The 115,343-nt window shown below is 49.3% G+C and carries 112 protein-coding genes, 1 pseudogene and 1 riboswitch (2 of these 114 running past the window's edge); of the genes and pseudogenes, 80 read left to right on the top strand and 33 right to left on the bottom strand.

The genetic code is table 11. From position 1 onward, the window contains the following. The 17 genes from AK95_RS18740 to mazF form a co-directional block, all read left to right on the top strand. On the top strand, positions 1-275 hold the end of the coding sequence (locus AK95_RS18740; protein ID WP_162487602.1) for an ABC transporter ATP-binding protein. The gene continues 430 nt to the left of window position 1, outside the view; 275 of the gene's 705 nt are visible here — the last part of the coding sequence; its start codon lies beyond the left edge, outside the window; the stop codon is at positions 273-275. After that, a complete protein-coding gene (locus AK95_RS18735) occupies positions 275-2,605 on the top strand; it encodes an ABC transporter permease (RefSeq protein ID WP_071221410.1) in 2,331 nt (776 codons plus the stop codon). Before AK95_RS18740 ends, AK95_RS18735 begins: the two co-directional genes overlap by 1 nt. A gap of 320 nt (positions 2,606-2,925) precedes the next feature. After that, entirely contained in the window at positions 2,926-3,945 is a 1,020-nt protein-coding gene (locus tag AK95_RS18730; RefSeq protein ID WP_071221409.1) for a Gfo/Idh/MocA family protein, read from the top strand. 267 nt (positions 3,946-4,212) lie between these two features. Beyond that, positions 4,213-4,989 (top strand): histidine phosphatase family protein, encoded by a 777-nt coding sequence (locus AK95_RS18725; protein WP_235613150.1) that lies wholly within the window; start codon positions 4,213-4,215, stop codon positions 4,987-4,989. A 192-nt stretch (positions 4,990-5,181) separates the two neighbouring features. After that, complete coding sequence (locus tag AK95_RS18720) at positions 5,182-7,710, top strand: GH39 family glycosyl hydrolase (protein WP_071221408.1); 2,529 nt, start codon at positions 5,182-5,184, stop codon at positions 7,708-7,710. Between the two features lie 175 nt (positions 7,711-7,885). Then, positions 7,886-9,214, top strand: a complete 1,329-nt coding sequence (locus tag AK95_RS18715) for an MFS transporter (RefSeq protein ID WP_071221407.1) — start codon at positions 7,886-7,888, stop codon at positions 9,212-9,214. Positions 9,215-9,257: 43 nt separating this feature from the next. Then, complete coding sequence (locus tag AK95_RS18710) at positions 9,258-11,537, top strand: glycoside hydrolase family 3 protein (protein WP_071221406.1); 2,280 nt, start codon at positions 9,258-9,260, stop codon at positions 11,535-11,537. A 796-nt stretch (positions 11,538-12,333) separates the two neighbouring features. Beyond that, positions 12,334-13,593: a WXG100 family type VII secretion target gene (locus tag AK95_RS34860; RefSeq protein ID WP_074961893.1), complete on the top strand. Its 1,260-nt coding sequence runs from the start codon at positions 12,334-12,336 to the stop codon at positions 13,591-13,593. A gap of 18 nt (positions 13,594-13,611) precedes the next feature. Then, on the top strand, positions 13,612-14,076 hold the full coding sequence (locus AK95_RS18700; protein WP_071221405.1) for a hypothetical protein: 465 nt from the start codon (positions 13,612-13,614) through the stop codon (positions 14,074-14,076). 408 nt (positions 14,077-14,484) lie between these two features. Then, positions 14,485-14,916 (top strand): hypothetical protein, encoded by a 432-nt coding sequence (locus AK95_RS18695; protein WP_071221404.1) that lies wholly within the window; start codon positions 14,485-14,487, stop codon positions 14,914-14,916. A gap of 100 nt (positions 14,917-15,016) precedes the next feature. Continuing rightward, a complete protein-coding gene (gene cdiI / locus AK95_RS18690; RefSeq protein WP_071221403.1) occupies positions 15,017-15,343 on the top strand; it encodes a ribonuclease toxin immunity protein CdiI in 327 nt (108 codons plus the stop codon). A gap of 232 nt (positions 15,344-15,575) precedes the next feature. After that, positions 15,576-16,073 (top strand): hypothetical protein, encoded by a 498-nt coding sequence (locus AK95_RS18680; protein ID WP_071221402.1) that lies wholly within the window; start codon positions 15,576-15,578, stop codon positions 16,071-16,073. 118 nt (positions 16,074-16,191) lie between these two features. Next, a complete protein-coding gene (locus tag AK95_RS34855; RefSeq protein WP_235613149.1) occupies positions 16,192-16,329 on the top strand; it encodes a restriction endonuclease fold toxin in 138 nt (45 codons plus the stop codon). Positions 16,330-16,690: 361 nt separating this feature from the next. Then, positions 16,691-17,101: an EndoU domain-containing protein gene (locus tag AK95_RS33515; RefSeq protein WP_074961890.1), complete on the top strand. Its 411-nt coding sequence runs from the start codon at positions 16,691-16,693 to the stop codon at positions 17,099-17,101. Between the two features lie 26 nt (positions 17,102-17,127). Next, a complete protein-coding gene (locus AK95_RS18675; RefSeq protein WP_071221401.1) occupies positions 17,128-17,544 on the top strand; it encodes a hypothetical protein in 417 nt (138 codons plus the stop codon). 414 nt (positions 17,545-17,958) lie between these two features. Then, positions 17,959-18,189 (top strand): AbrB/MazE/SpoVT family DNA-binding domain-containing protein, encoded by a 231-nt coding sequence (locus AK95_RS18670; protein ID WP_071221400.1) that lies wholly within the window; start codon positions 17,959-17,961, stop codon positions 18,187-18,189. Continuing rightward, on the top strand, positions 18,183-18,524 hold the full coding sequence (gene mazF / locus AK95_RS18665) for an endoribonuclease MazF (RefSeq protein ID WP_071221399.1): 342 nt from the start codon (positions 18,183-18,185) through the stop codon (positions 18,522-18,524). Before AK95_RS18670 ends, mazF begins: the two co-directional genes overlap by 7 nt. A 247-nt stretch (positions 18,525-18,771) precedes the next feature. Here the strand turns inward: mazF and AK95_RS18660 are convergent, their stop codons facing one another. After that, positions 18,772-19,434 (bottom strand): hypothetical protein, encoded by a 663-nt coding sequence (locus AK95_RS18660; protein ID WP_071221398.1) that lies wholly within the window; start codon positions 19,432-19,434, stop codon positions 18,772-18,774. Positions 19,435-19,826: 392 nt separating this feature from the next. Between AK95_RS18660 and AK95_RS18650 the strand changes: the two genes are divergently transcribed. Further along, positions 19,827-20,579: a hypothetical protein gene (locus AK95_RS18650; protein WP_071221396.1), complete on the top strand. Its 753-nt coding sequence runs from the start codon at positions 19,827-19,829 to the stop codon at positions 20,577-20,579. 52 nt (positions 20,580-20,631) lie between these two features. Here the strand turns inward: AK95_RS18650 and AK95_RS18645 are convergent, their stop codons facing one another. From AK95_RS18645 to ssuC, 9 genes are all read right to left on the bottom strand, one after another. After that, positions 20,632-21,363, bottom strand: coding sequence for a sensor histidine kinase (locus AK95_RS18645; RefSeq protein ID WP_162487601.1), 732 nt, complete (start codon positions 21,361-21,363; stop codon positions 20,632-20,634). A gap of 368 nt (positions 21,364-21,731) precedes the next feature. Beyond that, positions 21,732-22,454, bottom strand: a complete 723-nt coding sequence (locus AK95_RS18640; RefSeq protein WP_071221394.1) for a response regulator transcription factor — start codon at positions 22,452-22,454, stop codon at positions 21,732-21,734. Positions 22,455-22,487: 33 nt separating this feature from the next. Then, positions 22,488-23,090, bottom strand: coding sequence for a DedA family protein (locus AK95_RS18635; protein WP_071221393.1), 603 nt, complete (start codon positions 23,088-23,090; stop codon positions 22,488-22,490). Between the two features lie 314 nt (positions 23,091-23,404). Further along, positions 23,405-24,391, bottom strand: coding sequence for an ABC transporter substrate-binding protein (locus AK95_RS18630; protein ID WP_071221610.1), 987 nt, complete (start codon positions 24,389-24,391; stop codon positions 23,405-23,407). A gap of 27 nt (positions 24,392-24,418) precedes the next feature. Then, the gene (locus AK95_RS18625) at positions 24,419-25,561 is read right to left on the bottom strand and encodes an LLM class flavin-dependent oxidoreductase (protein WP_071221392.1); all 1,143 of its coding nucleotides are present in this window, start codon (positions 25,559-25,561) and stop codon (positions 24,419-24,421) included. Between the two features lies 1 nt (position 25,562). Continuing rightward, positions 25,563-26,462, bottom strand: a complete 900-nt coding sequence (locus AK95_RS18620) for an aliphatic sulfonate ABC transporter substrate-binding protein (RefSeq protein ID WP_071221391.1) — start codon at positions 26,460-26,462, stop codon at positions 25,563-25,565. After that, on the bottom strand, positions 26,459-27,475 hold the full coding sequence (locus tag AK95_RS18615) for an ABC transporter substrate-binding protein (RefSeq protein ID WP_071221390.1): 1,017 nt from the start codon (positions 27,473-27,475) through the stop codon (positions 26,459-26,461). The genes AK95_RS18620 and AK95_RS18615 overlap by 4 nt, the downstream gene beginning before the upstream one ends. A 115-nt stretch (positions 27,476-27,590) precedes the next feature. Then, positions 27,591-28,388 (bottom strand): ATP-binding cassette domain-containing protein, encoded by a 798-nt coding sequence (locus tag AK95_RS18610; RefSeq protein ID WP_071221389.1) that lies wholly within the window; start codon positions 28,386-28,388, stop codon positions 27,591-27,593. 13 nt (positions 28,389-28,401) lie between these two features. Then, positions 28,402-29,181 (bottom strand): aliphatic sulfonate ABC transporter permease SsuC, encoded by a 780-nt coding sequence (gene ssuC, locus AK95_RS18605; protein ID WP_071221388.1) that lies wholly within the window; start codon positions 29,179-29,181, stop codon positions 28,402-28,404. A gap of 361 nt (positions 29,182-29,542) precedes the next feature. Between ssuC and AK95_RS18600 the strand changes: the two genes are divergently transcribed. After that, entirely contained in the window at positions 29,543-30,277 is a 735-nt protein-coding gene (locus AK95_RS18600) for an SMI1/KNR4 family protein (protein ID WP_071221387.1), read from the top strand. A gap of 341 nt (positions 30,278-30,618) precedes the next feature. Further along, complete coding sequence (locus AK95_RS18595) at positions 30,619-31,278, top strand: hypothetical protein (RefSeq protein WP_071221386.1); 660 nt, start codon at positions 30,619-30,621, stop codon at positions 31,276-31,278. A 24-nt stretch (positions 31,279-31,302) separates the two neighbouring features. On the opposite strand, the gene AK95_RS18590 is transcribed toward AK95_RS18595, so the two are convergent. The 5 genes from AK95_RS18590 to AK95_RS18575 form a co-directional block, all read right to left on the bottom strand. Beyond that, the gene (locus AK95_RS18590) at positions 31,303-32,172 is read right to left on the bottom strand and encodes a helix-turn-helix transcriptional regulator (protein ID WP_071221385.1); all 870 of its coding nucleotides are present in this window, start codon (positions 32,170-32,172) and stop codon (positions 31,303-31,305) included. Positions 32,173-32,437: 265 nt separating this feature from the next. Then, positions 32,438-32,914 (bottom strand): small multi-drug export protein, encoded by a 477-nt coding sequence (locus AK95_RS18585; protein ID WP_071221384.1) that lies wholly within the window; start codon positions 32,912-32,914, stop codon positions 32,438-32,440. Between the two features lie 32 nt (positions 32,915-32,946). Further along, positions 32,947-33,096, bottom strand: a complete 150-nt coding sequence (locus AK95_RS34850) for a hypothetical protein (RefSeq protein WP_235613148.1) — start codon at positions 33,094-33,096, stop codon at positions 32,947-32,949. Positions 33,097-33,152: 56 nt separating this feature from the next. Then, a complete protein-coding gene (locus AK95_RS18580) occupies positions 33,153-33,671 on the bottom strand; it encodes a MerR family transcriptional regulator (protein WP_071221383.1) in 519 nt (172 codons plus the stop codon). Then, positions 33,665-34,012 carry a magnetosome magnetite crystal formation protein family gene (locus AK95_RS18575; protein ID WP_071221382.1) on the bottom strand — a complete coding sequence of 116 codons (348 nt, stop codon included), beginning with the start codon at positions 34,010-34,012 and terminating at the stop codon, positions 33,665-33,667. The genes AK95_RS18580 and AK95_RS18575 overlap by 7 nt, the downstream gene beginning before the upstream one ends. A 201-nt stretch (positions 34,013-34,213) precedes the next feature. Between AK95_RS18575 and AK95_RS18570 the strand changes: the two genes are divergently transcribed. Beyond that, positions 34,214-34,639 carry a DUF6157 family protein gene (locus AK95_RS18570; protein ID WP_083397661.1) on the top strand — a complete coding sequence of 142 codons (426 nt, stop codon included), beginning with the start codon at positions 34,214-34,216 and terminating at the stop codon, positions 34,637-34,639. Between the two features lie 151 nt (positions 34,640-34,790). On the opposite strand, the gene AK95_RS18565 is transcribed toward AK95_RS18570, so the two are convergent. Continuing rightward, on the bottom strand, positions 34,791-36,146 hold the full coding sequence (locus tag AK95_RS18565; RefSeq protein WP_071221609.1) for a uracil-xanthine permease family protein: 1,356 nt from the start codon (positions 36,144-36,146) through the stop codon (positions 34,791-34,793). A gap of 57 nt (positions 36,147-36,203) precedes the next feature. Continuing rightward, entirely contained in the window at positions 36,204-37,568 is a 1,365-nt protein-coding gene (guaD, locus tag AK95_RS18560) for a guanine deaminase (protein WP_071221380.1), read from the bottom strand. Between the two features lie 297 nt (positions 37,569-37,865). Here guaD and AK95_RS18555 point away from each other — a divergent pair, with 297 nt between their 5' ends. The 12 genes from AK95_RS18555 to AK95_RS18500 all read left to right on the top strand — a co-directional run bounded on the left by AK95_RS18555 (position 37,866) and on the right by AK95_RS18500 (position 50,499). Continuing rightward, positions 37,866-38,717 carry a P-loop NTPase family protein gene (locus AK95_RS18555; protein WP_071221379.1) on the top strand — a complete coding sequence of 284 codons (852 nt, stop codon included), beginning with the start codon at positions 37,866-37,868 and terminating at the stop codon, positions 38,715-38,717. 31 nt (positions 38,718-38,748) lie between these two features. Further along, on the top strand, positions 38,749-39,189 hold the full coding sequence (locus AK95_RS18550) for a YhfM domain-containing protein (protein ID WP_071221378.1): 441 nt from the start codon (positions 38,749-38,751) through the stop codon (positions 39,187-39,189). Between the two features lie 203 nt (positions 39,190-39,392). After that, a complete protein-coding gene (locus tag AK95_RS18545; RefSeq protein WP_071221377.1) occupies positions 39,393-40,145 on the top strand; it encodes a superoxide dismutase family protein in 753 nt (250 codons plus the stop codon). Positions 40,146-40,293: 148 nt separating this feature from the next. Further along, positions 40,294-40,809: a DUF4241 domain-containing protein gene (locus AK95_RS18540; RefSeq protein WP_083397660.1), complete on the top strand. Its 516-nt coding sequence runs from the start codon at positions 40,294-40,296 to the stop codon at positions 40,807-40,809. Positions 40,810-41,577: 768 nt separating this feature from the next. Beyond that, positions 41,578-44,919: an S-layer homology domain-containing protein gene (locus AK95_RS18535; protein WP_071221376.1), complete on the top strand. Its 3,342-nt coding sequence runs from the start codon at positions 41,578-41,580 to the stop codon at positions 44,917-44,919. Positions 44,920-45,094: 175 nt separating this feature from the next. Further along, complete coding sequence (locus AK95_RS18530; RefSeq protein WP_071221375.1) at positions 45,095-47,173, top strand: ATP-binding protein; 2,079 nt, start codon at positions 45,095-45,097, stop codon at positions 47,171-47,173. A gap of 321 nt (positions 47,174-47,494) precedes the next feature. After that, on the top strand, positions 47,495-48,184 hold the full coding sequence (locus AK95_RS18525) for a WXG100 family type VII secretion target (protein WP_071221374.1): 690 nt from the start codon (positions 47,495-47,497) through the stop codon (positions 48,182-48,184). After that, positions 48,168-48,599 (top strand): hypothetical protein, encoded by a 432-nt coding sequence (locus AK95_RS18520; RefSeq protein ID WP_071221373.1) that lies wholly within the window; start codon positions 48,168-48,170, stop codon positions 48,597-48,599. Before AK95_RS18525 ends, AK95_RS18520 begins: the two co-directional genes overlap by 17 nt. Before the next feature lies 1 nt (position 48,600). Further along, positions 48,601-48,852, top strand: coding sequence for a hypothetical protein (locus AK95_RS18515; RefSeq protein ID WP_071221372.1), 252 nt, complete (start codon positions 48,601-48,603; stop codon positions 48,850-48,852). Between the two features lie 289 nt (positions 48,853-49,141). After that, entirely contained in the window at positions 49,142-49,474 is a 333-nt protein-coding gene (locus tag AK95_RS18510; protein ID WP_071221371.1) for a hypothetical protein, read from the top strand. Positions 49,475-49,787: 313 nt separating this feature from the next. Beyond that, entirely contained in the window at positions 49,788-50,243 is a 456-nt protein-coding gene (locus AK95_RS34845) for a WXG100 family type VII secretion target (protein WP_071221370.1), read from the top strand. Between the two features lie 13 nt (positions 50,244-50,256). Next, on the top strand, positions 50,257-50,499 hold the full coding sequence (locus AK95_RS18500; protein ID WP_071221369.1) for a hypothetical protein: 243 nt from the start codon (positions 50,257-50,259) through the stop codon (positions 50,497-50,499). A gap of 228 nt (positions 50,500-50,727) precedes the next feature. On the opposite strand, the gene AK95_RS35155 is transcribed toward AK95_RS18500, so the two are convergent. After that, complete coding sequence (locus AK95_RS35155; RefSeq protein ID WP_268801968.1) at positions 50,728-50,862, bottom strand: hypothetical protein; 135 nt, start codon at positions 50,860-50,862, stop codon at positions 50,728-50,730. 134 nt (positions 50,863-50,996) lie between these two features. Here AK95_RS35155 and AK95_RS18495 point away from each other — a divergent pair, with 134 nt between their 5' ends. After that, entirely contained in the window at positions 50,997-51,953 is a 957-nt protein-coding gene (locus AK95_RS18495; protein WP_201259400.1) for an SDR family NAD(P)-dependent oxidoreductase, read from the top strand. 102 nt (positions 51,954-52,055) lie between these two features. After that, complete coding sequence (locus tag AK95_RS18490; protein ID WP_235613146.1) at positions 52,056-52,481, top strand: multicopper oxidase domain-containing protein; 426 nt, start codon at positions 52,056-52,058, stop codon at positions 52,479-52,481. Here the strand turns inward: AK95_RS18490 and AK95_RS18485 are convergent. Continuing rightward, complete coding sequence (locus AK95_RS18485; RefSeq protein ID WP_071221366.1) at positions 52,450-54,144, bottom strand: PucR family transcriptional regulator; 1,695 nt, start codon at positions 54,142-54,144, stop codon at positions 52,450-52,452. The genes AK95_RS18490 and AK95_RS18485 overlap by 32 nt on opposite strands. Positions 54,145-54,596: 452 nt before the next feature. Between AK95_RS18485 and AK95_RS18480 the strand changes: the two genes are divergently transcribed. The 9 genes from AK95_RS18480 to AK95_RS18440 all read left to right on the top strand — a co-directional run bounded on the left by AK95_RS18480 (position 54,597) and on the right by AK95_RS18440 (position 65,618). Continuing rightward, positions 54,597-55,427 carry an oxamate carbamoyltransferase subunit AllH family protein gene (locus tag AK95_RS18480; RefSeq protein ID WP_083397659.1) on the top strand — a complete coding sequence of 277 codons (831 nt, stop codon included), beginning with the start codon at positions 54,597-54,599 and terminating at the stop codon, positions 55,425-55,427. A 3-nt stretch (positions 55,428-55,430) separates the two neighbouring features. After that, the gene (fdrA, locus tag AK95_RS18475) at positions 55,431-56,975 is read left to right on the top strand and encodes an acyl-CoA synthetase FdrA (RefSeq protein WP_071221364.1); all 1,545 of its coding nucleotides are present in this window, start codon (positions 55,431-55,433) and stop codon (positions 56,973-56,975) included. A 1-nt stretch (position 56,976) separates the two neighbouring features. After that, positions 56,977-58,407: a YlbE family protein gene (locus AK95_RS18470; protein WP_071221363.1), complete on the top strand. Its 1,431-nt coding sequence runs from the start codon at positions 56,977-56,979 to the stop codon at positions 58,405-58,407. A gap of 86 nt (positions 58,408-58,493) precedes the next feature. Further along, positions 58,494-60,035, top strand: a complete 1,542-nt coding sequence (locus AK95_RS34840) for a xanthine permease (protein WP_071221362.1) — start codon at positions 58,494-58,496, stop codon at positions 60,033-60,035. Between the two features lie 74 nt (positions 60,036-60,109). Continuing rightward, positions 60,110-61,474 (top strand): tetratricopeptide repeat protein, encoded by a 1,365-nt coding sequence (locus tag AK95_RS18460; protein WP_071221361.1) that lies wholly within the window; start codon positions 60,110-60,112, stop codon positions 61,472-61,474. A 164-nt stretch (positions 61,475-61,638) separates the two neighbouring features. Beyond that, a complete protein-coding gene (locus tag AK95_RS18455; RefSeq protein ID WP_071221360.1) occupies positions 61,639-62,589 on the top strand; it encodes a carbamate kinase family protein in 951 nt (316 codons plus the stop codon). A gap of 244 nt (positions 62,590-62,833) precedes the next feature. Continuing rightward, positions 62,834-63,955, top strand: coding sequence for a beta-ketoacyl-ACP synthase III (locus AK95_RS18450; protein WP_071221359.1), 1,122 nt, complete (start codon positions 62,834-62,836; stop codon positions 63,953-63,955). A gap of 158 nt (positions 63,956-64,113) precedes the next feature. Beyond that, complete coding sequence (locus tag AK95_RS18445) at positions 64,114-64,971, top strand: class I SAM-dependent methyltransferase (RefSeq protein ID WP_071221358.1); 858 nt, start codon at positions 64,114-64,116, stop codon at positions 64,969-64,971. 95 nt (positions 64,972-65,066) lie between these two features. Further along, a complete protein-coding gene (locus tag AK95_RS18440; RefSeq protein WP_071221357.1) occupies positions 65,067-65,618 on the top strand; it encodes a delta-aminolevulinic acid dehydratase in 552 nt (183 codons plus the stop codon). A gap of 99 nt (positions 65,619-65,717) precedes the next feature. On the opposite strand, the gene AK95_RS18435 is transcribed toward AK95_RS18440, so the two are convergent. The 5 genes from AK95_RS18435 to AK95_RS18415 form a co-directional block, all read right to left on the bottom strand. After that, positions 65,718-66,506: a response regulator transcription factor gene (locus AK95_RS18435; RefSeq protein WP_071221356.1), complete on the bottom strand. Its 789-nt coding sequence runs from the start codon at positions 66,504-66,506 to the stop codon at positions 65,718-65,720. Further along, on the bottom strand, positions 66,499-68,199 hold the full coding sequence (locus AK95_RS18430) for a sensor histidine kinase (protein WP_071221355.1): 1,701 nt from the start codon (positions 68,197-68,199) through the stop codon (positions 66,499-66,501). The genes AK95_RS18435 and AK95_RS18430 overlap by 8 nt, the downstream gene beginning before the upstream one ends. 139 nt (positions 68,200-68,338) lie before the next feature. After that, positions 68,339-69,994, bottom strand: a complete 1,656-nt coding sequence (locus AK95_RS18425) for an ABC transporter permease (RefSeq protein WP_071221354.1) — start codon at positions 69,992-69,994, stop codon at positions 68,339-68,341. After that, positions 69,991-71,100, bottom strand: a complete 1,110-nt coding sequence (locus tag AK95_RS18420; RefSeq protein WP_071221353.1) for an ABC transporter ATP-binding protein — start codon at positions 71,098-71,100, stop codon at positions 69,991-69,993. Before AK95_RS18420 ends, AK95_RS18425 begins: the two co-directional genes overlap by 4 nt. Positions 71,101-71,122: 22 nt before the next feature. Then, the gene (locus AK95_RS18415; RefSeq protein WP_071221352.1) at positions 71,123-72,145 is read right to left on the bottom strand and encodes an ABC transporter substrate-binding protein; all 1,023 of its coding nucleotides are present in this window, start codon (positions 72,143-72,145) and stop codon (positions 71,123-71,125) included. A 247-nt stretch (positions 72,146-72,392) separates the two neighbouring features. On the opposite strand from AK95_RS18415, the gene AK95_RS18410 reads away from it, so the two are divergent. From AK95_RS18410 to AK95_RS18390, 5 genes are all read left to right on the top strand, one after another. Next, positions 72,393-72,620, top strand: coding sequence for a glycine zipper domain-containing protein (locus AK95_RS18410; RefSeq protein WP_071221351.1), 228 nt, complete (start codon positions 72,393-72,395; stop codon positions 72,618-72,620). 261 nt (positions 72,621-72,881) lie between these two features. Next, positions 72,882-73,256 carry a BlaI/MecI/CopY family transcriptional regulator gene (locus AK95_RS18405; RefSeq protein ID WP_071221350.1) on the top strand — a complete coding sequence of 125 codons (375 nt, stop codon included), beginning with the start codon at positions 72,882-72,884 and terminating at the stop codon, positions 73,254-73,256. An 8-nt stretch (positions 73,257-73,264) separates the two neighbouring features. Continuing rightward, entirely contained in the window at positions 73,265-74,629 is a 1,365-nt protein-coding gene (locus AK95_RS18400) for a M56 family metallopeptidase (protein ID WP_071221349.1), read from the top strand. 302 nt (positions 74,630-74,931) lie between these two features. Beyond that, positions 74,932-75,807, top strand: coding sequence for a radical SAM/SPASM domain-containing protein (locus AK95_RS18395; RefSeq protein ID WP_071221348.1), 876 nt, complete (start codon positions 74,932-74,934; stop codon positions 75,805-75,807). A 154-nt stretch (positions 75,808-75,961) separates the two neighbouring features. After that, positions 75,962-77,437, top strand: a complete 1,476-nt coding sequence (locus AK95_RS18390; RefSeq protein ID WP_071221347.1) for a DEAD/DEAH box helicase — start codon at positions 75,962-75,964, stop codon at positions 77,435-77,437. Positions 77,438-77,551: 114 nt separating this feature from the next. Here AK95_RS18390 and AK95_RS18385 read toward each other — a convergent pair whose 3' ends face one another. Continuing rightward, entirely contained in the window at positions 77,552-78,280 is a 729-nt protein-coding gene (locus AK95_RS18385) for a class I SAM-dependent DNA methyltransferase (RefSeq protein WP_071221346.1), read from the bottom strand. 25 nt (positions 78,281-78,305) lie between these two features. After that, the gene (locus tag AK95_RS18380; RefSeq protein WP_071221345.1) at positions 78,306-78,824 is read right to left on the bottom strand and encodes a cupin domain-containing protein; all 519 of its coding nucleotides are present in this window, start codon (positions 78,822-78,824) and stop codon (positions 78,306-78,308) included. Between the two features lie 233 nt (positions 78,825-79,057). Between AK95_RS18380 and AK95_RS18375 the strand changes: the two genes are divergently transcribed. After that, positions 79,058-79,303, top strand: coding sequence for a PepSY domain-containing protein (locus AK95_RS18375; RefSeq protein WP_071221344.1), 246 nt, complete (start codon positions 79,058-79,060; stop codon positions 79,301-79,303). Between the two features lie 83 nt (positions 79,304-79,386). Here AK95_RS18375 and AK95_RS18370 read toward each other — a convergent pair whose 3' ends face one another. Continuing rightward, positions 79,387-80,625, bottom strand: a complete 1,239-nt coding sequence (locus AK95_RS18370; protein ID WP_071221343.1) for an MFS transporter — start codon at positions 80,623-80,625, stop codon at positions 79,387-79,389. 239 nt (positions 80,626-80,864) lie between these two features. Here AK95_RS18370 and AK95_RS18365 point away from each other — a divergent pair, with 239 nt between their 5' ends. The 22 genes from AK95_RS18365 to AK95_RS18280 all read left to right on the top strand — a co-directional run bounded on the left by AK95_RS18365 (position 80,865) and on the right by AK95_RS18280 (position 99,944). Beyond that, positions 80,865-81,311 (top strand): NUDIX hydrolase, encoded by a 447-nt coding sequence (locus AK95_RS18365; protein ID WP_071221342.1) that lies wholly within the window; start codon positions 80,865-80,867, stop codon positions 81,309-81,311. 15 nt (positions 81,312-81,326) lie between these two features. Next, complete coding sequence (locus AK95_RS18360) at positions 81,327-81,869, top strand: histidine phosphatase family protein (protein ID WP_071221341.1); 543 nt, start codon at positions 81,327-81,329, stop codon at positions 81,867-81,869. 220 nt (positions 81,870-82,089) lie between these two features. Beyond that, a complete protein-coding gene (locus AK95_RS33505; protein ID WP_074961888.1) occupies positions 82,090-82,278 on the top strand; it encodes a hypothetical protein in 189 nt (62 codons plus the stop codon). 217 nt (positions 82,279-82,495) lie between these two features. Further along, positions 82,496-83,101: a DUF2087 domain-containing protein gene (locus tag AK95_RS18355; RefSeq protein WP_071221340.1), complete on the top strand. Its 606-nt coding sequence runs from the start codon at positions 82,496-82,498 to the stop codon at positions 83,099-83,101. Further along, positions 83,101-84,030 carry a sigma-70 family RNA polymerase sigma factor gene (locus tag AK95_RS18350; protein ID WP_071221339.1) on the top strand — a complete coding sequence of 310 codons (930 nt, stop codon included), beginning with the start codon at positions 83,101-83,103 and terminating at the stop codon, positions 84,028-84,030. Before AK95_RS18355 ends, AK95_RS18350 begins: the two co-directional genes overlap by 1 nt. 79 nt (positions 84,031-84,109) lie before the next feature. After that, complete coding sequence (locus AK95_RS18345; protein WP_071221338.1) at positions 84,110-84,556, top strand: VOC family protein; 447 nt, start codon at positions 84,110-84,112, stop codon at positions 84,554-84,556. A gap of 224 nt (positions 84,557-84,780) precedes the next feature. After that, positions 84,781-85,044, top strand: a complete 264-nt coding sequence (locus AK95_RS18340; RefSeq protein WP_071221337.1) for a B-box zinc finger protein — start codon at positions 84,781-84,783, stop codon at positions 85,042-85,044. Positions 85,045-85,112: 68 nt separating this feature from the next. Continuing rightward, positions 85,113-85,901 carry a prolipoprotein diacylglyceryl transferase gene (locus AK95_RS18335; protein ID WP_071221336.1) on the top strand — a complete coding sequence of 263 codons (789 nt, stop codon included), beginning with the start codon at positions 85,113-85,115 and terminating at the stop codon, positions 85,899-85,901. A 17-nt stretch (positions 85,902-85,918) separates the two neighbouring features. After that, a complete protein-coding gene (locus tag AK95_RS18330; protein ID WP_071221335.1) occupies positions 85,919-87,334 on the top strand; it encodes a radical SAM protein in 1,416 nt (471 codons plus the stop codon). A gap of 75 nt (positions 87,335-87,409) precedes the next feature. After that, positions 87,410-88,543: an SGNH/GDSL hydrolase family protein gene (locus AK95_RS18325; RefSeq protein ID WP_235613145.1), complete on the top strand. Its 1,134-nt coding sequence runs from the start codon at positions 87,410-87,412 to the stop codon at positions 88,541-88,543. 243 nt (positions 88,544-88,786) lie between these two features. Next, positions 88,787-89,845, top strand: coding sequence for a LacI family DNA-binding transcriptional regulator (locus tag AK95_RS18320; protein ID WP_071221334.1), 1,059 nt, complete (start codon positions 88,787-88,789; stop codon positions 89,843-89,845). Between the two features lies 1 nt (position 89,846). Then, entirely contained in the window at positions 89,847-91,724 is a 1,878-nt protein-coding gene (locus tag AK95_RS18315; protein WP_071221333.1) for a sensor histidine kinase, read from the top strand. After that, entirely contained in the window at positions 91,717-93,222 is a 1,506-nt protein-coding gene (locus tag AK95_RS18310) for a response regulator (RefSeq protein ID WP_071221332.1), read from the top strand. The genes AK95_RS18315 and AK95_RS18310 overlap by 8 nt, the downstream gene beginning before the upstream one ends. A 114-nt stretch (positions 93,223-93,336) precedes the next feature. Continuing rightward, positions 93,337-94,221, top strand: a complete 885-nt coding sequence (locus AK95_RS18305) for a carbohydrate ABC transporter permease (protein ID WP_071221331.1) — start codon at positions 93,337-93,339, stop codon at positions 94,219-94,221. Beyond that, positions 94,218-95,048, top strand: a complete 831-nt coding sequence (locus tag AK95_RS18300; RefSeq protein ID WP_071221330.1) for a carbohydrate ABC transporter permease — start codon at positions 94,218-94,220, stop codon at positions 95,046-95,048. The genes AK95_RS18305 and AK95_RS18300 overlap by 4 nt, the downstream gene beginning before the upstream one ends. Before the next feature lie 36 nt (positions 95,049-95,084). Then, positions 95,085-96,041 (top strand): glycoside hydrolase family 113, encoded by a 957-nt coding sequence (locus AK95_RS18295; protein ID WP_071221329.1) that lies wholly within the window; start codon positions 95,085-95,087, stop codon positions 96,039-96,041. Between the two features lie 294 nt (positions 96,042-96,335). Beyond that, positions 96,336-97,652, top strand: coding sequence for an ABC transporter substrate-binding protein (locus AK95_RS18290; RefSeq protein ID WP_071221328.1), 1,317 nt, complete (start codon positions 96,336-96,338; stop codon positions 97,650-97,652). A 115-nt stretch (positions 97,653-97,767) separates the two neighbouring features. Beyond that, positions 97,768-97,941: a hypothetical protein gene (locus AK95_RS34835; protein ID WP_235613144.1), complete on the top strand. Its 174-nt coding sequence runs from the start codon at positions 97,768-97,770 to the stop codon at positions 97,939-97,941. Further along, positions 97,917-98,060, top strand: a complete 144-nt coding sequence (locus AK95_RS34830; protein ID WP_235613143.1) for an SGNH/GDSL hydrolase family protein — start codon at positions 97,917-97,919, stop codon at positions 98,058-98,060. Before AK95_RS34835 ends, AK95_RS34830 begins: the two co-directional genes overlap by 25 nt. 334 nt (positions 98,061-98,394) lie before the next feature. Continuing rightward, positions 98,395-98,973, top strand: coding sequence for a YecA family protein (locus AK95_RS18285; protein ID WP_071221327.1), 579 nt, complete (start codon positions 98,395-98,397; stop codon positions 98,971-98,973). A 217-nt stretch (positions 98,974-99,190) separates the two neighbouring features. After that, positions 99,191-99,358, top strand: coding sequence for a hypothetical protein (locus tag AK95_RS34535; protein ID WP_194541151.1), 168 nt, complete (start codon positions 99,191-99,193; stop codon positions 99,356-99,358). Next, complete coding sequence (locus tag AK95_RS18280; protein ID WP_071221326.1) at positions 99,336-99,944, top strand: ATPase; 609 nt, start codon at positions 99,336-99,338, stop codon at positions 99,942-99,944. The genes AK95_RS34535 and AK95_RS18280 overlap by 23 nt, the downstream gene beginning before the upstream one ends. Positions 99,945-100,057: 113 nt before the next feature. Here the strand turns inward: AK95_RS18280 and AK95_RS18275 are convergent, their stop codons facing one another. Beyond that, on the bottom strand, positions 100,058-100,504 hold the full coding sequence (locus AK95_RS18275; RefSeq protein WP_071221325.1) for a hypothetical protein: 447 nt from the start codon (positions 100,502-100,504) through the stop codon (positions 100,058-100,060). A gap of 324 nt (positions 100,505-100,828) precedes the next feature. Between AK95_RS18275 and AK95_RS18270 the strand changes: the two genes are divergently transcribed. Further along, positions 100,829-101,011: a hypothetical protein gene (locus tag AK95_RS18270; RefSeq protein WP_071221324.1), complete on the top strand. Its 183-nt coding sequence runs from the start codon at positions 100,829-100,831 to the stop codon at positions 101,009-101,011. Between the two features lie 332 nt (positions 101,012-101,343). Here AK95_RS18270 and AK95_RS18265 read toward each other — a convergent pair whose 3' ends face one another. From AK95_RS18265 to AK95_RS18255, 3 genes are read right to left on the bottom strand one after another with little or no spacing between them, the layout of a single operon-like run. Beyond that, a complete protein-coding gene (locus tag AK95_RS18265; protein WP_071221323.1) occupies positions 101,344-102,210 on the bottom strand; it encodes an ABC transporter ATP-binding protein in 867 nt (288 codons plus the stop codon). A 20-nt stretch (positions 102,211-102,230) separates the two neighbouring features. Then, complete coding sequence (locus AK95_RS18260; protein ID WP_071221322.1) at positions 102,231-103,277, bottom strand: FecCD family ABC transporter permease; 1,047 nt, start codon at positions 103,275-103,277, stop codon at positions 102,231-102,233. Next, complete coding sequence (locus tag AK95_RS18255; RefSeq protein ID WP_071221321.1) at positions 103,274-104,257, bottom strand: FecCD family ABC transporter permease; 984 nt, start codon at positions 104,255-104,257, stop codon at positions 103,274-103,276. Before AK95_RS18255 ends, AK95_RS18260 begins: the two co-directional genes overlap by 4 nt. Positions 104,258-104,454: 197 nt before the next feature. Here AK95_RS18255 and AK95_RS18250 point away from each other — a divergent pair, with 197 nt between their 5' ends. Then, positions 104,455-105,480 carry an ABC transporter substrate-binding protein gene (locus AK95_RS18250; protein WP_071221320.1) on the top strand — a complete coding sequence of 342 codons (1,026 nt, stop codon included), beginning with the start codon at positions 104,455-104,457 and terminating at the stop codon, positions 105,478-105,480. A 626-nt stretch (positions 105,481-106,106) separates the two neighbouring features. Here AK95_RS18250 and AK95_RS18245 read toward each other — a convergent pair. Beyond that, entirely contained in the window at positions 106,107-106,298 is a 192-nt protein-coding gene (locus tag AK95_RS18245) for a hypothetical protein (RefSeq protein ID WP_071221319.1), read from the bottom strand. Positions 106,299-107,687: 1,389 nt separating this feature from the next. Then, a complete protein-coding gene (locus tag AK95_RS18230; RefSeq protein WP_071221316.1) occupies positions 107,688-108,188 on the bottom strand; it encodes a VOC family protein in 501 nt (166 codons plus the stop codon). A gap of 262 nt (positions 108,189-108,450) precedes the next feature. Further along, positions 108,451-108,554, top strand: a riboswitch (TPP riboswitch). A 139-nt stretch (positions 108,555-108,693) separates the two neighbouring features. Between AK95_RS18230 and tenA the strand changes: the two genes are divergently transcribed. The 6 genes and pseudogenes from tenA to AK95_RS18200 all read left to right on the top strand — a co-directional run. Beyond that, the gene (gene tenA, locus AK95_RS18225) at positions 108,694-109,380 is read left to right on the top strand and encodes a thiaminase II (protein ID WP_071221315.1); all 687 of its coding nucleotides are present in this window, start codon (positions 108,694-108,696) and stop codon (positions 109,378-109,380) included. Positions 109,381-109,432: 52 nt separating this feature from the next. After that, a pseudogene (gene thiM / locus AK95_RS18220) lies at positions 109,433-110,274 on the top strand (hydroxyethylthiazole kinase). Then, positions 110,271-111,287 (top strand): bifunctional hydroxymethylpyrimidine kinase/phosphomethylpyrimidine kinase, encoded by a 1,017-nt coding sequence (gene thiD, locus AK95_RS18215; RefSeq protein ID WP_071221314.1) that lies wholly within the window; start codon positions 110,271-110,273, stop codon positions 111,285-111,287. Before thiM ends, thiD begins: the two are co-directional and overlap by 4 nt. Beyond that, positions 111,284-111,958 carry a thiamine phosphate synthase gene (gene thiE, locus AK95_RS18210; protein ID WP_071221313.1) on the top strand — a complete coding sequence of 225 codons (675 nt, stop codon included), beginning with the start codon at positions 111,284-111,286 and terminating at the stop codon, positions 111,956-111,958. The genes thiD and thiE overlap by 4 nt, the downstream gene beginning before the upstream one ends. A 262-nt stretch (positions 111,959-112,220) precedes the next feature. Next, positions 112,221-114,173 (top strand): BglG family transcription antiterminator, encoded by a 1,953-nt coding sequence (locus tag AK95_RS18205; RefSeq protein ID WP_071221312.1) that lies wholly within the window; start codon positions 112,221-112,223, stop codon positions 114,171-114,173. 262 nt (positions 114,174-114,435) lie between these two features. After that, positions 114,436-115,343, top strand: the 5' end (the start) of a protein-coding gene (locus tag AK95_RS18200) for a fructose-specific PTS transporter subunit EIIC (RefSeq protein WP_071221311.1). The gene runs 1,105 nt beyond the window's last position; the window shows 908 of its 2,013 coding nt (coding positions 1-908); it begins with the start codon at positions 114,436-114,438; its stop codon lies off the right edge, out of view.

Genomic DNA, 115,343 nt, shown 5'->3' with positions numbered 1-115,343 from the left:
AACAGCAAAGAGTTGCGATCGCAAGAGCGGTTGCCAAGAACCCCGCGCTTCTCCTCTGTGACGAACCCACCGGTGCTTTGGATTATGTGACAGGGAAATCGGTCTTAAAGCTTCTTCAAGATTTGAACCAGGAAACGAAGACATGCGTCGTGCTGGTCACCCATAATTCGGCCATCGCGCCGATGGCGGATAAAGTGATCCGCGTCAAGAGCGGGAAGATCGAGAGCATCACGATCAATGATCACAAACAAAGCGTTGAAGGGATCGAGTGGTGATGAAGATTTTAGCGTTGAAATTATTAAGGGACATGAAACAGTCGGTAGGACAATTCATAGCCATAGTTTTGGTAATCGCGGTGGGAGCCTTTTTCTACACGGGACTGGTCACATTGAGCGACAATCTTAGCGGCTATACGAAGGGGTATTTTCAAGAACATAATCTAAGCGACTTGAACTTCTATTACAGTCAAATTTCCGCAGAGGATGTGGCCGATTTAGGAGGCATTGAAGGCATTCAACATATCGAAGGGCGTTATACCGTCCAGGCCGAACAGGCTTTTGAAGATGATAAAGCTGTTTTAACGGTCCACTCGATCCCCGTACCGAATGCAATCAACACATCCAGGATGATGGAGGGCTGGATGCCAGCAGGGCCGAATGAGATCCTATTGGACTCCCACTATGCCGAGGCGCATCATTATAGTGTCGGTGATTTCATCAGCCTCCGTGTGAATGACAAGGACATGACGTTCACGATTAGCGGCCTGAATGAGAATGTGGAGCATGCCAAGAAGAACGAAACCCAGGACCATCAAGCTTATGGAATCGCTTATATCCCCGAAGAGACCATTACTGAAATTGCAGGCGGTATGTTCTACAATGAGATCCTGATTGATGCCAAGGACGGTTACGATATTGACCAGTTAGGCCAGGCCATTGAAGCACATTCCCAGTCCCTCCCTTATATAAGCCAGGTCAGTAAAGAACGAACCTTCAACTATTCCCAGACCCAGCAAACGATTTATAATAATAAGCTGATGAGCAGGGTGATCCCAATCGTTCTCTTTTTGATCGAAGCGGTGATTCTGTTTCTGATCATGTCGAGGATTATAGATTCACAGCGCAATCAAGTGGGCATTATGAAGGCATTAGGGGTGAAAAAAAGAAGCATCATGCTCCATTACATGGGCTACCCCGTGCTGGCAGGCGTCATCGGCTCCATATTGGGCTATGCCATCGCCGCCGCCCTGTTCATTCCACTCATTACAACGTCAATTGGAAGATCCTACTCCCTGCCCGACCTGACGTTCACCCTTTCGTTTTTTACACTCCTACCTCCGATGATCTGCTCTAGTGTTTTTGGCATGCTGTCCTGCTATTTCAGCGGCAGAGCGATTTTGCAAGAACGTGCTGCCCAGGCGATGCGTCCGAAACCGCCGAAGAAGATGAAGAAGCTGCTCATCGAGAAAGTTCCGGGGATGTGGAGTCGGCTGTCCTATAGCTACAAGATCATTCTACGAAATATATTCCTAAATAAACAAAAAGCATTCGCAAGCTCCGTTGGCGTTGTGGTCAGTACGGTTTTGTTGATCACGGCTTTCGGCACGCAGACGGCCCTGCTCAAGGTAGCTGGCCAGATTGAAGAGGTAAATACGTACGATTTACGAATCGATTATGGGATGGGATCGTTCCCGGATAGGGCAACAACACTGCCCTCCGGCATTGCAGACCATTATGGGTTGTCCACTTACCCTGTGGAATTCATCCAAGGGGAAAACAAAGAAAACGCTACGCTGGTGGTTACGGAGCAGGATAATGAGCTGATTCGCTTTTATGATGAACAAGGCAACCGGCTATCGTTAGAAGATCATGGTGTGCTGGTACCGAAATCTTACGCGGATCAGTATCAAATTGCTGAAGGGGATACAATCCAGCTTCAATTCACGGCACCGGAGCTTAACCAAACCATCGTCGATATGAAGGTTCTGGACATCTCCACACAATACTCGAATCCGTCGTTCTACAGCACACCGAATTATATGAAGAGTGTGGGTATCGACTACGATCCGACCTCGCTGTTAGTGAGCGTGCATAGCGCTGCCGATCTGGCGGGCGTTCGCAGCTTCTTTGAACAAGACCTGCAGGTGGAGGCCATTGCCGACAAGGACGACCTCAAGAAATCAGCGCAGTATATGCTGAAGCAAAACAGCTTTATTTTCATCATGTTTATCATCTGCGCCGTCATTCTGTCCTTTGGCGCCATCTACACGATCTCTTCCATCAACATTTACGAAAGGAATCGTGAGCTTGCCACCCTGAAGGTATTAGGCTATCCCAAACGTAAAATCAACCGGCTGATCTTCTCTGAGAACATGCTGTTAACCGCTTTTGCAGTCATTGTCGCCTTGCCGATCAGCGGCTATGTCTATTCCATCATCATCCAGGCGCTTTCGAGTACGCATCAGCAAATTCCGGACCAATTAAACCTTGTGATTATGCTGGCATCGGTTGTGCTGGCATTCATCCTGACCCTCCTCTCCAACCTCATGCTTCGGAAAAAAGTGACCCGGATTCATATGATTGAGTCGTTGAAGGGTGTGGAGTGAAATGGATGCCCGCAAATAGTACAGAGTACCGGTATGAAGGAGTATCTGCTAGCGATGCAGATGCTGTGGGGCAGTTCGAGGAGTACCATGCTGAGAACATGCAGCATATCATGAGATGATCGCTAACCTGCTGTTTGAAGTGCCGCAGGGGCGGGGGATCGATCCGCGATGATGACAAGTTCAAAGGCTGCCCATTTCGGGCAGCCTTTTTGCTGTTTTTTTTCGGTAATCCAAGTGTACGGCCAGCAGCACCTTGATCTATAATAGGTGACGTGGCATTCAATGGCAAAATTCAATCGCGAATGGAATAGGAGAACAGGATGATGAAACAAAAAATAGCCGTCATTGGCTTAGGGCACATGGGTCGGCATATGATTCACCGCTTACTGCCCCAATATACGGAAAAGATCGAATTGGTCGCCATTTGCGACAGTGATGAATCCAGTCTGCACCGGGAAGTCGCAGAAGCCGGGATTCATCCAAGGCTGTACACCGATTATCGCCAGCTGCTGGACGAGGTGACACTTGACCTGGTGTATATCGCGGTACCACCGTCCCTGCACTATGACGTGGCCCGCATCGCATTTGAGAAAGGCGTCCACGTATTCTGCGAGAAGCCGCTGGCCAATAGCTTGACCGAAGCTCGGAGTCTGGTGGAGCTGGCCGAGAGGGTCGATGTGCTCCATGTGGTTCATTTCTCGCTTCCGCTCGACCCGGCTGTTCTAAAGCTGCGGGGATTGCTAGAGGAGCAAGCGATCGGCGGGATCCAAAGCATGGAGCTGTACCTGGAGTTTCCACAGTGGCCGAGGGCTTGGCAGCAGAATCCATGGATCACGTCAAGGCAGCAGGGCGGATACCTGCTGGAGGTTGGTATTCACTGGATCCAGATGATCCAGCAGGTGTTCGGGCCGATTACGCATGTGAAGAGCGAGATCGAGTTTCCGCCGGATTCGAATCAGTCCGAAAGCCGAGTCCAGGCCGTGCTCCGATTACATAATGATATCGAGATTCGTCTGTCGGGAACCGACCAACGGGAAGGGGAGGAGCGTGTCTCCCTGGTGGTCCACGGTGAGGAAGGCACCTTGGCATTGGAGAACTGGTGCAACTTATACCTAAGCGGCAAGGATACCGATCTGCAGCCTGTACCTGTGGATGATGTCGTCAGCCCGCTGCCGATCCTGAAACAAATCATTCAGATTCTAAATGGAGAGCCCGGCCAGATCTATGATTTCCATGACGGGTATAACGCACAGGTTGTTTTGGAAGCTCTGCGTAAGCCGGGTGAGGGCTTTACGGATGTAAGGCCTCAGTTGATGGGACAAGGCATCAAGCTGAGGTGATCCATGGTGTTCGTGAGTGGGCCCTACCCTAGGGTGTGATGGAATGAAAAGATGGTATGGGTAATTATTTAACCTCTTATCCTGGAACAAGTAAATAATATTGAAATTTTTAATTAATTGATGACGCAAAAAACGATAAACCGCTGTCTCTCCGGGAGACGGCGTTTCTTTTTATAATTATATTTGGAAGCGCTTTCCGACATGTTTGTATTTCCGACGTTAAGCTTCCTTCCACTTGAAAAAGATATTACTTAGGGGGAATAGGGTATGGGTAAACTTAGAAATGTGCTTTTTCTTGCCGTTCTTTTATCTCTTGTCATTTCATTGGCGGCGTGCGGCTCGGATCAGGCTGCAAGCAAGGACAACACGGTTACTTTGTATATTACAAGGCATGGAAAAACAATGCTGAACACAAGCGACCGCGTGCAAGGCTGGGCCGATTCGCCGCTGACGGAGCCCGGTGTCACGGTTGCCAGACAGCTCGGAAGAGGATTGAAGGGGATTCCATTCGCTGCCGCATATAGTAGTGACAGCGGTCGGGCGATCGAAACGGCGAACCTCGTCCTTGAAGAGAGCGGACAAACAGATGTGAAGCTTACGACCGACAAGAATCTGCGGGAATGGAATTTCGGCAAGTACGAAGGGGACCTGAACGCGAATATGTGGAACGTGATTTTGCAGGGTTTAGGGATTACCGATATGAAACAGCTGGATATGAAGTCTGATATGGGGAAAATTGCTGACACGATTGCCGCCTCGGACGAGACCGGACAGGCTGAGGATTGGGAAGCGATCTCCACTCGCTTGAGAACGGCTTTGGATGAAATCAGCGAAGAAACAACCGAAAACGGCGGCGGCAACGTGCTTGTCGTTTCTCATGGCTTATCGATTAGCGCTCTCCTTCAAACGATTGACCCTAGCCAAGTTCCCCCCGCGGGTCTGGAAAATGCGAGTGTAACGAAGATTATTTACAAGGACGGAACGTACAAGATCGAATCCGTAGGTGATATGAGTTACGCCGAAAAAGGCGAAAAAGCAGAATAAAACGATAAATTACAATACAACAAGATGCCCTAGTCGTGGTCTTTAGACTTCGATCAGGGTAATTTTGTTTTGATTGGAGATTTGGGATCTTGCCGCCATTCTGTACCATGCGCTCAAATATTGAAGCATACTATTTTGTATAATGGACGATAGTACAAAAAAGATACGCAATCTTTGTCTGGGGGGACATCTTTGAAAACGTCCATCTTTGAATTGGTGGAGACAGCGGACGATCTGCCGTTTGATGTATCGCTGCACCGGGTAAATTACGTGCCGAGCCATTGGCATAACAGCGTGGAGATCATATTCGTGCTGTCCGGCAATCTGGAAGTCACCGTCGGAACGGAGCAGCACAAGATAACCGAAGGCGATGTATTTGTGATCAATTCAAGCCATGTCCATGAGGTCATTGGGCTGGATATGAACATTATCGCCACGTTCCTGATTCCAATGGTGTTTTTGAAGGAAAACATTAAAGGCATTGAGGACATCCGCTTTGAGTGCAATTCTTCCACGGTCCGGCCGGAACAGAAAAGCGGGTTGAACCGAATCCGCCAGATGCTGGCAGAGATGGTCGAGTTGAAGCAGAAAAAAGGAGAGGCTTACGAACTGGATATGGGCATCCGCATGCTGGCGGTATTTTCCATGCTCATTAAACAGTTCAAATCCTCCGAAACCGGCGGCGCGATGAACGAGAAATATATGGAGCGCATGCTCCGTATTATCAATTATATCGACGAGCATTATAATGAGCCGATCACCCTGCAATCGATCGCCAAACAAGAATTTTTGTCCGTACCTTATCTGTCCAAATTTTTCAGCGAAAATATCGGGCTTAATTTCCAATCCTATCTGACAAGCATCCGGTTGAAGAACGCGGTGGAGGAGCTGCTTCATTATGAAGACCTCCCGATCGCGGATCTGGCGTTAAGCCACGGATTTCCCAATGCCAAATCATTTTACACGGCGTTCAAAAACAAATACCGTCAGACCCCTCATGAATACCGCAAACAGTATCGGCCTGACCGGGAGACGGAAGCCAAAAAGCAAGACATCTCTTCGAATTATCTTCAGTTTAATCAATCCAGCGCACTGGGGATCATCCGTCGGTATTTGCGGCGGACCGAATCGTTGGAGGTTGAAACGATTCAGGCAATCGAAACGAAGACCTATGAGGTGAACGCGGCCGCTCCGGGAAGAAAACTGAAGCATACATGGAAAAATCTCATCACGATTGGGAAAGCGCAGGAAGGGCTGCATGCCGACGTACAACAACAGCTGATCTATGTCCAGCAAAATTGTCCGTTTCGGTATTTACGCTTTCACGGGATCTTTGACGACGGGATGATGGTATATGATGAAGACGAGGAAGGGCGGCCGCGCTACAATTTCAGGCAGGTGGACCAGCTGTTCGATTTTATGCTGTCGATTGGCTTGAAGCCGTTCGTGGAGCTGGGATTTATGCCCTCCGCGCTGGCATCCGATCCCGGGAAGACGGTGTTCTACAGAGCCAGCTTTACGAGCCCGCCGAAGTCGCTGGATAAATGGTGCGGACTTATCGACAGCTTCCTTCGCCACTGCATGAACCGTTACGGTGCGGCGGAGGTCGAGAGCTGGAGATTCGAGTTCTGGAACGAACCGGAATTAAACGTATTTTGGCCCGGATCCGAACAGGAATATCATGAGCTGTACCTGGCCACCTACAGAACCTTCAAACGGCTATCCGAAGGACTGAAGATCGGCGCGCCCGGCCGGATCATCACCGTGACTTCGCCGGACACGGCGACGAATTTTTTCGCGTTTTGCCGGAAGAACGATTGTCTTCCCGATTTCATTCCGCTGCATTTTTATCCGCATGAAGAAATCGAAAAACGAATACAACAGGAAGAAGCGGAACTCAAGCTGGATGAAGATCTGTACCGGAAGCTGCTGGAGAAATTCGGAGGGATTTCGCCGAATCCCGATTTTCTTAGGGAAAGACTTGCGATCGAGCTGCAGCTGTTAACCGATCAGGGGTTATCCGGCCGTAAGGTTTATATGACGGAGTGGAACTCGACCGCCTATCACCGAGAATTGACGAACGATACCTTATACAAGGCCGCTTATATCGCCAAAAACATCCTCGATAATCTGGATGCCATCGACGGATTTGGTTACTGGGTGCTGAGCGACAACATCGAGGAGACGTTCCCGTCACCGCGTTTGTTTCACGGAGGGCTTGGGCTCATCGCCCAATATGGGATCCCGAAGCCCGCCATGCATGCGTACCGGCTGTTGGGCAAGCTGGGGGAGACGCTGATTGCAAGCGGGGACGGATATATCGTGGCCGCCCGCGGAGATACCATTCAAATCATGACGTATAATTACTGTCATTATGATGATCTTTACGCTCTCGGCGACACTTCGTTTATTGATGAAACGCACAGGTATAACGGATTCAAGGAAGAGAAAATCTTAAAAATCGACATCGCGCTTAGCGGGTTACCTCAGGGCGCGTACCGCATGGTTACCCAAACGATCACCCGCAAGCACGGCAGCAGCTATGACAAATGGGTGGAAATGGGGGCACCGGAATCATTGACGGCTGAGGATATCGCTTATCTGAAGGAGAGCTCCCCGTTAAGACAGGTCCAAGTCTTGAATGTGGAGAACGGGACGGTGATTGGCTCCACCTTGAAACCGCATGAGGTGCAGCTGATTGAATTAACGCCTATGGTATGAGCGGTATTGTACGTTGTGTCAATTTTTAAGCATTTCGGAAAGGTGGTTTTAAAACGCTTTCATAATGAGGTTAAGAATTACCCTATAAGTCTATAAACAACCGCCTGTCTTCATGAAGGCGGTTTCTTTTATAATTTGATTGTAATCGTTTTCAAGATAATGGGAGGTTATATAAATGGCTGGAGCTAAAGTAAAAGGACAGGTCAAAACCCCTTTTGGCCGATTGACTTTCGGCGTGATGTTGGGCTATGGCCTGATGATGGTCGCACTCATGACACCGGCGACACTGTTGTTGACATTTAAGATGATCGAGATCGATCCGGATGGATATACGTCGTCTTATGGGCTCGTGGCCGGTATCGGCGCTTTCTTCGCCTTGATCGGTAACCCTTTGGGCGGAGCGATCAGCGATCGGACGATCAATAAATTTGGACGCCGGCGCACCTGGATTTTGCTCGGGCCCTTGGTCGGCAGCGCCGCGCTCCTCATGATTGGCTGGACATCCTCGCTATGGCTCATCATCGTAGGATGGGCGGTTGCGCAGCTGTTCTTCAACTTTGGGATGGCGGCGTATACGGCGCTTATTCCCGATCAGGTGAAAGAAGAAAAACAAGGCACGATTTCCGGTCTGCTCGGCATGTCCTTACCGCTCGGGATCGTCGTCGGGATGGTATTGATGACATTGTTAACGGATGTATCCTCGGCCGCGAAATGGACGCTTATCGCCGCGATCGGCATCGTGGGTCCGATCATCAGCTTGTTTCTCATTCAAGAAGGAAAAGTGGAAATTATCAGCGAGAATAACACGGTCGTGCCGCTCAGAGAGAAACTGAGCAAAATTTACCCTAGTCCGCGGCGGTTCCCGGCGTTTTCTTGGGCGGTCGCTTCGAAATTTCTCATGATGATGGGGTATTGCAGCAGCCTTTACCTCACGGTGATGCTCGTCAACCGGATGGGTTACACGGAAGCCCAAGCTACGGCCAGCGTGGCTAGCGTGAACATTATTTCCACGATTGCCATGTCGTTGACCAGTATTTTCGGCGGGGTGTTATCGGATAAATTCCGGAAGCAGAAACCGTTCTTGTATGTGTCTGCATTCATTATGGTGATTGCCGTACTGATATTTGCGTTTGTTCCTCATTATTTGGCTTATGTCATCGCATCCGCGGTGCTTGGTCTTGGATTCGGCTGTTTTTCCGCCGTCGATATGGCTTTGGTTGCGCGCATTCTGCCGCGGAAAGAAGACTCGGCCAAAGACTTTGGCATTATGAACGTGGCAAACGCCTTGCCGCAATCGATCGTTCCGGCAATTGCACCGCTTTTGTTAAGCGCAGGCACATCGATTGGAATTGGCAGCTGGACGTTCTTCTACCTCGTCCTTGCCATATTCACGGCAATCGGCATGGTATCCATCAAGCCGCTGCCTGAAGTAGGAGAACCGGTAGCTACGGATAACGGGGCCGAAGCTGCGGACAGCAGTCTTGCGCCTGCAACTATGAACTGAAGGTAAACTCGGATTAAAATAAAGAGAATCGGGGAGAGAAAACGTGAGAAACCATACTCTAGATACGATCAATAAGACAGAAGAAACCGTTCAATATGTAAAAAATCCCGGCGGCCCGACTTTGGGCTACAATCAGGAATCGGGCGTGGGCCTGATCGAGCAGGACGGCTTGTTCTTTAAAGATTTAAGCCGTGACGGCAAGCTGGACAAATATGAAGACTGGCGGCTGTCGCCGGAGGAACGGGCGAAAGACCTGGCGTCGAAAATGACGGTCGAGCAAATGGCCGGGCTGATGCTGTACAGCCGCCATCAGTCGATTCCTGCGCTTAGTAATGGCTGGTTTTCAGGCACGTATGGCGGGAAAACGTATGAGGAGAGCGGAGCGAAGCCTTGGGAACTGACCGATGAGCAGATCGCATTTTTGGTCAAAGACCATGTGCGGCACGTGCTGGTGACTACGGTAGAAAGCCCGGAAGTCGCAGCGCGCTGGAACAACAAAATACAGGCGTTTGCTGAGGGTACCGGTCTCGGTATTCCGGCGAACAACAGCTCCGATCCCCGCCACGCTTCGGATTCAAGCTCCGAATTCAACGCGGGGGCGGGAGGTCATATCTCCATGTGGCCCGAGACGCTGGGCTTGGCCGCGACCTTCGATCCCGAGATCACGAAGGAGTTCGGGAGGATCGCTTCCCGGGAATATCGCGCGTTAGGGCTAGCAACCGCCCTGTCTCCGCAAATCGATATCGCCACGGAGCCGCGCTGGTTCCGGTATAACGGCACGTTTGGCGAAGATTCGAAGCTTGCTGCCGATATGGCTCGCGCTTATGTCGACGGCTTCCAGGCTTCCGAAGGCGAACGGGAAATCGCGGACGGTTGGGGATATGACAGCGTCAATGCGATGGTGAAGCATTGGCCGGGAGGAGGATCGGGCGAAGCCGGCAGGGACGCCCATTACAGCTGTGGGAAGTATGCGGTGTATCCGGGAAACAACTTTGACGAGCATTTGGTGCCATTTATTGACGGGGCATTCAAGCTGGACGGCAAAACAGGGAAGGCGTCAGCCGTCATGCCGTATTACACGATCTCCTCCGGTCAGGACACCGTAAACGGCGAAAATGTCGGCAACTCCTATAATTCGTACCTGATTCGGGATTTGCTGCGCGGGAAATACGGCTATGACGGCGTTGTATGCACGGACTGGATGATCACGGCCGACGTCTCCGGCCCCAGGGATTCTTTTCTGAGCGGAAAACCATGGGGCGTGGAGGATTTGACCGTGGCCGAGCGCCATTACAAGCTGCTGATGGCCGGGGTTGACCAATTCGGCGGCAATAATGAGATCGAGCCGGTGTTGGAGGCTTACAAGCTGGGGGTTCGCGAACACGGTGAAGCCTATATGCGGGAACGATTCGAGCAATCGGCCGTCCGGCTGCTGAAAAATATGTTCCGCCTCGGTTTATTTGAAAATCCGTACCTCGATCCACAGGAGAGCGTCAAGCTGGTTGGGAACCCCGAATATATGCGGGAAGGTTATGAAGCACAGCTTAAATCGATTGTCATGCTCAAAAACAAAAATGGGGTGCTCCCGCTTCGCGCGAAAAGCAAAGTATACATCCCTAAACGTTTTCTTCCGCAGGGAAAAGACTGGTTCGGCAATCCGACGCCGGAGAGCTACGATTATCCGGCCAACCTGGAGGTCGTCTCGAAGTATTTCGAAGTAACCGATAATCCGGACGAAGCGGAATTCGGCCTTGTCTTTATCGCATCACCGAAGTCCGGCACCGGCTACAGCCAAGAGGATGAGGAGCAGGGCGGGAACGGTTATGTGCCGATCAGCCTGCAATACAAGCCGTATACGGCGGAACATGCTCGTGAAGTTAGCCTGGCCGGCGATGAACACGGGAATGAACCGCGGAACCGTTCTTATAGAGGAAAAACCGTCACTCCGCATAATACGACGGACTTAGATATGGTACTGGAGACGAAGGGAAAAATGAAGGGCAAACCCGTCATCGTCTCGATGCTGTTGAGCAATCCCACGGTTGTTTCGGAATTTGAAGCGGAAGTGGATGCCATTCTGGCGAACTTCGGCGTTCAGGATCAGGCGATGATGGATGTATTGACGGGAGCAGCCGAGCCGTCCGGACTGCTGCCGATGCAAATGCCCGCCCATATGCGAACCGTCGAAGAGCAGCTGGAAGATGTCGCGCACGATATGGAATGCCATGTCGATTCGGAGCATCATGTATATGACTTTGCCTTCGGGATGAACTGGAGCGGCGTGATCGAGGATGAGCGAACGATGAAATACCGTAGAAGCTGATATTTTTAACCTAAATAAGAGAGGAGCTGTTCCATTGCCATGATGATGGCTTTTGGGGCAGCTTCTTTGTGTTTAGGGATGTTTGTGTAATCATAACAAAAGCTAGTCTTAACCAACGAAGGGTACCGATGAATGAAGCGATACCGTTTAACCGATTCTATGAGGTTGATCGGACAAAGGCGAGAAAATCAGGGGGAGGAGTAAGATAGTTATAAGAAATAACAGGGTTGGGATGAGCAGGCGGCCAAGACGGCTGCCTTAAGTTGTATTTAGGTATGGATTAGATACATAATTAGCGATTTCTAGAAGGTTGGAGATATAGCTGAAGGTAGCTTTTGCCTGATTGGTTGCTTATCTTATATTAGGTAAGGACTTGTACGGGTGGGCTGACCCAAAAGAAAATAGGATATTGTTGTACCCCGATGCTTTTAGCAGTAAGGAAAACTTAGTTAAAACATTAGGACACGAGAGAATTCATATCTATCAAACTAAAACTTTTGGAAAACCCTAGTTTACGAGATGCTAATCGAATTTGAAAAAGGGGCATATGGCTCAGAAGACTCAAGGTTTCGTATCATCGTGACTCCCTTCATCCTCCCACCTATAATAATTATCATATTACTGAAAACCTCGCTCCTAATAAAGTCCCGTATCTAACTGAGAAAAAGATCCTAGTTTTAAGTAACATAGCAAGGCCTTGAGAACCTTTTCCATATAATTCAAGTGAAGTAAAATATTTAAGTTAGCTATGATCGGAGATCGGGTTCAATCCCGAAAGCAAGATGGAGAGGTTGTTATGAGTAGAATTTTGGTCACACCGGAGATGTTGCTGCGCGTTGCAGAGCAATGCTCCAGGGCGCATGAACAGCTGGAAGCAATGATACACATGCTGAACCAGAACATCCATATGCTGGAGTCTGGGTGGGAAGGTACGACGAGATCCCGTTTTTATGCGGATTTTCAGCAGGCGCATCGGGAGATGACGCAGACCACGGAGCATATCCATCGGACAAGCTTGGAGCTGAGAGGGATTGCCCAACGATTTAAGTCAGCAGATGAGCGGGGACAACCGATCCAAGTTGCTGGGCATGTGCTGGGAGCATTCCCTATGATGAGGGGACCCGCAGGCCATAGTGCCGTAGAGGATGCCGGGAGAAAAGCGGAGGAAGCCTGGAATTCGGTGCAGCAGGAAGCCGGGAAGGCATGGGACACCGTGAAGCAAGAAGCAGGGGAACTATGGGAGGGCGTAAAGATCGGAGCCGCCCAGTTAGGGAACTCGTTAATGGATACGGCGATATCCTTGTACGAAGATCCGCTTGGAACCGGGAAAGAGATGCTCTATAATGCAACCATCGGGACGGTCGAGGATATTTGGAACACGGGGATATGGGCCGGCAGAATGCTTTTTAGCGATGAGTATCGCGAAAAAATTGCCGAAGACGTGAAGGCAGAAGTCGATTCAGCAGGCGGCTGGTCCAATTACTTGGGTCAACAGTCGGCTATGATCCTTGGAGGCGCTATTCTCAACCGCGCTGGAGTTAGGGGTAGAGGCCCGCTGAATAATAAGCATGATGATCTTGGTGGCGGAAATGGTAGCGGCGGCGAGCGTGGCGATGATGGTGGCAGACCTGCTGCAGTAGATAAAGGAAAATGGCTCGGTGGGCTACAGAACACAGAAAACTTTAAAATAGGGACTAAAGAAAATGGATTAAACCATATTTTTGATGGCGAAGTACTCAAAAGTGGAAGGGCCAATGGTTATCATTATGAAGGGATGCCAAATAGTAACGGTAAAATTGTCGGGAATGTTGACCCGCCTAATGAGTTGGGTGTCTATCAGGCCAATATAGAAGTTAGCGGAGTGCTAAAAAAAGTTAAATCAACATTTTTTCCTAAAGAATGGTCACCTCAACAGGTAGTAGATGCTATAAATGAAGCATTTACTAATAAAGAAGTTGTAAAAAATAACGTTTATAGAGGGATAACAAGTCAGGGAATGGAAATAGAGTTTGTTTTAAGAAATGATAAGATCATTTCAGCCTATCCATTGTATTAAATGAGGGAGATATGAACTGTGATTAAATACAAATATAAATTGAAATGGATTGACAGATTTAATATAGTAGTGTTGGACTTTAGTGAAGAGAAATCACTTGAGTTTGCCAATATGATAAGTGATCCTCTAGGATCTGATATACTTCTAAGATATGAAGATTTGAAGGTTGATATCAAAAACTATCTTGATGTATTAACAGGCAAATTACCTTGTTATGAGCGCGGAGGCAATGTGACTTTTGTTACATCAGATAGGGAGTATACAACAATTGAAGATATTTTTTATGATGAAGATGAAGATGAAGTGGAACCAATTTGTAAGTTAGAAACAGTTGAATTTGTGAAAATCATATTATTATGGGCTTATGAAAATTATAAATATAAAAAAGAGAAAAAAGTGATGAATACAGAAGAGGCAGAAATGGTTATGAATTGGATTGAACAACAGATGGTAGAAGTTAAGAGCCTTGAAAGTAACGGATAGACATAAGAGACAAATGGAATCTTACAGATATAAAAATTAGACAATTAACAAACAGTTGATAAACTCTCAAAGGCTCATTCCCACTTGGACCCTATGTAGGAATGAGCTTTTTTTGTATGTCCAATAGGTACTTCCGACTGAGCCAGCTGTCTTTAAAAAGGACTCTGGCTCCCTCTCCAGTTATTTGAAATAGGGTGGAATAGTTACAATCAATTGACGAAGAGGTTGACTTTGGGAGGGTCCAAAGATCGGGGCCGCTCAGAGAGGTTAACGGGAAAAAGATATACTATTTAGACGGAGCAGAAAATCCTAAAAAGGGTGTCGTGGTTATTGTTAAAGATGAGAAATTTCAGTCAATTATGCCAAGTGATCCAAAATCATTTGGAAAGTTGAAATAAGGAGTAGGCTATGAAACTTGAAGGTATCATTGAAAAAACAATCGCAGATGGTTATGAACGACTTATTTATCTAAGCTTAACTAGTATACAAAAAAAACTTTGGTGTCACCTAATCCAACACGACGAGTACTTGGAAAAGGGAGATCAGTCTCAACTCCTTCATGTAAACCAAAGTATAACCTTATGGATTGATTGGGTAAATGAGTATTCAATTATTACTAAACAACAAGGACTTACTGAAGAGTTGCTACAGCCTATAAGCGAATCCTCACATATTATCGCTGTAGCTACAATAATGGAAAAAGAAGATGATTACACACTCATTTGTGATATTCAAGGTCTGGGAAGAAACGTCTTAGTGGAATTTGAAGAAAAGGTTAGTGTGGAAATTGGGGCAAGTCTAAGAATAAAAGGAAATTTAAAAGCAGAACTTGAGGACTGAACAAACCCAAAGAATACTTGAAGTGCTTTAATTATTATTAACTAAAGGAGAAAAAGAACTGTATAGGATACTTACAGAAAAAGACGAAATTGACAAACTAGTGGAATCTTATTTCTGGGTTATTGATTTCCCAAGGGCTTTGGAGTATTTTGGGGATATTGAGAGGCATGGCTATGGATCGGGTCCACTAGAGGTACAATTTTCATCTTATCATGAGCCAGAAGAGGAGTATTACATTGGGGATAAGAAAGTGTGCTTTATAGGAGAGCCCCCAGCTTCCGACGAAAATGTAATGGCAGTAACTGAGTATGATGAATTTTATAACTATTTAATTATATTTAGTGTAAAACATCTTGACGAGTACCCAGAAGATAAAAATAAGATTAATACTTCACTAGAAAAAATAAAAAACAGATTAGGTATATAACTTTAATAAAAAGATCGTAAAAACCTGCCAAGCCACACAGAGCAATTTTTGAAGATGACTAAGCAAAACCATCCGGATTTTTTCAATCCTGAGAACAAAAATATAATTCTATATATTGATAAGCCGTTAGTTAACTTAAGATCTGAGCATACTAAGATGCTAGAAGATATAAAGTCACAAGGTGTAACCATTGTTAATTCATTGGAAGATTTAAAGGAGGCACTAAGATAGAATGGGAACCACTGCTTTTATTTTGACAGATCGTGAAAAATATACGCCGGAAAAGTTCTTGGCGGATACAATTGTAGCAACCTTTCATTCGGACGCTAAACTTATCTTTGAAAATTATAAAAATTACGAAGAGGGACGATTCTCATCTACAACATTGAATATAGTTGACCATTCCTATAATAGCGAAGAGAATAACTACCAATTTATTTTGTATGTAAAGGCTAGAGAGAATCCTAGTATATTTTTCAGTGACTATGATGATCTTGGTTTGAATTCAGACCGCGAATTATTTCGGATAGGGACTATTGAAGAGGTTTACGGAGCAGAGAAGGTTATTTTTCGTTTTATCTATGAATACCTTAAGATTAACCCGGACGATTACTTTTGGGTAGCAGATTATGATTGGGTCTACAGTTGGGAAGACATGCAAAGATTAAAATCGTTACCTTATGATCCTGATTGGTGCTATAAAAATCCTGAATATGAGAATTGGCAGTAAGAAGTCGGGGGATGAGGGGACGGGTAATGCAGGTCGCTATTCAGGAAATCTGGAGGTTGTAAATAAACCTGATGCGGCGGCAGATGCAATAGCTGGCAGAATCGGCTGACAAACCCGTGTGAAGTTCTCCAATAACCCTGCTCATAGAGAGCTTGACGCTATTAGTGACCAGTATGTTCCTCAATCTAAACCTGCACTTCAAACAGTATACAAAAGTGTCCGTGATCAAATGAAAGCAACTTTTGAGGCTGCTTAAAACTAGATAATATTTCTACTGGTAAACGAGTAGGAGATATTGATGTCATGACATACAAGCAAATTATAGAGATTAAGAAGTCAAAGACATATGTGTTAGAGAAGGATAAATAATTCATTCAGTGGGGCTACCCAGTCACGATGTACCCATCATTCAACCTATAACACGTATAGCCCAAGTAATACCCGTATGATGATTTCTTTAATTTGTTGTACGCACTAAAATTCTTGAATTTTATATCCTTAATAACGCTATTCCTTTACATTGAACAGGTCGATTATGGTTAGATACCATGATGATTGACCTGTTTTTTGTCTTTCGGTTCCTTGTTCGTTGACTTCCGATTGTTATTAGTCCAGAAATGAAAGATAAGGTATTGGAGGGACAAAGCAAAAACCCAAATAAGAATGACTTAATTGGTGGGCATTCTCCTGAAATCACTAACCGTAATCCAAATTATGCAGTTGAAGAGATCTTTATTAACCCTGATGGTACGAGAAAAGTAAGGTTTACCACACAATTCCTAGATGGAAATCTTTCTAAAATTAATACAAGTACACTCTTTCCAGAGTCTTGGACTCAAGAACAAATTCTAATTAGCATAACTAATGTTGGTAATGCACCAGCTATTTCAACCAGGTTAAGAGATGGGGCAACTTGGCATAGAGCTATTGTTAATGATGTTGAAGTTGATGTAATTAAAGCTGGAGAAAATGTGACCAGTGGCTATCCAACAGGAACGGTAACTGCATCTCGCCCAGCAGGTTTTTAATTCAACATTAAGTGGAGGCAATGTATATGTACAAAGAACTAGATAACCTATTATCTGCGGATACAACAGTAGATTCTTGGTACGATGATGGCTGTGTCATTGCAAACGAGATCCTTGCAGAGTTTAGTCCAAGTGATTGGGATGAACTATCTAATCAAGTCCTAAGTAAACCAGTAGAATGGCAAAGAAAATTAGCATATTGTTTAGATAATGAGTGTAATATGTATGAACTTAACATTTTAATAGCATTGCTGAGCACTAATGATGTTGAGTTGTTCGAGAGATGCATCGACACACTAAGAAGTTTTACAAATCATGATAGTAAGAAAATGATATTAGATAATCCCATAATAATACAACGTGTTAATAACATTTTATCGGAAACTTCGAGCTTACCAGTGAAAAATATGCTTCAAGATTTTCTTTCAAAAATACATTCATAAATTTGCGCTCTATACCTTGTTTGAATCCACTTCTCCAGAATCGACGGAGAACATTTTGGGACAGATCCGAAATTCATTCAAGAAGAAGGCCTATTGGCCGGCTTACTTACAAAACGTATTTTACAGGCAAGGGCATTACCTTCTCAAATTAGTCTTCCTTATGATGAGTTAATGAAACAAGTGGAAAAGCGCGGATACGATAGATCCGGCAGTGCTCTGGAGAAATCGATTAAATCGGGGACATAGAGCTATTGAGCTTGGTTACGCTTAAGAAGATGGAAATCAGCGGGTGGTTGTGAAGTAAAGCAAGTCTAATCGATCATGGATTACTAAAACTCGCCGAAAAGGTCAATAATTTGACTCCATCCCAGAATATGTTTATACTTTGTATAAACATTAGTGTGGGGGGATAGTATGTCACAAGTTCAAAAATGGGGTAACAGTTTAGGCATTCGTATCCCCAAGACACTGGCCATGGAGGTAGGACTTGAGGAAGGCTCAGAAATCGATCTTGACGTTGAAGATGGCCATCTCGTCATCAAGCCACGGACCAATAAACTGGAAGATCTACTTTCGAAAATAACGCCTGATAATATCCATTCCGAGGTTCAAACCGGTGATCCGCAAGGACGTGAGTCATGGTAATAGAAAATTACATTCCTGATCGCGGCGACTTGGTATGGCTTCAGTTTAATCCCCAATCTGGCCATGAGCAGTCGGGAAAACGCCCAGCCCTTGTCCTCTCACCTGCGCAATATAATGGAAAAGTCGGCTTAGCCTTGTTCTGTCCTGCTACTTCCAAGGCTAAAGGGTACCCATTCGAGGTGGTTATTCCACAGGATTTACCGATTGAAGGGGTTATCCTGTCTGATCAAATCAAGAGCCTTGATTGGCAATCTCGCCAAGTCAAGTTTATTTGCAGAGTTCCAAAGGAGACCTTGGATGAGGTTTTGAGTAGGGTCGATTTGTTGATTCACTAACCGTATATTATTATATAAGCCGCTCCTTCGTATCGGGTTGGAGCGGTTTTTCCCTATAAAATACATTTAGAAGTGAAACTCAGGGGTGTAAGGAATGAAAGAATCAATAAAATAGGTCGTTCTATTCCACCGGACGGAATATGCCTCATAACATAACGAAAAGCCGCGGTATTTCGCGGCTTTGATTGTAAGCTCTCTTTGCTGCATGAATTGATGTTCCGCCAACTGCTAACGATAACGTTTCTTGTTATTTCACGAATGTGTCCGGCAGCTTCAGGGAAACGACAGCATCGTCAGTTTCCTGCAACCCCGAATCACTTAGAAATTGCTCGCGAAGCTCTTTTTTATTCTTACCTAATGCATACTTAACACTAATATCAACGACATTGCCATGCGAACGAAATGCGGGGAATTGGTCCAACGAAAAAACAACCGCATCCGCTTCATAAGTCTTCGAGTCATCAGCCCCGCAAGGAGATTTGGAATCATCCGGGCATATGTTTACGGTAATGGGAAGGTGCCGCGGGTTGTTCTTGGCTATTTCCCCATTGATGGAGCCGTCGATGTACTGGATGCTGATTTCCCGATCCTTTCTCGTATTCTCGACCGCAGAAACGACATACAGCCGATCCGGAACGGCTTGATTATTCTGGTTGACGGCATCTTTCACCAAGAAAACGTATTGGTAGTGGATGCTGATATTGTCTTCGATCTCCGAGATTTCGGTCAGAGGCTCCGTGTTCACGGATCCAGCGGATTTGATCCCTTCTAAATCATAGATTACGCTTAACATCGATTCAGGGTCCGTGTTCTGCGGGACGGTTTGTTTGACGGACGTGCTGCAGCCGGTAAAAAGGGCAGCGAAGGCCATGAAGATGGCTATGATATATCGGTTCTTTTTGCGATTCAAGCCTTTCCCAATCCTCCTTCAACTGCATGTATGTATGAACATGTTTAATAAATGAAGCTATCAAAACTAAGTTAATGGAATTCATGGCATAATGCAAGCTAGGGCAGTACGTAGGGAGGGGGAAGATGGCAGACGGATCCTCGAAGAGATCCCTAAGTCGTCTATGCCATCAGCCAGCGGCTCCTGGGACGATATCGAAAAAATGAGGGGAAAAATCCCATCGATTGCACCCTCTAAACCTTCAATTCAAATTGTGGCTAACCATATTCAGGTTAAGTTCAGGTGAAGTTCCGATCCTGTTCAGCGGTTGTTTCTAATGTGTTTATCTTTGAATGATATCTTATGAGCAGGGAGTGTGACAGCCACAATTATTGAGTAGAAGGAGAGCTTTTATGAATGGGATTTTGTTAACAAAAGAGCATACACAAGGTGGATTTTGGTTTCCAGGTAGATGGATTGGAGGGTTGTCGCTAATACTGGGGCCAGTACTTCTTCTTACCGGGGAACTTCTCAGGGTAAAGTACCACTTTTACTATCCTGATCAACTCGCAGCCTTTAAAGAGCAACCGACACTGATGGCAGCGTCCTACGGCTTATTCACAGCCGGCATTATGATTATGTGGCCTGGCATCCTTGCACTTGTCAAGTTAATAGGCGCCAAAAAGCCAGGATGGGCTTTATGGGGCGGCATCCTCACGATCATGGGACTCTTTGTGCGCATGTACCATGCTGGTGTGGATCATCTTGCTTATTGGCTGGTTCAATTCCAAGGTTTAGAGCTTGCAACTACATTTATAAGTGACTCTTACGCTTATAATTATCAGGGATTTTACGTTATCACTACAATTCTGTTTTCCGGTATGGTTGGATGGTTCGTTCTCGCGATCGGCGCTTTTCGTTCCGGTACACTCAATCTACCCTGCTCCATCGCGCTGGGGGTGATGGGAATACACAGTTTAGGCGTTCTCAAAGGCACCAGCTGGGACACTTTGGTAGCCGTAGGCGGACTCTGCGTTGGGTTGGCGCCACTCGGCCTGAAGATTCTGCGAGACGGTCCAATGCCCAGCATATCCACCACTGTGAAATGGCTAATCCTAATCGTCACAATGGGCGGAATTTTCTTCTTTGTAGGACAGAACGCATAGTTTCAAGCTACCAGCAGATTCAGCATGACAACACGTTATCACAAATATCCAATTATAGGGGAAGAAGGATTGTGATCACAGTCCCTTCCCCTGGGGCGCTTTGGACGCTGATCGTGCCCTGATGGGCTGCGATAAACTGCTCTGCTATCACCATGCCGAGTCCAGTACCGCCAATGGGGGCTTCCGTTGAGGTCCCGCGGTAGTATCGCTGAAAGAGGTTGTTTTTCTCCTTCTCACTCATTCCCACACCTTTATCGGATATCATAATACATAAGTTATTGTTCCTTTGAACGGTAACGGTAATGAGCGTTTCAGGCGGGTTGTGTAGAATCGCATTCATTAAAAGATTAACCAATGCCCTCTCCATTAATTTTTCGTCAAACTCGTAAAAGATCGAATCTTCATCCGCCACAAATCGAAACTCCTTATTCCGAGCTGCGGGCAGTTGACGCACATCTTCCATAACGTTAGCCGCGAACGTAACGATATCGCTTTGTGTCAAAATCGGCCGTACGACACTGTTCTCGAATTGGAATGCCTCGCTTAAATCTTCGATCAGCCGCTGCATATGATTAGCTTTTTCCTGCATAATGGTTATAAACTTCTTTTGTTCTTCTACCGTCCATTGGTGTTCGTCTGATAACAGCATCGTGGAGTATCCCTGAATATAAGAAAGCGGTGTTTTCAAGTCATGCGTTACGCCGGAAGTCCAATCTCGGCGCAAGTCTTCCAATTCCATTCGTTCGATCTCGCTCGCCGACAGACGATCGGATAGCTGCCTCATTTTCTCAGTCAACTCGTGGAAAAGACGAAAGCCAATAGGAGATTTATTTCTTCTGGACCTTGGGATTTCCACAACATTATATTTTCCATGTGACAGTCGTTCGACCCAAGCCAGGTAAAAGAATAATGGCTCGCTCATCACACGGCCGTACATGAAGGAAGCGCCGAAAAAAAAGACTGAAAAAGCAAGAAAAAACGTAATTAATAAAAAAGAGTCGTCAAATAAGCCTGACCATACTAGTCTTGCTCCATAAAAGCTAATGTCGAATCCAAATAACAGCAAAAGGGTTATGGAAGATGCGACATAAGAAAAAAGCATCACGGCTACGATAACTGCAACATAGTGAAGCGTCAATTTCTTCTGCAGGTTCACTTGTCTGTCTCCTTCGGGGAGCTGAGGAGCTTATAGCCCATTCCCCTAATGTTGATAATCCATTTTGGATCGTTTGGATTCTTTTCGATTTTTTGCCGCAATCTCCGGATATGAACCATCACTGTATTCTCGTCCCCAATGCTTTCCAATCCCCAAATTTGCTCGTATAGGTGTGATATGCTAAAAATTTGATTGGGATGTTCACACAGAAATAACAAGAGCTCGAACTCTTTGGCTGGACAACTGACTTCCTGCCCATGTACCATCAATCTTCCCTCTTGTTTAAACAATTGGAATGCCCCAAAATCGTATACTTTTACTTCTTTGTCAGGGGCCTCTTGGAGTTTCGTCAAACTTTGACGACGTAATTGCGCTTTGATTCTTGCGACTACCTCTAGCGGATTAAACGGCTTCGTAATATAGTCGTCGCCTCCGATGGTAAGCCCCATAATCTTATCCATATCCATCGTACGGGCAGTCAAGAAGAGAATTGGAACCATTGTTACTTCACGGAGGCGCCGACACAGCTCAAAGCCATCCAAGTCGGGCAGCATAATATCGAGTACGATAAGATCAAAATCCGTTTCTTGAACGAGCTCAAGCGCTTCTTTGGCTGAAGTTGCAAAACTCACGTGTTTGAAGCCTTCTTTCGCTAACATGAAGTTCAACATATCTAGCAACCCAGCTTCGTCATCTACCAGGAGCAATCTACCATCCATATTCCCGCCTCCACTTAAACGAATGCTGAAGCTTTACTTACAACGCCTGAGCCATTTCATGATGAGATAACCACTCAGGACACATCCTGATCCGATAAGTATAATTTTAATATACTTTTCTACAAGATCGAAGATATGATTCCATTGATCTCCGAACAGATAACCGATTGCAAAATAAGCAATCACCCACAAACAAGTACCCGTATATGCATAGATTACGACAGTACGAAAAGGAAGACGTATGATGCCGATGAAATACCCGATAAATTGTCGAATTCCCGGAATGAAAAAGCTAATGAGCAGCAGCTTATTCCCGTTTTTCTTATAATAATCTCGTACCTTTTCCATAGAGGAGGGCTTCAGAAATAACCACCTGCCATAGCGTTCTAACAAGGGTGCTCCCAACTTATAGCCGATACAGTAAGTGAATGTTACTCCCCCTATTGATCCCGCCAACGCCATAGAAAAGGCCGGTATGACATCCAGTATGCCTTTATAAGATAAATACCCTGTGAATGTCAATGTACTATTTCCGGGGGGAATGGGCAATGCAATAAAGTCCAAGGGTAATCCAATCAACAACACCAAGTATCCGTATTGTTCAAACAAACGCTCGACTACTTCCATCATGTTCATCTTTGCTCCCTTTTGAATGGTGTTACATCATCTCACATCACTCCCTACAGTTTAATCAAAGAATATAAACACGGCTGAAAGCCGTAATGAACATTAGCATAAATTCACCTGAACAGAACCTGAACAAATGAGTGCTCGCATGATGTTGGATTTCACCTCTGCAGCTATCGCTTCATTCCCGTCATCGACCTCTCGCATGAAAAAAAGGACACCAAGTCCTAAGCAGACCTCGTGCCCTTAAAGGGTTGCATACTGGGATTTTTACCGAACAATTCCTGACGCTCATCGCTCTTCTCAGCTTACCTCAAGCGGCTTCACTTCAACGTCCTAACATCCACCGTATTGGATAGGACATCCACTTCATTCGGAATAATCCCTTTTTCGAACATATAATCAGCCACTGCTTGCCAACGTTGGCGGACGGGGTCATCAATCGGGTCAAACGGGAATAAAGAGCCTTCCAGCTGCTGACGAGCCACAGGTTCGGAGACGCCTTGGATGTTCTGAATTAATTGGACGGTGTGATCGACGTCTTTGGATAGAAGCGCGGACTCTTCATTCAAGCCTTCAAATACTTCAAACACGAGCTCAGGATGCTCCTTCAGGAAGCCATTTCGCACAATATACACCGTATCGTTCTCGGATTCGATGTCGCCTGCAGAAATGACCAGCTCTGCACCGAAGTCGACGATCGCCACGGCCGTAAACGAACCCCATGTCGCCCAAGCGTCGACTTGCCCGCTTTCAAAGGCAGGTCCTGCTTCCGTTGGCGGAAGATAGACGATTTCGACTTCGCTTGCATCGAGTCCGCCTTTCTCCAGCGCTTTATATAGTAAGTATTCGCCGGTGCCGCCGCGGTTGACGGCTATTCTTTTGCCTCGGAGGTCGGAAGGGCCCTTAATGCCGGCTTCCGGCTTGGCCACAATGCCTTGATTATCTTGATCGCCAGGCTGCTTCGTAAAAATCGTAAATTCCGAGGAGCCTCCGACAAGGTTGCTGATGGCTGCCGTAATCGAGCCGATCGTAATATCGATCGAACCGGCGTTTAACGCCTCGATCCCCGGAGACATGGCGGCGAAACCGCCGGTTTTTTCAATGCTCGCCCCGGCTACTTCCAGCCTTTTATACAGAGGCCCGCCTTCCTCGGATAAACTTAATGGCTGGGCACTGCGCAGTATGCCAAGACGAACGGGTACGGCCTCATCCTCAGCATTGGCTTGGTTCGCTTGGCCGGCTTTACCGCAAGCCGATAACGTCACTAACAGAATTACTAATAGTACATGAAAGCTTATTTTTCGCATAGGACACTTCCCTTTTTGCCGGATCATTTAGTGGATTTGATGAGCCCAAGTGAAAACCTTCTCCTGTTCTTCTTGCTTCGGCGTGGTTGCCGCTTGATGGTCAATGCGAAGATGGGGCAGGATGTATTCTCCTACACGGTAAGCTTCTTCGAGCAATGGAACACCTGAGAATATAAAGGTTGAAATGCCCGCATCCTGATACTCTCTTATGCGTGCCAGAACGGTTGCCGGACTGCCTACGATCGTTGTGCCCGGACCTGGTCTTACCAGACTCATTCCGGCCCACAAATCCGGATAAATTTCAAGCTCCCGAGCGTCTTCAGGAATTTGACCGTTGTGATTGCGAAGCATGCGCTGCTGCCCCATCGAATCGCTGTTTCGAAGAATGGTCTGCATATTTTCCACGGTTTGCGGATCCATCGTCTTGAGCAGCCGATCCGCTTCTTGCCAAGCTTCTTCGTCCGTATCGCGAACGATCAGATATAGTCGGATGCCATACCGCATGGTACGCTCTTGCTCTGCAGCTAAAGCTTGAAGATCTTGAATCTTCTCGGCGACTTGCGGTGGCGTTTCCCCCCAGCTCAGATACGTATCGATATGCTTGGCTGCCGTGACATGAGCCGCTTGCGACGATCCGCCGAACCAGAGAGGCGGCGTTGGTTTCTGCGTGGATGAGAGCTGTAAGGCTTTGCCTTCGGCGGTAATATACTTGCCATGGAAATTCAGGCTTTCTCCGGCCACGGCTTGTTTCCACACCTGAATCCATTCATCCGTGTAGGCATAACGTTCATCATGCCCAAGCGTTGAACCATAGGCGCGCATTTGCGCCGTGTTTCCGTTCACGATGTTTAATAATACGCGTCCTCCGGAAAAATCATCGAAGGTTTGCGCCATTTTCGCGGCCAGCACGGGTGAAATCAATGGTGGATGCACAGCGATCAGAAAACGCATGTTGCTCGTGCTGGAAATAAGGGAGGAGCCAAGCACCCACGTATCATGCGGGCCCGTTGCCAGCAATGCGCCGGTAAACCCCAATTGGTCGACAGCCGAGGCAATCTGCCTTAGGTAAGGCAAATCGATTTTGCGCGCCCCCTCCGTTGACCAAGGACTGCGGCCATCCGGCGCGGTTAAATACCAATACACTTCAACGTTCTCTTTGTGTACAGCCATGCTATTCTCCTCCAATTTCTACGGGGACAGGTAAAACCGCCTCTGAAACGACTATTTCTTTGGGCAAAATATGCTGTCGTGCTAACAGATCGGCAACCCGCTGCTGTTCAGTTATAAATTCTTCGGTAATCGGCTGCAGCCCCCAAGGTCTCCGCTGAAGCGCGGCTTCCCATGAATCCACGGAAGGCCAATGGGGCAGGTCCCGGGCAAAAAGCTCTGCCGCTTCGCGCGTATTTTCCTGAATCCAACCATCGGCCTGCTGCAGAGCTTCGACAACGGCCTTGAGCAATTGCGGCCGATTCGTTGCAAAATCTCGGCTGGCAAACCATACGGAACGATGAGAGATATGAGATTCAAGCGGCACCAGCGTACGAATGAGTCCTTTGTTATGCAGCTCCGTAAGCTGTGGATCGTTGCCGACCCAAGCCTCCACTTCTCCGGCGAGCAGTGCATTTGCCCCATCATTGCCTATATCAACTCGAGCGACATCATCATAAAGAAGGCCTTCTTTATCTAGCGCGGTTGCCAGAAAACTCGTATGCCATGACCCTTCGGATAGCGCAATGCGCAACCCTTTCAAATCTGCAACGGATTGCACCGGCGTTGCTTTGCGAACGACCAAAGCTCCGCTAGCTGTACGAGGATTCGAGACCGCAACGTACACAATATCGATACCCGAAGCCTGCGCGGTTAACGGCGGGGTAGACCCTGTACCTCCAAAGTCGATTTCTCCGGAGGCGATGCGTAGAGGCGTCTTCGCTCCATCGTTGTAGTCGACCCAGGCAACGGATGCGTTATGGTCTTTAAGAATCTCTTCTAAAAAGCCTAAGCGGCGCAATACGAATAACGAATGATTATTGGGATGAACGCCGATGGTTACGTCTGCTTTACTTTGAGTCATATGAGGGACACTCCTTTAGCAATGTTATATTCAGCCGCGGCTAACGGTTCTGGAAGAATCCAGTCCCATACATTAACGGGATTCGGGAGAAAACCATGCTCGAACAGGAACCTGCTCTGGGCATCAAGCGCTGTTAAATAGTCTTCGCGCAGTGCCGGTCGAAGCGAAATATTGCGATAAGCGGATGCTACATATTCGGATGAAGCGCCGGTTTCCTTCGTAACGACCCGAATGAAATCATCGGGATGATCTTTGGACCAATCCGCGGCGCGAAGCAGAGAGGTGAGAATCTGTTCTACAACATGTTCCTGCTCCGTCAGTGCCGTATCGACCGTCACGGTTCGGGGCACGCCATTGTTGACTCGCACCAGCGGATCCGGATGGAACCCGAGCTCGATCACTTCCTTTAGGGCGGCCGTACGAGCGGCCTCAAGCCCGGTAGCTCCTTTGACAAAAACGGCATCGATCTCGCGCCGCTGCAGCGCCCCGATCTCGGTATTCCATGAATCCCTTCTTCCTTCAGGAACCGCCTCAAGATGAACGATGTTGACATCATCCAGCGTAAGATTCGCAAGCGAGAGCGCATTATGGAAACCGCGAAGCGCTTGGGCCGCTCGAAAATCAATCTCTAAATAACGATGACGAGGAATTCCGATTCGTTTTCCACGCAAATCGCCAGGCTCCTGAATATCCGAGTCAGGAAGGGTAAGGATGGCTTGATATTCATCGACCCAGCTTAGTCCGATAAGCCGCGTATCGCTCCCGGTGGAGCGCGCCCATAAAGCCGGAATGTTGCCTCCTTCCCGCACCAGGAAAGGCAAGGTGTGATTAAAATGCGCATGAGGCAAAGCGTGATTGGCGTTTCTTGTTAGTTCCGCCGCCGTGCATCCGGACTTTTCAAGCTCCTGTTGAAGAAGCCCGAGGTCAAGGGCCAAACTGGCTGCTGTCGGAACCGGGCAGCGTGTAATCCTGATTTCCTTAGCGATTTCTTGCGGGTTATCAATGTTAGGCATGCTTCAGGGCTCCTTTCTTTTTTCGGTTTCACGTCCGGTCAAACGCTCGCTTGTGATCCACCTCCTTCAAGAAATGGTTATCGAATGGCCATCCCAAGCGGGATGGTGTTAGAACCTATGACCCTTTCTTTAAGGGATAGGGGAGATCTTCTGCTTCATGTCGGCTTGCCGTTTCGGTTATGCCCATGACCCGTTTCAGGATGTGATCGATGAATGCTGCCACTTCGGCATTTCCCCGTTGACGGGGGCGCGGGAAAGGGACGGCTCGATCCATCGCGATACGGCCTTCTTCAATGAGCACCACGCGGTCGGCCAAAACGACAGCCTCTTCGACATCGTGCGTAATCAAGACGGTCGTGAATTGCTGCTGCTGCCACAGCGATTCGATTAATTGCTGCATTTCAATGCGGGTCAATGCATCCAGCGCTCCTAAAGGTTCATCGAGCAGCAATAATTTGGGCTGGCTGGCGAGCGCTCTTGCTAAGGCGACTCGTTGTTTCTGGCCGCCGGACAGTACCGACGGCCATTCATTGGCCCGTGCACTCAGTCCAACCTGCTCTAAAGCGGCTTCGGCTTTATGACGGTCTTCTTTTCGAAGTCCGATCGCTACATTATCGATGACCTTATTCCAAGGCAGCAGCCTCGCATCTTGAAACATCATCCGAGTTTCGGGCTGTACTTGCTGAACCGGATGGTCATTGATCCATATGTCTCCTGACGTGGATGGTTCCAATCCGGCGATCACGCGCAATAACGTGCTTTTCCCGCAGCCGCTTCGCCCGATGATGGCAATGAACTCTCCTGGCTTCACGTCCAGCTCAATGCCTTGAAGTACAGGTTGTTCGCCAAAGCTTTTCTGTAATCTTGTTGTACGAAGATGTACACCATGGGTAGAGGAATTCAGGGTCGACACATCCTTTCAGAGCTTACTTTTGATAGTTCGGGTTCCATTGTAAAAACCGCTTTTCTAAGAGCTTCGCGATGGAATCGGCCAGCTTTCCAAATAAGGCATAAAGCAAAATGGTAAGCAGAATGATATCGGTTTGCATGTATTCTCTTGCGTTCATGGCCAGAAAGCCGATGCCCGAATTCGTAGCGATCGTTTCGGATACGATTAGGGTCAACCACATGATGCCTAAAGCGTAGCGTAGTCCGACTAGAATGGAAGGCAGTGCGCCAGGCAGAACGACTCTCCAAAAGAGCGAAGCGGAGCGCAGCCCGTATACGTTCCCCATTTCGATCAACCCGTTGTCCACGGAGCGGATGCCGTGCAGGGTATTGATGTAGACCGGGAATAACACGCCGATCGCGACCAAAAATATTTTCGACTCTTCGCCAATGCCAAACCATAGAACGACTAGCGGAATCATCGCCAGATGAGGAACATTGCGTACCATTTGAATCGTGGTATCTAACAATTTTTCAGCAATGGAGGATAAGCCGTTCATAAAGCCCAGTACAAGACCGATCCCCCCGCCTATTAGGAAACCAATGAACGCTCTTTGAAAGCTGATCGAGATATGTTCGATTAATTCTCCTGACAACAGCAAATCCCTGAAGGAAAATAAAACGTCTTGAGGCAGGGGGAGGATTTTTCTCGATATCACATCAAGATTGGATAAGATGGACCACAGAACGATTAGTAAGATGGGGAGAACCCAAGGCAAACATTTTCCGATCAATGGATTGGAAAGAAACTTTCTCATCACTTCAACTTCACCTAGCTTTCAAAAAGAGGATGATCAACAATAAAAGGCCACAACTCCAGCAGATATCTGCTGAGGCTGTGACCTCCATTTGAATGGTCGGTATCTTTTTAATGTTTAATAATTCCTATAAGTTTAATATGGATTTGATTATACTTCCCGGTATTGGTTTCGTCAACCGGGAATTTCGAACGTATTCACGCTATGAAAGTGGAAAGAGCTTGAGCTACTAAAGCGGGGCTCGGTACCATTTGTAATAGGCCCGAAATGACGTTCTATTCCTGGGCACATCCTCAAATCTGCAGTATATTTAGAGAAGTAGATGATACCCAGACGCATCACGAGGAGGTTCACTCAATTAATGGAAGCGAATATAGAAACACTTCTCCGTATATTGGGAGAGCATCATAAAGAGACCCACGGTATTCCGAAAGCGGACATTCAGGCTAAAGAACAAAGCCTAGGCTTTTCGTTGCCGACTGCATTACGGGATTATTATATGGTTTTGGGTCGTTCTCCGTATATCACCCAAGGGTGTAATAACCAATATGAACCGCTCCTGCTGCAGGAAGTCTTCATTCCTGATGATACTTTTTTTACGACAGACAAGGCGTTTCTGGTCTTCTATCAAGTGGAGGAGTCCGTGATCTATTGCGGGATCCGCATTCAGGATTTGGAGCAGGAGGATCCACCGGTTTACCTGTGCGCGTGGAACTTACCCGACTGGCAGCTGGAAAATCGATCGCTTCAACGCTTTCTCGCTGGCAAGGCACTCGTTCAGTTGGGCGTTGAGGATCGGCTGCCGTATTGGGCCATATTTGATGAGAGCACGTGGAGCTTGTTCGATTACTGCAGCAGTATGCATTTGGAGCGAGAGCATGAGCTAGAAGAAGGGTCAGAGCTGAATGCATGGAAAATCTACGTAAAGGACGATGTGCTGATCGTATGTGAACTTGACGTATCCGAAGAAGAGACGGATGAGCCGTTGGCCATGTATCTGACCTCATTTCAGAGAGCAAGCATAGAAAGTCTGCTGAGCGAGATGGGTAAGGCAAGCAACTTGCCTACATTTCGCACGAATTTGTCAGCACAGTGACAGGTTGAGGGAGCGAGTACCACAAAGTAACTGCGAATGGTTGATATGGTTATGGTCCAATAGATTGAATGGGGGAAATATATTGTAGATTCGTTTGCATCTCGAGAGAGGTGCTTTTTTTCGTTATAAGGTTCCTTACGATTTCTTCACTAATTACAGCAAGATCTGAAAAGTAAGGGCACGCTATATTTGTTAAGTTATATTCGACAAACATAATAAGGAAGGGGCTGTAGCAAAGAAAATTCAAAATATCCTCGTTGGATGGTTAGAGTCGAAAACCTGTCATGTCGAGAAAAGATGTGGCGATCATGTGATTAATATCTAGAAGTGGAGGAATCATCGTGAATATAGAGCTCAATACAGAGGTAAGTAAATCAATAATAACGGCACATGTTCTCAACCGGTGGTCAGGATTTATGGCAATAATAGCGGGGGTTCTATATATCGTCATTCAGTTTATCCACCCGACAGATGATATCTCTTCTGTGCACACAAACTCATGGGTAGTGGTGGCATGCCTGACTATGGCTATGTCGTTCTTTAACCTGATCGGAATTACGGGATTCTATGTACGCCAAGCGAAAGAAGCGGGGTGGCTTGGCCTGATCGGTTTCCTTTTATTCAATCTGTTCTGGTTAATCTCATTAATCTTTAGTTTCATCGAAGCATTCGTTTTGCCGTTGTTGACAAGTGATGCTGATAAGTTTGTGGTAGGAATGGTTGGGCTCTTTGGAGGAACAGTCAGCGAGGTTCATCTGGGGATCTTCCCAATATTAGCACCGCTCGCGGGCGTATTGTATATGCTAGGAGGTCTGCTGCTAGGCATCGCCGCATTACGTGCCAGAGTCTTCCCCCGCCCAGCAGCAATTCTGCTGGCCTTCGCTGCTGTAGTGACCTTTGCCGCTGCAATCATTCCCCATCCGTTTGATCGGGCATTGGCGATACCGATGGGCGTTGCTCTTATATGGATCGGATATATTATTTGGTCGGAACGTAAGTGAACATCGAATTAGAGATGTGCAACATTAAATGTCCAGATCGTCAGGAAGTTTCTTGATGGGTGCATAGATATGGTAGGCTGAATCCAGATTGTGGACGTCATTAAAAACTTGGATAAGTTCAATATCCGATTGATCGGACTCTTGCTTGGAAATCTTTAAGAATCTTGCATAGTCTGTTTTGAGCACTTCTCCAATATCAAGCAGGTCACCAAAATAGTTGAACCTCGCACAAAAAATAGTCGGTATATCAACCGTGAAATAAAAGGGTTTATGAATTTGAATGTCACTTGGGATTCCGAACAGCACTTTGAACCGGGTTGAATTGGGTTGACAGTTTGAATAAATGACAAAACAAGAACCATTTATGTTTTCATCAATATGATTCAGCAGCATTTTTGAATGGGAGTGAATCTTCTGCTTGTAATCATCGGTGGCTAGGTCCACTTCAAAGGCAATCCCGCTGATTCGGATCTCTTTGAACTCTGTCAGTGTGAAGTCCGTGACGATATCACCATGAATATTTTTAAATGGTCTTTTAACTACAGTAGGTATTTGAGTCGGAGTGATTGGCTTGAACCTTGTTCTTAGCGAGCTTGGAGCTACGCCGTAATGTTGTTTGAATGCCCGGGTGAATGAGGCCTGCGTACCAAAGGCTAACTGATAAGCAATATCGGTTAATGACAAGTTGTTGTTATAAATGAGTGATAAAGCGGCATTCAATCTTCTAGATAGGATGTACTGATTTAACGAACAGCCCATCATGGCAGAAAAAAGCCTATGAAAATAAAATTTGGACATATTGAAAGTAAGCGCAACGGATGACACGGATAAAGGCTGTTCTAAATTTTCCTCGATATGAATCAATGCTTGTTCTATTATCCTATGATGGTTCATACGAACTCCTTCGTCACGCACTCTAATTTTTTGTGCTAAGTATACCACACGCGTTATACCGCTTAGAAGGCAATTCGCAATCTACTGACCAAGTAGGTCACTACTGCTGGGATACATTAGTTGGTATAATGGAAAATTGATTAAGCTAACTGGAAACGAAGTTTAATAAAAATAGCGGCCGACCAAGATTTATTTCTGACATCTTAGTAGCCGCTTTTTCATTAATTTGTCTTCAAATGCTCCTCAAGATATAACGGTGAATCATCTATCTAAGCAAGTACTCTCTCCCAAAATGAATAAGCAGCCCAGACCCTACCGCCCACAAGATAATACTAATGGTCTGCCAAATGATGATATTTTTCTTATCCGCATTGGCCATCGTGCAAATTAATGCGCCTATATGGTTAGCCCCAATGATTGGCCCTAATAGGGAAATGCCAGGAACGCCATATCGATTGAAATACACTTTACCTTTTTGAAAACGTCGATAAACAAAACTATCGCTTCTATCACTGAAAAATCTGGATTTGATCCACGAAGAGGAAATGATTACGGTCAAGACCGAAAGCCAGTTGCCCAAGATGGCCAGAACAGCAATTGGAATGAATGGGAGCTTCAGTAGCACTCCCAGAGGCACCGCTACATGAGCCTCGAGGAAAGGGATAAACGAGATTGCGAACACAGCTATAAATTGATAAAGAACTGGAATATGCTCTACTTTTTGCAAAATATCTTGTATCAATGTATTCCCACCTTAATGATAATATGGATGTTTTACTCCGACTCCGACATCATGCGCATGGCATCCTTGATGAAGACTTTTTCCTCATCGGTAAATGGATCCAATATATTGAATGTTTCAGCCTCGGGAGCATCTTCTTGAAGCTTTGCCATCTTGATTAGTGTTTGTTTATGGAGAAACATCAATCTCCTCATACATTCTAGCGCTTCTTCAGATTCAGGGCTTGTCTTTGACATGACTAAGTAATTCTTGAGAATAAGCTATAGTACTCTTGGTCGAGCTTGAATCGCTCTGGATCTCGAAAGTTATAGATTTTATACAGGTTCCGTTTGTTTTCATCCAGATTCTCTTCTTCCCAAAGGATGGAGTGCATAATAAAGCAAAAGGATCTGATATCCACTGAGTTTTCATTCGAAATGATCATATCCATATGATTTAATTGGTCGATCATATCCTGTATTCTTTCTAGCTCCGCAGTGAGCTGTTTTCTTTTGAATTGTATCGTGCTTTTGATCTGCTCTTGTTCGATATGGGCATACTGCAATATGTTCGCAATATCCTTCAGCGAAAAACCTATGAATTTCAATGCCTGAATCTGTTGGAGACGTACCAAGTCATCCCTACTGTACAGCCGGTGTCCGCCATCCTTGTAATCGCTGGGTGTTAACAAGCCGATTTTGTCGTAGTATCTTAACGTTCTGACCGATTCGCCAGTGTGGTTCGATAATTGTCCGATAGTCATCATTTGATCTAACATTTTAGCGCCTCATTTCGATGGATCTCTTTATTTTTGATGTAAGGTATTGCCGGATAATGATAAGGTTTCTGAAGAGCGATGCAAAACATAGCAAACAATATGATGAAGGTTTCAATCATTAAAAACGTATACTTAAACCACTGGGGCAGAAAGCTGCTGGTTAGAAAGAATGGGAAGATCGTGAGGTGAAAATTTAATGCTTTTCTGCTGGCTTCCCGGTAATATCCGTTTTGCCTCCTCGTTACCATGAACATAACCAATGGAGGAATTACCCCTAGAACCAGAGAAGTCCCAAGCATGATTTGTACCGTCATTTTTTCTTTTCTTGTGGTTAATTTCATTCTCGTCACCTTTCGTATAAGAAGTCTGAATCATATCTTAAAAGGTGACGCGGGTAGAGGTTCAAGCATTTTTTTAATGGGGGGAATAAGAAAAGACGGCGATAATGACTGACCGATTCTGTCAGGGATAGAGGGTTATAATTAGTTTTAAATAAGTCGATATGTTATGAGCGTGCTATATATTGTTTAGGAGGAACGATAATGGATTGGAATTACTATGATACATTTATTACCGTTGCTGCAGATTGCCCTGTTGAGACTGGAACGCAGCCGCCGGACAAGAAAGACGGAAAAACCAAGCCGGGAATCGAGTTTGAGTTAATCACGAATAATCCGTACGCCTATACCCAGGAGGAGCTCTTGTACGAAGTGCATATCCGGCACAAAAACATTCCGGAGACGGAGTTAGCCGAGAGAGGGAACCAGATTCGAGACGAGTTTTTTAGGAAGCCTCAACCATGCTTGAGAGCATCGATGCTCCCGAAGAAATACGGGTGGGGTATTCATTTCAATGCGAAGGGGCAAATCGCGATCGTTCCGGTGGAATCCCCCGACTATCGGCGCTTTGTGGAAGGAGCCAATGGGAAGGTGAAGCTGCTCGCCGCCATGAGAAACAAGAAGAAGTGAGTCCAATCACAGGCTCAGTAGATACATGTTTGATTTGATCAGTGTCCCCCCTATATAAAAAAAGCAACCCCCAAAGCCCACGATAAACGTGGTCTCTTTAGGGGCAGCTCCGTAAACCTTACATACAACTCCAATTGCCTCGCTCTACAACTTACTTCGCACTAGGCAGCAATTTATTCAACAAGATCGCTGCAAGCGAAGCAGCCAGAATCGGTGATCCGAGCAAATACTGCACGAACGTAGGCAGAGTGTACAAGAAATCTTTAGGAATAAGCACTAACGCTAACGTCAAAATCATCGGGATCGCAATAATGTACATTTCTTTTTCCCCGATTTTCACGTTCTTCATGACCTGGATCCCGTTAATCGAGATGATGCCGCAGACGATGGCGAATACGCCGCCGATGACCGCGGTTGGGATCGAGGAGATCAAAGCGGCCAATTTGCCGGAACAGCCGAAGAGGACAAACCATCCGCCTACCGCCAAGAAGACCCGGCGACTGGCCACACCCGTGATGGAGATAATGCCTGCATTCGTGGAATAGCCGGTAACCGGCGTGGAGCCGAGTCCTGAAGCAATCAGGCAGCTAATCCCTTCGCCAATTACCCCACGGTTAATATTCTTATCCGTTAACGGTTTATCGATGACGTTACTGATGGCAAACCACGTACCCGTTGTTTCCGCCAGCAGTACGAGGTAAATGATGACCATGGTGATAATCGCCGAGAAGTCGAAGGAAAAGCCAAAATCCTTAAACGGAATTTGTGGCATGCTGAACCACTTGGCGTTTGCGACAGCGCTAAAATCCAGCACACCCATAAAGTTGGCGGAGATACATCCGATAATTAATGCGACCATTACGGACGTAACGCGGAATATCGCGCCTCTTGTTCGGAACAGAGAACCCAGGATGACGAACAGGATGAGTGCAGCCGCTGAGATCAGGGCCAGCAGCACGTTCTGATTGATGGTAGCGTCCGTGGCGCCGTAGATATTGTCTCGAATCGCAACAGGCAATAACGACAGACCGACAATGAAGATGATCGTGCCCCCGACAATTGGAGGGATGAAGGATTTAACGATTTTATTGAAAACTCCCGTATATCCCAAAATAATGACGAGGATCGCGCCAATCAAGCTCGCGCCCAGTACGGAACTCCAACCCATCTCCCCTCCGCCGCTGGCGGCATAGATGGCGACAATCGCGCCGAGTGGAACATAGGAAGGACCCTGCGCCATCGGCAGCTTCATACAGAAATACGTTTGCACGATCGTGGCAAGCCCGGCCGCAATAAACGTGGATTGAATCAATGCGCTGGACTGATTAGGCGCCAAGCCGATTAACATGGCAATCAGGAAAGGGACGACATAGACGTCCATCGCGACGACATGCTGTAAACCGAGAATGGCGGATTTCCCGAATGATATTTTGCCGTCGGGCGGAACCGTTAAATGCTGCTGTGACTTCGTTTGCTCGTCATTTTGCTTGTCTGCTTGTGTATTCACTCCGCTGGACACCTCGAATGTTAGGATGAATTGCTTTTTGAACAACCTCTATCTTTCTTAACGCGTATGAACCTTTTCCCCTTGCACCCACACCTCGCGAATATGTTCAGGACGTGCCAGATACATGATCTTCTGAAAAATATCTTGTGCGTCTTCATTCTCATCAAAAATCGGCAGCTTGGCGGATGGAAGTCTCGTATCGATTACCTGCACATCCCATGCGTAGTTTTCTTGAATGCGGCCAATCGGCAGGCTCAGACTTTCGCCGCCTCCGGCCGTGGCCAGATAGAATGCCTCATGGACCGTAATCCGCGACTCGGGCACGCCGCGAGCTTCCGCAGGAAGGGAGGTGTTCACGCCATCTTCCAGCATCCTCGAGGACATCACAGCTTGTCGAATATTATCGAAGAGACTCGGTGAGAAGCCGCCGGATAGATCCGAGCCTAAACCGATCTCGACATTCTTGGCGTGGAAGCGGGCGACCGGGATGACGCTGTTGGCGAAATATGCGTTGGATATTGGGCAGTGCGCGATCGCGGTGCCGGTGTCAGCGAACAATTCGGCATCCTGATCATCGAGAAAATTACAATGAGCCATGACCGATTTATCGCGCAGCAGGCCAAAATCATGCAGGGCAAACGCATCGTTTTTCTGGAACCGATCTTTCACATAGCCGTGCGCCCAATCGCTTTCGCTGCAGTGGGACTGCACATACGTGTCGTATTTGGCTGCAAGTTCGCCTAAACCCTTCAGCCCCTCATCGGTGCAGCTTGGAATGAAGCGTGGGGTCACGACGGGATACACGCCTTGTTTGGTGGTCTTGGCGAGTTCCTTTACAGCGATAATAAATTCCTCCGTATCCGCCAGTGCCGTGGATGTGTCCGCATCGCGGTAGTAGTCCGGATTCTGCTCGGGATCGTCCATGACGACCTTTCCGACAAGTCCGCGTTGGCCTTTGCTCGCACAAATTTGGGCTAACAACAAGCTGGCTTCTTTATGCACCGTGGCAAAATAAAGCGCCGTCGTTGTTCCGTTGGCCAGCAGGGTACTTACCACATCGTCGTAAACCTTTTGCGCAAACGCCAGATCGGAGAATTTGGATTCCAGCGGGAACGTATAGGTATTCAGCCAATCGTAGAGCGGAATGTCCAATGCGGTTCCGGATTGAGCCCATTGCGGGGCATGAACATGCAAGTCGACAAAACCAGGCAGGAAATACTGTCCTTCCTCTAGTCGGTGAAAGCTGTCTGTGCCTTGATACGTATCCAGCAAGGATTGATAGTCGGCGTCTTCCGGTGCCACGACTCGCTCAATCATGCCGTCCGTGTTGATGCAGTAAAGATAGTCTCTCAATACTTGAATTTCTTTGGGAGATTTGCTTGAAAAAGAAGTCCCTTGAAATAATAACATATATTTACTCATTTTTACCGCCTTAATGTTCGTTTTTTGGAGCGCTTTTGTCATTATAGTCCGTTAAAAAAGAGATGTCCATAGTTTAAAGGCGAATAGATATGAGCTTGAGTTATTAACGAAGACTCCATAGTGACAACAGGTCAGGAACACGATTGAGATCATTCGGAGTTGCCCGGGGGATACAGGGGGGCTTCTTCATGAGAGATAACGTCCGCAGCCTTTTTTGTATAGAGAAAAGGATATCAGCCGGCCCTCACAGAATAACTTGAAGCTGCAATCATTTTTGAGACTTGAAGGGGATTTGAAATGAAGACTAAATTGATCATGGTCGAAGGTCTGCCGGGTTTCGGCAAATCGACGACGTCCCGTATGATTTATGATATTTTAACCGAACGAAACATGGAGACCCGGCTTGTGATGGAAGGGGATGTTGACCACCCGGCAGATTATGAGGGAACGGCGTGTTTAACGGAGGAAGAACTCGGGCGGTTGCTGCAAGACGCAGGCTCCTTTAAAGAAATATTGATCGAACGGGCCGCCAAAAAAGGCAGCTGGAATCTCATACCCTACCAGAAGCTGAAGAACGAATACGGCACGTCTTTTCCGGATGATCTATATCATTCCTTGTCCAGGCAGGATATTTACGAGCTCCCGCTGGATCTCAATAGAAGACTCATCACCGAGCGGTGGGAGGCATTTGCAGAGCAGGCGTTGCAAGAGCCCGCCGTTATGATTTTTGAGTGCTGCTTCATTCAGAATCCGGTGACCGTTGGCATGGTGAAATATGATGCGCCGGATGACCAAGTGATGGACTACGTGCTGGGGCTGGAAAAAGCAATCCTTGGCCTGAATCCCGTATTGCTCTACATTGAACAGGACAACCTGGAATACGCATTCCGCAAGGCCATCCGGGAACGCCCGGAGGCATGGTCCACAGGATTCGTCCATTATTACACGCAGCAGGGATACGGCAAACATCGCGGTCTGGAGGGTGTCGAAGGGACGCTGGAAGTATTGAAGGCCCGGCGCAGGCTGGAGTACCGGATCTTGGACAGTCTTGGACTGAACAAGGAACGAATGAACAACTCCCATTATGATCAAGAGACGTACAGAACCATGCTGATAGACAAGCTGAAGCTGCATAAGGTCATCCAATAATACTATTTTGTGAATAAGGAAGGACGATTTGATGAAGGGTCTTCTAACGATCATGCTGCTCTATATGGCGGCTCTATTAACAGGCTGCGAGAACGAACCCGGTTGGGAAACGATGCAGCTGCTGGACGAGAAGGTTGTCGAAATTCGGATTTCGGCATTTGAGTCATGGGACGAGATGAACGGGGATACACTGTTTTCTTTCAAGGAGGCAAAGGCTGTAAGCGCATTTGAGGAAGCGATCCGTACGGCCCGCAAGCAGCCAGATGATGCCAAAAGAACGGACCCGGATTACGACGTGATGGTTATCTATGATCAGCAATCCCCGATTCACGCCATTAAGCTGTGGTTGGGGGAAGAGGGTCAGGGAAGTGTGTTTAGCTACGGTTTCAAAGATTGGGGAGAAGATGTATATGTGGTTTCCGCCAAACATACGGATCGGATGAGAGAATTCATTTTGCAAGAGGGGCATTAACGCCGTAGCGGAGGGAATCTCTTTTTTATGTTCAGTAGCTGGAGATGATATAAAAGCCAGTTTAGTAGGTTATTCAATCTGTATATCTGTCTTGGGGAACAATAAATAACGCCGAACGCCTCATATCCCATAAAATAACGACTTAGACGTATAAAATCAGGGGATTGGGAGATGAATGAATACATCATTCAGGAGGCGATGAAGTGAAGAAGAAGTCCAACACGTTAAAATATATGGCTGGAGCATTTCTTGCCGGAGCCCTGCTGTTTACAGGAATTTTGTTCGCTGCTGGGAATCCCGAAGGAACTTTAGCTGCGATTAAACACACGATGTCTAAAATAAGCTACTACGTGAACGGCAAGGATAACTCCACCGCTGACGGACCAGATGGGCAACAAGGGACGGCGGCCTCGGATTCCGAGACTCCTACCGGCAGCAGCGATGTACCCGCTCGCATGGTTTCGGATCCGGTTAATCAACCCGTGTTCTGGGACCAGGCTTTCAGGAAGGAATCTCTGGGACATCTTGAAGTCCAGCTGTACAATGCGGCGGGGGAGTCTGTCGGTTCCGCTATCTTGGAACAGATCAATGACGGGGTGAAGGTGAAGATCACCGCATCCGGCTTCACACCAGGCAAGCATGGGTTCCATGTACATGAGAACACGATCAAAGATAGGGATTTGAAATCTGCCGGTGGGCATTTTAATCCGACCGACAAGCATCATGGCCTCAAGCATCCACAAGGAAGCCATGTTGGCGATATGCCGAATCTGGTCGCAGGCGCAGACGGCACCGTGGAAGCGGAGACCATCATTCAGCATGGCACCCTTAAAAAGAACCAGCCAAACTCGGTGCTCGGACGCTCGCTGATCATTCATGCCGAAGAAGATGACGGCGTAACCGATCCATCGGGCAATTCCGGCGACCGGGTAGCCGGGGGGAATATTCCGGAGTAACCTGCAAGCTACAGGTAACATGTGGTTTGTAGCATATGAATGTCAGTGAAAGACGCATCTCTTTAGGAGGTGCGTTTTTTTGTGATGCTTGTGTGGCGGGACATGCTAGAATAGAACCATCATAAACTGTTATTGGAGGTATCTTTCATTGATCATTCAACTGGGCGATTTTGAAGTGAATTCCGGACAATTGGTTGTCGCGGATCCGTGTTATGAATTGGATACGAACATTATCATCATGGGCGTGTTGGATGCTGTATTAAATGGAACGTGGGCCTCGGAAGTGGAGAAGGTGGAGATCCCGGATTGGGGCGAAGCCAACGCCAAGTTAACGGCTTACCATCACTCGGCAGCTGAACAGGGGGCATTCCTGGAATGGATCAAGTGTCCTTTTGTAGCTGGGGTGGATAGCGGGCAGGCCGGGATTTTTGATATTCAGAAGTACCGAATCCCTGACGCTGATGCGACATCGGATAGCTCGGATACGGATAGTGACTGGTATCTTGCATGCTGCAATATCACCGAGAGCGGAGAAGAAGCGGGTGTCCTGGATGGAGGCGTCGTATCCCGGACCGGCATTGGCGATGGTGCATATGGCGTGTATAAGGCCGTGAATGAGCAGGATCAGGTGGTTGGCGTAAAAATTGTGTTTATTAAGAGCTAGTTGAGTGTCAGTGTAACCAAATAGGAGCAAGCGCGAACAGCCATGGAAGGCATCCTTTTATGGCTGTTTTTATTGGAGATACGCCATAATTGCCTGCCAAGGCTGTGACTATACATAGAAAGTAGGTATACAATGAATAAGGATTTTCTTTACAGTAAGCCATTTTAAGGAAGGCGAGCCCAATTACCAAGTAATCTTAAGTTTATTAGGCGAAAACGTTGTTAAGGAAGTTCGAGGCGAGAAATATCTGTATTGTCTAACTGAGACTATGCGATCTTATAACGATATAAAAAGAGTTGAGATAGAAGTTGATGTGGAAAGATTGAAACTAGAAAAAATGAGTTTATTCGTTAATTCGGACACATATGGAGCTTTTGAGGACGAAATAATTAGTTCAAACCATGATGTACACATTCAAAAAACAAGTGATGTTTTATCAATTTCTGTCAATGATAAGACCATCGCAGTATTAGCGATTTAGTTACTGACGAATACTGTGGTAATAGGTTTTACAATACAACTAGCGCATTTGAATCATAACTGATAACATCATAGGCACAATCCTTAGCCGAGCAAAACTCAGGGCCGCTCCCTGTATTCGCTCGGTTTTTTCATTATGACTGCCTTCCTATGAAGTTGAAACAAAATTGAGACAGTCTTTGTTCCATAGTTATATTACACTTAATTGAAGATGTTGAATTTTATCAGATCACGTCGTGTTTCTATGACTCATCGATGATTGTACTGATGCAAAGGAGAAACCTGTTTATGAAAAAAATGTCCATCATGCTGGCAGTAACGCTCATTTTTTCGATGGTGCTTGCTCCCTTGGCTTCCGCTCAGCCCGTGCTCCGGGCTGGTAACGACTCGGTCCCGTCAGAAGCGGACGGTTGGGTGTGGGTTGGGACCGCTGAAGAACTGGATTATATCAATCGGAACCAAGCGAACTACCTGGATCGGAATATCCGATTGACCGGCGACATCGATATGACCGGATACGATTGGGTACCCATAGCCGATGAAGCGACCGTCTTCAGTGGTATTTTCGACGGAAGGGGACACCGGATCGAAGGTCTCACCATCGATGGAGGAGCTCTACAGTATGTCGGCTTCTTCGGCCGCGTATCGGGGACCATCCGTAATCTAGGCCTTTCCGCACAAGTCAACGGCGGCAGTTATGCCGGCGGATTGGTGGGACATCTGATCGGCGGCAGCATCATCAACTCGTATTCGGAGGGTACTGTTACTGGCGGCAATACCGGTTATGGAGGCTTGAGTGCAGCCGGCGGCTTGGCCGGGGCGGCCAATGGCGATTCGACCATTCTTCGCTCATCTTCATCCGCTGCCGTGAAAAGCGGCGATGCTTCCAATCAGTTTGCCGGGGGGCTTGTCGCTTCTCAGGGTACGGGCAGCATCAACGACTCGTATGCCACAGGGACGGTCGCGTATACGGGGGGCGATCACTATTTCTATGGAGGCGGATTGGCCGGACATTTGATATACGGAACGATAGCCAATAGTTATTCTTCAACTGCAATCATGCAATCCGGAAGTATCAGCTATAGCACAATAGGCGGTTTTATCGGAATCATATCGAATGCTTCGATCAACTCCTCGTATTTTGATAAAGTAGCATCGACCCAAGCCAGTGGCGTGGGGTTTGTGGGTAACTTAGGCCAGCCTCATCTCACAGGCCTAACTACCGACGAGATGAAGGCTGCCTCCAATTATGGCGGCTGGGATTTTGCGAATACGTGGGCTGTCCACACTGGCGTCAATGGGGGCTATCCCTATCTGCGCCCTGACATTTTGACAACCGATCTGCCGCGGTCGGTCAAGGACGATCCTTATTCGATCGCGATTGACGCTTTCGATGGTTCAAGGGGCGGGCTGGCATGGAGTGCCTCTGGACTTCCAGATGGCCTATCGCTGACTGTCTATGGAACAATCGAAGGCAGTCCTACGGTGAGCGGCGAGTTCCCGGTTACAGTTACGGCGACCGATGCAGGCCATAACACCGTCAGCGCGGTATTGACTCTGTACGTGGATGAGCCGGCACCGGACATCGACGGGCTTGCTATTAGTCCAGGCAGAGCGAACGGTTCGATGAGCGCGACGGCGGTTCCAGGCGATCCCGGGCATACATTCGCTTATCTGCTCGAGAAGGATGCGGGGATGCGTCCTCTGGTGGGTGATGCGCTGCCTGGCGAAGCGGTCTTGTACTCGCTAGGTACGGACATTTTGGATCCAGTCCCGGGTCAATATCTTCAGGTATTTGAACTGGATGGCCAGCAGCGCATCCAGGCATGGAGTAGCATCCAAGTGGAAGCGGCCCATATACGCAATACAATCCCAGTTATGGGAGTGACGCTGGATCAGACGGAATTGACGTTTTCGGCAGGAGGTGCTTCACAGAAGCTGACAGCCGTCCTTACGCCGGTGAATGCGACGAACCCGGCGATTTCTTGGATCTCCAGCGATCCGGCCGTCGCCGAGGTGGATCAGAGCGGCGAGGTGACGCCAATCGCTGAAGGTACGGCGGTCGTTACAGTGACGACTGCCGACGGAGGGTACACGGCCACCGCTGCGGTGACGGTACAGTCAGCTCCAGCGGCTACGGGGACGGTTATCGGCGCGGTGTACGGCACTGGAAATACGCCGCTGGCTGGTGCGACGATATCCACTGGCGGAGTGACGGGCGTCACCTACTCTAGTGGGGATTTTGCGTTAACTAATGTGGCAGCAGGCCTCCATACACTCACGGTGACGGCAGCGGGTTATGGCAGCTATGCGACAACCGTGAATGTCTTAGCGGGAGAGACGGCCGACGTAGGACGCATCGATATGAGAGCTGCCTATTCCCCGGAACCGGAATCTCCATCCTATAGCTGGGTTCCAACTCCTACCCCTATTCCTGCGCCGGATCCAAGAATGATCGTAACGATCAACGGCAAACAAGTTCGGGTAACCGCCAAAAAAGAGCAGGAGCATGACGGGCGCACCGTTCTGAGACTGATACCGGACTCCGATCTGGTTCGGTCATGGACCGCTGGCGGGGAAGATATCGTCATTGACATCGACAATGAGGATCCGGTGGTGAAGGTCGATCTCCCGGCTGAAGCGTTGCAGGTTCTCCTTGCGGCGAAGCCGAGTGCAGCCATTCGGATTGGGGTGAACGGGGCAAGCTACAGCGTTCCGCTGCACGTGCTAAGTGACCTCCCGAACCGAGCGACCGTAACGGTTGTCATCGCGAGAATGACGGATTCTGCAAGCCGTGAGCTGGATGAGGAATTGACCCGTCAAGGCTATGACATGCTGGCTAGGCCGACGAGCTTTGAGCTATACAGCGACGGCAATATAAAAATCGAAGCAGAAGGCACGTATTTGGAGCGCACATTCTCGATGAACGGTGCGGCAGAACCCGACCATTCCACCGTCGTGTGGGTGGATGGCGCAGGGAAGCCGCGCTTCGTCCCTTCTGTTTTTGAAGGGGAGACAGCGACTTTTTATGACGCATATAACGGCGTGTTCACCGCGGTTCGCTCCAACCGAACCTTCGAGGATATCCAGGGACATTGGGCGCAAAGCGACATCGAGCGGCTGACGAACAAGCTGATCTTGAACGGATCGGCTAACGGCACGTTTGATCCTAACCGTACGGTGACCCGCGCCGAGTTCGTTGCGATGCTCGTACGTGCGCTCGGACTCGCCGAGAAGCCGCAGCTTACTTCCTATTCGGACGTGTGGCCAAACGAAGTTTGGTATGCCGGTGCGATAGGGGCAGCATCCGCGGCTGGCTTGATTGAAGGCTATGCCGACGGTTCGTTCCGACCGGACGCTAGGGTCACGAGAGAGCAGGTGGCGGTTATGCTGGCCAGAGCAGCACGATATGCCGGCGAGCTTCCGCCAAAGGACGCTTCGACGTTGGATAGCTTCTCGGACCATGCCCAGGTATCCGATTGGGCCAAGGGAGCGACTGCCGACCTGTTGGCCGCGGGCATGATCGAAGGGGTCGAGAAGGCTGCGTTCGCTCCGCAGACGCTTGCCACTCGCGCACAAAGCACGGTTTTCTTAAACCGAATGCTGCTCTACTTGAATTTCATGAACTGATTGCAGCTGAATAGATGGCGCGCACATTCCAACCGAGAATGTGCGCGTTTTTTTGCGTTTATTCCGTTATGGAGCCTATTCGTAGACTCGAAACATAGTATAGTATAAAAAAATAGCAGGTTTATTAGTTGTAAGATTCAACGGGCGAGAAGCGGATGGAGTGAGGATGTAACGAATGGAGAAGATTGCAAAACATCGCATTATCGGTTTGGATCGGGAAATGATGAGTTTCACGGATTGGCTGGCGGATTCCCGGGCGCAGACATCCATTTTTTCAATATCAGGAATTGGCGGCATTGGCAAAACAACGCTGCTGCTGCAAATGGCCCGCACGGCAAGGCAGTCCTCGGTGCGTTCTCTTTGGCTGGACGGGCAAGGAGGTTTAACGACGTCGGGCGCTTTTCTGGCGAGTCTGGAGATGAGTCTTGCAACTGAATACGGTAGAACCAGGGCTCCGGAATCCGCGCTGCTGCCATACATCGTTAACGAGCTTCAGCTGCAGCGTACCGTGTTGTTCATAGACAATGGTGAGGAGATCGAAAAGCTGGAAGGGTGGCTGTTCTCCAGATTTCTTCCTGAGTTGAAGTCCGCCCGCGTGCTGATCGTATGTGCCTCGCGCAATGGACTGCCGCTCAAATGGCAGACGAATCCGGAATGGAAGTCCCGAATGAAAAGGTTCTCTTTGCGGTTGTTTACTCGAGAAGAGGTCTACGATTATTTAGGCGGCAGCGGCTTGTCTGCGGAATGGCAAAGGGCTATTGCCGAGAAGACGGAAGGCCATCCGTTGTCGCTTGCCTTGACCGTGGATATGTTGCTTTCCGAGTCTGTAGAGCAGTGGGATGTATGGCGAGAGGTTCCGGCTGTATTGAGCGCCGAATTTTTGCGGGAAGCGGCGTCTCCTGGCGTGTACCGTGCGCTGACGGTTTTGTCGCTTCTGCCTGTTGCCGACGAGAACATGCTGAACCGGTTGTTGGACGCACCCTTGGAAGGGGCGGACTATTACCATCTGAGGGCGCTTTCGTTCGTACGGGATACGGTGGATGGGATAACGCTGCACCAGGTCGTTGCTCGAATGTTACGGGATGACTTTACGCGCAGAAACCCCGAACAATTTGAAGCGGTTCGCCATCAGGTGTTCGTCCTGCTGGCGGAACGATTCCATTCGGTCGACCAACGCATGCAGATGCACCTGAGCGCCCACATCTTGGAGCTGTACCGTGAGTTTCTGCCCTCGGCGCATGCGTATGCCAATTTCTCGTCAAGCCTGAAACCCGGCGAGCATAAGCCGTTTGGACAGGAGGATCTGCCGTATTTGCAGCGCTTTTTGAAGGAATCCATTCAGGGTTCCGACTGGCAGTCCGAACTGGTCGACTCTGCCGATTGCCCGGTTTTGCTGGAGGAGATTGCAGCTCATTTTCCTGAAGGAATCTTTATCGTGCGGGACGAAAAAGGGATACCGCTGGCGTTCTGCGCAGGCGTATGGCTGCATGCCTTGAGCTTGCCATTGTTGGAACGATATGCGCCTGGGTGCAGGGGGATGCTGGGGGAGGAAGTATCTTCGCTGCATCGGCTGCCACCGGAGGCAGCCGATACGATATTTGTGCTGTTATCCGCGGTAAACTCCGAACAATCCTTGTATCGTCCCGAGGAGCTGGGGGCCATGCTGATGCAGCAATGGCTGGTCCACATGACTGGCGGTTTGCGGGGGATTTTGGCGGCGGGGGATCCACAATTGAATTCCTTATTGTCGATTCTGGGATTCAAAGCGTGCGGGAAAGCGACGGGATATGCGGGCATCGAATTGACGACATGGGAACTGGATTTTAGGCAAACGAGCTTCGATCAGTGGATTCAGCGGATCATCCGGCAAACGGAGACAGCAGCAGGACAACCGGCACATCAGCGGGAGGATGAGTATCCCCCGGCCATTGATCGAAGCGTAATGAAGCAAATGCTGGAACGGCTGTTCGATCCCGACAAGCTGGAGGAACTCCCTGTCGTTCGGCGATTGGGTTGGGACGGGATGCAGGTGAGGAACATCATTCAAGGGATTCTGGCCGACGGACGTCCGATGGAACCTTTGACGCTGTTGGAGAAGGAAATTCTCATTGCAAGTTATTTGCGCAAGGATCGGAACAAAAGCCAGCTCGCAGCATCCTTCCATATGAGCAGAGCTACCTTCTACCGTTATATGCGTTTGGCCCAAAAACATCTGGCTTTTGTGCTAAGCGATTTGATGAGGTCCGGATTCTGAGCACGCATAGTAAAGGCGTAATTAAGTTATAGGATCCCATAGCACCTTTACGCAGGTTGTAGCATAGGACTGCAAGTGAAATACGCATCTCTTTAGGAGGTGCGTTTTTTGAGTTCTATATTTCTAGAGATACACACGATACTGCTATAACGGAGGTTAGCACGATACTAGAAGCATAGTACTGTGGGGCTTCTGAACCAAAAGGCACGATTCTTCCAGATTGCATACTCTCATGCCATTGATATGAAGGACTCTGGAACCTTTTCCATATCCTAGAAGAAGGATACAATTAGGTCCAATGAAACGTTGGAGAGGATGCAAATGCCTAGAATACTCGTTCCGCCCGAGGTGCTGATTCGGGTATCGGAGGAAGCTGCCAGGGCAGCGGAAGAACTGGAAACGACCAAGAATCGGCTGGACCAGCAGATTACGTATATGATGTCTTCGTGGGAAGGAACGACCCGTTCGCGGTTTTTCGAAGATTTTCAGCATGCCCATGGGGAAATGAATAAAACGATTGAGCATCTCAGGATTATCGGCCAAGAATTGAAAGGCATTGCCTTTCGGTTTATTTCAGCCGATATGCATGAAGATCTCATGATTGCGGCAGCTGCAGCGAGTGGCGCTAATGAGCCCAAAACGTTCTGGGACCATGCGGGGGACTTCTGGCAGGGACTGCAGACCGGTGCGAAGTCCGTGGCAAATTCGGTGAAGGATACGGCGACATCCTTGGTAGAAGACCCGCTTGACACCGCTAAGGATATGGCCTATAACATGACCATTGGGACGATCGAGGAGGCTGCCGAAACGGTGGTCTGGGGAGGCAAAATGATCTTTGATGCCGATACCCAGGATAAATTCGCCGCAGACGTCGAGGCGTCGGGCGGTGCGTTCAATTTTGCCGGACAGCAAGCAGCCATGGCCATCGCCGGCTTGACCACGCGCCGGTTTGGCGTGAAGACTCACCCGAACCTGAAGAATGATTCGGGTGGGGATGGGGGGGAAGGTTGATGAGGCTAAGGGTAATGTTCAAACTGGAGGAAGAGAACTTTCAGTTGATGAATATCTAAAACGGCTTGATACAGCAGATGCAATGTATGAAACCTTTAGAAAATCAAATGAAGATGTTCAGAGTATTGCAAAAAATACAGGTATGCCCGAGAATAAAATTCAAAGAATAAAAGACCACTTGTTTTTTAAAGAGCACATTAAAGAACATGGTGTTGGACGCTTTGAAGCAGATTATGAAATTGCACAAGCATGGGATAGACTTCAAAAAGGGATATTTAAACAACAAGATATTGACTTATTAAATCATGAACTTTTTGAATCGAAATTTGAAGGTATTTTTAAAACAGACTATAGGACTGCACACGATAGAACAGTTGATTCGGGTCGTCCCTGGTATCCACCTGAGGAGGAGTGAAATGGCTTCGTATGTATTGCTATTAAAAGAACACGAAGATGATGATATTGTTGTTTACAGATTTGGTCCAAACGAAGATGTTATGGGAAAAATTGAATTGAATAAGACTACTAGGAAGTTTGCTGAGTTAGAGTCTTTACCTGACCCAAGTATTCCAAGTAAATTTTATTTCGATAGAGCGGCTCAAAGATTGGTGGTTTGTTTGGTTCGGGAGGGGGGCAAATTCCCGGAAAGAACTGCATTTGAATCATAACTGATAACATCATAGGCACAATCTTAGCCGAGCGAAAACTCAGGGTAGCTCCCTGTATTCGCTCGGTTTTTTCGTTATGACTACCTTCCTATGAGCTTGAAACAAAATAGAGACAGTCTTTATACCATTGTTATATTACACTTAATTGAAGTTGTTGAATTTTATCAGATCACGTCATGTTTTATATGACTCATTGATTGTACTGATACAAAGGAGACTCCATTGGCTTCCACTCAGCCCGTGCTCCGGCTGGTAATGACTCGGTTCCGGTCGAAGCGGACGGTTGGGTGTGGGTCGGGACCGCAGAAGAACTGCTTATATCTATCGGAATCAAGCGTCTTACCTGGATTGGAATATCCGATTGACCGGCGACATCGATATGACCGGATATGATTGGGTACCCATAGCCGATGAAGCGACCGTCTTCAGCGGTATTTTCGATGGAAGGGAACACCGGATCGAAGGTCTCACTATCGATGGAGGAGCTCTACACAAGGACCGGAACAAAAGCCAGCTCGCAGCATCCTTCCATATGAGCAGAGCCACCTTTTACCGTCATATGCGTTTGGCCGAAAAACATCTGGCTTTTGTGTTAAGCGATTTGATGCGGTCCGGATTCTGAGCACGCATAGTAAAGGCGTAATTGTTATAGGATCCCATAGCACCTTTACGCAGGTTGTAGCATAGGACTGCAAGTGAAATACGCATCTCTTTAGGAGGTGCGTTTTTTGAGTTCTATACTTCTAGAGATACACACGATACTGCTAAAACCGAGGTTAGCACGATACAAGAAGCATAGCGCTGTGGGGCTTCTGAACCAAAAGGCACGATTCTTCCAGATTGCATACTCTCATGCTACTGATATGAAGGACTCTGGAACCTTTTCCATATCCTAGAAGGAGGATACAATAAGGTCCAATGAAACGTTGGAGAGGATGCAATTGCCTAGAATACTTGTTCCGCCCGAGGTGCTCATTCGGGTGTCGGAGGAAGCTGCCAGGGCAGCGGAAGAACTGGAAACGACCAAGAATCGGCTGGACCAGCAGATTACGTATATGATGTCTTCGTGGGAAGGAACGACCCGTTCGCGGTTTTTCGAAGATTTTCAGCATGCCCATGGGGAAATGAATAAAACGGTTGAGCATCTCAGGATCATCGGCCAGGAATTGAAAGCCATTGCCTTCCGGTTTATTTCAGCGAATACTGGGGTTGGAAGGATAAAAGATGGTTTTAAACAACTTGCTGAGAAAGTTATTATTGATGGTAGAGAGGCGGGGCTTACGAGAGACCAAGCACAACAGATACTCGAACGTGCTAAGGGGACTTACCCCGATCAGCAGATTCCAGGGGAAGTAGAAATATGGATTAATAATGGAAAGGTAACAAATTAGGAGGAATCAAAATATGGCTAGATTACAATGTAGGTGTGGCGAATACTTATCCACAGTTGAAGCTCCAAACGATGTTCAATTGCATGTCTATACAGATAGAGAATGGGACGATATTATAAACATGGGAGATTCTATAGATCCACTTTTAATACCTGATCCTAAGAAAGAAGTATGGAGATGTACTAATTGCGATAGAATTTACGTTTTTAACGAGGATAATACAGTTAGTAAAGTTTATGTAGTGGAACAGCAATAAGAAGATTTTACAAACTTAACAACAAGATCGTTCAATCATTATGAAGGCTTATTCCAACTTGATCATAGGTTGGGTATAAGCCTTTTTGCACTTTCAATCTATGAAACAGTGAAACTAAGGCCAAAAGTGGCTTTGCCATTTTTAGATAAAAAGGATGGGAAGCGGTGCTGAAGAAAATCCAGAATGAGCTGCAGAATCAGCTTCGAAGCCTGACTTTACTTTCCTTTATTAGAATTGTTGGGCGACTTCCTTAGGATGTGCGATTTCTTTTTCTTTAATAGCCGGAGCTTGCTCCGATGATGCCGTTCCTTCAACCAAAATCGCCTCAGTCGATATCCCATAGAACTGTAAAACCTTATTCAAATAGGTGTATCCCATTTCAAAATGCCGGTGCCATAAATTTGAAATTTGGTTATTGACTAATCAATCACAACTTGCTATAGTGTGATCATAAGTTAGTGATTGATCAATCACAAATAAGAGGAGTGTTGATGAACATGAAAAAAGCTATTGTAGTGGGTGCAACGGGTGGTACTGGTGCTGTTATTACGGCTGAGTTGGTAAAAAGGGGGTTGCCTGTGATTGCATTTGGACGGTCGCGGCAAAAGCTGGAGGAGCTTGCAAGAGAACTCGGCAATCCTTCACATCTTACGTTAGCAATCGGGGATGCATACCGGCCGGATGACATTGTAACAGCGGCAAAAGAAGCCGAGGTATTGTTCCATTGTGCGAACGTCCCATACCACGAAATGGAGAGTAAATTGATTCCGCTCGGCGAAGCCATAATGGAGGCTGCCAATCGATTAAGCTTGAAGGTTGTCGCAATAGACGGAATTTACCCTTATGGAAGAAGACAGATGGATTGGGTAACCGAGGAGCATCCCAAAAAACCTCATACAAAAAAGGGTAAAGTGCGCCTTGCTTTTGAGCAGATGATCTTTAGCAGCAGATGGAAGAATGTGTCTGCGATGATTGTTCGTTTGCCGGACTATTACGGACCGACTGCAAATCAAGCTTCCTATCTGGGAGGGACACTCGAAGCGATCGCGGCAGGCAAAATGGCATTTTTCATCGGAAACATGAAGGTTCCTCGCGAATATGTGTACTTGCCTGATGCGGCAGTTATGATTGTAGAGCTTGCGAGACAGGATCAGGCATATGGTCAAAATTGGAATATTCCTGGGGCGGATATTATTTCCGGTCATGAGATTGTCCGCATCGCCCAGCAAGCCTCCGGTATGAAGAAGCCTGTTATTGCTCTTGGCAAGGTTGGATTGTCGCTGCTCGGTCTATTCGTCCCCGTCATGAAGGAGATTGTCGAAATGCTTTACTTAACGAAGGAGCCGCTGCGCCTAAGCGGGGATAAATATAAGCGTTTTATCGGCCCAATTCCGGCTACGAAGCCGGCGGATGGAATTGCCGCAACGATTCGCGAACTGCAGAAAAAACGATGAACATTTTTATAAATAAGTAATTGATTGATCAATCATAAAAAGGAGTGAAAGCTTATGCGGAGGCTAACTTGGAAAGGGAAGGTCGGTATAGCGGGGTTGGGAGTGGCGATTCTGCTGGGTGCGTTGGTTGGCACGTACTTTTGGCAAATTCGCATGCAAAAACCATATGAAGTAAATATGGGCGAAATGCATCACATGGAAGGGATGGCGGGCCATCAGCATGGAACCGCCTCTGCAGCAACCCACCAGGCTTCACTGGCGACACGGTCATGCGAAGCAATTACAGAGGGGGAGAGCGACGCGCCCGTACGCGAGTTTCGGCTCACGGCCTCACAGAGCGAGAAAAAATTAGATAATGGAGGCACCGAGAAGGTTTGGGCATTCAACGGCCTCACGCCAGGACCAGAAATTCGAGTTGCCGAAGGCGAAAGAGTCCGTGTCGTGCTAGACAACAAGGACATTCAAGATCCTTCCAATCACATCTTTTTGCCGTGGACTATCCTTTATTCAGCAGCCGATAGAGATTGAGTGCCAATTGAATCTGGAATAACTCGTCAGCGTTTTTTAAGTTGGAATTCAGCAGCTCCTTGATTTTGTCGATGCGATAGATGAAGGTGTTGCGGTGGATGAACATCGCTTTGGCGGCCTCCGTTACATTCTGATTATGCATGAAATAGTATTCCAGCGTAGAGATAAAGCTGGTGTTGAACGTTTGATCATGATGATAGATGACGCCAAGTGTGTTGTAGAAGAACTCTTCCATCTCGGCAGGCTTGATATTGGAATCGAGAAAATGATAGACGGCATAATCTTCAAAATGGGAGATGATCCGATTGTCTTTGAATCGCTGCATCAATCGCATGGCTTCCTGGGCTTCGAAGAAGCTTCGATGAAGTGAAGAGAACGTCTTATACTGACTGCCAATACCGATAAGAAACTGAGTTTTCTTCATTTCTCGGGTCAACAGCTCGACCAGCTCATGGGCGAAAGCCTTCGTTTCGTTGACGGTAACCGGCGGTTTATTCTCATTCTTCCCAACCAATATGATGATCTGCTGGCTTCGGTAGTAACATGTGAGCTCCCCGTTGGCTTTACTGGACAAGCCGTGGATCAGGTTGACACACTTCTTCACCATATGCTCCAGCTCGTATTTGCGGTATACGATATCCTTGTAGCTTTCCAGAAGGGTCGGTTCAATATGAACGACCATGCAGTAGTAGGTATAGTTGATATTCAGCCCATGCAGATCCGACTGCGAGTGCAGCGTCTCGGTCGAGGTGATGTTGCCGGACAATAAGTCGTCAAAGAAGTCGTGCCGGATTTTGAGCTTCACTTCCTCTAGCTCTTTGGCCTTCATGCGATCCATGGCAAGGATGGTTGATCCGTGCTCTAACGCCAAATTATCCAATTCCGTCAGCTTGCGAACGGTTTGGAAGACGACGATGTATCCGTACACATGGCTGGACACCGAGATCGGCATGATACGGCATTTGAACGATTGCCCCTTATGATCGTAGTCGCGCTGGATCGATTTCTTGATTTCGCTTACATATTGCGGGATGGCTTCAGTAAATTCGGAAGGGAAGATGGGTCTGTTCTTCTGGAGCGACAAGAACTCCTCCAGCGGTGTCTTATTATCCGGATGGTCCGTATAACAGAGCAGATTCCAGTCCCAGTCGAGAATCAGGAGCGGATTATGGATGATGTCAGCCAATTCGGCCGAAATTTGTTCGATGCCGCCTCCTTCCAGCGGGATTTTGAACAGCGCGTTATGCAGGTCGAGTGATCTGCGATTTAGCGCGTCATAGTCGGCATTGGTCTTCTCATTAATGATCGCGATCACCCTGGACAAGGTGTATTCAAAAGGGAGCTCCAGCAGTGGAAGTCCATACTTGTTCGCCAGATCGATCATGTTTTGCGGAATCCGGTCAAAATAACGTTTCATTTTGATGCACAGTCCCGCGCAGTTGTTCTCGGCCAATTCATGAATGACCCGATTCTGCAGTTCTTCGCTATCTTTAAAAATATATCCGGTAGACAGGAGCAGCTCATTCGATGCCAGCCAATCGAATACATCCGGATTTTCAATAATATTCACAATGGATATCTGGTGATCGATTCCTGCCGCCCCTGCAACGAGCTTAATGCCTTCGATCGCTTTGATCTGAAGGATGTCCCTGATGGTTAGCATTCTTAACACACACCTTTGTTATTGTTCTTCATTGTGCAATATGCACAGCGAATACGCTTTGTTTTTAGTATCGCTGTACAATGACCGCAGCTTAACCCTGGATTACAATAAGGGTGTCAGGAGGGCTTCGAAATTTTAAGTGTGATATAATTCACAAAATATCCTTTTAGCTATGGAAGGTCATTCATCTGTTATATGTTCGACGTTTATATGCTGGCTAATTTTGAATTCAGTATAGCATCTAAGGTCATTTATCCACAACTAAGGTAGGGCCGATCCAAGGTGAATGACGCATTCAAAAGGATAACCTGACAAAAGACAGCACTTGTCCATCTGTAAGTTAAGGAGGCGATATAACGGGAAGCTGCGGGAAGACAACAAGTACAGAAGCCGTTTGTGTTGTAAGCGCCGCCATCTCTTGCGACGCGGGATTCCTCCAACAAATAAGGAGCTTGAAATTTAATGGGACGGTACACAGCATCTTTGATCGAACGGTGAACCTGAAGTGCCGGACGAACGGTGAATTATATACGATTGCCACTGACAGCGTGGACAATGCGCCCAATACGCTGGTCACGGACATCGACAGCTTTTCCAAACGGGGGCTGGTGATTGGAGATGAGGTCTATGCGGAGGGAGAGCGGTTATACGTAGGGAAGAATGCAGCCGTTATGCTTCAGCAAGTCCATGTATGGCGGAGCAAGCTCCCATCCTATCCCGAAGACGAAGATATCTTAAGAAACCATGTAGCTGAAGCGCAGTTATGGATTGAAGCTCACGGCAAGGCCGGTGGGATGAAGCGATCGGCAGAGACCGGAAATTCCTTCGATCAGGAAATGGATAGATTGCTGAGAGAGCGCTCTGCGGGGCTCCTTGAAGCGTTATCCAAAGGCGAAGTCAGTCTTGCATCTCATTATGCAATTCAACTAATAGGCTTGGGCCCTGGTCTGACTCCGTCGGGCGACGACTTCTTGGTCGGATTGTATGCCGTTATGAATCTAACGAATGGTCCGTTGTTCAAGATCCGCCATATGTGCGAGCGGGTTGTGGCAGCATCGGCTGATAGGAGCAATCCGATTAGCTATATGGCTTTAAAGAAAGCTGCAAGCGGCCAGGTAAGGGAATCCATAGGAGAGTTCATGCATCATATGATCCATGGCAGTAAGACTGAGGTTATTTCGAGATTATCCAGGGTACTCGGTACCGGTTCTACATCAGGAACGGATATCGCGCTTGGGCTGGTGAATGGTTTGAAGCTTAGCATAGAAAGAAATGGGAGGTAAAGCATGTCGACTAAAGTTGTGATTAAAAAGAATACGTACTTTGATTCCGTCTCACTGATGTCACTGTCAACCAAAGCGAATCAATTAGATGGCGTCGATCAGGCCTTTATCGCAATGGGGACGCAGATGAACAAGGAAGTGCTGGCTAATGTCGGACTCATGACCCCGGAGCTGGAGGAAGCCAAGGGAAGCGATCTGATGATCGTCATTAAAGCGGTCTCTGAAGAGTTCGTAGAAAGCGCTTACGAAGGTGTGGAGGCCCTATTTAACAGCAAGGGTAGCGAGGCAGGAAACAGTGAGCTCACGTTCCCGACGATCGACTCAGCTGCAAGAAATCTTCCTTCGGCCAAGCTGGCCGTCATTTCAGTAAACGGACTGTTCGCAGCCAGAGAAGCCAGAAAGGCGCTGGAGAATGATCTCCACGTCATGCTGTTCAGCGATAACGTCAGCGTGGAAGAGGAGATCGAGCTCAAGAACATGGCGCATGAGCGCGGTTTGCTCATGATGGGACCGGACTGCGGGACGGCCATCATTGGAGGTGTGGGGCTCTGCTTTGCCAATAAAGTGCGCCCGGGAAGCATCGGCATCGTAGGAGCATCCGGAACGGGAAGTCAGGAGGTCAGCGTTCGGGTTCATGACTTTGGCGGCGGGATCTCCCAGCTGATCGGCACGGGGGGACGCGATTTAAGCGAACGCGTTGGCGGCATCATGATGCTGGACGGCATGAGAGCGCTTAATGCAGATGAAGCGACCAAGGTTATTGTCCTGGTCTCGAAGCCGCCGGCCAAGAGCGTGGAGGAGAAGGTGCTCGCCGAGATCAAGAACATGAGCAAGCCAGTTGTGGTGTGCTTTATCGGCGGAACGGAAGAAGCCGTGGTAAACGCTGGCGGACATTTCGCCAAAACGACGAAAGAAGCGGCGTTGAAAGCCGTTATCCTGTCGGGCGTCGACGAGAGCACCATCGATAAACATCCGCTGAATCTGCCTCTCATCGAGGAGATCAAGGCCAAGCTAAAGCCGGAGCAACAATATATCCGTGGATTGTTCTGCGGCGGAACGCTGTGCGACGAAGCCATGTACCTGGCGATGGAGCAATACGAGGATGTATACAGCAATATTCCGAAGGATCCGAAGTACCGGCTGAAGGATATTCACGTCAGTCAGGGTCACACATTTATCGATTTCGGGGACGACGAGTTCACCGACGGCAAGCCTCATCCGATGATCGATCCTTCTTCCCGGATTGCCAGATTCAAGCAGGAAGCTAAAGATCCATCGGTTGGCGTTATCGTGATGGACTTCGTTCTTGGATACGGAGCTCACGAGGATCCAGTCGGGGTCATGCTTCCGGCGATTATGGAAGCCAAGCAGGCCGCTGAACAAGAAGGAAGGCATTTGGAGATCATCGGCTATGTGCTGGGCACGTATCTCGATACACCGTCTGTGGAAGAGCAGTTAAATAAACTGGTATCTGCGGGAGTTACGTATGCCAGCAGCAGTACGAATACAGGGCTTCTTGCCAGAGGCTTCGTCGAGAAAGGAGTATGACATGAATAGAATCAACGAGCTATTTAACAGCGAGCTTCATGTAATCAATGTGGGTCTGGAAATGTTTAAAGATGATATTTTGAAGCAAGAAGGGAAGGTTTCCCACCTGGAGTGGAAACCCCCGGGCGGCGGTAAGCCTGAGGTGATCGCACTGCTTGACAAGCTGGATCAGCCGGACATTCAGGAGAAAATCGAAGCGGCGAATAAGCTGGCCATGGAGCGGATCATCAACTCCCAGCCGGTATTGATCGGATTCGATCAGGCGATTCATGTTGTGCCGGGCATGACCAAAAAGACGATCCTGCACGCAGGTCCGCCAATAACATGGGAGCGAATGAGCGGACCGATGAAGGGCGCGGTTACGGGCGCACTGGTCTTCGAAGGCTTGGCCAGCAATCTGGATGAAGCGGCGGAACTTGCGGCATCGGGTGAAATCACGTTCTCCCCATGCCATGAGCATAACTGCGTAGGCTCGATGGCTGGGGTAACCTCAGCCTCCATGTTCATGCACATCGTGGAGAATCGGACATACGGCAACATCGCGTACACGAACCTGAGCGAGCAGCTGTCCAAAATACTGCGGATGGGCGCCAATGACGAAACGGTCATCGCCCGCCTCAATTGGATGAGAGACGTGCTGGGCCCGATGCTCCGGGATGCGATGAAGTTCTCTGAGAATGGCATTGACCTCCGATTGATGCTGTCGCAGGCGCTTCATATGGGGGATGAATGCCATAACCGCAACAATGCCGGTACAACGCTGTTAATCCAAGCATTAACGCCGCTGATTCTGCGGACGGACTTCCCTACCGAGCAGCAAATCGAGGTGTTTAATTTTGTGGCAAGCAGCGATTACTTCTCCGGCCCGACCTGGATGGCGCTCTGTAAATGTGCGTTGGATGCGGCGCATGGGATTGAATACAGCACTATCGTGACCACCATGGCCCGCAATGGGGTTGAATTCGGCATTCGCGTCAGCGGCATGCCAGGCAACACCTGGTTCACCGGACCGGCACAAAAGGTGGTTGGCCCCATGTTCGCAGGTTATAAGCCGGAGGATGCAGGCCTTGATATCGGCGATAGTGCAATCACGGAAACCTACGGAATTGGCGGATTCGCAATGGCTACCGCTCCGGCGATTGTGGCGCTTGTCGGCGGCACCGTGGATGAAGCCATGAATTATTCAGTCAAGATGAAGGAGATTACGACCACGGAAAATCCGAACGTCACGATTCCTTTGCTGAACTTCAGCGGCATTCCAACGGGCATTGATATTCGCAAAGTGGCCCAAACCGGAATCATGCCTGTGATCAACACGGCCATCGCGCATAAAGACCCGGGAATCGGAATGATTGGAGCGGGCATCACGCATCCTCCGGTGGACTGCTTTGAACAGGCGCTGCAGGCTCTAAGCCAGCGCATCCAGTCCTAGATTGGCAGCCCCTCAGACATGCGCTCACGTCGAGGGGCACCTGAAATGCTAGATCTATAAGCGTATTGATCTAAGGAGGCTTTTATATGGATCAGGTACTCATGAAAATGTTATGGAAAAAAGGAGATTGGGCTGCGTTTTTCGGCTTGCTTGCCAATAATCTAACCAATCTGCTGACCATGATTTCACTTTTGATATTCGTTGTAGGTTTTCCGGAAGATATGGTCTACGGGAGAGTAGTCCCTGCCTTCGGATTCGCTATCTTTATCGCAAGCATGGCTTACGGTTGGTTTGGATACAAGCTGGCAAAGAAGACGGGCCGAAGTGACATTACCGCGTTGCCTTCGGGTCCGAGCGCCCCATCAATATTTACCGTTACTTTTCTGGTGCTGATTCCGGTATTCAGACAGACCAATGATGCAACGTTTGCGCTCCAGATCGGTCTGGTATGGTGCTTCTTCGAAGCCTTGATCCTCGTTGTGGGTTCCTTCTTGGGGGATTTGCTCAGAAAGGTCATTCCAAGAACCGTTCTCTTATCCTGTTTGTCCGGGCTTGGATTGCTGCTGCTTGCCATGAACCCGATGCTGCAATCATTCGAAACACCGATCGTTGCTTTTATCGTACTGGTCATCATCTTTATCAACTGGTTCGGTAAATCCCCGATATTCAAAAAAATCCCGACCGGCTTTCTGCTGCTCATTGCTGGCACCGTCCTGGCCTGGGTATTCGGATTGCAAAATCCGGAGGCGATTACGGCTGCACTGTCCACGCTCGGCTTTAATCCGCCTGAAGTGCACATTACAAGCCTGTTCCAGGGAATTCCTCATGCGCTGCCGTACTTGGCATCGGCTATACCTTTGGGGCTCGCCAATTATATTTTCGACCTGGAGAACATCGAAAGCGCGCATGCAGCGGGTGATCATTACAACACCCGGAACGTCATGCTGACAAACGGCGTGGCTTCCAGCATCGGCGCATTCACGGGCAACCCGTTCCCGGTTACCGTGTACATCGGGCATGCTGGCTGGAAATCCATCGGTGCGGGTCTTGGGTATACGATTGCATCCGGTTTTGCCATGCTAATCATTTCGCTCTTTGGAATAGGAGCGCTGCTCCTGTCCATCATTCCGGTTGTCGCGATTGTACCGATCCTGGTCTATGTTGGCGTGGTCACGGCCAATCAGGTCGTCCGGGAGACGCCGAAGATTGAAGTGCCCGTCATCTTCATCACCTTATTTCCTTGGATCGCCAATTGGGCCTTAACCTTGGCCAATAACATCTTTAGTGCTGCTGAAACGACGGCTTCCAAGGTGGGCATCGATTTATTGTTAAGCAAAGGCGTGTATTATAACGGTCTGAACCATCTGGGGAACGGTGCGCCGCTTAGCAGCTTGATCTGGGGATCGATCGCCATCTTTGCCATACTGAATAAGCCGCTGCGGGCTGCCGTGTTCGCGGCCATCGCTGCCGTCCTGTCCTTATTCGGCATCATCCACGCGCCGACGGTCGGATTTGCCCAGGATGCACTGATGCCGTTCGTATATGCTTACCTGATGGTTGCGGCGTTGTTTGTGTATAAGCACTTTACCGATCTTCGCGATCCGGCAAACCAATTGCAGTCAGATTAATGCCGGCACGCGCTGGTATGAATATGCAGATCTGAACGACAAGATTGAAAACATTAAAATGAGGAGGTCACTCCATGAATGCTGAAGCGATGAATGACGAACTCATTCTGGCATGCGACCGGGGAGATTTGGCTGCAGTAGAGCAGTTATTGAAGCGTGGTGCCGATGTTCATCACAAGGACAGCCAGGGCCGGACGGCACTAATGGCTGCAACTCAGAAAAATCAGGTCTCCCTTGCCAAAAAGTTAATTGAAGCCGGCAGCGACGTGAATGCAAGAGACATCACCATGTTAACCCCATACCTATGTGCAGGAGCTAACGGCTTTCATGAAATCCTGCGCCTGACTATTCAAGCAGGAGCGGATATCACGAGCGTGAACCGGTTTGGTGGTACAACGTTGCTGCCGTCAAGCGAAAAGGGATATTTAAGAACCGTTCAGATTTGCCTGGAAGCAGGCGTTGCCGTTAATTATATGAATAATCTGGGTTGGTCCGCCCTGCTGGAGGCTGTCATTCTTGGAAACGGGGGCCGGCTGTACTCCGATATCATTCAGCTTCTGGTTGGAGCAGGGGCCGACGTGCACCTGAAGGATCGGGACGGAAAGTCATCTCTCCAGCATGCCGCAGAGATGAAGCAGCATAAGGTAATAAAGATTCTGAACAAACAAAGCGTAATTATCCCGGAAAGCATCCAACGAGCGAAAGAGCTGGCGAAGGCAGAGAAGTACGAGGAAGCCATCACGATCATAGACAATGCGCTGGGGCAAGAGGGGAATCCTAATGACCTCTACTACTACAAAGGTTACTGTTCCGGAGAATTAGGACGTTATGATGAGGCTCTGGCTGCTTACAATCAAGCCCTGTCGCTTGATCCCGGCGATCTCGACTTCTATTTTTATACCGCCAATGCTTATCGGATGATGAAACATCCGGAAGAAGCCATTGCCGAATATGACAAAGCGATTGAGCGGAAGCCGGAGGAGACGTTCTACCGCTATCATAAATCCAATTATTTAAGAGAACTGGGCAGGCACGAGGAAGCCGTCATCGTGATGGATCAGCTGTTAGCCCAGCAGCCTTGGCGTTATGATTTTTCCTTCCACAAGGCGAACAGCTTGAGATCGCTGGGTAAGCACCAAGAGGCTGCGGATACGATAGACAATGCAATTACGCATGACCGCACCAATGCGCTATATCATTATCATAAGGGGCAATCCCTGAATTTGCTTGGTAACTATGCGGCAGCGATCGAAGCGATGGATCAAGCTATTCAATGCGGTCCGGCTCATGCGGATTATTACTGCGAAAAAGCCAGTAGCCTGTTAGCGCTTAATCAGCCGGATCAGGCCATGAGGTTGATTGAACAAGCACAAGCTATTCATCCGGATCATGGTAGAGCCAAGAGCTTGAAAGAGACCATAATTGCTGCAATGCCATAATTCCATTCAAATGTCAACACGTCTTTACGAAACATCTAAGGTCTCTGGCGTGCCAAGAAAGCTGGGATTCTTCATATAGGACTCGTTATTATCGGCGCGCCTTATGGCTCGTTTATAGAGGATCACTCAGCCAGAGTCATCGGTTGATCGACCAGGAGGTAGTCATGGATAAATTTGTAGTTGTAGCCATTGGCGGTAATTCGTTAGTCAAGGATAATGGCCGCGAGTCGATTAAGGATCAATACGAAGCGGTATGTGAAATTGCAGCCAACATTGCGGACATGGTGCAAGCAGGCGTCAACGTGGTCGTTACCCACGGAAACGGGCCGCAGGTTGGATTCGAGCTGCGAAGGAGCGAGGTTGCTTCCGAGGTCATCGGCATGAATGCCGTTCCGCTGGTGAACTGCGTGGCGGACACGCAGGGCGGCATCGGCTACCAAATTCAACAGGCGTTAACGAATGAGTTTATCCAGCGTAACATCACGAAAAAAGTAGCGACCATCATTACACAGGTTGAGGTTAGCGAAGCCGACCGTAATTTCCGGGATCCATCCAAACCGGTGGGCTCTTTCTTCTCCCTGGAGCAAGCCGAGGAATTAAAACGCGAGCATCCCGAGTGGGTGATGATTGAGGATTCGGGCCGCGGATATCGAAGGGTTGTTCCTTCACCGGCTCCCATTGATATTGTCGAGAAGGATGCCATCCGTTCGCTGATCGAGTCCGGCTGTATCGTGATTGCCGTCGGCGGAGGAGGTATTCCTGTCATCAAGACGAAGGACCATACCTATGAAGGCATCGATGCGGTGATTGATAAGGACTTCGCCACAAGCTTATTGGCAGAGCAGGTAGATGCCGAAACGCTGATCATTACAACGGGCGTGCCCCAAGTATTCGTGAATTTCGGTACGCCGGATCAGAAGGCACTGGAGGAGGTCACCGTTGAAGAGATTAAACAGTATGTGAAAGAGGGGCATTTCCCGAAAGGCAGCATGCTCCCCAAAATTGAGGCGAGTCTTAATTTTCTAAAGAAACCCGGACGCCGAGTCATCATTACGAACCCGGAAAGCTTAAGCGATGCCATCAGGAAACAGGCGGGCACTCATATTGTGAGTTAATGGCGCAAGCTGGTGGCCAAAGAACCGCCAGAACAGCTATATCTACTTGGTTGAACATGGCCCGAGAGAGGATACTTTGAAAAAAGTGCCTCTCTCGGGTTTCTTTGCGATGATATTCGAATTTATCTATGGATATCGATGGTCATCAGGCACCGATATATTCTCTTAACACTGGGTCATATCTTGTATTTATATCAATATAATATACCGGTATTAACCAAATTCTATATTTGCGAGGTGTGCTATGAATTCCGTTTATATCACAAGTGTGGGAAAATTTCTCCCTGGTTCTCCGGTTAGTAACGATGAGATGGAAGATTATCTTGGCAAGATTGGAGGAAAGTCTTCCAAAACCAAACGACTTATTCTGGAGAAGAATCAAATTCGGTCCCGATATTATGCCATGGATAAAGAGCAAAAGAGTTTATATACCAACGCTGAGATGGCTTCTCTGGCCATTCAGGATGCTTTGGAACGAAACGGTAACGTCACCGATCAAGATATCGATTTCCTTGCGACAGGTACAACAAGAGCAGATTTGCTCCTGCCAGGGTTTGCGAGTATGGTGCATGCAGAGACTTGTTTACCCCCTATGGAAATTGCATCTCATTCCGGTTTATGCGCCAGCGGGATGCATGCACTCAAGAATGCGTATGTACATATAAAAGCTGGTGAGCATCGAGCAGCCATCGCCTGTTCCAGCGAGTTTTTGAGTCGCGAATTTAAACATACGAAATTTGAAGCACAGGGGATTTATAGCAATAACCGGGTGCCTTTTGACACGGATTTCTTACGGTTTATGCTTTCGGATGGGGCAGGAGCAGCCGTATTGCAAAATGAGCCTTCCTCCAATGGACCATCACTGCGTATTGAATGGATCGATAACCAGTCTTATGCGAACCAATATGAGGTCTGTATGTATTCAGGCATGAGTAAAGAGAATGGAATTCCCTCCTGGCTGGACTATCCTTCCATTCATGAAGCAGCCGATCAAGGAGCTCTAAATCTAAAGCAGGATGTAAGGCTCGTCAATGAAATAACAAAGGTAGGCACCAATCGATTATTGGAGTTGGTGGAGGAAGGGAGAATTGACCCTGAGAGAATTGACTGGATGGTGTGCCATTATTCATCGCATTTTTTCAGAGATGAAATCTTCCGGTTACTGGAACTTGGCGGAGTGAGGATTCCGGAAGAAAAATGGTTTACGAATTTATATACGAAAGGGAACACGGGCGCAGCATCGATCTATATTATGCTTGAGGAGCTGATGAATGAAGGGCATCTCGCTGAGGGAGAGCAGGTATTGTGCATCGTTCCCGAAAGCGGTAGATTCCAGACCTCGATTATGCTGCTGAGCGTAGTGTAAACAGAAAGACGCCATCATCAGAAGGCGTCTTTAATTTCCCTCATATAAACAGCCATCATCACGTACATGAAAGATTCTTCTTTTCAATAATATAAAGAGGAAAAAACACCATGAATTCGAATATACTCTAGAAACTATACGAAGAGAGGGATACGCTAATGGATATGCAGACACTAGCAGAGAAAATGAGTGCCGGCGTGTTTAACGATATTCTGAAACGTGACTTTTCACAGGACATGATTTCTGAATTAGAACAGATGAACGTAGACCAATTGGAAAACAAATTGAAAGACATATTAGCAGTACCAATAGATATATCCAAGGAGAGGGTATTCGAATATCTTCAATTGTATTATTCGGCATCTTGGCAGAATCTCTTCAAGGAGCTGAATATGCCCCGTGCTTTAAGTCTTTTGGAGGTTGGTGCCGGTGATGTCATTTACATTCCCAAGGCTGTAGACGCCTATTCCCATGAAGCGGGGTCCTATGTGACGGCCAACCTTAACAGGGACCTGACACACAATTTTCAGGAGAAAACGAAAGGAATGGACGTCAGCATACGGGTTGTTGAGGACGATGCCGCCAATATCGGTTTATATTATCCTGAGTCTTCTTTTGACGTTGTCGCTTTTCATCACGCTATTAACGATATCATCCAGACCATTATCGCTGATCGTGAGGGCATGGATACCGTAAATCAAGATTGGTGGACAATAGAACCTTTAATGCTGCAAGCTGTTATGGATTATCACCGAAAAGGCATATTAAAGGATGCAGCATATCAAGCGTTTATCCAACTCATGGACACAAGCTGTAAACAGTTAAAGAGCGGAGGATACATGATATTCGATAACATTACTTATGCAGGATATGATGAAATGGGTTATTCCTCCGAATTTCACAACGACTATATACAACTGGCTAGAAATTGGATCAGCGAAGCGAATCTAGGTCTGGAAGAGATCGAAGTCGATTCGTACGATAAGCAATGGTGGATGATACTGAGAAAAGTGTGATGAACCGCGCCTGGTTGAAAAAGGAAATGCTGCCGGCAATAATAGAATGGGGCTCCAATTCCAAATCTATCTAATTGTCAGGAGTTGATACAGAAGTGAGTAAGCCGGTTATGCAGGTCGCTCTGGTCGTCGGACCGGATTGCGATATGGAGAGCCAAGCGGTAAGGGCGGCTCTGGAGTGTTTCGGGGTGCGCGTTTTTACATACTGGATCGGGAGGCCGAATGATCTGATCTCCGTCTTGTCAGGTGACGATGTATATGATGGCACCGATATGATCCTGTTGAATTTTCACGGGGATGAAGGCAGCTTGATCATGCCGGAGCTCGGCGAAGAGGTATATGAGGAAGAGGAGCCGAAGGGCGACTTCGGGGCAGATGAGATTCGGCGCTATGCGAAGCTGGACGGAAAGACGGTGATCGCGAATGGCTGCTCGCTGGGGGATCCAGCACTGGCCGAAGCTTTCCTGGAGCGGAGCTGCAGGATGTATATCGGGCCGGATGACTATCCGGACGGCAACGATGCGCTGATGTTCGTTCTGCGGCTGTTCTATGAGATCGTTCAGCAGGGCAGGGACGTAAAGGAAGCCTTTGCCCAAGCTGTAGCGATGAGTGATGAACTATCCATGTACCGTTTGTATGAACAATAGCAATCATAGATAAAGATTCCACACCCCTGCTCATGCCTAGCAGGGGTGTATGTGCAATATAAGTACGATAGAGTACCTCTAGTATCTAGATTACTCGTTCTATCCATTCTTCTCCTCGAAATACTCCTGATACTGACTTGGCGTGACGTGGGCGTATTTTTTGAAGATGCTTATAAAATACTTGTAATCGCTAAATCCGATATCCTGCGCGATGGTATAAACTTTGTTATCGCCTGACTTCAGTAATTCGATCGATTTCTGGATCCGATAACGATTGAGAAACTCATTAAACGTATAGCTGGTCTCTGCCTTGAATTTCTGGTTCAGGTAATAGGCGCTTAAGCCGATCTCCTCCACGAGATCATGAATGCTGATCTTCTTGGCATAATTCTCCTGTACATAGGCGATCATTTTGGCCACGTATTTCGAGGTTTTGGTTTCCTTCTCCAGAAACTTGCTGTTTAGAATCTCTTCTTTTTCCTGCGGATGGTTCGAGATCACTTCATATTTGCGGATTAAATCCACTTTAGCTTTGGCCGATTCGAGTGCCGCGACCAGCTGCTCGTCCTCTAGGGGCTTTACCAGAAACTCGCTCACGCCTAACTGGAGCGCCTGCTGCGCAAGGTGGAATTCATTATAACCGGAGATAATAATGCTGCTGAAGGTATGCTGCTTGAGGCCTTCCCGAATCATCGAGATGCCATCCATGATCGGCATGGTGATGTCGGTTATGACGATATCCGGCTTGAGCTCGCAGATCTTCTCGTAACCATCCTGACCATTCAACCCTTCCTCAATGACGATGCAATCGTATTGAACCCAATCGATGCTAAACCGGATGCCCCTGCGAATCATATCCTCATCTTCGACCAGCAGTACTTTAAACATGATATCCACTCCATTCGTAAGGAATTGTTAGTGCCACGCAGGTGCCTTTTCCTTGCGCGCTGTCAATGTGGATGCCGGATTCTTCACCATATAGAAGAACTAAACGACGGTGAACGTTATACAGCCCGATATGCTGCGTCGTGTTCGTCTGGCTTTGCAAAATCTGATTCACTTCCTGCAGTCTCTCTTTACTCATGCCTTGCCCGTTGTCGCGAACCTCGAGAATGAGCTTGCCGGTGGAGGTGTAGATGTTAATCTCGATCAGCACATAACTTTGATTCTCATAGCCATATTTGATAGCGTTTTCGATAATCGGCTGCAGCAGAAGCTTGGGGACGTATACATCCAGTGTTTCCTCCGCTACGGTAATCCGATATTCCAGCCGATCATTGAACCGAATTTGCTGCAGCTTTAGATAATCCCGCACATAATTCATGTCATTCTTCAGTTGAACATTGCGATCATGTCCGATGCTGTACCTTAGCAAGCGGGATAGAATCAGCACGATGTCCTGAGCCTGATTGGCGTCGATCTTAATGGCATAGCGCAGGGTTTCCAGAACATTAAAAATAAAATGCGGATGGAACTGCGATTGCAGCTGCTTCACCTCAATAATGGTGCGAAGCTCCGACAGCTCTTTATTTTTCTCGATCAATTCTTTCAACCGATCCAGCATCACATTGTACTCATCGCCCAGAATTTGAAACTCGTCATTCGTCTGAATATCGACATAGCCATTGAAGTTTCCTTCGCGCAGCTGTGCCAAGGCATGAATTAATTTATCGATGGATTCGGAATTTCGTGTCGACATTTTGTTCGCCAGGAACTGGATCAACACCCACAGCAGCAGGCTGGCCGCAAGGACAAAGAAAGACACCGTATAATAGGTGTATTGCTCCGATTTATAGGAGTTCAGCGTAATGACTTGAATCGGTGTGTCAGGGATTCGTTTGGCATACATATAATACTTGCCTTCGTTCAGCAGAACATGTCCCCTGTTATCGAACTTGGGACTAAATTTGTTGAGAACGCCTTTGGTTACATTGCTGGTCGTGGCAATGATGGTGTTATGTTCATCCGTGATCATGGCAATCTCATTATTTTGTTCGAAAATCATCTTCTGAATGTCGGATTCGTACAGCTGATAGATGATATAGCCTACCGTCCGCTTGTCCTTCACGATGGCTTTGCCAAACGTGTAGCTAGTATCGCGGTCATGCGAATAACGAAAGCTGTTCATTTCGGTAAGCGTGTCGCCGGGCCGCTGATCGATCCGATGAATGAGATTGCCGAAGGCAAAATTGGAATACAGTGCATCCGCCGGGGCGGAGCTTGCCAGAAAGACCCCGTCCGTATTGACGATATGAAAAATACTCTTTACCTTCTGCCGGTTGTTGAAATCATAGAAGGCAGAGTACACCTGTTCGCTGCCCAGATGCGAGCTTACATAATTGATCACGGTAGGAGAAACGGCCATCCGGCGAATCTCCTCGTCGTACTGCTGATACACGCCGGATATGGACTGACTGATGGACTGGGCGGCTTCGGTCGTTTTTTGGGTTAGGTTCATTCTGCCATTAATAATCGTGAACACCAAAAACAATATGATTAAGATGGAGAACGGGATCATCGTATAGATGCGGAATAAATGACGGGTTGATTCCTTGAAGTTGCGATAATGTGTTGGTTTCATGCTGCCCTCCATCTGCGTTAAGGCCCTCGACCCTATTATACTGACTCGCGGTAACCGCAGATAATCCAAATACATCCAAGCCGGCCTTCATGCTGCAGGTGCCGACTTGGATGTAGTCTTTTGTTATGAATTCTTCACATTACATGGAAACTTCCTTTTGTCCGGAGAGCTTCAGGAAGACGAGCAGCGACACGACCGTAATGACGGTAAGAATGGTTGACAGCGCTGCCGCTACGCCGTAGTTCCCGCGGATGACCTCGGTGTAGATGGCAACCGTTACGGTCTTGGTTTTGCCTGTATACAGAATGATCGAAGTGCTTAGTTCGGTTATGATGGTAATCCAGCTTAAGATCGCGCCTGAGACGACGCCTGCCAGCATCATTGGAAGCGTGATCTTGAAGAACGTCTTCATCTGGGAAGCGCCCAGACTGATCGCCGCTTCCTCGATCCCATCGTTAATCTGATGCAGAATGGCTGCGCTGGATCGTATCGTATAGGGCAGGCGCCGGATGACAAACGAGATGATCATGATGACGGCCGTTCCGCTTAACGCCAGCGGCTTATTGTTGAACGTGATCAATAGAGCGATCCCCAGTATGGAGCCGGGAACGATATACGGGAACATGGTGAAGATATCCAGCGTATTCGTCAATGCATTCTTTCTGCGAACGGTTACGTAAGCAATCAGTATCGCTAACAGAATGATGACGACCAGCGACACGATAGCCAGGAAGAACGTGTTCAGAATGACGCCGCCAATATTACTGAAGGCATCCCGGTAGCTTTGGAGCGAGAACCCTTCAACGAAGATTCTGCCGTTGGATTTCAGGAACGAAGTATAGATGACATAGAGCTGCGGCAGCAGCGCGATTAACGTATACAGATAGATAACGGCATGAGCCGCAATGTTGCCGATGCCCTTCTTCTTCTTGGCTTCGATCGGATGCAGTGCGCTCATCGTAAAGGATTTACGATTAGCTACGAATTTTTGCAGCAGGAAGATCGTGGTGGCGAACAGAACGACGATGACACTGATCGCCGCTGCAAAGCCGTCATCGCCGCCGACCTCACTGATGAACTCGTTAAAGATCAGTACAGGCACGGTCTTGTATCCCTCACCGATCAGCATCGGCGTACCAAAATCGGCAAGCGCACGCATGAAGACGAGCAGGCCGCCTGCCAGCAAGGTTGGCGTAATGAGCGGGAGGAGCACTTTGCGCATTTTGCCCAAGCCTGTATAACCCATGCTCTCGGCTGCTTCCATCAACGATTGATCCATATTCTTCAGTGCGCCGGACACATACATGAAGATCAGAGGAACCATCTGCAAGGTTAAGACCACCAAGATCCCCGTAAATCCGTAGATATCCGGCATCGTAATGCCGAATGTGCTGCTAACGAATTTCGTAATGACGCCGCTTCTGCCCAGCAGCAGGATCCAGGAGTAAGCGCCAATGAAAGGAGCCGACATCGAGGAGATCAGAATCATGACCCGAATGGCCGAGCTGCCTTTAATCTTCACCGTTGCCATAATATAGGCCAGCGGCGTTGCGATAATGGCGGCAAGCAAGGTTACGCTGACGGTGACTTTCACGCTGTTGAACAGCGCGTTTAAATAATAGGGCTTACTGAAAAACTTCGTGAAATAGGCGAGGGAAAAATCGCCTGTCGTTCCGTTGTACACACTCTTGAACAGCATCGTAAACAAAGGCAGAGCGAGAAAAAGAATGTAGAACACAAAGATCAGTAACGAAATGTTGGTCCAGACGTCAAATCGTTTGCGCGTCTCTCTCATAGCCGAGCGCCCCTAGTATAGTTCAGTTCGCCTGCCGCATCATAGACATTGATCTTCTCTTTTTTTACTTTGAGATAGATGACTTGGCCAGGCTCGAGGATCTGTGACGTTGTTGATTCCTGCGTAATCTCCATGCGTTGACCGGACGACAAGTCCACAAAATAATGGGTGTTCTGCCCCAAAAATACGCTGTGCACAATCGTTGCCTTCATGCCGGTTTGGTCCTCGGTTAGAATGAACTCTTCCGGCCGAACCGAGATTTGAACGTTAAGCGTATCAGCCTTGGCATCGGATTTCGGAACCTCGATGTTAGACAGCTCTTCCATATAGCCGGAGCCGAAGTGCAGGACATAGCTGTCTGCCAATTTGGTTAAAGTACCGCCAAGAATGTTGGTACGGCCGATAAAGGTTGCAACGAATACGTTTGCAGGACGCTGGTAAATCTCCTGTGGCGTTCCGAGATGCTGAATCACGCCGGATTTCATGACCGCGATGCGGTCGGATACCGCCATGGCTTCCTCCTGATCGTGCGTAACGTAGACGGTGGTAATCCCGACTTCTCGCTGAATGTCTTTAATGGCGTTACGCATGTCGACCCGAAGCTTGGCATCCAGGTTGGATAGAGGCTCATCCATCAGCAGGACATCCGGGCGGATAACGATCGCTCTGGCTAGCGCAACGCGCTGCTGCTGGCCGCCGGACAGATTCTTCGGCATACGATCTTTATAGGGCTCAATCTGAACGACCTTTAAGATGTCATCCACTTTGGCGTTAATCTCCGCTTTGGATAATTTTCGATTCTCCAGTCCGAACGCGATGTTTCCTTTGACGGTTAAGTGAGGGAAGATCGCATAGCTCTGAAAGACCATCCCGATATTCCGCTTGCCCGGTTCCACCTGGTTAATAACGCGCTCGTTAAAATGAATGGTTCCGCCTTCAATGCTGTTGAAGCCGGCGATCATGCGCAGCAGGGTCGTCTTGCCGCACCCGGAAGGCCCGAGAAGGGTGAAGAATTCACCCTTTTTAATCTCCAGGGACAGCTCGGGAATGACGGTTGTGTCGCCGTATTTTTTGATTAAGTCTTGAATGGTTATGGTTACGCTCATGGTTGTCACCTGATTCTATAGTTTATTTAACGCTAGTGAACAAATCGACATAACGCTCAACGATCTCGGATTTATGCTCGCTGACATAGTCTGTGTCTTCATCAATCATGTGGATCTCTTCATAAGGCTTCATGTGATCCCCAAGCTTCGTACCCTGGCGGAGCGGACGGTTCGTTAATTGCGTGCCGAATGCATCCTGCGCTTCCTGAGACAGAATGAAGTCGATGAATTTCTTGGCGTTGTCCATATGCGGCGCATCTTTGATAATGGCAGATCCCGCATCCAGGAATACAGCGCCTTCTTTTGGATATACGATTTCTACCGGAGCGCCGTTCTTTACATAGGTGCTGGAAGGGTCTTCATAGGTAAGCCCGACCACATATTCACCGTCTGCCACGCTTTTGTGAACAGCACCGGAACCGCTCGCGATTTTGCCGTCCAGGTTCTCGATCAGTTGACTGACGTAGTTCCAGCCTTGTTCATTCTCATAATCGCCGCCCATCGCTTTCAGCATATTGGTTAACTGGGCGAAAGCGGAGCTTGAGCTTGCCGGATCAGCGGAAGCAATCTTCCCTTTGAGCTGCGGGTTCAACAAATCCGCATAACCTTCGATTTTGATGTCGCCGATCAGATTTTTGTTCACGAGCAGCACGCTGCCATCCGAGATATAAGGAGTAGCGAAGCCCGACGTATTGCGGTGACCTTCCATTAAGTTCTTGTCTTCAGGTGATACGTAAGGCTCGTATAAAGCTTCATTTTCACGGAAACCGGCCATAGAACCGCCGAACATCACGTCAGCGTAAGGGTTTTGCTTCTCGGAAAGTAAGCGCTTAATAATTTCGCCGGTACCAGCCGTTACAAGCTCAACCGTAATCCCGGTCTGCTTTTCGAACATCGGGATGATGGTCTTGATGATCTCCTCGCTATTCGGACTGTAGATGACGAGTTTATTAGACGAAGCCGAGTCGGACTCGCTGCTTCCGCAACCGCTTAGCGCCCCCATAATCAACACGCAGGTTAACAGTAAAATCGACAGCTTTTTCATGTATAATCCCCCTTGAACATAGTTCATTTCGTAATTGCATGTTCATTGTAGCAAGCTTGGTACCGTTTACATAATCCCATAATCCGCAAACATCGTCTAAAATACGCAACCTATTTTGGAGTAGAAAGAGATCTGGGTCGATATACTTTTAAAGAATTCTTTTAGACTCTTTAGGGCAAGATATGGTTTGGAACAACGTCTGGCAAGATGGAGCTGTTCCTATCACAATGTTGAGGGAGTGAGATGGATGGCTAATAAAAACGATCGTAATCAAAAGGTTGATTCTGACCGCGACACGACCAACATGGATATTGAAGCTGGAGAAGCTTTAGGAACAGCTGGCGGCGGCGTCGTGGGTGCTGCTGTAGGTTCCGTTCTGGGTCCAATCGGCACGATTGCCGGCGGTATCGCAGGCGCAGCATTGGGAAACAAAGCTGGCGACGCTGTAGACAATGACGACAATGATTCAAAATAAACGGCGTTAACACTACCATCTGTACGAATACAAAATAAGAGGACCCAAGGAAAATAGGTGCCCTCGATAATTTGAGCTGTTTTGTAGATAAGAACCGCGCTCTCGCGCGGTTCTTTAATTTTACGTATAGGTTCAATGTAGTGGAAAATTTCAACTTCCTTTGCTTGACATATCACTACGTGATGTAGTAGGTTATAATCACTACATCGTGTAGTGATTAAGTTCGTTATGGACGCATAACGACGTAAAGAGGTGTTCACCGTGAACCAGGTTCAAAAATTATCGGATACCGAAATGGAGCTAATGGAGGTGATTTGGGAGTGTACGCCGCCTGTCACATCCACCGAATTACTCGCTCTGTTTGCCCAGAGAGGAAGAGAATGGAAGGCACAGACCATTTCCACCTTCCTATCGCGTTTGGTGGACAAAGGGGCACTCACGGCTACGAGGGATGGGCGGACAAATAAATATACGCCTCGCATTTCGCCTGAAGATTATAAGCTTATGGAAACGCAGCATGTTCTGGACGGATTATATCAAGGCTCGGTTAAAAATCTAATTTCAGCTTTGTATGACGGCGAAAAGCTTTCAGATAAAGATATTGCAGAGCTGAAGCAATGGTTTTCGCAAAAGTAGGGGGGCTTATGAATACGATTCTTGAAGTGCTGTTTACCCTTACCGCTGCTGGAAGTGCCGTCGTAGCCAGCATGCTTGTCCTGCGGATCGTATCCGTCAATGCCTTTCCTACAAAGTGGCGTTATGGAATGAACAAAATGGCAATAGGCTTTTATCTTTTACCCGTAGTCCTTGGTATTCAGTGGATCTCGCCGCTTTTTACATTCAATGCAACAGCAACCGTTCCCATCGTGAACGAGTTGCCTTCAACTGTGCAGCATGCGCTGCCCGGTTCATACTTAGGGATTCATCCGGAGCCGCTCATCCGAGATCAGACCATATCAGCAAACATAGCACTTCCCCTAATTGTCCTATGGGCAGTCGGCGCTATAGCTTTTGCTGCATGGCAGATGTATTGTTATCGCAGATTTTTAAAGAAACTAGAACATACACGTACCACCGTTCCGACAAGCAGCGAAGCTGCCAAACAGCTCTCCTTCTTCAAGGAAGCCCTTGGTGTGAAAAGCAATGTCAGGCTTGCCTACAGCTCCATCATTCGGAGTCCTGTTCTTGTCGGCCTATGGAAACCAACCATTTATCTCCCTATAGAGAATACCGTTAACGTGGACATGGTGATCCGACATGAGTTGATCCATCTGAAACGGAAAGATTTATGGGTCAAAGCATTCACGCTCGGAGCAAGCGCCTTACATTGGTTTAACCCTTTGGTGCACATTCTTCGCAAGGACATTCATATATGGAGCGAGCTGTCTTGTGATGAAGAAGTCGTAAAAGAGATGTCCCATGCCGAGCGAAAACGCTATGGGGAGACGATTTTAAGCGTCATGGCAGGATCAAGGAATTTACCCGTGCAATTTTGTGCCTCCTTATCCGGTGGCGGCAAACAATTAAAGAGGAGACTAATGATGATGCTGAATGTAAAGAAACAAAAAAAGAAAACGATGTATCTCACGATAACAGCGGTGTTTTTGGTTGCTGCAATTAGCACATCCGCAGCGGCATGGGCTTCTAACCATACGCCCAAAGTCATTGGAAATGAGGAGAGTCATGCTGAAGCTCAACCACAAGAAGCGGCCCCTAGGCCGGTACCTTCTGAAGCCGTTGTTGAGAATGAAGGAAACCATGTTGTAGCTCAGCCAGAAGAAGCTCGTCTCGTGGCTGTCGCTGAAGGAAGCAATGTCGTGGATTATCCCCAAGAGGCTCGTCCTGTAGCTGTCGTTGAGAATGAAGGAAATGATGTTGTTGATTATCCAACAGAAGCTCGTCCTGTACCTGTTGTTGAGCATGAAGGAAACAACATTGTAACTCCTCCACAAGAAGCTCGTCTTATAGACGATCCACACGAGCTCCCCCAGGTAGTTCCATCACGGTAAGATTTATAACGCCTGAAGAACTTGCCGAGTATAATTTTTGATAAATAAGAAACCGTCATTTTTTACAAAAAGCACTGTCATTAGGGCAGTGCTTTTTTTGTGGTTTGTACACTACTTATCAATAAGATGGGTTGATAAAACTAAAGAAGAGGCGAACCCTCTTGTTCACTTCATACATAATGGCATCTGATAGCATCAGTAGTTGTAGCTGTATAAGCCCGCCTATGGTACGATATGAAGGATTCGCAAGCGACCTAGCTAGCAAATCATGCGATCATAGACAAGGGATTGGGGATAACATCTTGAAGACGTTTAAGAAAGTTTACATAGAAATCACGAGCATCTGTAATCTGGCCTGCACGTTCTGCCCGCCGACAGAGCGTAAGGCCAACTTCATTAAGGTGGAAGACTTTGCGAGAAGATTGGATGAGATCAAGCCGCATACGAGTTACATTTATCTGCATGTGAAGGGAGAACCGCTGCTTCATCCGAAGATCGATGAGCTGCTGGATATCAGCCATGAAAAAGGGTTCAAGGTCAACATTACGACCAACGGAACGTTGATCGCGAAGAACCGGCATAAGCTGCTGGGCAAGCCGGCCTTAAGACAGATGAACTTCTCGCTCCACAGTTTTGACGGTCACGAGGGCTCCACGAATCGGGAGGGATATTTGCGGGAGATTCTTTCCTTTGTTCGTGCTGCCGAGGAGCATAAAGTCATCTTCTCGTTCCGTTTGTGGAATCTGACCCAGGACAACCAAACGAACCTAGAGAAGAGCCGCAATCGCCAGACACTCGAAATTTTGGAGCAGGAATTCAATTTGGACTACCGCATCGAGGAAAAGGTTGAACCCGGCGGCGGCGTGAAGGTCGCCGACCATGTCTATCTGAATCAGGATTATGAGTTTCAGTGGCCAAGTCTGACAGCCCCGGAGGATGAAGGCAAAGGCTTCTGCCATGCGCTTCGCAGCCAGGCGGCCATTCTGGTAGACGGGACGGTCGTGCCGTGCTGCCTGGATGGGGAAGGGGTCATCAACTTGGGCAATATCCATCAGAAGTCCTTCTCGGAGATCGTTGACGGGGAGCGGGCGAACAATCTTGTAGATGGATTTTCACGCCGGGAAGCTGTTGAGGAGCTATGCAGAAAATGCGGGTATCGGCAGCGGTTTGGGGCATAAAAAAGAGGCGGAGAAAAATTCCGCTTCTTTTTTTATACTAATGTATGGTATCGTTATATGTTATGACGTAAAGGAACGGCTTGTGGAGACTCTATATGAGATGCCCCATGTTACGTGATGAGACAATATAGGTATTCACCTTAAAGGAGACCCCATGACATTTCAAGATTTAAATATATCCCCCGTGATTCTCAAGGCTTTAGCGAAGGAGAATTACAAGACGCCAACGCCTATTCAGGCTCAGGCGATCCCGGCTGTGTTGGCCGGCAGAGATTTGCTGGGCTGCGCGCAGACCGGAACAGGGAAGACCGCCGCTTTTTCGGTGCCGATGATTCAGCTGTTGAACGAACAACCCCCTAAACCGGGGATGGCGCGCCGTATTCGCGCGTTGGTATTGTCGCCGACACGGGAGCTTGCCCTGCAAATTTCGGATAACGTGAAAGCCTACAGTCAGTTCACAAAGCTGCGGTCGACGGCCATTGTTGGCGGCGTTTCGCAAAAAACACAGGAGCGGGCGCTTCAGCAAGGAGCGGACATCCTCATTGCTACGCCAGGCAGACTTCTGGATCTCATGAATCAGAAGCGTGTCGATTTGCAGCATGTGGAGATTCTGGTGCTGGATGAGGCCGATCGGATGCTCGATATGGGCTTTATTCATGACGTAAAACGAATTATTGCCAAAATGCCGAGCAAAAGACAAACGCTGTTCTTCTCGGCTACCATGCCTGCGGAGATTACCCAGCTTGTCAAAACCTTATTGCAAAACCCTGTAAAAGTAGAGATTACGCCGGTTTCATCAACGGCCGAACGGATCAAGCAATCGGTGTACCTGCTGGAAACAGGAAATAAGCAGAAACAGTTGAATGAGCTGATGAAGGACCCATCCATCGTGTCGGCCCTGGTCTTCACACGTACCAAGCGCGGGGCTGACCGGGTTGTGCGTGACCTGACGAAGGTGAACATCTCGGCACAAGCCATTCACGGAAATAAATCGCAGGTCAGCCGTCAGACGGCACTCAAAAATTTCAAAAGCGGGGAGACCCGGGTTCTGGTGGCTACGGATATTGCGGCGCGAGGCATTGATATCGACGAGCTGTCGCATGTTATTAACTTTAACCTTCCGAACATTCCGGAAACGTACGTTCACCGGATTGGCCGGACGGGGCGTGCGGGACTGAGCGGAACGGCGATATCGTTTTGCGAAGTGGACGAGGTGCCTTTTCTCCGGGATATCGAGAAGTTAATCGGCAAGTCCATTCCCGAAGTGAAGGATCATGCCTTCCCGATGTCGGGATCATTAAGAGCCGCCAAGGTAGACCGATCGCCGAAATCGGGCTCGGCCAAGTCCGGCAGAGCCAAATCAGCAGCAGTTAGACCAACTGCTAAACCGAAGGCCGATGCCACCCGCAAGCCGAAGACCGACATGGCTCGTAAACCGAAATCAGACGCGGCACGCCAATCGAGCACGAATTCGGCACGTAACCCGAAGGCGGAAGCTGTTCTTAATCCGTATTCAGAGATGGCACGTAAGTTCAAAGCGGAAGCGGTTCATAACTCTAAGGACGGTCAAGCCCGTAAACGCAAGTCCGGTGGATTCAATAAGGGAAGCAAGACCGGCAGACCCCAGTAAGAGGAAAGGACGCGTAGGCGTTCCCGGCATCCCAGATAATCATCCTAAACTTAAGAAGCACCCTGTTCCACTTGTGATGTGGAAGGGTGCTTTTTTTTCGGAATGGAATGGGAGTTACGCGCTCTTTCTCCCTGCCAGAAACAGGAACAGTGGAATTCTGCGCCTGCGCTCATAGGTTTCCTCGTTTATGAAATGTTCTCGCACGGGACTGGATTCCCTAAGCTGCTCCACGATAAAGCCGGCTTTCTGCATCGCCCTGAAATAATCCTCGACGGTTCGATGGTACTTGTGAACGGTACCGCCGAGCCATTGCTGCTCCCGGTAGCCTTCGATGAAGTAGTTGTCCACCACCCAATTCGTTCTGGTACCGGACGGTTGAAGCGTGGAGGTAATGACGGGATGCTCGACGGAGAAGACAAACCTGCCGCTTGGCTTCAAGCTCTGATAAATGCACTGAAAGACGGGCTCGATATCCTGCAGATAATGAATAGCGAGCCTGGAGAGCACCAGATCATAGGAATCGCGGGGATATGTAAAGTCTTCGAGCCTCGTGTGTACAACGGTTCCGTTGCAGCCGGCGAGATTGTTCGAAGCGGCTTTCACCATATTACGGGAACCCTCGATTCCTACATATGATGCACATCCTTTTTCCAACAATTCCACGCCAAAGCCAGCATCGCCGCAACCCAGGTCTAATACAAGCTGGTCTGAGACATCTCCCAGCAGCTGCCAGATGACGGGCTTCTCCAATGTATCGTTGGCGTTCTCCTGCCCTTGCCGTCGCTGCATGTAGTTCTCGAAGTTCGTATCGTTGTCATAAAAATCGGATCCGTTATAGCTCATAGGCACCTCCTGCTTGGAATGATCCTTACACTCGATATTTCAGAAGATCAGCCAGCCGTGCTAATCCACCTAACACAGCCGTCTGCAAAATCCGGGGCGGTCCCGCGAGGTACCCATCCATAACTCTCCAAGCGGCACCAAGCCATAAAGGGTTCGACGGAATCCCCTTGTTGTTAAGTTTGCCTTCACATTCCAATTTGTGAACAAGCTCAAACATGTTCCAATGTTGTCCCGGAGGGCGAATCTCATGCAGGGCAACCAGTCGGTCTGTGCTAACATTACAGAATTGGTGAATCTGAGTCGGAAGGATGCGGGCCTGCCCCCCTTGTTCTATGATCGTCTCTTCTCCGTTAATCACAAATCGCATAAGCCCCTCTTGTACAGTAAATGTTTCTTGCAGAACCGGATGCCAATGTGGGCCGTTCATCGGACCTTGCTTAACAATCGTATGTTGTACCAAGAGATAGTCCCCTTGGTCGTCGGTGCCGCTGTCGAGTAAGGTTACGGTTCGACCATCAGGATGAACAAGGGTTTTTCCGGTCACATGACTCACCTCAATCCGTTATTTTGGATAATAGGGTATGTTTTTCCTTATGGTTCATTATAACGGAACGTTCCTCCCAGAATATACCCAAGCCACGATTAAGATATAAATTACCGTGCCGATATGAATCCACGCGAAAACTGTAATTATTAGACGACGTCAATGGGCACCAAGGAGCAGCCTCTCTCATATGGTACATGAGCGGACATTTTTATTGAGGGGGTTACTTCCGAATGTACGGAAATTACTATCAAGTATCAGGGCCGATGACCAGGCAGAGAGTCTCCATGCAGCAAGCTCAAGAAATAGCACTTGCCCGTGTGCCTGGTCAAATCGTTCATATCGATATGGATCTGGAGCACGGCGTGTTGGTTTATGAAATATTTATTCTGACATCCGATAACAGATTGTTTGAAGTCGAAATTCTCGCAAAATCGGGAAGAATCTTAAAGGTGGAGGAAGAAGACGACGCGGATTAAGACGTCATTGGCTAAAAAAGCAAATAAACCGAGTGAGACGGCTGAAGTCATCGTTTCGCTCGGTTTTGTATTTGTGTAGAATGTTAAGTCTCGGTTGCTTCACCAGGTCCTGACATTGTGTGATTCCCATCACGGAGAAGTGGGATGATCATCAAGAATCCAACGAGAAAACATGCGCCAGCCAAAGCGTATACGGAGGTTAGTGACATGGCCTGCTTCAATAGACCGGAGCATCCCATTGTGATCAGCATGGCTCCGGTCATGAGCGGCGTGCGCAAGCCGGTAACCCGACCGATGTAGGCTTGTTCCGTTTGCTGCATGACCAAGGTGTGGTTCCCGATAAAAATAGCGGGTTGCAGCAGCGCAATCAGGAATTGCGAGAGCATGGTCAGCCAGAGGATTGTCGACAGACCCAGCAGGAGAATGCCTGCGCCGTTCACGATCAGTCCCATCATCAGTAACCGTCCGGGAGCGATTCGGGATGCGAGCATAAACGTCACGATTCCGCCCAGGATTTCGCCTGCTCCGTAAGGGATGGTAATCCACTGCAAGTCCTGAGCGGACAAGCCTAAGCGTTCGGTCACCAGAAATACGCTGAGCGGGGAGATCAACCCCACCCCAAGACCCACAACCATGAAGCAGAGGCTTAGCCGCAGCAGGTCTCTTTTGAATAGAACATAACGAACGCCGTCGACCATATCTTGAAGGATGGAGGGAACTGCTGCTGTGTTTATAGATGTCTCTTGGTCTTTAGGCACAAACAGCATGGCTAGGGCAGATAACATGAACAATCCGCTCGTTAACACGAGGGCTGCCGATATGCCCCATTGCTGAAATACCCATGTGCCCAGAATCGGGCCGATGATCATGAAGAGAGAGAACAGCGTTTGCAGCAGCGACATGCCCATGGAAGCATACTCGTCCGGTACATGGATTTTGAACAGCTTCATGCCGGAGGGCTGGGCGAACTGCGACAGGATGGAGGAGCATAAGGTCGCGAAGAATACGGCGCCCCACGAGCCGGATTCCAGCATCAGAAACACGATGAAGACGGAGCAGGCACTGAGTATCTCGCACCAGACGATGGTTGCTTTGGGGCGCCAACGGTCGGCGAATACACCTCCTACGAACGCAAACAGAAAGATCGGTCCATATTCGGCGACGGAAATCATGGAAATGGCAACAGCATTCCCGCCTGTCATGTCCATGACATACAGCAGAACGGCAAAATTTCGGATCCATATTCCGAGCTGGGAGCATACATTGGAAATCAGGATCGCTCGGACGAAGGCGTTGCGTAGTAAACGGATGGAGCTTGGCATGGTGATATTCCTCCTTACAGAATCAATGGCTGGAACCTATTTTGCGGTCTCCTGTAAGGTGAGAGTCAACAGGTTAAAAACAACTAAAGTTGCTTAGTTACATTCAGAGAACAATGTTGGAATATCTGTGTGAATGGAAGTTGGTTCATCAGCGGAAACACCGTACCCCCTTATCAACAACGGTCCGTATCGTGTAAAGTAATAAAATAAGAAGAATCCAACGAGCTGGAGGTGTGATAATGAACAACCTGTTGCAGGTTAGAGTGACCGGAATCCTGATTGAAGACGAACGTATTTTGCTGGTCAAACAGAGCGTTTCGGCAGAACGTGGCTGGTCGCTTCCCGGAGGAAGGGTAGAGCAGGGGAAAACCCTGGAAGAAGCCATGGTTCGGGAAATGGTAGAGGAAACCGGACTGACCACCAAAGTGAAGAAACTCCTGTACCTATGTGATAAACCAGATTCATCGCCCTCCCTGTTACATATTACTTTTTTGCTGGAACGCTTAGAGGGTGAGATCCGACTCCCATCGAACGAGTTTGATTCCAATCCCATAGGTGATGTGGTTTTGATCCCAATCGCAGATTTAACAAGCTACGGGTTCACCGAGAAGTTTATGACGATCGTTCAGCACGGATTTCCGGAGTCCGGAAGCTATCAAGGGCTCAAGGGTAATATTGGATTGTAAAGGAGGCACTGTTTCATGAAAAACGTATTTATTGTGCGGCATTGCAAAGCGGAGGGACAAGCTGCCGACGCTCCGTTAACCGGGCAGGGTATTCAGCAAGCGCTTGAACTTGCGGAGTTTCTCTCGGATAAAGGGATTGATTATATTGTTTCGAGCCCTTACCGTAGAGCCTGCGATACGATAAAACCCTTAGCGAATCTCATTGGCGTGGAAGTCGTGATGGATGAGAGATTAACGGAGAGAATTCTATCGGGTCGCAATGAGCCTGCTTGGCGGGAGATGCTTCGCCGAACTTACGATGATTTGGATATGTGTTATGAAGGCGGGGAATCAAGTCGTACAGCCATGCACCGCGCCGTTCGTGTGGTGGAGGAGATCCAGCAGAGCTCCAGCCAGAATGCTGTCATCGTGTCGCACGGCAACCTGATCTCGCTTCTGCTGAAGCATTACGACAACCGAATTGGATTCAGGGAGTGGGAGGGCTTGTCCAATCCTGATGTATACCGTCTTAGCTTTCTGCAAGATGTACCTGGCATACAACGAATATGGACCTCATGAAGGCTTGAAACAACTTATGTAAAAAAGAATTCATAAGCATTTATTCCCTATATTTGACGACAGGTCGTCCCCTATAATGGAGTTGCACAGATATCCAGCTTGCTCGCCTTGAGGATTACAATTCTCATAACAAAGAATAAACGCAATAAGGACAAACTGTGTGCATTGCATGGGTTCGCAACAACATTAGAGAGATTATGAAATAAAGGGGATACGAAACATGGCCAAAACAAAACGGGGCCGCGCACTCTGGAGTATGCCATCACGTGGCCGCGGCACATGCCCGGTATGCAGTACTTCTCGCATCAAGCTCCTCTACGTCGCCAACAAGTCGGACGGCACGGCGCTGAAGGTATGCAAGAGATGCCAGAATGCCGATCAGTCCAGAGTCGACGCTGCTGTCGTGTAAGACGCGGTTCGTTGGTTAACTGCATGTGAATACGAAACTTGAGAAACGATAGTCATGCAGCAGCCCGCTCCTTTATAACAATGGAGCGGGCTATTTTCATGTTCTGTGAAGTTCGGGCGTTACTGAAGGTTTACTTTGAATTTCGGATGGGATAATATCTGATTTAATGAAACGTAAATTAGATGTTCGTCAAATTGTTTAGGGAGTGAACATATCCATGCAATTGGATAAGGTGGTTAGTTATCATAAGGCGCTTGCAGACCCGACGCGAATCAAAATGCTGATCCTGTTAGCCGAAGGCGAATTGAACGGACAGGTGCTGGCTGAGAAGATCGGCGTCACCCCGGCAACGATTACGCACCATGCAGCGAAGCTGCGGGAAGCGAGCCTGATTAAAGAGCGCAGGGATAAGAACACGATCTATTTTTCGCTAAATGATTATTTTATCGAAAATAGTGCGAGAGCGACGGAGAAATTGATCTATCAGAGAGTAAGGCCCGCAGGCGTTCCGGAGCGCTTGGAGGAAGATGATCAGCGGACGAAGGACGCTGTCGTGAACAATTTTTTCACTTCCGATGGAAAGCTGAAGAGCATCCCTGCCCAGCTGAAGAAGAAACTCATCGTGCTAACGCATATGGTATCCCGACTTGAGAAGGGACGTAAGTACACCGAGAAGGAAATCAACGAGTTTATTCAGGGTTACCATGAGGACTTTGCGACTCTTCGTCGGGAGTTCATCATGCATCATTTCATGTTCAGGGATAATGGGGTATATGAGCTCAATCCGCAAGAGATGTGGGCAAGGTGGGAGGATCTGTCCTAATGAAAGAACATTCGCCGCTATCCTATCAACGGATCGAGGATGCCAAAGCGGGGGATTTCGATGCCTACCGGATGATCGTCAACGAGTATTCCAACGCCCTGTTATCCGTTGCATACAGCGTGCTGGGAGATTTCCACGAGGCACAGGATGCGGTGCAGGAAGCATTTCTGAAGTGCTATCGCAACCTGTATACGCTGAACGATCCTGCCAAGCTTGGCAGCTGGCTATATGCGATTGCGCACCGGACCAGCCTCGATTTTGCCAAAAGAAGCAGGCGAACGCTCCCGCTGGATGAAACGGCTCTATCATCGGACAATATCACGCCATGGCTGGAACAATATGTGATCCATGATTCCGTCTGGGGAGCCTTGCAGGAATTGGAGGAGAAGAGTAGATCCGTTGTCGTGCTGCATTACTTAAGCGAGTGGTCCATGAAAGAGATCGGACAGTTCCTTAATATGTCGGTATCTGCGGTTGAAAGCCGTATACGACGTGCCAGAGAAGTTTTGAAACAGCATCTTGCCCGTGATTTCGAGCATTATTTCCATACCCATCGTCTGGGGAGGGATTTCGAGCAGCAGGTCTCGGAGCAAGTCCTTAAGCGAGCCGGTCATTTCTATATTCCAGTCACGGATAAAATTCAGGCGACCGCATGGTTTATCCTGCATTTTCATCTGGAAACCAGCAGGCACGGAAATCCGGTACTGGAATCCGGACAGGAATTATATTTGCTCGAATGTCAGCATCACTCACCGGCCAGCTTGCCAGTACTCACGTTCGAAGTAGCGAGCGTTGGGCAGTTAGGGCACCAGCTGCATCAACAAGGGGTTAGAAGCGAGCCGATCCGGGAGGATGATGTATTCGGCAAATGGCTGGGATTTTATGATCCCGATGGCAATAAGTATCTTGCGATTGAAAAACATGGATAAAAAATAGTGACTTCGTGACGGAATTGATCCGGCTCCATCGTCTATATATTGTAACCACATTAAACAAGAGGTGAATAGGATGACGACAGACAACCAATTAAACGAAGTGCCCAAGCTCCAATCCGTGAACAAGCCTTTGCTAAAGAGGGTTCATTGCAATTATCTCCCGGTAAGGAATCTTCCGCTGGCGGTAAAATGGTACTCTGAGCTATTTGGCCTTACTGTGAGAAAATGCGACGATACGGGCGCTATCCTGATCCTAGGGGACGGACAGTGGCTATTCCTGCTGGAAACGCTCGATAACCGAACAGCCAACTTTGTAACCAACCAATGGGATGGGGAGAACTATGAGATGTTCTCGTTAACCTTCGAGGTCGAGAATATTACCGAGCTGCACAAACGGCTGCGGGAGAACGGGGCAGAGGTCGAGCCGCTGGTTGATCACGGTGCCTGCGGATTGCAGTTCAAATTCAAGGATATGGACGGCAACAAGTTTAATGTTTGGCAGGATGCACCCACGAGCTGACGGATAGAAGACGGGAATGGATAGGCAAGCGCTGGCTTTCATAAGGCAGAGGCTTGCCTTTTTTTGTTGTTAAAGCGCCGGGCCCATCTTTGCTGCTGGATCTGGCGCCTCCCAATGTTACTCATAATCCTGGGACAAGCGTCGTAAATGTAGGTGGTAGTCTAATTCACCGGTAACGTTTACAATGGGGGATATAGGGATTAAATGCCAAGTGAGGTGATTGGATGGAAGTCTACCGCTGCATGAACCATCCCGAGAGGGAGGCCGTCGCTCAGTGCACTCGCTGCGGGAAGCCAGTGTGTCAGGAATGCCATAATCCGGAAACAGGCCGCTGTCGCTACCGCTGCGGTGAGATGAACCCCGCTCCAGGCATGCCGGGACGGCAAAGGAACGTATGGGTGACCGTGATCATCTCCATACTGGCCATCTTGGGCGGCCTTGCGCTGCTGCTGCTAACGATTTGCGGCGCAATCTTGTTTTCTTATTAAAATAACGCGTGCCTATTTCCGGTTAGATTGCTTTTCCAATTCAAGTTTTGATATCAAGGAGTGGACAGATGGAGTTTCCTGTTTATGTGTACCTGGGTTCCTGGCGGATTCATCCGCACGTGCTGTTTGAATCGCTGGCCTACTTTATCGGCTTCCGCGTGTATTTATGGACCCGCAGGCCGAGCGGCATGACAAAGCTGATGAGCCTGCAGATTCTGGCTGGAATCATTACCGGCGCGGCCATTGGCTCCAAGCTGCTATTCTGGCTGGAGGATCCGGCCGCCACCTGGGAACAGCTGCGCCAATTCCATCTGCTGTGGGGAGGCAAGACGATTGTAGGCGGTCTTCTGGGCGGATTGATCGGCGTTGAGCTGACGAAGCGCTTGGTGGGATGGAAGCATTCCACGGGCGATGATTTTGTTTATCCGCTGATGCTGGGCCTGGGACTCGGACGGATCGGCTGTTTTCTGACCGGTCTGGATGACCATACCTACGGTACGCCGACGACCTGGTTCACGGGTGTGAATTTTGGCGACGGGGTTTATCGCCATCCGACTCAGCTGTATGAGATCCTGTTCCTGATCGTGCTGGCCTTGCTGCTGCTTCCGCTGTACCGCCAAAGCCGGGGCAGATCCACTCGCGAGGGCTACGTGTCCGGGCGGATGTTTCAATGGTTTATGGCCGGGTATCTGCTGTTCCGCCTGGTGATCGACTGGATCAAGCCGACGCCGCATCCTTACCTGGGACTGAACAATATTCAATTAGCCTGCATCGCGGGCCTCATCTATTATGCGTGGCTGATCGGCGGCAGAAATAGGCTTCGCCGTTCGATGCCGGGTTCCCAACTTCCAAGCTGACCAAAGGAGTCTTGATTATGCCAAAAAACCGGCCTTATCTGTATCATGAACTGACCAATAGCATATGCACGACCTGTTACCGCAAAGTGGAAGCCAAGATCATCGAGGAGAACGGCATGATCTATATGCTCAAAAGATGCCTCGTTCACGGTCCGGAAAAAGTGCTGATCGCAACCGAGGCCGATTATTACCATCAGACGCGGAAGTTCATCAAGCCGTCCGAAATGCCGCTCGTCTGGAATACGCCGATCCGTTACGGCTGTCCTTACGACTGCGGACTCTGTCCGGACCATGAGCAGCACAGCTGCCTCACGCTGCTGGAGATCACGGATCACTGCAACCTGCAGTGCCCGATCTGCTTCGCGGAATCGTCGCCGCATCGCACTTCCTACAGGTCGCTTGCACAGATCGAATTCATGCTCGACCGGATCGTCGAGAACGAGGGGGAGCCCGACATCGTGCAGATCAGCGGCGGCGAGCCGACGACGCATCCGGATTTTTTTGACATCCTGGACATGTGCAAGAGCCGCCCCATCAAGCATATTATGGTGAACACGAACGGTATCCGCATTGCCCAGGACCGCGATTTTGCGCGGAGGCTCGCCGAATATATGCCCGGCTTCGAAATCTACCTGCAGTTCGACAGCTTTGAGGCGCATGTGCTGAAGGAGCTGAGAGGGGCCGACCTGCGGCGCATCCGCCAGCAGGCCATTGACCATCTGAATGAATTCAACATATCCACGACGCTGGTCGTCATGCTGAAGAAAGGCCTCAATGACGGCGAGATCGGAGACATTATTCAGTACGGACTTCAGCAAAAAGCGGTGCGCGGCGTGACGATTCAGCCGATTCAGGCAGCAGGCCGGCTGGAGGGGTATGATCCGGCAACCGACCGGCTGACCGTGAGCGAAGTCCGGCGTATGATCATCGATCAGTCCGAGGTGTTTACGGATGCGGACATTCTGCCGGTGCCTTGCCATCCGGATTGCCTGGCTATGGGCTACGCCTTGAAACTGGGCGGGGAAGTGCTGCCGTTGACGCGGATGATCGACCCGGAAATCCTGCTCGAGGGCGACAGCAACACGATTGTGTTTGAGCAGGATCCGGTGATCCGGAGCAAAATGTTTGAGCTGCTGTCAACGGGCCATTCGCCGCAATCCTCGGCGCTCTCCCTGAAGAGCCTGCTCTGCTGTCTGCCGCTGGCCGCCGTACCGGAGCAGATTACCTATGACAACGTCTTCCGGGTCATTATCATGCAGTTCCTGGATGCCCATAACTTCGATGTCCGCTCCGTCAAGAAATCCTGCGTCCACATCATGCATCCCGACGGACGGATGATCCCGTTCGATACCTACAACATGTTCTACCGGGATGACAAGGAAGAGCTGCTGAAGGAGCTGAAGGCAGAGGTTGCCACGGCCTGGGACCGGTAAGCCGTTCTAAGGCAATGCACTCCATGCCAATGAAACGAAAAGTCGACCCGAGCTTACATAGGGAGGCGATACATTGTGCAGAACAATAGCCCTGAAACTGATAAGGTGTCTCCGTTTCAGTTGGATCAGAACATGAAGATTGGTAACGCCGGAGCGGACGAACTGTTATGGTATTCCCCATTGGAGGAGCCGTTCCGAGTATCGGGCTTTGCCTGGCTCAACGTTGAACATAAATATCGCAGGCTGCCTACCGTACCTGATGTTCCCATAGGGCCGGAGGTGGATGCATTAGCGAACTGCACATCAGGTGGTCAGATCCGCTTCCGCACGAATTCCCGAAGCGTCTCGGTCCGCGTGCGGCTGACCGCAGGATCCGGCATGTATCACATGCCGCCAACGGGGGAGTGCGGCGTGGATGCGTATATCGGCGGCCCAGGCGAGTGGAAACATGCAGGAACGGCCCGTTTCCAGCCAGGTCAGGTAGAGTATGAGAGCAGCCTTTTCACTGTTGAGGACCGCAAAGTACGCTCGTTCCTGCTCAACATGCCTTTATACCAGGGCGTCGAGGAGATGTGGATTGGACTTGAACCAGAAGCGGAGGTCTGGGCACCGGAATCCTATGATTCTTCCCAAAAAGTGATTGTATACGGAACCTCCATTACCCAAGGCGGATGCGCGTCGCGTCCCGGCATGTCGTACACGAATATCTTAAGCCGCAGGCTGCATCTGGAGTTTGTCAACCTGGGCTTCTCGGGGAACGGCAAGGGTGAGCCGGAGCTTGCCGAGCTGGCCGCCCAAATCTCTGCGCCGGCCTGCCTCGTGATTGATTATGAGGCGAATTGCGGGGGGACCGAAGCTTATCGGCAGACCTTGCCGCAGTATATCGAGACTTACCGGAAGTTCCATCCCCAGGTTCCCATCATCCTGGTATCCCGCATCCCTCATGGAGCCGAGTCGTTTATGCCGGAGTTTCGCGAAGGACGGCTCGCGCGGAAAAAGTTTCAGATGGAGCTCATTCAGGAACTGACAGAAGCCGGAGACCATAACCTAACGTTTGTGGATGGATCGGATTGGTTAGGTGACGATCCCGGGGAGATGACCGTTGATGGGGTTCATCCGACCGACCTTGGCTTCAAGCTGATGGCGGATGGGCTTGAGCCTGTGCTAAGGCAAGTGATTGGCGATAGAGCCGCTGCAGCAGAGCGATAGGGCAGTTAACCGTCCAAATGTTAGCGTATCGGTGTATGAAGGTGTATGTATGGAGTTTCATTATCGCAATGAAACGTAAATAAGGTGAATCATTAGGTTACAAAGTCCGTTCCCGGTTGGAACGGGCTTTTGTCTGTGCCCTCGCCTAATTCAAAAACTTTTAATTGTTTGCCTAATAAATAGGATGTTATGATAACAAATAACTAATAACTAACCGATTATGCTAAAGGATGTGTGCAGCTTATGGCAGGAAAAGTCACGATGCAGCAAATTGCCGATCATCTCGGACTTTCAAAGTTCGCAGTTTCTAAAGCGCTTTCAGGTAAATCCGGCGTCAGTCTGGAGACAAGGGAGAAAATCGTGAACGTCGCGACCCAACTCGGCTATTTTGCCAACAAGCCCCCGAAGGCCGGAGGCAAGAAGAACGAAACTAACGCCAGCGGCCCCCTTGCCGCGAGGGAGACCGTAATCGTGCTCGTTCCGAATGTCCGTTATCAGACACGTGATTCACTGTATTGGGGACGAATTATCGATGGAATCACAAATGAGCTTGAGCTGAGGGAGACGGGGATGGTCATCGTGACCGACCAATTCAAGGACAGCTTTGCGAACCTGATTAATCCGAGCGGGGTGAGAGGCATCATCGGCGTCGGATTCATCTCGTCGCAGCTGCTCCTCGAAATTCGGAGCCTGGAGATCCCCTTCGTATTGATTGATCATGAAGATCCGCTGATTCCGTCAGACTCCCTGTTCATGAACAATGTGGAGTGCACGAGACGGGTAACCAATTACTTGACGGGGTGCGGGCATCGAAAGCTTCAGTTCGTGGGCAACGTCCGGTTTTCGCGCAGCTTCACCGATCGTTATCAAGGGTACCGCTCCGTTCTCGGCGAGCAGGGGATCCCGCTGAATCAGAACGAGGAGCTGCTTAGCTTCGAAGGGGACAACCGCTCCGAAATGACGGAGGCGCTGGAGATGATACTAAGTCGGATGGATGAGCTGCCCACTGCCTTTGTGTGCGCGAACGACTCCATTGCCATCTGCGTTATGACGGTCCTTGGCAAGCTGGGTACCAAAGTGCCCGCAGATTGCTCGGTTACCGGTTTTGACAACATTGAGGATGCGGCTTTTGCGACTCCGTCGCTGAGCACCATTCACGTCAACAAGGAGGCGTTCGGACGCAGGGCGGTGGAGATGTTGATGAGACGGGTGGAGCAGCCGGATAGTCCGCTGGAAAAAATACTGCTTGCCGGTGACTTCATCCTCCGCGAATCCACGGCTTATGCCAAGAAGGTCGATTGAGATGAATATGCGCGCCTGCATTGCCCGTCTATGGAAGGAGCGGCCGGCTGGGCGTCTGGACCGGAAGCTGTTTGTGGTCTTTCTGTTTCTGATCATCCTCCCGATCGGGCTCATCACGTATTTTGCGGCAGAACGCTATTCGGCCACCATCGAGAACAATACGGTCGCCTACGTGTCCCAGCTGTCGAGCAAAATGATGGGCAAGCTGGACGATTACGTGACCGATATGATGAAAATTTCGATCATTCCCTCGTACCTCAATGAAATTCAGTCAGGGCTTGAGCTGTCGAATCGGCATTACCAGGCGGAAGGACAGCCGAAGGAATCGGCGAGCCTGAACGAGAGCGAGCTGAAGCTCCAGATCACGCGCAAGGTCGAGCGGAGCATCTATTTCATGAACAACATAAAGGAAGGCACGAGTAACGTGTATCTGTTCGACCTTTTCGGCAACCCGTATTACGTGGTCAAAAGCGGCGGAAACCGCTCGAATCTGCAGCAGTACTATGACAACTGGCGCAAGCTCGCCACGGCGGCCGGCGGCCGGCCCGTGCTGGTCAGCACGCAGGAGATCGCCGTGTCCGCCGGCAGCAAGCAGTATATGTTCACGGTCGTCCGCGACATTATCGATAAATCGTACCATTCTATCGGCACCATCGTGGTGGATGCCAACATCGGCGTGATCGAGAACATCGTCACCGACCTGGAGGAAACGACGCACGGCACCACCTTCATCCTGGATGACAACGGGACCGTGATCTATGACAGCGAGAAGAAATATTTGTCCCGCAGCATGACCGATAATGAGGCGCTTGCCCAGGCCACCGGTAACGAAGGAAGCTTTCGGCTTGACGTTGGCGGGGAGCAGCAGCTGGTCGTTTACCGGAAATCCGAGCAGACGGGCTGGCTGATCCTGATTACGGTGCCGGAGCGTCAGCTGATGCAGGATGCGCTTAAGACCCGCAAAATTACGATCGCTGCGGCTGTCGGCGTTACCAGCTTTGCCCTTATCATTTCCCTGATTCTGATTTATGCACTGACAAGACCGCTGCGGTCCATCGTCCATCTGATGAAGCAGGTGCAGGCCGGCAAGCTGGATGTGGTGTTCCCGGTCCGAAGGCGTGACGAGGCATCGCTGATCGGGGTTTCGTTCAACCGGATGATGGCACGCATCAAACAGCTTATTGATGATATTTACACGATCGAGAAGCGGAAGAAGGAGGCGGAGCTGGAGCGCCTACAGCACCAGATCAATCCGCATTTTATCTACAACACGCTGGAGACGATCCGGATGACGGCCGTCCTTCATGATGATCATGAGGTGGGGGATATGGTTCAGCTGTTAGGCAAGCAGCTCCGTTACAGCATTCATGCCGGCAGCGAGGTCGTGGAGGTGAAGCACGAGTGGGAGCATGTCAAAGCCTACATCGAGCTGCTCAATTACCGTTACGGCGAGCGGTTCATGCTGACATTGCCGGATGATCCGGCAGCTAATTCGATTAAGGTGATGAAGCTGCTGTTTCAGCCGATTATCGAGAATGCCGTCAATCATGGCTTTGACGAGAACAAACCCGTGCTCCATCTGACCATTACCTATGCCATGGATGGTACGGACCATGTTTTCACCGTAACGGATGACGGGCTGGGCATGTCGAGAGAAGCGCTTGACAGGCTGCGCCACTTGCTGGATCAGGCGCAGCCTCAAGGTACGGACGGCCGGGGGGTCGGGCTGCGCAATGTGCATGAGAGACTTCAGCTCCGATACGGCAGACCTTACGGCCTTGGCGTAGACAGCGAGGAAGGGCAGGGCACTTCCGTTCGGATTACCTTTCCCGCGGACCATATAGAAGAACCGAGAACAGGAGGACTTGCGAATGCTTAACATTGCAGTGGTGGATGATGAGGAACGGATCAGGTTAGGGCTGGGCAAGCTCATACAGGATGCAGGCGAGCAGTACCGCGTCGTGGGGACGTTCGCAAGCGGTCAGGAGCTGCTGGATCAATGGCATGAGCTGCAGCCCGATCTGGTTATTACCGATATCAAAATGCCGCAAATGAACGGGCTCCAGCTAATGGCGAATATCAAGCAGATGGCCTGCCATACCAAATTCGCCGTGCTGAGCGGTTATAACGATTTCGAATATGCCCGGACCGCCATGCGGCAGGGAGCCCTGGAGTATTTGCTCAAGCCGGTCAATATGAAAGAGCTGCTTCGCATGCTGGAGAACGTCGACGAGCTGGTCAAGGGCGAGCAGAACGAGCGCAAGCTGGAGTCGGACGATCTGGCGAGCTTCCTGTTAGGCGCGGATCAGCGAAAAATGCCGGGGCATTTGTTTGAGGAAGTCTGCGACCGACTGGATCAGCAGGCGCTGTTCCACGGATATTATGCGGTCATCCTGCTTCGCACATTCCCGGAAATCGTGGAAGAGAGGCTGCTTGAATGGACATCGGCTTGGGGGGCTGAGCAGAAAATTATCGACTGCGAAGGGGAACGGCAGGCGATCCTGGTGTCCATTGCAGAGTCCAGCCATGCGAATATCGTAAGGGAATGGGCTGCGATGCTCCTGCAGCAGCTTCCCGCGGGCACATCGGCGAAGGCAGGCATCAGCGGCGTGTTCAGTGGAAGCCGATGGCTGCCGCAGGCCTACAGGGAAGCCGCGCGCGTGCTGGAGCAGGCTTGGTACAGCGACGAAAGGCGCTGCTGTGGGGGTGAAGGCAGACAGCCGGTTCAGAAGGAAGAGCGCTACCGGCTTGTCCGTTCGCTGGATAAGCTGCTGCTTCCGGCACTGCGTGCCGGCGAGTATGCGCGCTTGCCGGCGGCGCTGCGGACATGGCTGGATGAGACGGCTTCCCTGCAGCCGGGCTGGGCCGAGCTGAGAGAGGTTTGTTTTGTCCTGGAGTCATATATGGCGGAAGAGATGAAGCAGCGCGGCATTCCAGTCGGGGATGTGGATTGGAACCTAGAGCCGGGAAACAGCGAGAATTGGCGCTCCTTCGCGGGCCAGCTGAAGACTGCTGTGGAGCAGGCCGCCGGGCTTCTGGATCAAGGGAAGAGCGAGCACCGGGCTGTGGAGACGATCAAAGCCTATATTCAGCAGCATTATACCGAGGAAATAGAGCTGCAGCACCTCGCCGATCTGGTCTATTTGACCCCGAGTTACTTGAGCAAGCTGTTCAAGACCGAGACGGGGGAGACGATTACCGACTATTGTATCGCCGTGCGAATCGAGCATGCCAAGCGGCTGCTGAAGGAGGATCACGGGCTCAAGACGTATATGGTCGGCGAATGCGTGGGCTACCCGGACCCGGCTTATTTTAATAAAGTATTCAAAAAAATGACGGGGAAAACACCAAAGGAGTACCGCGATTTTGTTAGGTGACTGTTATCTAAACTGAGGACAATAAAAGCAAACAAAGTCTATTATTTTTCAAGGCGCTGTCTTTTATAATGATTGAAAACGGTACCATTTCATCAAGAAAGCGAGGAAGGGAACGTGTTCAATTTCAGTTATAAAACGCAGCGCTATCTTATTCTGTTCGGTTTCCTTGCCATTCCGGTGCTCTTGTCACTGACCTTCTCTTATTATCCGGCACTATCGCTGTTGTATTACAGCTTGACGGACTGGTCGGGTCTCGGCTGGGATATGAACTTTATCGGCTTTGACAACTACGTCGAGATTTTTACGAAGCCCGAAGTGTTCAGTTCACTCAAGAACAATCTGTATTATCTGGTCGGGGGCCTCATCCAGGTTGTGTTTGCCCTCTATTTTGCCGTCATTCTGACAAGCAAGCTGAAGGGGAGGAACGGCTTCCGGGTTGCTTTGTTCCTGCCGTACGTGCTGCACAGCGTGGCCACGGTCATCATGTTCAAGAACGTATACCACATGGAATACGGCTCGCTGAATACGCTGCTCGGCGCACTGGGGCTCGAATCCTTGCAGCAGAGCTGGCTGGGCGATAAGGGGATCGTGAATTTTGCCCTGGCGTTCATCTCGATGTGGAAGTACATGGGGCTAAACATGGTTATTTTTATCGGGGCGCTCCAATCGATTCCGGGTGACCTGTACGAGGCAGCCTCGATTGACGGGGCATCGGGTTGGCAGAAGTTCCGTTACATTACCTTGCCTAGCATCCGGGGCGTACTGGAGCTGATGCTGATCCTCACCTTGACGGGCGCTCTCGAAGCGTTCGATATTCCGTTTGTGATGCTGCTCGGGGCGAACGATACGTCGACCTTCGTTATCAAAACGGTGGATACGGCGTTCAAGTATCAGAACTTTGGACTGGCTTCGGCGATGGCGGTTGTGCTGCTAATTATCGTGCTGCTGTTCATTGTCATCCAGCGGAAGCTGCTGTTCAGGGAGGAGAAGCAATCATGAGAAGGGAACGCTCGCTCGGCTTTACGATGTTCAACTATTTCACGCTGGTTGTCGCTTTGTTCGTGGTGTTTTTTCCGATTTACTCCATCTTTGTAGGGGCGTTCAAGACCCAGGTGGAGTATTATCAATCAGGCCTTAGTCTACCGGATAGTTTCTTTAACTTCGAGAACTTTAAGCGGGTAATCGATATCGGGGATTTGGGACTTGGCTTTCGCAATATCCTGATCGTGCTGGTCATTTCGGTTGTCGGCAATATCCTGTTTGGCACCATGGTCGCTTATGCCGTCGGACGGTTTGAGTTCAAGATGAAAAAAGCCATCATGGGCATGTATCTGGTCGCTCAGGTCATCCCGATGGTCACGACACAAGTGGCTACCTTCAGCGTCATCCAGAGCCTGGGGGCTTACAACACGATGTTTGCGCCGATTCTGCTGTACCTGGGGGCTGATGTGCTCCAGATCGTCATCTATCTGCAATTCGTCAACAGCATCCCGCGGGATCTGGATGAGAGCGCCATGCTGGAGGGGGCGTCCCTGTTCAAAATCTACCGTTCCATCATCTTCCCGCTGCTTGCGCCGGCTACGGCCACCTTGGTCATTCTGAAGAGCATCTCGATTTACAACGATTTTTACACGCCGTATCTATATATGCCGAGCCAAGACCTGAAGGTGGTGTCTACTGCGATTTATTCCTTCATCGGTCCGAACGCGGCGCAGCTGAACGTGATCTCGGCAGGCATTCTCATTATTTTCATTCCGACGGTCGTGTTGTTCTTGTTCATGCAGCGGTATATTTTTGCGGGGGTTACGAACGGAGCAGTCAAATAACGAACACTAGACGATGTAGAAGAGGAGACTCGATATATGAACTCGACAAACACGTGGACAGAAAAAGTATGCGGCATGACCTGGGGATGGACTGGCGTACGGGGCTCCTGGTCGGGACCCGAGGCGGAATTCTCCATGGAACGCATGGCGGACATGAACGTGAATTGGGTGGCCATTGCGCTGTCTGCCGTGCAGGCAACGCCGCAGTCGACGGAAATCCCGTTCCGGGAGGAACCGACGGTGACGGATGACGAGGTGCGATGGGCCATCCGCAAGGCGAAGAGCCTGGGCCTGAAGGTGTGCTTGAAGCCGGTCGTGAACGTCGCGAACGGAACATGGCGAGCCCACATTAACTTCTTCGACGAGGAGGTTCCCGGTGAACCGAGCTGGGCCGAATGGTTCCGATCCTATGGGGAATTCATTCGCCATTATGCCGAAATCGCGGAGGAAGAGCACTGCGAGATGCTGTGCGTGGGCTGTGAGATGGTGCAGGCCGACAAGCGGGACGTGGAGTGGCGGGCCCTGATTGCCGGTGTACGAAGCGTTTATAGCGGGCTGGTGACGTATAACTGCGATAAATATCAGGAGGAGCGCGTGCGCTGGTGGGATGCGGTAGATATCATCTCCTCCAGCGGCTATTATCCGATCGATCAGTGGGAGGAGCAGCTGGACCGGATCGAAGGCACGGTCCGCCGATGGAACAAGCCGTTCTTCTTCATGGAAGCTGGCTGCCCGAGCCGCGAGGGCTCCCCGGCCCGGCCGAACGATTGGTCGCTGCCCGGCGGCCCGTCGGAGGAGGAGCAGCGGCGTTATTATGAAGCAATGTTCGCGGCCTGCGCCAAGCGGGATTGGATGCAGGGGTACATGCTGTGGGACTGGCCGGCACGGCTGTACGGTCTGGGGGAAGCGGCCCTGAACGATGATTATTGCATGTACGGCAAGTTGGCCGAGGAGACGGTGAAGACATTTTATGCTGCCGGAATTCGGGTGTAGATTGTTACCGGCTGGACTTACCGGGTTCGCCAGGTAGCTGAGCTTAAGAATATAGGGTTGGTATCGCACCGCTTGCTTCTTTAGACGCGCGGTGCGATTTTGCTATAGTTAAGGAGATATTCTGGAACCTAACAAGAAAATGATATGTTAGCATAATTTATGACAATAAAAACAAAAACACTTCATTTGTTTTGGGCGTGTTAGCGATTATTATTTGGAATGTAAGCGATATCAGTAAGCGCTTCATGAGAAAACAGGAAGCGTAATACATTCATAGTACAGGGGGAAGACGAAATGAAAAAAAGATTCACGATGGCACTGCTTCTGCTCTTAACCGTATCATCCATTTTGGCCGCCTGCGGAGGAAATAAAACGAATAATGGAGGCACCGAGACGCCGCCGAGCAATAACGCAGGCAGCGAGCCAACCGAGGCATCCGGGGAAGCGGAGCTTGGCGGCAAGCTGAAGGTGCTGACGCACCGAACCGACCTGGTGAATGACGGCACGCTGGACAAATACGTGGAAGCCTTCAAAGCAAAATATCCGAAGGCTGAAATTGAATTCGAAGGATTGACGAACTATGCGACGGATATTCAGGTCCGTCTGACCACCGGAGAAGCCGGCGACGTGCTGATGATTCCGACAGGTCTTGCCACTTCGGAGTACAGCAAGTATTTTGAACCGCTGCCGGATGCGATGTTCGAGGATGTCTATTTTGCGGACAATACCCTCTTCGAAGGGAAACGCTATGGGATCTCCACTGGCGTGAATACGCAAGGGATTGTGTATAACAAGAAAGCGTTCGAGGCAGCAGGCGTCGACAAAGTGCCAACCACGCTGGATGAGCTCTACGGGGCTGCGGAGAAGCTGAAAGCGGCGGACATCATTCCGCTGTACATGAACTTCGGGGCTCAATGGACGATGGGCAACTGGGCGGATAACTCCGCATGGTACGTAAACGGGGATCCGCAGTTCGCCTCGAAGCAGGTAGCCGAGGAAGCGCCGTTCCAGGTGGATAATGCTTGGGGGATCCTCGCGAATATCGGACGCACCTTCGTGCAGAACGAATGGGTAGAGAAAGATCTGTACACGAATAACTGGGAGATTTCGAAGGGCGAAGTGGCTTCCGGCAAAGCGGCGATGTACTTCCTGGGCAACTGGGTAATCCCGCAGGTGATCGGCGCAGGAGCAGTTTCGGAGGACATCGGCTTCTTCCCGCTCCCGTATGATAATAGCGGCAAGTACAACGCACCGCTCGGTTCGGATTACTTCATCGCCGTCAGCAAAGACAGCAAGAACAAAGAGCTTGCGACTGCTTGGATCGATTTCTTCGTGAAGGAATCCGGCTATGTGGAAGATTCCGGCTTCATGCCGATCATCAAGTCGGCAGAGTCCTCCATATCGCAGCTTGCCGAATTCCAATCGTTCAATCCGACGTTGATCGAGAGTGAAGCAACCGATCCGAAGTTTAACGAAATCGCCAATAAAGCGCAAATCGGTATCGGTACTGGCGATTATGTTCAGGAATATATTGTGGCAGACGATCTGCAGGCTGCGTTCGACAAGCTGAACGCGAAGTGGAAGGAAGCCAAAACCGCACTGGGCTATTAATCTGGAGGAACCAACAGGTTCAGCCGTAGTGCTGCTCGAGCGGCCTTATCCTGAGGTGATCAGGATAAGGCCGTTTCGGTTACGAGTATAGATGGATCGAAGAGGAGGCGGATATATGAAGAGGATATTGTTGCTGGGCGATTCCATCAGGCAGGGGGGATATGAGCCTTACGTTAGAGAAAGGCTGGCAGGCCTTGCAGAGGTCGTGGCACCGGGGGAGAACGGGCGCTTCTCGTTTTATACGCTGTGGAGGCGCTTGTGCCGATGGGCATTACGATTCATGATCTGAATGCCAGGGTCAAAGAGGATCTGAGCGGTTATTTGTCGGATGACCGCCTTCACTTGAATCAGGAAGGATACCGGATGTGCGCCGACTCGGTGGTGGAGATGCTCGGTCGCTATCTGTGACGTTTGGGCCAGGCCAATGGGCCTTAAGGCGCGAATCTATGGAATCTTTACCAAAAATGGCATAAGTCTATTATAGGTTCTAACAAATTTGTTACATCCTACTTGCGTTATGACGATATTATAGAATAATATGAAGGGGCGCGGCTTTCATAGAGGGGACCCGCGCTTTTTTGCTATCTAACTTGCCTGGACACCTTCTTATCGGAAGCCCCCCCCTGTAAGAGAGTGTTATGACGCGGAAGGCCGGCATGCCTTAAGGGTCTACAGGCTTGGGATGCGCATTTTCATATTTTCCATGTATAATAGAAGAAATCATTCAAATAGGAGCTAGGAAATGAAAAAGCTAGGAAGAAACGATCTATGTCACTGCGGAAGCGGGAAAAAGTACAAAAGATGTTGTCTTGAAAGAGATGAACGCACGGTATACGGTAAAGTCATCCAGTTCCCTGGTGCGAGAGCAGCAGAGCCTAAGCTACAGGTCGATCAATTGCGGCAGATGATTAACGACAAGCTGGGATGGATGGACTGGAACGCTGATGAGCATCGTGAGCTTGCAGAGTCTGTGTTTCCTCAAATCTGCCGGGATTACGAATTGCAGGATGATCAGCAGCTGTTTCAAGTGTTCAGCCTTCTGATGGTCTGGAACAGCTTCTCCCGAGAAGCCAATCCGAAGTACCGCAAACAGGGCGGATATGCAAGTGCGTTAGAATATATAGTAACTTCATCGCTTAACATTTCAACAACGAAGTCTGATATCGCGAAGAAGCATGAGGTTTCCGTTGCTACATTGACCCGCAACAGCGGTCAGATTCAAGATTTCATGGATGGCGTAGCTGCATCCGGCGACGACGCGAACGTCGAGGATGAGGAATCCGATAGCGAAGTGGACAAGGACTTGTCCTTGGGACGCTAGCACTGCCAAAGTGAAGCTTCATAGTATTGAGTGCGGCATTTGCGCATTCGGTTTCATAGCTGTGACCGCCCCCAAGTGGAGCGGTCATTTTGCGTTAATCACCCAGTCGAATTCAAAGATGTTTATACAAGTTAATCCTATGTGGTGGATTAATCAGTTTGTGATATGATTTAAAAGAGAAACGGTATTCAACGACAATAAGTTGGAGGTTGTGGCTATGACAAAGGATAAACAATTAACCAAACTTATTAGGCTGACTGGCGAAAGAGCAAGACTTGAGGCCAAAGTAAATGAATCTTATGTTGTATATAAAGATGATTTTGGCAAACTGGTAAGGGAGTATTCTAATGGGGAGAAGGAATATGTCTCGGGAAAAGACAGTTGAACCAACAACGATGTTTGTTTTTGCCGGAAACAACGGGAGTGGGAAGAGTACGATTCGTAATCTCATCATCGACCGAATTGGGGTGAGTGTAAATATTGATCCCGATGCACTGGCTAGGCGTCTGAGCCCGGAGCAACCTGAATCAGCCCGCGTTTCAGCAGGAAAAGAGGCAATAAAATTAGCTCGAGAATGCCTACAATTTCAACGGGATTTCTCCATAGAAACGACGCTCTCGGGTGGGTACGCCATTAGGCTTATGAAGGAAGCAAAAGCAAATGGTTTCCAGGTCACCATGTTTTATGTAGGCCTTGGTGATCCAAATCTTAATGTTGAACGAGTAGCCGGCAGAGTTCGTAATGGGGGTCACCACATCCCTGCCAAAGATATCATGCATCGGCATCATTCTTCTATGCAAAATCTTCTCCAATACTTGGGCCTGGTTGATCATCTACTAGTGATAGATAATAGCGCACTAAGTGGAGAAATTGTTCTGGAAGCAGAATTCGGGATAATTAAGCATAGGGAAATTAATTTGCCGAATTGGGTTTTACCTATCGTTAATCAACTGAAAGCGTTGGAAAATTAAATCAAAAAAATTGTACTAAACAAATACCATACGCTCAAGCCGCTCCCATTCAAACGGAGCGGTCATTTTGCGTTAATCCATAAACCGGCGTTTCCGTAAGGCTGCTATCCGACCTAGGCTGAAGCTTTGCGTGAACCCGTCAGCAGCCAGCCCAATGCAATGCCGTATAACAGATGACCTGCCAGCCAGAATAGGAGGGCAGCGAGGTCAGTTAACTCCGGCGTACGGTTAGACAAAACGGTAGTCGGATACAGGAGCAGTCCTACGGCCAGACATACCAAGGAAACCCAAGACAAGCTTCTCCCCCGAGGCCAGTTCTTTGATTTCAGAAAGATGGCTAGAAGAATGCTCAGCAGGACGGAGATGACGAGGTGCAGCGCAAACTCGATCAGTTCAGGAAGCTTCAGCTCCTTCAGAACGGGCACGTAATCGACGTTCAGGAGCAGCGTATAGACCTTCAGCGTGGTGATATGCTCGATAATCTTGAGGAACAGCCCGAGAAGAATGCCCGCCGCGATGCCTGCCCAGACCGGCCCGTTCAACCTGAATATACTCCACATGAACAACGCCCCCTTTTTTTGTTCATTGTATAATACCTGTCGATCCGATGTGAAACGAACATTCGCTGTACAACATCGGAACGAATCGAGCGAGTACGAGGGCAGGCAGATAAAGGTGAATCCCCCTTTCCGCTCTTCCTGAAGCCGCCTGGCGAGGTGAGGAAGAGCTGGCTCTCCTCCGGCGAAGAAAGCAAACCTTGAAGGCTGCCGGCAGCTCAGCTATGCAAGAGCCATCGGCTTAACGTGCAACCCAGTCTTGTTTAGAAATTGTATAGTTCGGTCCTATATTCTAGTTCTATAGACTTATACAGCTGGAGTGATAGGATGACAGACGAGTATTTTGACGAGATGCGCAAGTTCGGCCACGAGGATGAGATGAGGTACCGGATATTGATGCGAGGGGTAAAGAACCTGCTGGAAAAGCGAAAACGTGAAAAGTCCAAGCTGTTCAAAGTACTCCCGCATCGCCAAAGGAAGAAAGACCTGCGTGTAGGTAAATGGTCATGATGTATCGATAACGGAGCAGTAGTGAGCAATGGCAGACAGATCCATGTTTTAGACTTATTCCAAATACAGTGACTGCCCTGATGGCTAGGGTGGTTTTTCTTTGGGTCGGCATGTTTCCAGAACGCACTTGTCGGTTGTTGTTTCCAAAATGATGGACGGGTGGCTAGCCGATTCGTTTAACAGATGATGTGCTGCCGTTCCGGCTGCCATCATGTCTTGGTTTGCGAAAACCTGTTTTAGATAATAGCACCTATACTGCGAGAAAAGCCCAAATTAAAAAAACGGCCCCTCCCGCTTGAATGCGGAAGGGAGCCGACTCTATTACATGTATGCTACACTGGTGCCAGTTCAGGGGCGGGTGGCGTAGTTGGTTGTTTGGGTTCCGCTGGTTCTTGCTTGACGGCTGAAGGCCTGCGCATGCCTTTTCCGCGCGGGACGCACATCGGGGTCCCGTACAACGGGTCCGGAATAATCTCGCACGGCAGTTGGAACACGGTTTGCATCAGCTCGGAATTAATGATTTCTCCCGGTGCGCCCTTGGCCTTGATGCTTCCATCGCGAATGGCGACGATATGATCGGCATAGCGGCAGGCCAGATTGATATCATGCAGCACCATGATAATGGTCCGTTGTTCTTGAACATTTAATTCATACAGCAGATCCAGTACTTCGATCTGGTGGGTTAAATCCAGATAGGTGGTTGGTTCATCAAGCAAAATGAGCGGCGTCTCTTGTGCCAGCGTCATCGCGATCCAAGCCCGCTGGCGTTGGCCGCCGGATAACGAGTCAACCGTACGGTCAGCCAGTTCAGTCAAACCTGTAGATGCCAGCGCCGCCGTGACGGCTTCCTCATCCTCGCGTGACCATTGACGAAGCCAGCTCTGGTACGGATAGCGTCCTTGCTTCACCAGCTGCATCACCGTTAATCCTTCCGGGGCGGTAGGTCCTTGGGGTAAAATAGCGAGCTTACGCGCCACGTCCTTCGTGGACAAACTTGCGATATCGGCTCCGTTCAATACAACCGAGCCGCGCTGCGGTTTCAACAGCCTGGCCATGGAGCGCAGCAAAGTGGATTTGCCGCAGCCGTTGCTGCCGATAAACACGGTGATTTTACCTATTGGCACGGTTAAATCCAGATTTTCGAATATAAAGTCTCCCCCATAGGACAGACCCAATCCCTTTGCTTCCAGCGTATTCATGACGCCAGCTCCTTTCGGTTCTAGAATCGATTGCGGTTACGATACAGCAAGTAGAGGAAGAACGGCGCGCCGATCGCGGCGGTGAATACACCTGCCGGCACGTCGCGCGGCAGAAATGCCGTCCGTGCTACCAGGTCGGCGACAAGCAGTAGAATCGCACCGATCAGAGCGCTGACCGGCAGTACGCTTCCGAAGTTGGGCCCCACCAGCCTGCGGGCCATATGGGGTGCCATCAGTCCGATAAAGGCGATGGCGCCGCCGATCGAGATGGCAGCTCCGGCCAGGGCAACGCTGAGTCCGATTAGGATCAGCCGCTGTTTCTGAACCTGGGCGCCTGTGCTGCTGGCAACGTCGTCTCCTAAGGCTTGAATGTTCACATTGCGGGCTTGCAGCCAAGTAAGCGGTAGAAGTACCGCAATCCAAGGCAGCAGAGTCATAACGTCCTTATCCCAGGACATGCCGTAAATGCTGCCTGCCATGAAGGTAAGAGAGCGGTCGGCCAGCTGCAGCGGTCCGGATATGATCAGCATATAGGAGATGGATTTGATCGCAGCCGATACTCCGATACCGATCAAGACAAGCCGCAGCGGCGATACGCCATTTTTCCAGGCTAGCACGTACAATAGACCGGTAATGAAAAAGGCACCGAGGATGGCGAATAGCGGCATCCAATGGATCGATACGGTGCCTGTGAATATGAAGATGAAGAGAACCGCCCCAAGCGATGCTCCCTCCGTTATGCCGATGACATCGGGGGAGGCCAGGGGATTGCGGATGACGCCCTGCAGAATAGCCCCAGCCACCGCGAGAGCGGCACCGATCAGCACGGCGATAATAATTCGGGGCAGCCTCAGCTGCATGACGATGACCTGCTCCATGGGCGGAGCATTGCCGAACAATGCCTTTATGACATGAAGCGGCGAAACAAACTGGCTTCCCGTTCCTGTGCTAATAATCATGGCGGCGATGCAAAGCACGAATAGGATCAGGCATACCCATAGTGTTCTTCTCTCCAGCATAAACGATACTTTCGCGTTCCTGGAGCGGAATATGCGGTGTTTACTCATTGTGCTCGTCTTCCTTTCCTGGCTATGTACACGAAGAACGGCACGCCGATGATTGCGGTCATCACGCCAACCGGGACTTCCTTCGGCATGGCAATATATCGGGAACCGAGATCGGCCGTCACCAGCAGAAGTGCGCCCAGCACCGCGCTGTAAGGCAGAATCCAGCGATAATCATTTCCTATTAAATACCGAACGATATGCGGGATGATGATTCCGACGAATGCGATGGGTCCAGCAGCGGCAACGGAACCTCCAGCCAGCAATATAACGGCCGCTGCCGCTAACAGCTTAATGAGGGCTGTTTTTTGCCCAAGGCTCTGGGCGATGTCGTCACCCATGGAGAGGGCGTTCAGATGACGGCCCAGCAGGAGTGCAGCCAGCATGCCAACGGTCATGTACGGCCACACGGCTGCGAGTTGGTTCAAATCGCGTCCGGCTACCGAACCGACCAGCCATACCAGCACCTGGTCGAACATTTTGCCGTCGGAGAGCATCAATCCCTGCGTTAGGGAATGGAAGAAAGCAGCTATGGAGGCACCCGCGAGGGTGATTTTTACCGGCGTCATGCCGTCCCTGCCGATGCTGCCCAGGAAAAACACAATACCGCCGCTTACCGCGGCTCCGATCAGCGCGACCCAGGTAAGGGATTGGAGTCCGCTGATGCCCAGCCAACCCGCCGACATTATAATGAAAAAGGCGGCACCGGAGTTCACGCCCAGCGTGCTGGGCGATGCAATCGGATTGCGCGTGATGACTTGCATGAGCGCACCCGCAACAGCCAGGGATGCTCCTACGGCAAGCGCAATGAGCGCCCGGGGCAGTCTTGCTGTGAGAATGATCAGATGCTCGTTGCTCCCGTTGAAGTGAGTGAACGAATCCCATACCTGATGAAGAGGTATGTTCGTTACTCCAAATGCGATGCTGCCCATGACGGCAGCAGCCAGCGCCAACAGCGATATGAATAGTCCGAATACGCGCATATATACTCACTTTCTTAAGTCCATGAATAATTAAGTTCATATGAATTTTAGGTGAAGGGACCCCATCTGTCAATGAGCTTGATAATCATTCTCATAAATATCTTGATATTTTTCATGAAACCCTTTATAGTTTTGAATCAGTGATTGATAATGATTTTCAAGTAGAGGGATATGACATAAGGGGGATTTAGATAGGAATGGGAAAAAAAGTGGCACATAAACCAACGAGAGGCCTCAAGTTTAGTTTGCTGGCTCTCATCATGATCGTGATTCTTGCCGGGTGCGGAGCAAGCCCAGCAAAAGAAAATGCAAACAACGCGGGCAGCGACACAACGAAAACCGCAGAGGGCAACAGCGGCGCTGCAGCCGGCGGCGAATCGTATGAAGTTACGCATGCCATGGGGACGGAGACGATCAAAGGAACGCCTCAAAAGGTGGTCGTCCTTACGAACGAAGGAACCGAGGCGCTTCTCGCATTGGGCGTGAAGCCTGTAGGTGCCGTTAGATCCTGGACAGGGGACCCTTGGTATCCGCATATTAAAGACCAGATGGAAGGCGTTACCGTTGTCGGGGAAGAGAGCCAGCCGAACATCGAGCTGATCGCCGGCCTGCAGCCGGACCTGATTATCGGCAACAAGATGCGTCAGGAGAAAGTATACGAGCAATTGAAGGCGATCGCGCCGACTGTTTTTGCTGAGGATCTGCGCGGCGAGTGGCAGAACAATTTTGAGCTGTATGCCAAAGCGCTGAACAAGGTATCCGAAGGCGAAGAGCTATTGGCTGCATACGACAAGCGGATTCAGGATTTCAAAGAGAAGGCCGGAAGCAAGCTGGACGAGACCGTCTCCGTGGTCCGTTTCATGGCTGGCAAGACACGTGTATACCACACCAATACGTTCTCGGGCGTTATTTTCGATAAAATCGGCATCGCTCGCAACGACATGACCAAGAACGCCAAGGACGATTTCGTTGACGAGATCACGAAGGAGCGTTTACCTGAGGTGGAAGCCGACAGACTGTTCTACTTCACTTATGAAACCGGGGATGGCGGAGCCAACCAAACCGAGCAGGAATGGATCAACGATCCGCTGTGGAAAAACCTGAACGTCGTTAAGAACGGTCAAACCCACAAAGTGGACGATGCCATCTGGAATACAGCAGGCGGCATCCTGGCAGCGAATCTGATGATTGACCAGCTTCAGGAGTTTTACGGCATTCAGTAATGAATGAAGACGAATGCAGCAGGCTAGTATTGTCGTATAGCGGATGATGCTAGGAAAAGCATAAAGGAGGCATTCCAAAAGATTTTAGATCTTGAGGGATGCCTCCTTTTTTTGCATCGCAGCGTGGATAGTATCGCAGCGTCGGCAGCAACGCAGCGTCGCTAGCGACGCGCGTAGGTAGTATCGCGTGTAGGCAGTACCACTACGTCGGCAATCATAGCATAGCCAACATCGTCGCATCGCAGCGTGGTCAGCATCGCGCGTAGGCAGTATCGCGTGTAGGCAGTAGCACCACGTCGGCAATCGGCAGTAGCACCAAAGCACCAAGCCCAACAGTAGCACCAAGCCCAGTAGTAGCAAGTAGCACCAATTCCAGCAGTTGCACTAAGACCAGTTAGTCGCACCAAGATCAGTAGTCTCACCAAGATCAGTAGTAGCATCAATCCAACAGTTAGTAACAAGGCTCTCTGTTAACGGACACCAGTTCCCTTATTTGCCTGATTGGCCTCCAATTCTTAAAACTAACGGACATAGGATCCCTTATTACCGCAAAAAGGTGCCTATTTGCCATCATATTCTAGAAATAACGTATCTGGTGTCCGTTAGCTCTCGAAAATTACGCCTTTTTAGCTAAATAACGTATCCTCAGTCCGCTTGCCTTGAGCAAGTCGCACCAAGCCCAGCAGTAGCTCCAATACAGCAGTAGCAACAATACCAGCAATACCAGGAGTAGCTCCAATAATAGCAGGTAGCACCAAGATCAGCAGTAGCACTAAGACCAGCAGAAGCCTAGAAGTAGCCTCAATACCTTTTAGCACCAAGGCCACCTGTTAACGGACACCAGTTCCCTTATTTGCCTGATTCGCCTCCAATTCCTAAATCTAACGGACACAGGATCCCTTATTAGCGCAAAAAGGTGCCTATTTGCCATCATATTCTATGAATAACGTATCTGTTGTCCGCTTTCACTCGAAAATAACACCCATTTGGCTAAATAACGTATCCTCAGTCCGATTGCCGTCGAGCAGTAGCATCAATCACTGCTGTAGTACCAATACCAGCAGTAGCCCAAGATCAGCAGTAACACCAATCCCAGCAGTAGTACCAAGATCAGTAGTAGCACCAATACAAATAGTAGCCTCAACACCTGTAGTTAGCACCAAGGCCACCTGTTAACGGACACCAGTTCCTTTATTTTCCTAATTTGGTCCAAATTCTTAAATCTAGCGGACACAGGATCTCTTATTACCTCAATAAGGTGCCTATTTGCCATCATATTCTATGAATAACGTATCTGTTGTCCGCTTTCACTCGAAAATAACACCCATTTGGCTAAATAACGTATCCTAAGTCCGTTTGCCTCGAGCAAGTCGCACTAAGACTAGTAGCCGCATCAAGATCAGTAATAGCACCAAGCCCAGCAGTAGCATCAAGTCCAGCAGTAACACCAAGTCCAGTAGTAACACCAAGTCCAGCAGTAACACCAATCCCAGTAGTAACACCAAGTCCAGCAGTAGCACCAAGCCCAGCAGTGCCTCAATCCCAGCAGTTAGCACCAAGGCCACCTGTTAACGGACACCAGTTCCTTTATTTGCCTGATTCGGTCCCAATTCTTACAACTAACGGACACAGGATCTCTTATTACCTCAATAAGGTGCCTATTTGCCATCATATTCTATGAATAGCGTATCTGGTGTCCGCTAGCACTCGAAAATAACACCCATTTGGCTAAATAACGGATCCTAAGTCCGTTTGCCTCGAGCAAGTCGCATTAAGACTAGTAGCCGCATCAAGATCAGTAATAGCACCAAGCCCAGCAGTCGCACCAAGCCCAGCAGTAGCCTCAATCCCAGCAGTAGCAACAAGACAGCAGTCGCACCAAGCCCAGCAGTAGCCTCAATCCCAGCAGTAGCACCAATCCCAGCAGTAGCACCAATCCCAGCAGTAGCACCAATCCCAGCAGTAGCACCAATCCCAGCAGTAGCACCCAGCCCAGCAGTAGCACCCAGCCCAGCAGTAGCACCAATCCCAGCAGTAGCCTCAGCTACATACTCTGTGTTCCCTCGGTTTCTACCTCTAAACCATAGCTACTCTGAGTTACCCGGTCCCTACATCGATCATAATCGACAGCCATCCAAGCATACCCCTGGGACACCGAATCCACCCATGCTCTGCCTGAAATAACGCTTTTGCTTCAATTCACCTTGTTACGAAATCTTCACCACGATTTCCGCTCCAGCCACATAGGTCATTGCCTTCATGTATTCCGGGTCTTGGGCGCGTCGTTCCATCTCCTCGGGCGTCAGGTCCTCCATTCGCGTCTGAATCCACCATAAGTTGCCGAACGGGTCCCGTACCCGTCCCACCCGGTCGCCGAAGAACAAACTCGTTGGTTCCGTCACCGAGACGGCTCCTGCGGCGAGCGCTTGCTGGTAAGCAGCATCGCAATCCTCAACATATAAGCGGAGGTACGCCGGGCTATCCGGCCATTCCGGCTTCGCGTCAAACATCATCACGACGGAATCTCCGATTCGCACCTCGGCATGGCCGATGACACTATCGCCAACATAGACGCGGGCTAACTCTTCGGCTTGAAAAGCCTGCTCCAGGAATTCAATCAGCGCTGCGGAGTTTCTTGAGATAATCCATGGTGTCACGGAGGTGTAGCCCTCCGGAATGGGTTTAACCGCTTTTGATGGGTTCGTCATAAATAAGCTCGCTCCTTTAAACTTCATTTTTTTGAATAACGTTTATGTACTCATTATGTAGGGGAATACATGACAACCCAGCGTCAGTGTTTCTGAAACAAGTGTCGGGTAGCCGGCGTTTTTTATTCGCGAAAGACCTCTGCCACCGTACAACATCATGATCCACCGATCACGGAAGATTTCGCACATGGGGTTCTGTCCGCGAACCGTTAACGTTTGACAGCATCTACAAACCTATGTACAGTATTAGACAAAAGAATAGGAAGTCCACTAGGGGAGCCGTTAGCGGCTGAGACAAGAGCGTATCTTGGACCCTTTGAACCTGATCTAGTTCGTACTAGCGTAGGAAAGTGGAGCCTTCGTATATAAGGTCTTGGTGCGTTTTTGGCGCACTCGGGCTTGTTGACGAAGCCGCTCCAGTTTTCGGGGCGGCTTTTTAGCGTTGCCTGGAAAGTCGTGTCTTATGGACTTCCTGCTCTTCAATATGTTGGAGGTGGGGACAAAAATGAGTTTTACGCAAGAGCTCCGTCAGCAGGCGGGAGGCATTTTTCAAGCAATCTTCGATCATCCCTTTGTGAGAGGCATTGCCGAAGGTAAATTATCGCGGGAACAGCTGATTCACTATGTGAAGCAGGATTTTGAGTATTTGAACGCCTACATGCGAATTTACGGCATCGCCATATCCAAATCGACCAGCCGCGAAGAGATCGCAACCTTTAACGAACAAATCTCATTCATTCTGCATAGCGAGGTGCATCCGCATCAGAATTTTTGCGCAGCCGCCGGGGTGACCTACGAAGAGCTTCAAGGCTATCCGCTGGCTCCGTCCGCGCATCACTATATCCGTCATATGCTGACGGTGGCGCATGAGGGCAGTCTGGGCGAGATTATGGCCGTACTGCTGCCTTGCCCGTGGACCTACCTGGAGATTGGCCGCAAGCTGCTGGATGAAGTGAAGCCGGATGAATCCCATCCGTTCTACGATTGGATTTATTTCTACGGCAACCGGGGGGAAGACGTGACAGCCAAGTTCTGCAGCCGTGTCGATGAATGGGCGGAGCGTGCGACGGCAGCCGAGCGAGAACGGATGAAGGAGCATTTTATGCTGAGCTGCCAGCTGGAGTATATGTTTTGGGATATGGCTTATAAGCAGGAGGAATGGCCGGTGCCGCTGCAGGCTGCGGTGCTGTAAGGAGACCTAACTAGCTCATAAATTCCAATATAGCGAAGAGAGGCTGATTCATATGCATACATGGGAAAAAGAGGTTTCGGCGCTTTTAACAAAAGTGCGGCAGACGAGCCCCCTCGTTCACAACATGACGAACGTGGTGGTTACGAATTTTACGGCTAACGGCTTGTACGCGCTGGGCGCGTCGCCGGTCATGGCTTACGCGCCGGAGGAAGTGGCGGATATGGCCGCCATCGCGGGCGCGCTCGTATTGAACATCGGCACGCTGAACCGCGAGCTTGTAGATGCGATGATCATAGCCGGACAATCGGCGAACGCACACGGCGTACCGGTCCTGCTGGACCCGGTCGGTGCGGGAGCGACCCGTTTTCGAACGGAGTCGGCGCTGCGGATCCTAAGCGAAGTGAAGGTATCGCTCGTGCGCGGGAATGCGGCTGAAGTCGCTCACCTTGCCGGAGAGGCCCGCGAGATCAAAGGCGTAGACGCTGGCAACAGCACCGGCAGTGATCATGCCGAACTGGCTGTGCGGGCTGCGCGCGAAGTAGGCACGATCGTGGCCATTACCGGTGAAGAGGACGTGATTACCGATGGAAACGAGGTACGTATCATTACCGGCGGGGATGTTCTGCTCACGAAGGTGACCGGGGCAGGGTGCCTGCTGACCTCGGTGCTGGGTGCCTTTGCCGCAGTAGAAGCAAACCTGCTGCTTGCCGGTACGGCGGGGCCGGCCCTCTCCGGGGCCGCGGCGGCGGAGCTGCAGAGCGAACCGCGGCCCCGGGACCGGGAAGCTTCCCGATTGCTTTCCTGGATGAGCTGGCAAAGCTTCATCCAGGCTCGCTGGAGGGCTATGCCGCTGTCCGGGAAGCGGAAGCGTCCGCTGCAGGTGGCGCACGATGAGCAAGTCTCACGTTCCTCGGGCACTGACGATTGCGGGGTCTGACAGCGGCGGCGGTGCCGGCATTCAAGCCGATCTGAAAACCTTCCAGGAGCTTGGCGTATACGGCATGTCAGCGATTACGGCGATCACGGTGCAGAATACATTGGGGGTTCAAGGCGTTTATCCGCTGCCTCCCGAAGCAGCTGCTGAGCAGATTGAAGCGGTTGGCTCGGACCTCGGAGTCGATGCATTGAAGACAGGCATGCTGTTCAATGCCGAGATCATTCGCCTGGCTGCTGACCGGATCCGGGCATTCGGCTGGGAGAAGGTCGTTGTGGATCCCGTGATGATCGCCAAGGGCGGAGCAGAGCTGCTGCAAAGCGAAGCGGTGCAGGCTTTAAGAGAGGATTTGCTGCCGCTGGCGTTAATTGTCACCCCCAATATACCGGAGGCCGAAGTATTGGCGGGGATGCGTATCCGCACGAAAGAAGATCGGAAGGAAGCGGCGAGGCGCATCCGGGATCTGGGGCCCAGGATCGTTGTGATCAAAGGCGGTCATGACGAGGGAATGCCCGGCAGCGGTGAAGTTGCGGATCACGAAAGAGACAGGGGATCAGCTAAGGCGGCGGGTACGCAGCAGGAAGAGTTGTCTCAGTCCGAAAGTACGTATCGCCAAACAAGAACCGCCAGCGATAACGGGGAGTTTAATGAGGGACGCTCCCCCATGATCAAGAATGATGACAGATTCGGTAATCCCGACAGTCCTCCGGTCATGGACCTCGTATACGATGGTATCGCCTTTACAGAATTATATGGACAAAGAATTCGTACCGTTCATACGCACGGTACCGGCTGCACTTTCTCTGCCGCGATTACCGCAGGCCTGGCCCAAGGCTTAAGCGCATTCGATGCCATTCAGAACGGGCGCACATTCATCCAGGCGGCCATTGAGGACGGCTTAAACCTGGGACAGGGACACGGCCCAACAAATCATTGGGCATATCGTCGCCGCCATCAGGAGGTGCTGCGATGACGGGCAGAGTGACACCCGAGATGATGAGGCAGTATCTACGGATGTACCTCGTACTTGGGAGCGTGAATTGCATCGTCGAGCCAAGCCGGGTCGTGCAGGATGCATTGGCCGGCGGCACGACCATGGTCCAGTTCCGCGAGAAGGGACAGGGCGCACTTGTTGGCGAGCCGATGATTCGGCTGGCCCGCCGTATCCAGGCCGAGTGCCGCCAAGCAGGCGTGCCCTTCATCGTCAATGATGATGTGGAGCTGGCACTGAAACTGAACGCCGACGGCGTGCACATCGGCCAGGACGACGAATCCGCGGCTTCCGTCCGCGAGCGGATCGGCAATCGGATTCTGGGCGTCTCGGCCCATTCTGTTGAGGAAGCCAGGCGCGCCATTCTCCACGGTGCCGATTATCTTGGCATCGGGCCGATTTATCCGACCCGCTCGAAGGATGATGCCAAGGCTGTGCAAGGCCCGGCGATTCTTCGAGAAATGCACGAAGCTGGAATCCATCTGCCGATTGTAGGAATTGGCGGGATTACCGTTGAGCGCGTGGAGGAAGTGATTGGGGCGGGTGCGGATGGCGTCGCCGTGATATCCGCCGTGACGGGAGCGGAGTCGGCGCGAGAGGCTGTGGAGGCTTTTATAGGAAAGATACGCTGTGCAACCGAACGAATTTTTTAAAATGTAAGAGGATCATGATAAGGATCATGATAAAGGATCATGAACAAGAGTGTCGAATTTCTTCGGCACTCTTTTTTTGTTTACGTCAGATTTTATATTACTGTATATGTTCAGCTTATCCCTCAACATGCCATTCTTTGGGTCCATTCTCGCGTTTCATCTCAGATCAGATTGCCATAGCGACCCGGATATGATATACGTAGGACAATGTACCTGCTCCACGAATAGTGAGCTCTCCAAATAAGTTGAATAGGAGATCGGAATGAATAATAGGCAAAAAGTGATTTTTCGTAATTTGTTAATGGAACCGAACCGGCTGTGGCTCGTTCAGGATCTGGCGGATCAGACCGAGTGCTCGGAGAAGACGATCCGAAACGATCTGAAGGTGATTGAAGAATATATAGTTCAGCACTCCAGTGGCCATCTGGTGAAAAGGCCGGGACTTGGCGTCTATCTGGAGATCGGAGAAGCGGATCAGGCTAATTTATTCCACCGCTTGTATTCCAACGAGAGTACCACCGAGAATGAAACCGATGAGGAAAGAGTGCTGCACCTGGCCTATCGGCTCTTGATGAACGCGAAGCCCGTAACCCTGCAGAACCTGGCTTCACCGTTTTATGTGAACAAGGCAATTATCCGTCGGGATATGGAAAAGATTGAGGACTGGCTGCGCAGCTTTGATCTGAGCTTAATGATGAAACAGCGTGTAGGTTTCATGATTGAGGGCACGGAGAAGAACAAACGGATGGCGCTGGCGCGGTTGAACCAACTGATCAACCGTCCGGAGTTGACGGGACAGATGATGCGTAATCAGTATGAACCGCATGAGATTGCAACCGTATACAATGAATTGAAGGCGTTGCAAAAGCAACATCAGCTCCGCTTTACCGATGAAACCTTTGAAAGCCTGATGCTGCATATTCTGCTCATGGTCAAACGGACCAAGCTGGGACAGCCGATTTCGCTCTCCGAGCAGGACATGGCCTTTTTGGAGAACAAAGCGGAATTTGAATGGGCGATAGGCTTTTTGAAGCAGCTGCAAAAGCTGTTCGCTGTACCTTTTTCCAAGGAAGAAACCGCTTATCTAACCCTGCACCTGCTTGGAGGGAAGTTCCGATACACGCAAGAGGACGGAGGCGCTGGGCGGAGCGATCTGGCAGACAGCCACCCCCTTCTGCCCCAATTGGTTGAACAACTGATTCGGCGGATGTCGGAGCTGAATATGATCCCTTTTTCCAAGGACCAGGTATTATTGAACGGGTTGAAAGTGCATTTGTACACGACCATGAACCGTCTCCATTACGGTCTGGCTGTGTCCAATCCGATGCTGGCTGAGATCAAAAAGATGTATCCCTATATGTTCGATCGGGTCATCATGGCACTTGAAGAAGTAGGGGGAGCGCTCCATCTGTACTTTCCCGAAGAGGAAGCCGCATATTTGACGCTGCATTTTCAGGCGTCTGTGGAACGGCTTCACCAGAATGAAAGCCACCCTCAGAAGGTCATTATTGTGTGTCACATGGGCGTTGGGATGTCCCAATTGCTTCTCGCGAAGGTGGAACGGAGATTCCCGTCCGTGCATGTAGAGGCAACGATGTCGAAAGCGGAAGTGCAGGATTATTTGGCTGCTCATGAGGTGGATCTTGTCATTACGACCGTTGATCTGCCCAAGCTAAAATCACCACATATCCTCGTCTCCCCTCTGCTCGAGGCCAGTGACGAGCGGAAGCTGGAGCAAGCGATCCGGCGGATCGATGAGCCGGACAGCAGGACGGCTGAGGAATCGGTCTTTTTGAAATACACGACTCCTTTTCTGGTCTTTCCTCAGCAGGAGGTAAAGCGTCCAGAACAGTTAATCGCCAAGTTTGCTCAAATGCTGGAGGACAAAGGGTATGTCGAGGCAGGGTATACGGAAAGTGTGCTGGATCGTGAGCATATGTCTGCTACGACGATTGGGGGTGGCATTGCCATCCCTCATGGCAGCTCGGAGCGGGTTAAACAGTCCTGCATCGTTGTTGTGACTTTGAAGCAGCCGATTCCCTGGGGAACCGAGAAGGTAGAGCTTGTGTTCTTGCTTGCGGTTAAACATGATGAGCGGAAAGAGATGCGGCAGCTGTTCAGAGAATTGTCGCTGATTAGTGAGCAGCCGGCTTTAGTCAGTGCGTTGACTAAGGAGACGGATGTGATGCGATTGCTGAGTACGTTGAAAGGGTAACATTAGCATTAGAAACCGTGATTAGTATTAGAAACTGTGAAGATGAAGCAGGGCGGTATACGTCCTGTTTTTTACATTTTTCGGGGTACTTACAAAGTATTTGGAAAACATCGCAGCATAGGCTCCGCTATGTGGGATATTTTATTGCGAAATAAACCTGTTTTTCCGGAAGTTCCGGTAAAAAGTTCATCCGATAACAGCGTTTTCAGCGTGTACACTATAAATGTAAGCGGGAACATGACAGCAAAGGAGAATGACGAACATGAAAATATTAGCGATTACTTCATGTCCTAACGGAATTGCACATACGTATATGGCCGCTGAGAATCTGCAGAAGGCAGGCGCGAAGCTTGGCGTTGAGATGAAAGTGGAGACCCAAGGCTCCATTGGCGTGGAGAACCAATTCACGGAGCAGGATATCCACGAAGCCGATGGCATTATTATCGCGGCGGATAAGACGGTGGTGAAGGACCGGTTTGTGGGTAAAAAACTGCTTGTCGTTGGTGTGCAGGATGGTATCCGTCGTCCAGAAGAGTTGATCCAACGGATGATGAAAGGGGATGTGCCCGTCTATCAAGCACAGTCCAAGTCTGCTGCTGAAGATATGACAGGAGAGAACAAACCTAAACAAAATCCGATCTACCGTCACTTGATGAACGGCGTATCCTATATGGTACCGTTTATCGTCATCGGTGGACTGCTCATAGCAATCGCACTGACGATGGGCGGCGTAAAGACGCCGGGTGGGCTGGTTATACCGGAAGGTTCGATCTGGAAAACGATTGAGAGTATCGGTGCGGCTGCGTTTACCTTCATGGTTCCGATCCTTGCCGGTTTTATCGCAATGAGTATTGCGGACAGGCCGGGTCTTGCACCAGGTATGGTCGGTGGGTTCATTGCTGCCAACGGCAGCTTTTATGGAAGTGAAGCGGGAGCTGGATTTATCGGGGGGATTATTGCCGGTTTCCTGGCGGGTTATGTTGCACTTGCTATTAAAAGGATCAAGGTTCCTCGCTCGCTGCAGCCGATTATGCCCATTATCGTTATCCCTGTACTGGCTTCACTAGTTGTAGGGTTAATCTTCGTCTTTGTGATTGGTGCTCCGGTTGCGGATCTGTTTGAAGCGTTAACCGTCTGGCTAGCAGGAATGCAGGGTACAAGTTCGATTTT

The organism is Paenibacillus sp. LC231 (assembly GCF_001860525.1).
Classification (GTDB): Bacteria; Bacillota; Bacilli; order Paenibacillales; family Paenibacillaceae; genus Paenibacillus_AQ.
The sequence above is the reverse complement of the archived record's forward strand: the minus strand, read 5'-3'. Positions and strand labels throughout refer to the sequence as shown.

Coding starts and splice junctions, on each gene's coding strand:
- AK95_RS18735 (WP_071221410.1), top strand. CDS start 275: ATGAAGATTTTAGCGTTGAAATTATTAAGGGACATGAAACAGTCGGTA.
- AK95_RS18730 (WP_071221409.1), top strand. CDS start 2,926: ATGATGAAACAAAAAATAGCCGTCATTGGCTTAGGGCACATGGGTCGG.
- AK95_RS18725 (WP_235613150.1), top strand. CDS start 4,213: ATGGGTAAACTTAGAAATGTGCTTTTTCTTGCCGTTCTTTTATCTCTT.
- AK95_RS18715 (WP_071221407.1), top strand. CDS start 7,886: ATGGCTGGAGCTAAAGTAAAAGGACAGGTCAAAACCCCTTTTGGCCGA.
- AK95_RS34860 (WP_074961893.1), top strand. CDS start 12,334: ATGAGTAGAATTTTGGTCACACCGGAGATGTTGCTGCGCGTTGCAGAG.
- AK95_RS18695 (WP_071221404.1), top strand. CDS start 14,485: ATGAAACTTGAAGGTATCATTGAAAAAACAATCGCAGATGGTTATGAA.
- AK95_RS18680 (WP_071221402.1), top strand. CDS start 15,576: ATGGGAACCACTGCTTTTATTTTGACAGATCGTGAAAAATATACGCCG.
- AK95_RS33515 (WP_074961890.1), top strand. CDS start 16,691: ATGAAAGATAAGGTATTGGAGGGACAAAGCAAAAACCCAAATAAGAAT.
- AK95_RS18675 (WP_071221401.1), top strand. CDS start 17,128: ATGTACAAAGAACTAGATAACCTATTATCTGCGGATACAACAGTAGAT.
- AK95_RS18670 (WP_071221400.1), top strand. CDS start 17,959: ATGTCACAAGTTCAAAAATGGGGTAACAGTTTAGGCATTCGTATCCCC.
- mazF (WP_071221399.1), top strand. CDS start 18,183: ATGGTAATAGAAAATTACATTCCTGATCGCGGCGACTTGGTATGGCTT.
- AK95_RS18650 (WP_071221396.1), top strand. CDS start 19,827: ATGAATGGGATTTTGTTAACAAAAGAGCATACACAAGGTGGATTTTGG.
- AK95_RS18645 (WP_162487601.1), bottom strand. CDS start 21,363: ATGAGGCAGCTATCCGATCGTCTGTCGGCGAGCGAGATCGAACGAATG.
- AK95_RS18640 (WP_071221394.1), bottom strand. CDS start 22,454: ATGGATGGTAGATTGCTCCTGGTAGATGACGAAGCTGGGTTGCTAGAT.
- AK95_RS18635 (WP_071221393.1), bottom strand. CDS start 23,090: ATGAACATGATGGAAGTAGTCGAGCGTTTGTTTGAACAATACGGATAC.
- AK95_RS18630 (WP_071221610.1), bottom strand. CDS start 24,391: ATGCGAAAAATAAGCTTTCATGTACTATTAGTAATTCTGTTAGTGACG.
- AK95_RS18625 (WP_071221392.1), bottom strand. CDS start 25,561: ATGGCTGTACACAAAGAGAACGTTGAAGTGTATTGGTATTTAACCGCG.
- AK95_RS18620 (WP_071221391.1), bottom strand. CDS start 26,462: ATGACTCAAAGTAAAGCAGACGTAACCATCGGCGTTCATCCCAATAAT.
- AK95_RS18615 (WP_071221390.1), bottom strand. CDS start 27,475: ATGCCTAACATTGATAACCCGCAAGAAATCGCTAAGGAAATCAGGATT.
- ssuC (WP_071221388.1), bottom strand. CDS start 29,181: ATGAGAAAGTTTCTTTCCAATCCATTGATCGGAAAATGTTTGCCTTGG.
- AK95_RS18600 (WP_071221387.1), top strand. CDS start 29,543: ATGGAAGCGAATATAGAAACACTTCTCCGTATATTGGGAGAGCATCAT.
- AK95_RS18590 (WP_071221385.1), bottom strand. CDS start 32,172: ATGAACCATCATAGGATAATAGAACAAGCATTGATTCATATCGAGGAA.
- AK95_RS34850 (WP_235613148.1), bottom strand. CDS start 33,096: ATGTTTCTCCATAAACAAACACTAATCAAGATGGCAAAGCTTCAAGAA.
- AK95_RS18580 (WP_071221383.1), bottom strand. CDS start 33,671: ATGTTAGATCAAATGATGACTATCGGACAATTATCGAACCACACTGGC.
- AK95_RS18575 (WP_071221382.1), bottom strand. CDS start 34,012: ATGAAATTAACCACAAGAAAAGAAAAAATGACGGTACAAATCATGCTT.
- AK95_RS18570 (WP_083397661.1), top strand. CDS start 34,214: ATGGATTGGAATTACTATGATACATTTATTACCGTTGCTGCAGATTGC.
- guaD (WP_071221380.1), bottom strand. CDS start 37,568: ATGAGTAAATATATGTTATTATTTCAAGGGACTTCTTTTTCAAGCAAA.
- AK95_RS18555 (WP_071221379.1), top strand. CDS start 37,866: ATGAAGACTAAATTGATCATGGTCGAAGGTCTGCCGGGTTTCGGCAAA.
- AK95_RS18550 (WP_071221378.1), top strand. CDS start 38,749: ATGAAGGGTCTTCTAACGATCATGCTGCTCTATATGGCGGCTCTATTA.
- AK95_RS18535 (WP_071221376.1), top strand. CDS start 41,578: ATGAAAAAAATGTCCATCATGCTGGCAGTAACGCTCATTTTTTCGATG.
- AK95_RS18530 (WP_071221375.1), top strand. CDS start 45,095: ATGGAGAAGATTGCAAAACATCGCATTATCGGTTTGGATCGGGAAATG.
- AK95_RS18525 (WP_071221374.1), top strand. CDS start 47,495: ATGCCTAGAATACTCGTTCCGCCCGAGGTGCTGATTCGGGTATCGGAG.
- AK95_RS18520 (WP_071221373.1), top strand. CDS start 48,168: ATGGGGGGGAAGGTTGATGAGGCTAAGGGTAATGTTCAAACTGGAGGA.
- AK95_RS18515 (WP_071221372.1), top strand. CDS start 48,601: ATGGCTTCGTATGTATTGCTATTAAAAGAACACGAAGATGATGATATT.
- AK95_RS34845 (WP_071221370.1), top strand. CDS start 49,788: ATGCAATTGCCTAGAATACTTGTTCCGCCCGAGGTGCTCATTCGGGTG.
- AK95_RS18500 (WP_071221369.1), top strand. CDS start 50,257: ATGGCTAGATTACAATGTAGGTGTGGCGAATACTTATCCACAGTTGAA.
- AK95_RS18495 (WP_201259400.1), top strand. CDS start 50,997: ATGAAAAAAGCTATTGTAGTGGGTGCAACGGGTGGTACTGGTGCTGTT.
- AK95_RS18485 (WP_071221366.1), bottom strand. CDS start 54,144: ATGCTAACCATCAGGGACATCCTTCAGATCAAAGCGATCGAAGGCATT.
- fdrA (WP_071221364.1), top strand. CDS start 55,431: ATGTCGACTAAAGTTGTGATTAAAAAGAATACGTACTTTGATTCCGTC.
- AK95_RS18470 (WP_071221363.1), top strand. CDS start 56,977: ATGAATAGAATCAACGAGCTATTTAACAGCGAGCTTCATGTAATCAAT.
- AK95_RS34840 (WP_071221362.1), top strand. CDS start 58,494: ATGGATCAGGTACTCATGAAAATGTTATGGAAAAAAGGAGATTGGGCT.
- AK95_RS18460 (WP_071221361.1), top strand. CDS start 60,110: ATGAATGCTGAAGCGATGAATGACGAACTCATTCTGGCATGCGACCGG.
- AK95_RS18455 (WP_071221360.1), top strand. CDS start 61,639: ATGGATAAATTTGTAGTTGTAGCCATTGGCGGTAATTCGTTAGTCAAG.
- AK95_RS18450 (WP_071221359.1), top strand. CDS start 62,834: ATGAATTCCGTTTATATCACAAGTGTGGGAAAATTTCTCCCTGGTTCT.
- AK95_RS18445 (WP_071221358.1), top strand. CDS start 64,114: ATGGATATGCAGACACTAGCAGAGAAAATGAGTGCCGGCGTGTTTAAC.
- AK95_RS18435 (WP_071221356.1), bottom strand. CDS start 66,506: ATGTTTAAAGTACTGCTGGTCGAAGATGAGGATATGATTCGCAGGGGC.
- AK95_RS18430 (WP_071221355.1), bottom strand. CDS start 68,199: ATGAAACCAACACATTATCGCAACTTCAAGGAATCAACCCGTCATTTA.
- AK95_RS18425 (WP_071221354.1), bottom strand. CDS start 69,994: ATGAGAGAGACGCGCAAACGATTTGACGTCTGGACCAACATTTCGTTA.
- AK95_RS18420 (WP_071221353.1), bottom strand. CDS start 71,100: ATGAGCGTAACCATAACCATTCAAGACTTAATCAAAAAATACGGCGAC.
- AK95_RS18415 (WP_071221352.1), bottom strand. CDS start 72,145: ATGAAAAAGCTGTCGATTTTACTGTTAACCTGCGTGTTGATTATGGGG.
- AK95_RS18410 (WP_071221351.1), top strand. CDS start 72,393: ATGGCTAATAAAAACGATCGTAATCAAAAGGTTGATTCTGACCGCGAC.
- AK95_RS18400 (WP_071221349.1), top strand. CDS start 73,265: ATGAATACGATTCTTGAAGTGCTGTTTACCCTTACCGCTGCTGGAAGT.
- AK95_RS18390 (WP_071221347.1), top strand. CDS start 75,962: ATGACATTTCAAGATTTAAATATATCCCCCGTGATTCTCAAGGCTTTA.
- AK95_RS18385 (WP_071221346.1), bottom strand. CDS start 78,280: ATGAGCTATAACGGATCCGATTTTTATGACAACGATACGAACTTCGAG.
- AK95_RS18375 (WP_071221344.1), top strand. CDS start 79,058: ATGTACGGAAATTACTATCAAGTATCAGGGCCGATGACCAGGCAGAGA.
- AK95_RS18370 (WP_071221343.1), bottom strand. CDS start 80,625: ATGCCAAGCTCCATCCGTTTACTACGCAACGCCTTCGTCCGAGCGATC.
- AK95_RS18365 (WP_071221342.1), top strand. CDS start 80,865: ATGAACAACCTGTTGCAGGTTAGAGTGACCGGAATCCTGATTGAAGAC.
- AK95_RS18360 (WP_071221341.1), top strand. CDS start 81,327: ATGAAAAACGTATTTATTGTGCGGCATTGCAAAGCGGAGGGACAAGCT.
- AK95_RS33505 (WP_074961888.1), top strand. CDS start 82,090: ATGGCCAAAACAAAACGGGGCCGCGCACTCTGGAGTATGCCATCACGT.
- AK95_RS18355 (WP_071221340.1), top strand. CDS start 82,496: ATGCAATTGGATAAGGTGGTTAGTTATCATAAGGCGCTTGCAGACCCG.
- AK95_RS18350 (WP_071221339.1), top strand. CDS start 83,101: ATGAAAGAACATTCGCCGCTATCCTATCAACGGATCGAGGATGCCAAA.
- AK95_RS18345 (WP_071221338.1), top strand. CDS start 84,110: ATGACGACAGACAACCAATTAAACGAAGTGCCCAAGCTCCAATCCGTG.
- AK95_RS18340 (WP_071221337.1), top strand. CDS start 84,781: ATGGAAGTCTACCGCTGCATGAACCATCCCGAGAGGGAGGCCGTCGCT.
- AK95_RS18335 (WP_071221336.1), top strand. CDS start 85,113: ATGGAGTTTCCTGTTTATGTGTACCTGGGTTCCTGGCGGATTCATCCG.
- AK95_RS18330 (WP_071221335.1), top strand. CDS start 85,919: ATGCCAAAAAACCGGCCTTATCTGTATCATGAACTGACCAATAGCATA.
- AK95_RS18320 (WP_071221334.1), top strand. CDS start 88,787: ATGGCAGGAAAAGTCACGATGCAGCAAATTGCCGATCATCTCGGACTT.
- AK95_RS18315 (WP_071221333.1), top strand. CDS start 89,847: ATGAATATGCGCGCCTGCATTGCCCGTCTATGGAAGGAGCGGCCGGCT.
- AK95_RS18310 (WP_071221332.1), top strand. CDS start 91,717: ATGCTTAACATTGCAGTGGTGGATGATGAGGAACGGATCAGGTTAGGG.
- AK95_RS18300 (WP_071221330.1), top strand. CDS start 94,218: ATGAGAAGGGAACGCTCGCTCGGCTTTACGATGTTCAACTATTTCACG.
- AK95_RS18295 (WP_071221329.1), top strand. CDS start 95,085: ATGAACTCGACAAACACGTGGACAGAAAAAGTATGCGGCATGACCTGG.
- AK95_RS18290 (WP_071221328.1), top strand. CDS start 96,336: ATGAAAAAAAGATTCACGATGGCACTGCTTCTGCTCTTAACCGTATCA.
- AK95_RS34835 (WP_235613144.1), top strand. CDS start 97,768: ATGAAGAGGATATTGTTGCTGGGCGATTCCATCAGGCAGGGGGGATAT.
- AK95_RS34830 (WP_235613143.1), top strand. CDS start 97,917: ATGGGCATTACGATTCATGATCTGAATGCCAGGGTCAAAGAGGATCTG.
- AK95_RS18285 (WP_071221327.1), top strand. CDS start 98,395: ATGAAAAAGCTAGGAAGAAACGATCTATGTCACTGCGGAAGCGGGAAA.
- AK95_RS34535 (WP_194541151.1), top strand. CDS start 99,191: ATGACAAAGGATAAACAATTAACCAAACTTATTAGGCTGACTGGCGAA.
- AK95_RS18280 (WP_071221326.1), top strand. CDS start 99,336: ATGTCTCGGGAAAAGACAGTTGAACCAACAACGATGTTTGTTTTTGCC.
- AK95_RS18275 (WP_071221325.1), bottom strand. CDS start 100,504: ATGTGGAGTATATTCAGGTTGAACGGGCCGGTCTGGGCAGGCATCGCG.
- AK95_RS18270 (WP_071221324.1), top strand. CDS start 100,829: ATGACAGACGAGTATTTTGACGAGATGCGCAAGTTCGGCCACGAGGAT.
- AK95_RS18265 (WP_071221323.1), bottom strand. CDS start 102,210: ATGAATACGCTGGAAGCAAAGGGATTGGGTCTGTCCTATGGGGGAGAC.
- AK95_RS18260 (WP_071221322.1), bottom strand. CDS start 103,277: ATGAGTAAACACCGCATATTCCGCTCCAGGAACGCGAAAGTATCGTTT.
- AK95_RS18255 (WP_071221321.1), bottom strand. CDS start 104,257: ATGCGCGTATTCGGACTATTCATATCGCTGTTGGCGCTGGCTGCTGCC.
- AK95_RS18250 (WP_071221320.1), top strand. CDS start 104,455: ATGGGAAAAAAAGTGGCACATAAACCAACGAGAGGCCTCAAGTTTAGT.
- AK95_RS18230 (WP_071221316.1), bottom strand. CDS start 108,188: ATGACGAACCCATCAAAAGCGGTTAAACCCATTCCGGAGGGCTACACC.
- tenA (WP_071221315.1), top strand. CDS start 108,694: ATGAGTTTTACGCAAGAGCTCCGTCAGCAGGCGGGAGGCATTTTTCAA.
- thiD (WP_071221314.1), top strand. CDS start 110,271: ATGAGCAAGTCTCACGTTCCTCGGGCACTGACGATTGCGGGGTCTGAC.
- thiE (WP_071221313.1), top strand. CDS start 111,284: ATGACGGGCAGAGTGACACCCGAGATGATGAGGCAGTATCTACGGATG.
- AK95_RS18205 (WP_071221312.1), top strand. CDS start 112,221: ATGAATAATAGGCAAAAAGTGATTTTTCGTAATTTGTTAATGGAACCG.